76 protein-coding genes, 4 tRNA genes and 2 pseudogenes (2 of these 82 cut by a window edge) are annotated in these 115,343 nt (G+C 45.5%); 53 read left to right on the top strand and 29 right to left on the bottom strand.

Annotated features, from left to right (window positions below; all coding sequences use genetic code 11):
- From H6F77_RS17075 to H6F77_RS17065, 3 genes are all read right to left on the bottom strand, one after another.
- On the bottom strand, window positions 1-371 hold the start of the coding sequence (locus tag H6F77_RS17075; RefSeq protein WP_242022230.1) for an exostosin domain-containing protein. It extends 994 nt beyond the left edge of the window; only the first 371 of its 1,365 coding nucleotides appear in the window; it begins with the start codon at window positions 369-371; its stop codon lies beyond the left edge, outside the window.
- A 414-nt stretch (window positions 372-785) separates the two neighbouring features.
- Complete coding sequence (locus tag H6F77_RS17070; protein ID WP_190489735.1) at window positions 786-2,744, bottom strand: AAA-like domain-containing protein; 1,959 nt, start codon at window positions 2,742-2,744, stop codon at window positions 786-788.
- Window positions 2,701-4,071 (bottom strand): AAA-like domain-containing protein, encoded by a 1,371-nt coding sequence (locus tag H6F77_RS17065; RefSeq protein ID WP_190489734.1) that lies wholly within the window; start codon window positions 4,069-4,071, stop codon window positions 2,701-2,703. Before H6F77_RS17065 ends, H6F77_RS17070 begins: the two co-directional genes overlap by 44 nt.
- Window positions 4,072-4,751: 680 nt before the next feature.
- Between H6F77_RS17065 and H6F77_RS17060 the strand changes: the two genes are divergently transcribed.
- The 3 genes from H6F77_RS17060 (at window position 4,752) to H6F77_RS17050 (ending at window position 7,540) form a co-directional block, all read left to right on the top strand.
- A complete protein-coding gene (locus tag H6F77_RS17060; protein ID WP_190489733.1) occupies window positions 4,752-5,171 on the top strand; it encodes a hypothetical protein in 420 nt (139 codons plus the stop codon).
- On the top strand, window positions 5,152-5,610 hold the full coding sequence (locus H6F77_RS17055; protein ID WP_199321377.1) for a hypothetical protein: 459 nt from the start codon (window positions 5,152-5,154) through the stop codon (window positions 5,608-5,610). The genes H6F77_RS17060 and H6F77_RS17055 overlap by 20 nt, the downstream gene beginning before the upstream one ends.
- 139 nt (window positions 5,611-5,749) lie before the next feature.
- Window positions 5,750-7,540 (top strand): M23 family metallopeptidase, encoded by a 1,791-nt coding sequence (locus H6F77_RS17050; protein ID WP_190489732.1) that lies wholly within the window; start codon window positions 5,750-5,752, stop codon window positions 7,538-7,540.
- Window positions 7,541-7,606: 66 nt separating this feature from the next.
- Here the strand turns inward: H6F77_RS17050 and H6F77_RS27975 are convergent, their stop codons facing one another.
- From H6F77_RS27975 to H6F77_RS27970, 3 genes are all read right to left on the bottom strand, one after another.
- Window positions 7,607-8,110, bottom strand: a complete 504-nt coding sequence (locus H6F77_RS27975; RefSeq protein WP_242022228.1) for a YgiT-type zinc finger protein — start codon at window positions 8,108-8,110, stop codon at window positions 7,607-7,609.
- A gap of 334 nt (window positions 8,111-8,444) precedes the next feature.
- Window positions 8,445-9,365, bottom strand: a complete 921-nt coding sequence (locus H6F77_RS17035) for an NAD(+) kinase (protein WP_190489731.1) — start codon at window positions 9,363-9,365, stop codon at window positions 8,445-8,447.
- 37 nt (window positions 9,366-9,402) lie between these two features.
- Window positions 9,403-9,921, bottom strand: a complete 519-nt coding sequence (locus H6F77_RS27970; protein ID WP_242022226.1) for a hypothetical protein — start codon at window positions 9,919-9,921, stop codon at window positions 9,403-9,405.
- On the opposite strand from H6F77_RS27970, the gene H6F77_RS27965 reads away from it, so the two are divergent.
- Window positions 9,902-10,222 carry a hypothetical protein gene (locus H6F77_RS27965; protein ID WP_242022224.1) on the top strand — a complete coding sequence of 107 codons (321 nt, stop codon included), beginning with the start codon at window positions 9,902-9,904 and terminating at the stop codon, window positions 10,220-10,222. The two genes, H6F77_RS27970 and H6F77_RS27965, sit on opposite strands and share 20 nt — an antisense overlap.
- A gap of 48 nt (window positions 10,223-10,270) precedes the next feature.
- On the opposite strand, the gene sfsA is transcribed toward H6F77_RS27965, so the two are convergent.
- Window positions 10,271-11,062 (bottom strand): DNA/RNA nuclease SfsA, encoded by a 792-nt coding sequence (gene sfsA / locus H6F77_RS17025; protein WP_242022222.1) that lies wholly within the window; start codon window positions 11,060-11,062, stop codon window positions 10,271-10,273.
- Between the two features lie 216 nt (window positions 11,063-11,278).
- Here sfsA and murJ point away from each other — a divergent pair, with 216 nt between their 5' ends.
- Complete coding sequence (gene murJ / locus H6F77_RS17020; protein ID WP_190489729.1) at window positions 11,279-12,880, top strand: murein biosynthesis integral membrane protein MurJ; 1,602 nt, start codon at window positions 11,279-11,281, stop codon at window positions 12,878-12,880.
- A 240-nt stretch (window positions 12,881-13,120) separates the two neighbouring features.
- On the opposite strand, the gene H6F77_RS17015 is transcribed toward murJ, so the two are convergent.
- From H6F77_RS17015 to moaC, 3 genes are all read right to left on the bottom strand, one after another.
- Window positions 13,121-13,429 (bottom strand): DUF3181 family protein, encoded by a 309-nt coding sequence (locus tag H6F77_RS17015; protein ID WP_190489728.1) that lies wholly within the window; start codon window positions 13,427-13,429, stop codon window positions 13,121-13,123.
- Window positions 13,430-13,511: 82 nt separating this feature from the next.
- Window positions 13,512-13,832, bottom strand: a complete 321-nt coding sequence (locus H6F77_RS17010) for a 2TM domain-containing protein (RefSeq protein ID WP_190489727.1) — start codon at window positions 13,830-13,832, stop codon at window positions 13,512-13,514.
- A 51-nt stretch (window positions 13,833-13,883) separates the two neighbouring features.
- Entirely contained in the window at window positions 13,884-14,417 is a 534-nt protein-coding gene (gene moaC, locus H6F77_RS17005; protein ID WP_190489753.1) for a cyclic pyranopterin monophosphate synthase MoaC, read from the bottom strand.
- 46 nt (window positions 14,418-14,463) lie between these two features.
- Between moaC and H6F77_RS17000 the strand changes: the two genes are divergently transcribed.
- Window positions 14,464-14,537, top strand: a tRNA-Arg gene (locus tag H6F77_RS17000).
- A 112-nt stretch (window positions 14,538-14,649) separates the two neighbouring features.
- Here the strand turns inward: H6F77_RS17000 and H6F77_RS16995 are convergent.
- Window positions 14,650-15,906, bottom strand: a complete 1,257-nt coding sequence (locus H6F77_RS16995; protein ID WP_190489726.1) for an MFS transporter — start codon at window positions 15,904-15,906, stop codon at window positions 14,650-14,652.
- A 1,219-nt stretch (window positions 15,907-17,125) separates the two neighbouring features.
- Between H6F77_RS16995 and H6F77_RS16990 the strand changes: the two genes are divergently transcribed.
- Window positions 17,126-17,467 carry a hypothetical protein gene (locus H6F77_RS16990; protein ID WP_190489725.1) on the top strand — a complete coding sequence of 114 codons (342 nt, stop codon included), beginning with the start codon at window positions 17,126-17,128 and terminating at the stop codon, window positions 17,465-17,467.
- A 450-nt stretch (window positions 17,468-17,917) separates the two neighbouring features.
- Here H6F77_RS16990 and H6F77_RS16985 read toward each other — a convergent pair whose 3' ends face one another.
- From H6F77_RS16985 to H6F77_RS16975, 3 genes are all read right to left on the bottom strand, one after another.
- Window positions 17,918-18,091: a hypothetical protein gene (locus H6F77_RS16985; protein ID WP_190489724.1), complete on the bottom strand. Its 174-nt coding sequence runs from the start codon at window positions 18,089-18,091 to the stop codon at window positions 17,918-17,920.
- 89 nt (window positions 18,092-18,180) lie between these two features.
- On the bottom strand, window positions 18,181-19,179 hold the full coding sequence (locus H6F77_RS16980) for a glycosyltransferase family 2 protein (protein WP_190489723.1): 999 nt from the start codon (window positions 19,177-19,179) through the stop codon (window positions 18,181-18,183).
- A gap of 187 nt (window positions 19,180-19,366) precedes the next feature.
- Window positions 19,367-20,083: a C40 family peptidase gene (locus H6F77_RS16975; RefSeq protein WP_190489722.1), complete on the bottom strand. Its 717-nt coding sequence runs from the start codon at window positions 20,081-20,083 to the stop codon at window positions 19,367-19,369.
- Between the two features lie 60 nt (window positions 20,084-20,143).
- Here H6F77_RS16975 and H6F77_RS16970 point away from each other — a divergent pair, with 60 nt between their 5' ends.
- Entirely contained in the window at window positions 20,144-21,082 is a 939-nt protein-coding gene (locus tag H6F77_RS16970) for a serine hydrolase (RefSeq protein WP_190489721.1), read from the top strand.
- 265 nt (window positions 21,083-21,347) lie between these two features.
- Window positions 21,348-22,196 (top strand): outer membrane protein, encoded by an 849-nt coding sequence (locus H6F77_RS16965; protein WP_190489720.1) that lies wholly within the window; start codon window positions 21,348-21,350, stop codon window positions 22,194-22,196.
- A gap of 144 nt (window positions 22,197-22,340) precedes the next feature.
- Here the strand turns inward: H6F77_RS16965 and H6F77_RS16960 are convergent, their stop codons facing one another.
- Window positions 22,341-23,729, bottom strand: a complete 1,389-nt coding sequence (locus H6F77_RS16960) for an ABC transporter substrate-binding protein (protein ID WP_190489719.1) — start codon at window positions 23,727-23,729, stop codon at window positions 22,341-22,343.
- Window positions 23,730-23,917: 188 nt separating this feature from the next.
- On the opposite strand from H6F77_RS16960, the gene H6F77_RS16955 reads away from it, so the two are divergent.
- Window positions 23,918-24,133 (top strand): hypothetical protein, encoded by a 216-nt coding sequence (locus H6F77_RS16955; protein WP_190489718.1) that lies wholly within the window; start codon window positions 23,918-23,920, stop codon window positions 24,131-24,133.
- A gap of 7 nt (window positions 24,134-24,140) precedes the next feature.
- Here H6F77_RS16955 and H6F77_RS16950 read toward each other — a convergent pair.
- Window positions 24,141-24,232 (bottom strand) — tRNA-Ser (locus H6F77_RS16950).
- A gap of 645 nt (window positions 24,233-24,877) precedes the next feature.
- On the opposite strand from H6F77_RS16950, the gene H6F77_RS16945 reads away from it, so the two are divergent.
- Window positions 24,878-26,146: a glycosyltransferase family 4 protein gene (locus tag H6F77_RS16945; protein ID WP_190489717.1), complete on the top strand. Its 1,269-nt coding sequence runs from the start codon at window positions 24,878-24,880 to the stop codon at window positions 26,144-26,146.
- 159 nt (window positions 26,147-26,305) lie between these two features.
- Here the strand turns inward: H6F77_RS16945 and H6F77_RS16940 are convergent, their stop codons facing one another.
- Window positions 26,306-27,106: a mechanosensitive ion channel family protein gene (locus H6F77_RS16940; RefSeq protein ID WP_190489716.1), complete on the bottom strand. Its 801-nt coding sequence runs from the start codon at window positions 27,104-27,106 to the stop codon at window positions 26,306-26,308.
- A gap of 57 nt (window positions 27,107-27,163) precedes the next feature.
- On the opposite strand from H6F77_RS16940, the gene rimJ reads away from it, so the two are divergent.
- Window positions 27,164-27,727, top strand: a complete 564-nt coding sequence (gene rimJ / locus H6F77_RS16935) for a ribosomal protein S5-alanine N-acetyltransferase (protein ID WP_199321375.1) — start codon at window positions 27,164-27,166, stop codon at window positions 27,725-27,727.
- A 186-nt stretch (window positions 27,728-27,913) separates the two neighbouring features.
- Here the strand turns inward: rimJ and alr are convergent, their stop codons facing one another.
- A complete protein-coding gene (alr, locus tag H6F77_RS16930) occupies window positions 27,914-29,182 on the bottom strand; it encodes an alanine racemase (RefSeq protein ID WP_242022215.1) in 1,269 nt (422 codons plus the stop codon).
- Window positions 29,183-29,530: 348 nt separating this feature from the next.
- On the opposite strand from alr, the gene H6F77_RS29010 reads away from it, so the two are divergent.
- Both H6F77_RS29010 and H6F77_RS27960 read left to right on the top strand, forming a co-directional pair.
- The gene (locus H6F77_RS29010) at window positions 29,531-32,002 is read left to right on the top strand and encodes an adenylate/guanylate cyclase domain-containing protein (RefSeq protein ID WP_190489715.1); all 2,472 of its coding nucleotides are present in this window, start codon (window positions 29,531-29,533) and stop codon (window positions 32,000-32,002) included.
- 270 nt (window positions 32,003-32,272) lie between these two features.
- Window positions 32,273-37,537, top strand: a complete 5,265-nt coding sequence (locus tag H6F77_RS27960) for a PAS domain S-box protein (RefSeq protein WP_242022213.1) — start codon at window positions 32,273-32,275, stop codon at window positions 37,535-37,537.
- A 102-nt stretch (window positions 37,538-37,639) separates the two neighbouring features.
- On the opposite strand, the gene H6F77_RS16900 is transcribed toward H6F77_RS27960, so the two are convergent.
- Window positions 37,640-38,386 (bottom strand): HAD family hydrolase, encoded by a 747-nt coding sequence (locus tag H6F77_RS16900; protein ID WP_190489714.1) that lies wholly within the window; start codon window positions 38,384-38,386, stop codon window positions 37,640-37,642.
- A 311-nt stretch (window positions 38,387-38,697) separates the two neighbouring features.
- Between H6F77_RS16900 and H6F77_RS16895 the strand changes: the two genes are divergently transcribed.
- From H6F77_RS16895 to H6F77_RS16880, 4 genes are all read left to right on the top strand, one after another.
- A tRNA-Glu gene (locus H6F77_RS16895) sits at window positions 38,698-38,771 on the top strand.
- A gap of 8 nt (window positions 38,772-38,779) precedes the next feature.
- A tRNA-Met gene (locus H6F77_RS16890) sits at window positions 38,780-38,850 on the top strand.
- Window positions 38,851-39,058: 208 nt separating this feature from the next.
- Window positions 39,059-40,426 carry an SDR family NAD(P)-dependent oxidoreductase gene (locus H6F77_RS16885; protein WP_190489713.1) on the top strand — a complete coding sequence of 456 codons (1,368 nt, stop codon included), beginning with the start codon at window positions 39,059-39,061 and terminating at the stop codon, window positions 40,424-40,426.
- A gap of 16 nt (window positions 40,427-40,442) precedes the next feature.
- On the top strand, window positions 40,443-41,603 hold the full coding sequence (locus H6F77_RS16880; RefSeq protein ID WP_190489712.1) for a leucine-rich repeat domain-containing protein: 1,161 nt from the start codon (window positions 40,443-40,445) through the stop codon (window positions 41,601-41,603).
- Here the strand turns inward: H6F77_RS16880 and H6F77_RS16875 are convergent.
- Window positions 41,600-41,935: a hypothetical protein gene (locus H6F77_RS16875; RefSeq protein ID WP_190489711.1), complete on the bottom strand. Its 336-nt coding sequence runs from the start codon at window positions 41,933-41,935 to the stop codon at window positions 41,600-41,602. The two genes, H6F77_RS16880 and H6F77_RS16875, sit on opposite strands and share 4 nt — an antisense overlap.
- Window positions 41,936-42,322: 387 nt before the next feature.
- Between H6F77_RS16875 and H6F77_RS16870 the strand changes: the two genes are divergently transcribed.
- From H6F77_RS16870 to H6F77_RS16815, 13 genes are all read left to right on the top strand, one after another.
- Window positions 42,323-47,476, top strand: coding sequence for an MHYT domain-containing protein (locus H6F77_RS16870; protein ID WP_206753476.1), 5,154 nt, complete (start codon window positions 42,323-42,325; stop codon window positions 47,474-47,476).
- 285 nt (window positions 47,477-47,761) lie between these two features.
- Complete coding sequence (locus tag H6F77_RS28475) at window positions 47,762-47,887, top strand: hypothetical protein (protein ID WP_255515778.1); 126 nt, start codon at window positions 47,762-47,764, stop codon at window positions 47,885-47,887.
- Complete coding sequence (locus H6F77_RS16865) at window positions 47,880-53,831, top strand: ATP-binding sensor histidine kinase (protein ID WP_190489709.1); 5,952 nt, start codon at window positions 47,880-47,882, stop codon at window positions 53,829-53,831. Before H6F77_RS28475 ends, H6F77_RS16865 begins: the two co-directional genes overlap by 8 nt.
- A gap of 122 nt (window positions 53,832-53,953) precedes the next feature.
- A complete protein-coding gene (locus H6F77_RS16860) occupies window positions 53,954-54,361 on the top strand; it encodes a response regulator (RefSeq protein WP_190489708.1) in 408 nt (135 codons plus the stop codon).
- Between the two features lie 96 nt (window positions 54,362-54,457).
- Window positions 54,458-54,640, top strand: coding sequence for a response regulator (locus H6F77_RS16855; RefSeq protein ID WP_190489707.1), 183 nt, complete (start codon window positions 54,458-54,460; stop codon window positions 54,638-54,640).
- A 622-nt stretch (window positions 54,641-55,262) separates the two neighbouring features.
- Window positions 55,263-56,594, top strand: coding sequence for a CmpA/NrtA family ABC transporter substrate-binding protein (locus tag H6F77_RS16850; RefSeq protein WP_190489706.1), 1,332 nt, complete (start codon window positions 55,263-55,265; stop codon window positions 56,592-56,594).
- A gap of 102 nt (window positions 56,595-56,696) precedes the next feature.
- A complete protein-coding gene (gene ntrB / locus H6F77_RS16845; RefSeq protein ID WP_190489705.1) occupies window positions 56,697-57,518 on the top strand; it encodes a nitrate ABC transporter permease in 822 nt (273 codons plus the stop codon).
- Window positions 57,519-57,623: 105 nt separating this feature from the next.
- A complete protein-coding gene (locus H6F77_RS16840) occupies window positions 57,624-59,624 on the top strand; it encodes an ABC transporter ATP-binding/substrate-binding protein (RefSeq protein WP_190489704.1) in 2,001 nt (666 codons plus the stop codon).
- A 150-nt stretch (window positions 59,625-59,774) separates the two neighbouring features.
- Window positions 59,775-60,638 (top strand): ABC transporter ATP-binding protein, encoded by an 864-nt coding sequence (locus tag H6F77_RS16835; RefSeq protein ID WP_190489703.1) that lies wholly within the window; start codon window positions 59,775-59,777, stop codon window positions 60,636-60,638.
- Window positions 60,639-60,691: 53 nt separating this feature from the next.
- Window positions 60,692-61,225 (top strand): phosphate-starvation-inducible PsiE family protein, encoded by a 534-nt coding sequence (locus H6F77_RS16830; protein WP_190489702.1) that lies wholly within the window; start codon window positions 60,692-60,694, stop codon window positions 61,223-61,225.
- Window positions 61,226-61,592: 367 nt separating this feature from the next.
- Window positions 61,593-62,198 (top strand): DedA family protein, encoded by a 606-nt coding sequence (locus H6F77_RS16825; RefSeq protein ID WP_190489701.1) that lies wholly within the window; start codon window positions 61,593-61,595, stop codon window positions 62,196-62,198.
- A 176-nt stretch (window positions 62,199-62,374) separates the two neighbouring features.
- Entirely contained in the window at window positions 62,375-62,974 is a 600-nt protein-coding gene (locus tag H6F77_RS16820) for an exopolysaccharide biosynthesis protein (RefSeq protein WP_190489700.1), read from the top strand.
- 177 nt (window positions 62,975-63,151) lie between these two features.
- Window positions 63,152-63,922 (top strand): SH3 domain-containing protein, encoded by a 771-nt coding sequence (locus H6F77_RS16815; protein ID WP_190489699.1) that lies wholly within the window; start codon window positions 63,152-63,154, stop codon window positions 63,920-63,922.
- A 3-nt stretch (window positions 63,923-63,925) separates the two neighbouring features.
- Here the strand turns inward: H6F77_RS16815 and H6F77_RS16810 are convergent, their stop codons facing one another.
- On the bottom strand, window positions 63,926-64,165 hold the full coding sequence (locus H6F77_RS16810; RefSeq protein WP_190489698.1) for a hypothetical protein: 240 nt from the start codon (window positions 64,163-64,165) through the stop codon (window positions 63,926-63,928).
- 67 nt (window positions 64,166-64,232) lie between these two features.
- On the opposite strand from H6F77_RS16810, the gene gap reads away from it, so the two are divergent.
- The 3 genes from gap to H6F77_RS16795 all read left to right on the top strand — a co-directional run bounded on the left by gap (window position 64,233) and on the right by H6F77_RS16795 (window position 72,792).
- On the top strand, window positions 64,233-65,228 hold the full coding sequence (gene gap, locus H6F77_RS16805; protein WP_190489697.1) for a type I glyceraldehyde-3-phosphate dehydrogenase: 996 nt from the start codon (window positions 64,233-64,235) through the stop codon (window positions 65,226-65,228).
- A gap of 619 nt (window positions 65,229-65,847) precedes the next feature.
- Entirely contained in the window at window positions 65,848-68,286 is a 2,439-nt protein-coding gene (gene ppsA / locus H6F77_RS16800; protein ID WP_190489696.1) for a phosphoenolpyruvate synthase, read from the top strand.
- A 129-nt stretch (window positions 68,287-68,415) separates the two neighbouring features.
- Entirely contained in the window at window positions 68,416-72,792 is a 4,377-nt protein-coding gene (locus H6F77_RS16795; RefSeq protein ID WP_190489695.1) for a CHAT domain-containing protein, read from the top strand.
- On the opposite strand, the gene H6F77_RS16790 is transcribed toward H6F77_RS16795, so the two are convergent.
- Window positions 72,779-73,153, bottom strand: a complete 375-nt coding sequence (locus H6F77_RS16790; RefSeq protein ID WP_190489694.1) for a hypothetical protein — start codon at window positions 73,151-73,153, stop codon at window positions 72,779-72,781. The genes H6F77_RS16795 and H6F77_RS16790 overlap by 14 nt on opposite strands.
- A 64-nt stretch (window positions 73,154-73,217) precedes the next feature.
- Between H6F77_RS16790 and H6F77_RS16785 the strand changes: the two are divergent.
- Window positions 73,218-73,433, top strand: a pseudogene (locus H6F77_RS16785) (putative PEP-binding protein); the annotation flags it as partial.
- A gap of 35 nt (window positions 73,434-73,468) precedes the next feature.
- On the opposite strand, the gene H6F77_RS16780 reads toward H6F77_RS16785, so the two are convergent.
- From H6F77_RS16780 to H6F77_RS16770, 3 genes are all read right to left on the bottom strand, one after another.
- Window positions 73,469-76,516, bottom strand: a complete 3,048-nt coding sequence (locus tag H6F77_RS16780; protein WP_190489693.1) for a DUF11 domain-containing protein — start codon at window positions 76,514-76,516, stop codon at window positions 73,469-73,471.
- 1,170 nt (window positions 76,517-77,686) lie between these two features.
- On the bottom strand, window positions 77,687-80,740 hold the full coding sequence (locus tag H6F77_RS16775; RefSeq protein ID WP_190489692.1) for a DUF11 domain-containing protein: 3,054 nt from the start codon (window positions 80,738-80,740) through the stop codon (window positions 77,687-77,689).
- Window positions 80,682-80,906, bottom strand: a complete 225-nt coding sequence (locus tag H6F77_RS16770; protein WP_190489691.1) for a hypothetical protein — start codon at window positions 80,904-80,906, stop codon at window positions 80,682-80,684. Before H6F77_RS16770 ends, H6F77_RS16775 begins: the two co-directional genes overlap by 59 nt.
- A 474-nt stretch (window positions 80,907-81,380) precedes the next feature.
- Here H6F77_RS16770 and H6F77_RS16765 point away from each other — a divergent pair, with 474 nt between their 5' ends.
- The 8 genes from H6F77_RS16765 (at window position 81,381) to H6F77_RS16730 (ending at window position 100,176) form a co-directional block, all read left to right on the top strand.
- On the top strand, window positions 81,381-82,376 hold the full coding sequence (locus H6F77_RS16765) for a 2-hydroxyacid dehydrogenase (RefSeq protein ID WP_190489690.1): 996 nt from the start codon (window positions 81,381-81,383) through the stop codon (window positions 82,374-82,376).
- 626 nt (window positions 82,377-83,002) lie between these two features.
- Window positions 83,003-83,917 (top strand): isopeptide-forming domain-containing fimbrial protein, encoded by a 915-nt coding sequence (locus H6F77_RS16760; protein ID WP_190489689.1) that lies wholly within the window; start codon window positions 83,003-83,005, stop codon window positions 83,915-83,917.
- 1 nt (window position 83,918) lies between these two features.
- Complete coding sequence (locus tag H6F77_RS16755) at window positions 83,919-88,460, top strand: hypothetical protein (protein WP_190489688.1); 4,542 nt, start codon at window positions 83,919-83,921, stop codon at window positions 88,458-88,460.
- Between the two features lie 128 nt (window positions 88,461-88,588).
- Window positions 88,589-90,757, top strand: a complete 2,169-nt coding sequence (locus H6F77_RS16750; RefSeq protein WP_190489687.1) for an OmpA family protein — start codon at window positions 88,589-88,591, stop codon at window positions 90,755-90,757.
- A 721-nt stretch (window positions 90,758-91,478) separates the two neighbouring features.
- Complete coding sequence (locus tag H6F77_RS16745) at window positions 91,479-95,468, top strand: beta strand repeat-containing protein (protein WP_206753475.1); 3,990 nt, start codon at window positions 91,479-91,481, stop codon at window positions 95,466-95,468.
- A gap of 96 nt (window positions 95,469-95,564) precedes the next feature.
- Complete coding sequence (locus H6F77_RS16740; protein ID WP_190489749.1) at window positions 95,565-96,137, top strand: pseudouridine synthase; 573 nt, start codon at window positions 95,565-95,567, stop codon at window positions 96,135-96,137.
- A gap of 165 nt (window positions 96,138-96,302) precedes the next feature.
- The gene (locus H6F77_RS16735; RefSeq protein ID WP_190489685.1) at window positions 96,303-98,699 is read left to right on the top strand and encodes a serine/threonine phosphatase; all 2,397 of its coding nucleotides are present in this window, start codon (window positions 96,303-96,305) and stop codon (window positions 98,697-98,699) included.
- Between the two features lie 160 nt (window positions 98,700-98,859).
- Window positions 98,860-100,176, top strand: coding sequence for a protein kinase domain-containing protein (locus H6F77_RS16730; RefSeq protein WP_190489684.1), 1,317 nt, complete (start codon window positions 98,860-98,862; stop codon window positions 100,174-100,176).
- On the opposite strand, the gene H6F77_RS16725 is transcribed toward H6F77_RS16730, so the two are convergent.
- Window positions 100,173-100,397 carry a DUF4327 family protein gene (locus tag H6F77_RS16725; RefSeq protein ID WP_190489683.1) on the bottom strand — a complete coding sequence of 75 codons (225 nt, stop codon included), beginning with the start codon at window positions 100,395-100,397 and terminating at the stop codon, window positions 100,173-100,175. The two genes, H6F77_RS16730 and H6F77_RS16725, sit on opposite strands and share 4 nt — an antisense overlap.
- Before the next feature lie 354 nt (window positions 100,398-100,751).
- Here H6F77_RS16725 and H6F77_RS16720 point away from each other — a divergent pair, with 354 nt between their 5' ends.
- The gene (locus H6F77_RS16720; RefSeq protein WP_375335946.1) at window positions 100,752-101,654 is read left to right on the top strand and encodes a lipid kinase; all 903 of its coding nucleotides are present in this window, start codon (window positions 100,752-100,754) and stop codon (window positions 101,652-101,654) included.
- A 362-nt stretch (window positions 101,655-102,016) separates the two neighbouring features.
- Window positions 102,017-104,605 carry a polynucleotide kinase-phosphatase gene (locus H6F77_RS16715; RefSeq protein WP_190489682.1) on the top strand — a complete coding sequence of 863 codons (2,589 nt, stop codon included), beginning with the start codon at window positions 102,017-102,019 and terminating at the stop codon, window positions 104,603-104,605.
- 9 nt (window positions 104,606-104,614) lie between these two features.
- Here H6F77_RS16715 and H6F77_RS16710 read toward each other — a convergent pair whose 3' ends face one another.
- On the bottom strand, window positions 104,615-105,820 hold the full coding sequence (locus H6F77_RS16710) for an NAD(P)/FAD-dependent oxidoreductase (protein WP_190489681.1): 1,206 nt from the start codon (window positions 105,818-105,820) through the stop codon (window positions 104,615-104,617).
- A gap of 132 nt (window positions 105,821-105,952) precedes the next feature.
- Here H6F77_RS16710 and H6F77_RS16705 point away from each other — a divergent pair, with 132 nt between their 5' ends.
- The 3 genes from H6F77_RS16705 (at window position 105,953) to H6F77_RS16695 (ending at window position 109,077) form a co-directional block, all read left to right on the top strand.
- Complete coding sequence (locus H6F77_RS16705) at window positions 105,953-106,930, top strand: class II glutamine amidotransferase domain-containing protein (protein ID WP_190489680.1); 978 nt, start codon at window positions 105,953-105,955, stop codon at window positions 106,928-106,930.
- A gap of 69 nt (window positions 106,931-106,999) precedes the next feature.
- Complete coding sequence (locus tag H6F77_RS16700) at window positions 107,000-107,716, top strand: GltB/FmdC/FwdC-like GXGXG domain-containing protein (protein WP_190489679.1); 717 nt, start codon at window positions 107,000-107,002, stop codon at window positions 107,714-107,716.
- 53 nt (window positions 107,717-107,769) lie between these two features.
- Window positions 107,770-109,077 carry an FMN-binding glutamate synthase family protein gene (locus H6F77_RS16695; RefSeq protein WP_190489678.1) on the top strand — a complete coding sequence of 436 codons (1,308 nt, stop codon included), beginning with the start codon at window positions 107,770-107,772 and terminating at the stop codon, window positions 109,075-109,077.
- 66 nt (window positions 109,078-109,143) lie between these two features.
- On the opposite strand, the gene H6F77_RS16690 is transcribed toward H6F77_RS16695, so the two are convergent.
- Complete coding sequence (locus H6F77_RS16690) at window positions 109,144-109,704, bottom strand: sugar O-acetyltransferase (RefSeq protein WP_190489677.1); 561 nt, start codon at window positions 109,702-109,704, stop codon at window positions 109,144-109,146.
- Between the two features lie 233 nt (window positions 109,705-109,937).
- On the opposite strand from H6F77_RS16690, the gene H6F77_RS16685 reads away from it, so the two are divergent.
- The 5 genes and pseudogenes from H6F77_RS16685 (at window position 109,938) to H6F77_RS28915 (ending at window position 115,029) form a co-directional block, all read left to right on the top strand.
- On the top strand, window positions 109,938-110,480 hold the full coding sequence (locus H6F77_RS16685; RefSeq protein ID WP_242022212.1) for a hypothetical protein: 543 nt from the start codon (window positions 109,938-109,940) through the stop codon (window positions 110,478-110,480).
- A gap of 187 nt (window positions 110,481-110,667) precedes the next feature.
- Window positions 110,668-111,990: a type III glutamate--ammonia ligase gene (gene glnT / locus H6F77_RS16680; RefSeq protein WP_190489675.1), complete on the top strand. Its 1,323-nt coding sequence runs from the start codon at window positions 110,668-110,670 to the stop codon at window positions 111,988-111,990.
- An 8-nt stretch (window positions 111,991-111,998) separates the two neighbouring features.
- Entirely contained in the window at window positions 111,999-112,709 is a 711-nt protein-coding gene (locus H6F77_RS16675) for a gamma-glutamyl-gamma-aminobutyrate hydrolase family protein (protein ID WP_190489674.1), read from the top strand.
- 139 nt (window positions 112,710-112,848) lie between these two features.
- Window positions 112,849-114,024: pseudogene (locus tag H6F77_RS28920) on the top strand (leucine-rich repeat domain-containing protein); the annotation flags it as partial.
- A 9-nt stretch (window positions 114,025-114,033) separates the two neighbouring features.
- Window positions 114,034-115,029 carry a DUF6745 domain-containing protein gene (locus tag H6F77_RS28915; RefSeq protein WP_375335948.1) on the top strand — a complete coding sequence of 332 codons (996 nt, stop codon included), beginning with the start codon at window positions 114,034-114,036 and terminating at the stop codon, window positions 115,027-115,029.
- Between the two features lie 250 nt (window positions 115,030-115,279).
- Here H6F77_RS28915 and fghA read toward each other — a convergent pair whose 3' ends face one another.
- On the bottom strand, window positions 115,280-115,343 hold the final stretch of the coding sequence (fghA, locus tag H6F77_RS16665; RefSeq protein ID WP_190489672.1) for an S-formylglutathione hydrolase. The gene runs 794 nt beyond the window's last position; 64 of the gene's 858 nt are visible here — the last part of the coding sequence; its start codon lies off the right edge, out of view; the stop codon is at window positions 115,280-115,282.

Below are 115,343 nucleotides of genomic sequence, written 5' to 3'. Positions count from 1 at the left end.
TTATTAAACCGACGCACCTGGACTACTTCCTCTAATTTATTCCTAAGCAGGTTCCAAAACTCTAACTCAGGATTTGTGTCAGGTGGAGTCGCGTGCATGAGCAAGGGGATTGGGCGAATTTTCGGAAGTAGAAAATCCTCCTTTATCCATATTTCAAGAGGCTTTTTTAATTGGTGGCTCTCCTGCCTTGGTGGTAAAGATAACCTCGCTTTCTTGCCATGCTGAAGATCGCTTAGGGCAGGTGATTCATCAACGGGTCTTTTCTCTAGTGTTTCTCTTTCTAGATAGTAACTCCGCTCCAACTGATATTTTGTATCTGGGGATTCCCTTGTATTATCACTTCTATTAATTGGTAATTTTTGACCGTTCATTTTATTGATAATGCTTTAGATAGATGAGTTAATTTCTAATCTAAAGCCGTAGGTCAGCTGGTTTATCTAGCAAAAGTAATAAATTTTAACGTAATTTAATATACATGAACCTAGATAAATCAAACTATAGACAGATATTCACGTTTCCGGGTTAATATAAAAACAATAGAATATCATCCATCTCAAACAGTATCTTGGTCAAACCTAAAGAAAACCTTGCTCGCAGGAATTGAGACATAGAGTAGTCCTAGATGAACTTGCTGCATCAGGTGAGTAGCTTCAACTCAAGATGCATAAATATAGGTGGGGTGATGCTTGAGGAATCGTTTAGATGACGGATGCGCGATCGCGATCGCCTCTTGCTAGCTATAGACTGCAAGCTTTGTCCCAGAGGCCATAATTTCGCGTCTGCTTTTACTTCAGGCTAAAATTCTTTCTTACCTTTGAAGGATCTCTAAGTTGGCGCTGCATCAATTCAATGATACCTTCTTCTAAATCTTCCACTAAATCGAAAACAATAATACTACAGTCATCACCTTTAGCATCTTTATCGTTACGAAGATCCAGAGTATCGAAATATTTTACATTAACGCCTTTGCCCAGACCAACAATCAGAATTTTAACAAGACGGTGATCGTCAATTTTTAAGCAAGTTTCACTTATAAACTGCTCAAAAGCCAGAGTATCATCAAACTGCCCGTCAGTGTAAATAATAAAAAAAGCAGCTTTAGCACTACCCTCTTTAACGTCTTGGATAGTAACTTTGTCTCGGCCATTCATCCATATATTAAAGCAGTGACGCAGAGTAGGAACTACATAAGTGTTAGCATCAGGCCGATTTTCCAGAAATATATCTTCCACATTGTCTGGATTGGAAATTAAGTATACATTGCCTCTAAACTTATTCAAATTGAAAGTAGTAATATAAATTTGGTCGCACACTTTAACCTGTGATTCACTACCATCATCTCTTTCAAGAATAGTAGCTGTATGACCTGTAACTAACTCTTCTAAAAGCTTCCACCGAGTTTTTTCACCCCCATCCTTTTTCAGAGTTGATGCACTCTGGTCAATTAACATGAATACATCTCTATTGTAAATTCTGTTAAGCGGATCTGCCATGATGCCCTCCTGTAAGACTTCTTCCTTCTCTTTAACCCACTTCAAAGTAAATACTTGTTCGTAAATACGATTAGCAACTGTTAAGAACTCATCTTCGTTTCTAACAACTAAGCCTGATATTAGCAAATCCCAATGCTGTTGATTATTCTGTTCAAACCTAATTAGCTCTTTATTTAATATTCTTCTATAAAGCCTCAAGGCGGCAATTTTTTCAACTTTCTGGCTAGCATCCACCCTGATAAACCAATTTTCAATCTCTTCTAAATGCGATAATCTATATTGCCTATCTTGCCGCCTCCAATCTGTAATCACCCTAGCGATCGCCAGGTTATCGATATACTCCTTGACATCCTCGCTGTTTTGTATTCTACGCCCAACAGCAACTAAGTGGCAAAGAGCCTGAGTTAGAAACGGCTGACCTCCCGTCCACTCCAAGATAAAATAAATAACTTTAGCAGGATCGTTGGTAACTTCTTCCAATCCTTGCCACAGCGGTTCGCAATTGCTATCTTTAAGACTTCCTAGTTCGAGCCGCTCGCCTAAGTTTAAAGCAACCTTATAATCAGTTACCAAGTCGGAAGGTCTAGCAACTCCAAGAAGAACAACACCCAACCTCTTCATTGCAGCTGGACGATTGCTCTGCGAAAGAGACTTAATAAATCCAATAAAGCTATTCTGTTCCTTATAACCGATTAGATTTTGTATTTCGTCTATAAAAATAATGATTTTTTTATCATCTTTTCTTGTAAGTACTTGATCGACTATAAAATTCTTAAATCTCTGCTTAGGAGCAAGTTCTGGGGTTTCATTCCAACTAGAATTCAGCAGTTTAACCCAGTTATTATCAGAGTCTATATCTGAAATTTGTCTGCAAATTTCGTTGAGAAGGCTGTAATACAAAGTTTCGTCTGAATCAGCGCTACTGCTAAACTCCTGAAAGTCAAGCTGAATGCATATAAATTGCTCCGGCGGCAAATTTCCGATTGTCCTGATCATCAGGCTAGTTTTACCTGTTTGCCGGGGGGCTAAAATAAAACACAGCCGACTGGTAGCTCTTTCTAACTGGACAAATTGACGCAGTTTATTATCGGCATCTCGCTGTACATAAGTCAGTTCCGTTAGAGGTATCCCCCCAGCTTCAATACGATAAAAAGTGTTTAGACCATTACTACTACTCATCAGCCACCTGAAGATTATCTGCAAACTTTCAATGATGTTCTTGAAAGTATCTTTGGTATAGCGCGATCGCATTCACTCCATCATCCTCAATTTTAATCAATCCTGCCTTAGCTAGCTGAAATTTAGCCAGATCGTCATTGCAAATTTCACCCTTTAAAATTTTATGAAAGCAACGCGATAAGTTGTCGTTATTTTCCAGTACCTCCCTTGCTCTCGATAAATCATCCCAAAAAGGGCCATCTGGTTGAATTGCTTTGTGTTCTAGTTGTGTTAAAGTCATTCCTTGGCTAATTTGATAAAGCGATTGATTTATTAAAGCAGGATGTCCTCCCGTCAGCTTCATCAAAAAATCAACCTCAGATTCGCTCAAAGGCTGGGTTAATTCATATTTTGTAGATAGCTCTTGAATCTGATTTTTGCTAAATTCCTTCAACTCAACTACAGTCCCCACATTTTGCAGTACTGAGCCTCTAATTCCCAAAATTGAGTATGGTTCCGTAGAGTAAGCAATTACAACGCTAGGCCAAACAATGGGCGCTTGGCTTACCACCTTCATCCTTTTTTCATTCCAAGAACGCAGGAATTTTAAGAACGGATCTTGAGTTGGTTTGCCTAAAATTTCATCAATTCCATCTATAATCAACGTCTTCGACTGCTTAATTGGTAAAAATATATTATCGTTCAAATAATTAGCACATTTTAACTGCGGCGTTAAATTGTTCTGCCAATATTCTTGAATATCGGGCAAATCTTTTAAAGCATTAACGCCGCGAGTTTTGAGCGCCTCGCTAAAACTTTTGGCGATCGCGCTTGTAAACTGATACAACAATCTATCCAAATCGTTAAACACATCTGGATAAAAATCCTCATCGCTAGCTAAATCCACAAATCCAACTACATGATTTAATTGCCTCTCTAAAAAGTATTGAATTCTTCTCAGCAGCGAAGACTTTCCCATCTGCTTAGGCGCTCTAATTCTAATAAACGGGCGAGAACCTTCTCTACTTGCACCCGCCTTCAACTTTTGCATACAAACTTCATCAGCATCGCGTTTCAAATATAGCGGTGAATCGAGTGGTACAGTCCCCGTAAGTGGGGTGACTTCCTTACTAGCTTCAAGTTTATTGTAATCTCCATATCCTAACCAATTAATTTTATAGGGATTGTTGCCCTTACCTTCTCGCTCCATAGAGATAAGTCCTACTTCCTGCATTCGTAACAACTTTCTACGAGCAGTAGCAGTAGAACAATTTAAGGAATTTTCCTGGCAAAGTTTGGTAAAGTTGCTTTGGCTTATACAGATACTTCCTTTACCATTTATCAATTCTGACTGCAAAACATTCCAATACTCTTCTTCTTCAGCAGTTAACGGTTCTACTTTTTTAGGTTTTACAGCCATAAAATACTTATAAATGTCATATTTATTTATATTTTACTATCGTAAATTACTCTTAGCCAGGGTGCTTGTAAATTAATGCTTCACCTAATGCTTCACGTTTTGATAAATAATGCTTCATCAATGCATCGCCTTGATTCAATACACTGGTTTAATGCATCAAAAAGATGAAGTAATGAAATAGTGTTTTTTCCGGATAAGTGATTTATTAATAGAGGTATCTCCCATAAGAGTTCCCCCAAAAACGAAACAATAGAGTTTTTACTTTGCATTAGTTTGCGTTGTAACTATACGTGTAAGAGACGCGCCAATCGTTGCAAAAACGTGCTGCTACGGTTAGTCAATCCCCCAACCAGAGCGGCTTCGAGCTTCTACACCCAGCCAAGTTTAGACAAAAAAATACCATGAAAGATAAAAATATCAAACAGTTTAACAAGATTAAAACGTTGTAGTTGGTTGGCTTTCATCTATCACCCGACTGGTTCGGCAACAGCATTTCTTGTGGACAACTGCCCGCTCGCCAGACCGAACCTAACTAAGCAAGTCAAAAGGCAAAAAGCAAAAAAAGAAAACTTTAGGCTTCAAGACTTTTGGCTAGTGACTATAGACACATTAAATGTGGAACAGCTCACTAATTGTCCTGTATTGCCTTGCATTGATAATCGCGGCAAAACGCAAACAAGATGTTAACCCAAATTAAAACGCAAGCAGCCATGCTGAAAAATCTGCTGGCTGCTGGTGGTCTTCTGGCTGGTGGGTACCTGTTGGCGACTCTCGGCTGGTCGTTCAATCTACCAACTTTGGTAATCAGAGAGCGGATACCTGAATCTAATCGCAACCCCGTCTGCTCTGAAATTGTACAGCCGAAAGCGGTTCTATCGCGGGAGCAGTTAGCACAACTTATGACCGTTCCAGAGCGCAGCGCACGCCGCAAAGTGCAGGAAATCATCAAAGAGCCTTACTGTCGGTTGCCGAGTTTGAGCATTCGTGTAGGAGCGACGACCGAGCGAGAAATTTACCCCTTGGCGTTCGAGCCGCAAACATCGCTAGTCATTCTCTATGAGGGAGAAACGTTTGTAGGTTATGGATTTAAAAAGTCTTAGGGGGGGAATTGCAGCAGCGTTGGTGCTGCTGAATTTGGTCGGCTGCACGCAAAAAGCCCCAGCGGAAGCGTCCAGAGAAATACAGCTTTACCAGAAGTGGGAACTGCAACCAGGGGATGTGGTAGCTGGTCATGCCGTAGTTAGCGGACTTGGCGACTTGACAATTGCGTTGAATGGTAAGGCAGTGTATGCGCCGTTTGATGGTCGGGTGCAGCCTCACAGAGGAAATTGCGCGATTTTCTCCAGCGAAGAAGTGCCAGTTTATTTGTTCCGTATGTGCGGGCTGAAATCGCCTAACTACGGATTTCGGCGTGCGGGTGAAGCTCTCGGTAGTGCCAACGAGTTGCAATTTGCCGTGCTTAATAAGCAGCCGGATGGTAGGTGGGCGCTGGTTGAGCCGTCGAAAAAGCTTCTAGAGCAAATGTTGCAGCAACAGTAAACGGGTAATTGGGCATTGGCAGCCCCCATTCTCCATTCTCCATTACCCCTAATTCCCGTATGGGGCACCGAATTCCCGCTCTTGTAGAGACGGCGATATTCTCCCTTTAACCATTCCCTATTCCCCATTCACCATAAATATGAACTTTCGCATCATCCCTAAACTGATCGCTAGTTTTCTGATGCTTGTAGTTGGAAGTCAAACAGCCAAGGCTTCTTCAGTCGTGTCAGATGTAGCTGGACGCGATAGGGATGCAGTGATTTCTACTTCCAAAACTACTCCGTCGGCAATGTTAGATTTCGGCATGGAGGGCGATCGCCCCTTCGATTCGCAACCTGCGCCTTCTTCTGTGTCAAACGAGCGATCGCCTGTTTCTTCTTTGCCAAAGGTGAAGCCTCAAACCGATAAACCAAAACAGGGGCAAGGTATGTCTGCATCAACCTTATTTGCCTCGAAGAAATCCCCAGGTAGCATCGCCGTAGCAGCAGCTGAGGGCAATATGACTTATTCTGGCAAAGTTAGATCTATATATTTCGGTCATACAGATCCAGGCAACCACGTCACAAATAAGGGATTTTGCAGCTGGAATAAGGCTAAAAATATTTCCGTTGCTCAAGCAGATGAAAGATGTCTTGCAGCACTACAACGTCAATCTGCTGCAACGCATAGAAAGATGACAGCTATGGGGATTGACTCCAAACGTTACCCAGAAGCTTTGGTTAACGGAACTGACTTGTGGAACCAATCTAACTCGGCTGGCCCTAAGTTTGCGAGTAAGTACAAGAAAGCTTTGGATAAAGGAATGAAGGATAAAGAAGCTTTGCTCTTTGCTAGAGTCGAAGCATTCCGCGATCGCGGTGGTTCGTTAGATGCTAGCGGACTATTTGGCATCTGTAACAGAGAAGCTTATTACCGCGCCGAACTTACCGGACTTACTCCCTACTCAGAATCTTGGCGGTGGAATTGCATTGCTCTCGACCAGCGTAGGCGTGTCAGGGAAGTGGGTAAAGCTTTAAAACAGAATATGGGGGAAACAATTGCATCGCCGATTTTAGTTGCTTCCGCGCCAACAAAGGTCGCCCAAAAAGTGCAACGCGATCTGCGCTTCGCAGCAGCGCTTCGCGATCGCCAGCCAAAGCCAGCCACTTTTCTACCTAATTCCCCCGCGCTGAGTTTCGAGCCTGTCGTAGAGCCGCCGCCTATTCTAGTAGCTAGTGCGGGCAAATATTTGCCTGTCGTGCAACGTTCTGCGATCGCGCTCGTGAGCCAAGTCAGATCTGACACCCCCGCGCTGAGTTTTGAACCCGACGAGCCAGAGACAGTTCCAGCCATTTTACTAGAGCAACCCTCCGACGAAGGCAAAGTAGAACCGCCACCCAAGTTGCAACCGCTTACCCCTGCATCGGATAACAATGAGGCGACTGTTTCAGATATTGATTCCTGGACGCCCAACATGAAAAAGGCAGCCTACAAAGGTGATTATGTTGCCAGCTACACCGTGACATCCCCTTATGGTATGCGGATGCACCCCGTAACTGGAGGATACCGCTTTCATGGCGGAGTAGACTTGGCGACCCCCAGCGGTACCAACATCTACGCTATCGGCAAACCTGGAACCCAAACAAATTTGTGGTGTTGGACAGATTCCAAGGGAGGGGGACTGGTGGCGACGATGACATCTCCATCTTTGCCGTCGTTGAAGTTTGACGCTCTCCACTTATCTTGGTGCAAAGCAGATACAAACGGCCCCAAGATTAAGGTTGATGCTGGAAAAGTTGTTGGCGGTACTGGTAACACGGGACGCAGCACAGGCCCGCATTTACATTTTCAGGTAAAAGACCTTAAGAGTGGCAAGCGAATTTCTCCCAAAAAGGGACAAATTTCTTGGGTGTTAACTGGAAAAGAGCCTAAAAAATTATCCCAGAAGTAATAACAGTAATGAGCGATCGCGATTTGAGATAGAAATCGGCGATCGCCCTCTTGGGTTGCGCTATTCTCACAAAGGAAAGCTAGCCACTTCCACAAGACGTTCAACAGCCAAGGTTTTACGTTGTAGTTTAATGCGCTCGATTTCGTGAAGGGTTGCTGCCGTTAGGTATCTCTCGCCGCAATTAGGGCAACTCACCACTGGAATATTCTCTATCACCAGCAAGTCTTCCCCTTTACCATACGTCCTAGTAATCCTGCGGTTTTGTACACCTTCTTTGCGACAATAATGGCACACCATCTGGCATTTTCTTGGTTTTAAAGTATATGTCAAACTTAGCTTGGCGATTATCTCGACTTCCCCACCACCAACGGTTTCGCCTCTAATGCGGTATTTTGGTTCGCTTGTCGCCCTATCTTTTTGGCGTTCCAATACCTCACCTGTCATTATTCCTTGTTCGATGTCGTAGATTGTCAAACCGTCATCCTCCATCTCTTCTTTTGCGTGGAGTGTCCTCACATACTGTTGAGCGCCAATCTTCTGCCGTATGCGTTGTAAAATTTTGTCAAACATGACATTTATTTATTAAAAAACGACAACAGCCACTCAATACCTTTTAAAGTTGGTACTGAGTGGCTGTTGCCTTTCTCATATTTATCTATTAAATTGCTATTACCTTTTTTGAAAGGTATTGAGCCGCTGCTAAATCTATTATAGTATTACTTTTTTTGAAAAATAAATTCTTCACCTCTGGCGCGAGGCAAAACATTAATCACTCTTTTTGCACCCAGTCCACTTGGATTGGTTGTTTATTGTAAAGCCCCTCCTGCAATTAGAGAAGGGGCAACTAACTGCCTGCTTGATGGTTGAAGTCGCGCTGCGCTGTGCAGGTTTCGTTAGAGTATATTCAATTGCGGTGATTGTTGCTATACCTAATCCGCGCTCCTGCCCAAAGCAGCTTTTCTCGTAGCGTCTGGTAATAGGAATAGTTGTCCCGCAAGATAATAAATTTTGCCTGACAATTTGCCATACGGATGTCTACCCGCTGTCCCGGCCAAATGGAAGTAGCCATCACCCCATCCATCCACAGCTTGTTGCTTAACTCATGATCGGCTAAGGGCCAAATGCTGACAACCGAGCCAGAGGGGATGACAATCGGGCGGCTGGAAAGACTTAGAGGACAGATGGGGGTGACGATTATTCCCTCCATACCAGCATGGACGATGGGGCCGTTGGCAGAAATTGTATAACAGGTGGTGCCAGTAGGCGTCGCTACAAGTAGTCCATCACCCTGATATTGATCGACCACCTCGCCATCGATTTCCATCTCCAAGATGGAGGTGATCATGCGGTCAGCTGAGGCAGGCTTAACGCACATTTCATTGAGTGCGAGGTAGCGATCGCTCACAGGTTCCATATTTGTGCGATTCCCCTCAAACAATGCCGCCTGCAACATCATCCGCCGCTCGATCGCATAGCGATCCTCGCTTAGCCTGTCCCAAACCCGCTCTGTGTCTTTAAATTCCTCAAAGGCTTCGGTTAAAAACCCCAGATGCCCCCCCACATTTACGGCCAAAATCGGGATGTTATTCGCAGACAGATTGCGAGCCGCTGCCAGGGCCGTACCATCCCCACCCAGCACGATCGCCAGATCGATCTGATGTATTGAGGAAGCTAAAAAGACGGGATAGGGGTTATCCTTCGCCCCAGAAGGCCCCAATAATACTTGGCAATCGCGTTTTTCTAATTGCCGAGCGCATTTTTCTGCCCAGCTACGCGAGAGAGAATCGCCCGCTTTGTGTGCAATAATTACGTGCTTTAGTTGCACGAGGTTTCACCCCCAACCTCTTAAATTTCCGCCATTTCTAAGATTTAACCGCGAAGGTGCGAATGCTTTGCTCAAAGGCTGGCAAACGCTGCTCAAATTCCGACGCGGTAGTAGAATAAGTGACTAGCCAAAAGTTATCCCCTTCTTTGATGGCATAGAAAAGCTGTTTGACTTTCCCAGCCGCCGCCTTCGGTTGTGCAACAATTCGCCCAGCCTGATATTTATCCAGCGACACCACCTGTTTGTCCCCAACATCAAATTGAGTGGAGAGTTCCTTGCTGGCGGCTTCCATTAATTTTTCAATTGAGGTTCCTGGTGGAACGGGTGGCTTTCTGATGTTGACATTAGTTAAGAACCCCGATCTAACACTCTGGGGATCAAACGCCAACAGCGCAATACCTGAAGGATTTTGCTTGATCGGCTCTAGACCTTTTTCCAAGTCTGGATTGATAGCTTTTAACTTATTAGCGATCGCATCCATATCTGTACTTGGGTTCCCTCCCTCGAAGTTGCCTGGAAGGGACAGTTCGACACCGTTGCCTTGGATTTTCTTCAAACTTCCAACGGCTGCCGACGCTAACGGTGTTGCCGACGCTAACGGTGTTGCCGACGCTAACGGTGTTGCCGACGCTAACGGTGTTGCCGATGCTAACGGTGTTGCCGACGCTAACGGTGTTGCCGACGCTAACGGTGTTGTCGTTGCATCGGGCGTTACCGCTGCCGATGGTGATGTCGTCGCAGCGGGTGTTGTCGTAGACTGGGGCGTTGTCGTTGTACCGCATCCTACAACTGTACTCAGCAGCAGCAGACAAACAATCAGCCCCGTTTTTCGCTCGGTCATCCTACAATTCCTTTAGTGTTCGAGCAGTTGTTTTATAGTACACCGCTCATGTCTGGAATTCAGCCTAGCATAGGGGCGTTGGTGTCGGAGCTAATAAAGCTGGCGATCGCACTGGTAGAAATTCTGCTAATCCCAAGTAGCGAATACCCTCCGGCGATATTTCAAAGCGGCAAGGCAATACCTCTAAACCTTTGGCAACACCATCTCGCAACAACTGCCCGTAAACTGGATCTGCGCGATCGCCAGGGGCAAAATTATCGCAATCGCACCGATTTATAAAGTAAAACATCACCGATCTTGCTGCGGGAATTATTGCCATCAGTTCCCGCAGGTGCTTCTGTCCCCTGGTTGTTTCACTATCGGGAAATAAAGCTAAATTCCCCTCTGCCAATGTTGTGTTTTTGACTTCCAGATAAATTGGGCGGAAAGAATCATCCCCCGTCAGCAAAAAATCCACGCGGCTTCTTTTATCGCCACCATAGGCAACTTCCGTGCGAATTTGGCTGTAGTTGCCTAATGGAAATAAAAATTTTTCTAGCGCTAGCTTTACCACTCGATTTGGCAAAGCTGTATTGATACCCACCCAAGTTGGTGCATTATCGTAAACCTCGATCAATTCCCATGTATAGGCTAATTTGCGCTTAGGATTATCGCTGTACGACACTTGCACCGCACTACCAGGTGTGGAAACCCCCGTCATTGGGCCAGTATTAGGGCAATGAGCTGTAATTACCTCCCCTGTTGTTAGTTCAATATCGGCAAAAAAACGCTTGTAGCGTTTGAGCAAAATTCCAGGGTAGAGGGTTGGGTAACGATAGAGCCAATTCATTTTGTTTTGTCCAGTATCCTGAATCATAATTGCAAGATTCGAGATTAAATGTAATAGACCTATTGCAAAAGTCCCCGTTACCTTTTTACTTCTCCCCTGGCGGGGGAAGATTTAGCTCGCTCCCCCTACCCACGTTCGCAGGGGGAAGATAAAAAAGAATCTTTGAGCGCGGAGGGTTGGGGAGGGGTGACAGATTTTTTGCCAGAAGTCTAAACAGTTTACTGGAGCCATTGTTAACCGTTCGTGTCTGAAAACCAGAAAACCGCTCGTTCCCTGGCTGGAATTGCTGGGATTGTGGCTGTCGCCACGTTGATTAGTAAAGTTTTTGGGTTGGTGCGCCAACAAGCGATCGCTGCTGCTTTTGGCGTCGGTGCTGCTGTTGACGCCTATAGCTACGCCTATGTCATCCCCGGCTTTTTGTTGATCTTGCTGGGCGGTATCAATGGCCCTTTCCATAGCGCCATCGTCAGCGTACTCGCCAAACGAGAGAAATCAGAAGCCGCTCCCATAGTTGAAACTATCACAACTCTCGTCGGCGGAATCCTGCTGCTAGTTACCATCGTGGTAATTTTATTTGCAGGATTTTTTATCGACGCCATCGGGCCAGGGTTGAGTCAAGAAGTGAGAGCGATCGCTATTCTCCAACTTCAAATCATGGCACCAATGGCGGTACTTGCCGGACTCATCGGCATAGGCTTCGGAACCCTCAATGCTGCCGATATGTACTGGCTACCATCGGTTAGCCCTTTACTCTCCAGCATCACGCTCATTGGAGGCTTGGGCATTTTAGCTATCTATCTGGGCGACCAAATCAACGCTCCCCAATACGTCCAGTTGGGCGCACAGGTTTTAGCTTGGGGAACCCTCAGCGGCGCATTCTTGCAGTGGTTAGTGCAACTAAGCGCCCAATGGCGTGCAGGATTGGGTACATTACGCCTGCGGTTTAACTGGAAACAGCCTGGCGTCAATGAGGTACTTAGGGTAATGGGTCCAGCAACACTTTCATCGGGAATGTTGCAAGTCAACCTCTACACAGACCTATTTTTTGCCTCTAATATTCCTCAAGCAGCCGCCGCTATGAGTTATGCGGGGTTGTTAGTTCAAACGCCCCTGGGAATAATTTCAAACATGATTTTGGTTCCCCTCCTGCCCGTCTTTTCTCGACTAGCTGCACCAGAAAATTGGCCTGAATTAAAGATAAGAATTCGTCAGGGTTTGCTATTGACTGCGGTAACTATGTTGCCTTTAAGCGCGTTGATGGTGACGCTGGCATTCCCGATCGTACAAGTAATTTATCAGCGCGGAGCTTTTAAGTCTGATGCTTCCCAATTAGTTGGCTCAGTCTTAATCGCTTACTCGATTGGGATGTTTGTCTACTTAGGGCGGGATGTCCTAGTTCGGGTATTTTATGCGTTGGGCGATGGAGAGACACCATTTCGCATCAGTATTGTTAATATTTTACTCAATGCTGTCCTGGATTACTTTCTTGTTAAGCGTTTTGGTGCCCCAGGTTTGGTGTTAGCAACTGTGGGTGTAAATTTAACATCAATGGTGGTGCTGTTGTGGTTTTTAAATCGCAAGCTCAACGGTTTGCCTTTGCATGAATGGGGATTGCCTTTTCTGGCTTTAACTGGTAGCAGCTTTGTGGGTGGATTAGCCAGTTGGGGTGTCAGTTGGGGTTGCGAACAAACTTTTGGCAGCGGCAATTTGCTGTTGCAGTTGTTGCAGTTGAGTTTAGCGGGGATAGCTGGTTTGGGAGTATTTACGCTATTGGCGACGCGGTTAAATTTGCCAGAAGTGGATATGTTTATTTCCCGCCTGCGACAACGCTTTCTTAAAAAATAGGATGTTTGTTGGCATAGGCGATCGCCAGGAATATATAAATATATAGTGCGATCGCATATGCCATTCCCCACAAATTCAAATGGGAACCATCCAGGCGTCAAACCGATACCCCAGATGCTTCAACACCCTGTTTAAAAGTGGATATTCGTATCTTTTACGGTGTTTGCTACCTATGGGGAAGCAGTACCAGTTTAGAGCGATCGCATCCTCCTCTTCGTAAAGTATGCTGCTCTAATTTGTCTACAACTTGCGCTGATATTCCTCTAGAAGATCCATCAGGCTAACTTGGCACTGCATAGGTACCAAGTCTGCTAAGGTAACTTCGCGCTTACCACCGCCCAATTTAACGGGGATATTTTGAAGAATTTGCTGCACGCGGTCTTCTTCTAAAGAATTATTAGTTAGCAGGGGATATAGCTGTTCTGCCAAAACAGTGTGCAAATGGGCATCCCGTAAATAGAGATGCCACTTGGCAACGTCGATGTAAACGTTTTCGCCTATTTCAGCGGCTAGTGCTTCGATTGATTCGCTAGTGTTTTTGGTAGCCATAGGATTTATTCTCCGGATACTGAAATGTGTTTTGCTTGCTTTTGGCATAACGCAGTTACAACCAAAAGCAAGCTTATGGGGTCTATTTTTTGGTAGGTTTTTTTGACTTAGTTTTGGGCTTGGGCTGGAAACCCATAGGAGCTGCGGCTAAAGATTCGGTAACAGGGTTAGAGTAATCTGCGATCGCAAAGATATAAACTGCATGAGCGGCTAATAACAGCGCCCAACTGCCTGTTACCCAAATCGCCCAAGGCCATGTAGCCTTCTCCAAATTGTGGAAAAACCACAAGCCAGAATTACAAGCTGCAAAAATCCCAACGTGGACGGCGAAATTCATTCGGTCATCCAAGCGGCGATAAGCTGGATCGTTGCGGTCTGGTTTACGGGGCCAACGAGGAGGCATACAAAAACTTCTCTGAAAGGTCGATAGAACCGAGCAGGTTCTATCTCCATTTTAGGATTCTCCTGTATAGGCGCTGCTGCTTTTATCTTCCTCTCGGAGGTAATCTCCCGATTTCCCGCCAGTCTTGCTCACTAGGCGAATTGATTCGATAACCATTCCCTTTTCTAGGGCTTTTGCCATGTCGTACAGCGTGAGTGCGGCGACTGAGACGGCTGTCAGCGCTTCCATTTCCACCCCCGTTTCTGCCTTGGTGATGACTTCGGCGCGAATCTGATATCCGGGCAAGTGGGAGTCAGGTGTCAGCGATACTTCTACTTTACTGATGGGTAAGGGGTGACACAGGGGAATTAGCTGCGATGTCTGCTTTGCGGCCATAATTCCTGCAATTCTTGCGGTTGCCAGTACATCGCCTTTAGGGGCGTTCCCCGTTTGAATCGCCTCCAGGGTGGCGGCTGACATCCGCACTTGGGCTGCGGCGACTGCGTGGCGACGAGTTGGCTCTTTGGCGGAAACGTCCACCATTCGGGCTTCGCCTTGGGAGTCTAGATGAGTTAGTTGTGGATTTTGAGAAAAATTTTGCATCATTTGCATCATTCTATTTGTATGTGCTACTATTAATTTCGGTGAGCAAGGGCTTGTAGCTTAGTGGATTAGAGCGTGTGGCTACGGACCACAAGGTCGGGGGTTCGAGTCCCTCCAAGCCCGTTAATAAGGTAAAAGCAAAAGGCAAAAGAGACAATCTTTTGCCTTTTGCTTTTTTTACAATTAAGGTGGGCATTACCCACCTTAGTGGGGAGCGATCGCCCAGCCTAATCACTCACTTATTGAAGGCGTAAATATCTTTTTCCCTGCCAAGAGCAAACCTGAAGGAATGGGGTAAATTTTTGCTCGATTGGGTGATAAAAACAATTAGTGCTAAGAACGATAACCCAGTGGCGATCGCAAATATACTTCGGTATCCCAATACATCGGCAAAAGAACCGAAAACTGGCCCGGCGATCGCTATCCCTACATCAAAACCAGTAATGCACAATGCAAAGATTTTCCCTCGTTCTTCGGGTGAGGAACGGTCGGAAATCAATGCAATCATCATAGGCATCAACGTTCCCGCGCCTGCACCTTCTAAAAAACCCCCCAGCAAAAATGCGATCGCACTTGTTGCAAGAGAAAGCATCAGCATTGCTAGGGCATACGATAATATGCTGGCGGTGATAAACACTCCCCGTCCGTAGCGGTCGGAAGCCCTACCAGCAAACAACCTTACGCTAAAACTGGCGATCGCTGCTGCTGTATAAAACAACCCAGGATTTAAGTCAACTTTGGCATCCTTTATATACAAAGGCACAAACGTACTCAACGCACCAAATGCCAACCCAATCAGCAGCAACACAATCGCCGGAACTCGCAGGCGATCGCTTGCCAACAACCGCCAGAACTGCTTCTGTTGTGCTGACTCTGGTGCAGATACTGTCGAATTATCTTCTTTCTCCCCAGCGATACGCGATTCCCTGACTTGACTGATACCAACTAAACCGACCAATCCCAAACCAGATGTAAGCAGAAACAACGGCACGTAGCCAGCGCCAGCCTGTACAAAACCACCAATGGCTGGCCCTATCGCCATTCCAATGGGCGTTACTAAGCTCATATAGCCAATCAACTCGCCGCGCTGCATCTTTGGCGATAAATCCACCACGAGGGCGCTGTAACCAGTAGTAAACGCCGCAAGGCTAATGCCATGAATTGCCCGCAGCACTATCAACAGAGGAATTGACTTGGCAAACAGATAGCCCAGAGGAGCGATCGCGCACACCGCCATGCCAATCAGCAACACCAATTTCCGACCGCCTCGACGATCCGCCAAGCGCCCCAGCCACGAACGACACGCAATCAGCCCTATGGCAAACGCACCTATCACAATGCCAATCTGTTGCGTCGTCCCGCCTACATCCTCCACATACAGCGGTAGCGTCGGCAGTAACGACGCTATGCTGGACCAAAATAATAGCCCAGAGGTAAATAAAACCAGCAGGTTGCGGCGCTGCGGTGCTTCCAGCGTCCCAAAAACTTTCAAAGCTTAATTCCTTCTTAACTATTACGCTTTCCTTTGGTTACTATTTTTACCCTTTGGGCCAAGAACTTCCCTCACCCAATAGGGTGGGCTGTTGAACAAGTTAAAGGTTAAAAGCGTGTCAGGCAAATTAAACCCGAACAACTTAGCAGAGCAGTTATGGAAAATTTTCCATAACTGGGCGTTGCTGAATCGGGGTATGAAACAGATCGGTTGAAAATCAAAAAGCTTTGTGGACGTTGGTTTTTATGACTGGCATATTTAGCCTTTCATACCGTAAATCAGCAACGCCGCAATTTGCAGCACGCAAGGTTTAGCTGCACATCCAACACCGTCTAAACCTATAGGTTTGTATAAAGCTCTACACGAGGTCAGCGCTAAAACTTCGCAGCGTTCAATTACGGTGCGACCATTCCCTAAAAGATACAAACCGCGATCGCGCCGTGAGTGATACCGAATCCTGTAGTTCTATCAAACCAGGACTTAATGAATTGTGACTGATGCTTGCGCGTCCTGGTCAACTGTTCCAACACAATCCAGGGCAACTCCCTACCCAATCGCTTCAATCAACTGAGGAGGTACTTCAACCTCCGCGCTGATTTTAACCTCCGCGCTGATTTTAGACGCTGACAGAAACCGTAAAGTCTTCAGATACTGCAAGAACTACACAATAACACTGTTTAATACAACAATTATTTAGTGTGCTGGAGAATTACTGATATATGTTAATCAAAAGCTTATTGTTAATTGTTTTCAGGCTTTTTAGCTATGCGGTGAATAAGGCAAAAGTTGGAGCAAAATGTCAGTTTTTAAAGCTCTCAGCTTATTAATTTAAGCTATTACTTACTGAGCTTAAAAAAGCAATAAAAATAAAATTTTTAAGCTTACAAGCTTTGTCCAACATGGATCTAAAAATTATTTATTAGTATAAATAGGAGGTTGTCAAGTAAAATAGGAGGTTGTCAACTGTTTTTACCTGACAACCTCCTATTTTAGGATAAATTTCTAAAAGATTTAAAAAAAAATGCTCAACTCACAAGAACTATGCTAGTATTACCGATAGATGCTACATAGCCCAATTTAAGTGTTTAGACACTATTTAACACTCCTGCTACTAGAACTCTTGCTAGCTAGAAGGTGTTAATGATGTATCTAAATACAGGTAAACCATTGAGTTTTACGAAAGCTGGAAAATCGCTAAATTATTGAACAGGAGCCAACCATGAGCGTCAATAGAAATATGAATTGCAAAATCATTCTGGTAAATTTCATACAAGTTAACTGCAAGCAAGAAACTAGAAGACAAGAAGCAAAACCTACAGCAAGAGCTAGCAGTGGTGCAAAAAAGGTTGTTAGACAGGTTCCTCCGGAGTCGGTAAGCAAACTTATAGAAGCTCTGACAGATATGATAGAAATCGTGCCAGCTTGTTTAAAAGACTTGCAAAAGAGTCAAGAAACACCTTTCAGTAAGGCGGAGGAGGTGCAACTAGAACTATTCAATTTTGATCGTGTTGCAAATGCATCAGTTAAAGCGGTTAAAAAAACAAAAACCATAAGAAATTAGTAACTCTCCAGTAAACTAGAGAGTTGGTTAAGCCCCAGGCTTATTACGCAAGCAAAGCCATGAATTCTAAGTACAAAGTTAGTCACGGATTATACCGAAAAATGACATCGTGACCAAACCCCAAAAAATCACAGAAAATCGCAGTCAGTCCCTACGCCGAAAGGTGACACCCTTCTCCAAAAATTGATTGTGGTTGAGTGCGATTAATCACACCAAAAACCTATGTAGAATGTCCGTTTCAGTGATTTAATTGTCACGTTTGTTAAGTCCTACTTAGTCAAAGATTAAGTTTTGTAGCCCCGAAAAAATCGCTGAAGTGCTAACTCTATGCAGAGCAAGCATTTCAGCGATTTTGGTGTAGTCTTAGTTAGATAAAGAGGCGTTGCTGAATCTAGGGATGAATCTTATAGGATGAGCATCTTGCCCGTCCCAAAAATTCAGGTTTTCAACTCAGGCAAAATTAAAAATCATCCCCCAAATCAGCAACGCCTCCCTCCATAACTGCTCTAGGCAAAAGTAGGTAGCGTGGTTACTGCGTTTTACGGGTAGCGGCGATCGCAATGTAGGAATATCACGCAAGACAGCTATTGAATAATTCGGCGATCGCGGCTTCTGGTATGCCAAGTTGGTGAGCAAGGATGGAAAATACTGCTACCAGAGCAGTTATGGAAAATTTTCCATAACTGCTCTAGGCAAACACACCGCGCCTCGACCTACTGTTTTGGCTCCACAACTTCCCTTACCCTGTAGATTGGTCTGCCCTGAGATTCGTGATAAGTTCGCATCAATAGCTCCGCCAGCAGCCCAAAACTAAACAACTGCACGCCTGCCAACAACAGCACAACCGCCAAAATTAATAGAGGTCGATGACCGATACTCTGTCCTAACCCCAGTTTTAGAAAAGTCAGATAGCCGCCCAACAACGTCCCCGACACTATGGAAATTAGGCCAAACCAACCAAATACGTGCATGGGACGTGTCAGAAATTTCTTCATAAACCAGATAGTTAGCAAATCCATAACTACCCGGAAAGTCCGCCCCAAGCCGTACTTACTGCGACCATACTGGCGGGCATGATGAAGCACGGGCATTTCGGCAATTTTCGCGCCTTCGATGTATGCTAATGCAGGCAAAAACCGATGTAACTCGCCATACAGATTCATGTCTGCAACAAGTTCCGTTCGATAGGCTTTGAGGGAACAACCGTAGTCATGCAAATCCACGCCCGTCACCCGCGCAATCAGCCAGTTAGCGATTTTGGAAGGAAGCAGGCGAGTAACTGCGGCATCTTGCCGATTTTTACGCCAACCACTCACCAAGTCGTAACCTTCATCTAATTTTGCTAGCAGTCGCGGGATATCAACTGGGTCATTTTGCAAGTCGGCATCCAAGGTGACAATCGCCCCGCCTCGTGCATAATTAAACCCAGCTGCCATTGCTGGTGTTTGACCGTAGTTGCGACGCAGCAGCACTGCTTTTAAATCGCTGCGGTTTTGTGCTAACTGCTTGAGCAATTCCACCGAACCATCAGTTGAGCCATCATCGACACAGATTATTTCATAGGTCAATCCAGCCGAAGTTAAAGTAGAAGCGATCGCCTCTATCAAATGCGGCAAACTCTCCACTTCGTTATATATCGGCGCTACTACCGAGACAGATGGAACTGACGAAGCAGCGCCATTCTGACGAACCAATCTTTCAGGAATTAACATTTCTACCTCACACCACAAAGTAATTTTGGATTTTAGATTTTGCGGAGGTCGGAGTTTCTCCGCAGGGATGATTTTGGATTAACAGAACTAAATGGTTTCTGTGTTGCTCCCCTTCGGCGCGAAATGCTTTGCAAGGAGAATACAAAATGCGCTGGGTGGAAGCGGATGTTCAGACTAAATCTACGATCTAAAATCTTGATGGCTGATAACTCGCCACTACTCGCCCAGCCCTACGCAGTTGCTGATAATAAGATCTACTGATAGTATCTGCCTGTTCCGAAAGCTGGTTAATTCCAATTCCATTACGCCCTTGTTCTTTTCCAGAACTATGTATATAACATCCTTCTCCCAAATAGAGTCCTACGTGGGTTGTTTTCTCAACTGTCCCAAAGAAGATGAGATCCCCAGGCTGTAGTTCTTCCATAGCGATCGCGGCTGTAAAATCTTCTTGCTGATAAGAATCTCTTGGCAACCAAATCCCCACGCTTGCAAAAGCTGCCTGCATCAGCCCAGAACAGTCATAGTTTGGCCCCACCGTGCCTCCCCACAGGTAATAATTAGGGTGTTTTGCGGCTTCGTGGGTAAAGGCGATCGCCTGCGGTAATCTTTCTCTAATTTCTTCGGGTTGTAGCGCGATCGCTCGATAGTGGCTTGTCGCCTCTTCAATACCTTCCAAGTCTGCGATCGCTACCCACCCTGAATAATCATCCTCGCATAGGCAAACTTCTACAGCTTTATCTTCATTTATCGATAAGATTCTCAAGTGGCGTCCGACAGCAGCCTGTGTTGCCAAACGATCGCAGTTGGGGGAATCATAAACATTCAGATTAACTGCACATTGATACTCATTGGGGTGAGCTAGGTCAGAGGGTATGATTGCTTTTACTTGCTCGAAAGACACCATCTTTGGTCTAATCCGACTCCTCAAAATAACAACTAACAACTAACAACTAACAACTGAACAATGACATTTTTTCGTACAGACGAACAACTAGATCGCCTTGGCAAAAGCATCCTGGAAAAAACTAGGACAGAATTTCCGGGATTAGCACCCGACCGAATTGCCCTTACATGGATAGTCTATGACCAGCCAGTCGCTGTGAATACTGGTGGGGCACTTTCTCCAGAAGAATTCTGGAAATACTCAGTAAGAGGATTTAGCCATCGCGGGGGCGATCGCATCTACCCAGCTAGCATCGTGAAACTGTTCTATTTAGTCGCAGTGCAAGAGTGGCTGGAAAAAGGAATGCTCCAGAGTTCTTCTGAATTAGAAAGAGCCATCCGCGATGCGATCGTTGATTCTAGTAACGACGCCACCAACTTAATTGTGGATGTTTTAACTGGTACTACTAGCGGTCCAGAGTTACCCGAAGGGCCATTTGAAACATGGAAATCTCAGCGCAATTTTGTCAATCGCTACTTCAAATCCCTTGGCTGGCCGGAGTTAGAGGCAATTAATGTCAACCAAAAAACTTGGTGTGATGGCCCTTACGGTCGAGAACGGGCTTTTTTGGGGGAGATGATGGAAAACCGGAACATGGTGACGACGAATGCAGTAGCTCGGTTGCTACACAGTATTGTAGGTGGCATCGCGGTTTCGAGTACGCGATCGCAAGCTATGATGGCTCTGATGAAACGCAGCCTCACCCCAGTAGAGTTACCTCCTGGCGAAGAAAATCAAGTAATCGGTTTTCTCGGTGGCGGTCTCCCTGAAGATGCCCAAGTGTGGTCTAAAGCTGGTTGGACTAGCAAAGTCCGTCACGATGCGGCTTACATAGAACTACCCAACCGCCAACCTTACCTGTTAGTAGTCTTTACCGAAGGCAAAGAACATAGCCAAAACAAATCAATTTTGCCCTTTGTCTCCAAACAAGTAGCGATCGCAATGGATAATCTTAGCTAGCTTACAGAGGCAAACGGCGCATCAGCCATAGAGTTTTGCGTAGGAGATATTAATTAAACGTGCTACTGGGCGCAGCTAACAAAACTCCCTTTCTCTAGCAATTTCCAACTCTCTCTAGTAAAGTTTCTGCCTCGGTGGGTAGCGGAAATTCGGCAAATTTTTTAAAGTAACGGCAGGAGGATTAGTTACTGAGGGCGAATTTAAACGAAAATAGCCTATAAAGTTGGCTTTTGTGACTTTGTGACACCATTGTTGAGGAGTGAATATGAATACCCTATCGAAGCACGTTAGTTTTCTACTGAGTCTGACAGCCATAACCTTTGTTAGCAGCGCGTTGTCAGCACAAGCGCAGATGACAGAGGCGGTGCCTGCCTTGTCTTCTCAGTCTTCAGAATCTGCCCCCGCTGCCAGCGAATCTGATACATCTTCCAAGCCAGTTGCCAGAGCTGCTACCATAGCACCCATTTCACAACCAACTGTCCCAGCACGCACAGAAGACAACCAAGGCCAGATCGTCCAGGCTGTGGAGTATCCACAGGCAACCCAACAGCAGGAAACTCAAGCCACACCCACAGCAGAAACGCCCGTAGCAAGCGAGACGGCTCCAGCTCAACCCGTTCCCGGCACAACGATGACATCTGCTGACGGTCTTGCTACCGAGCCTTCCAAGGTTGCTCAAACTGAGATCGCTCCGGGCCGACCCACTCGTTCTGGTCGCAGCTACGTTGGCGTTGGTGCCAACATTGGTTTTGGTGGAGACACTGCCTTGGGACGAGGCAACTTCGCTATCCTCAGCAAAATTGGACTAACAAATACTTTGTCAGTGCGCCCCTCTGCTATCCTCGGTAGCGATACCGTGATTCTGCTGCCAGTGACCTATGACTTTTCACTCCGGCAGACAGATCCCTTTGAACCTGTTACTTTCGCCCCTTACATTGGCGGTGGAGCCACCTATTCCACCGATAAAGGCAAGTTTGGTTTCCTGGTTTCTGGTGGAGTTGATTTCCCCTTCTCACCACAATTCACAGCAACCGCTGGTTTGAACGTATCGTTTAAAGATGAAACTGAGGTGGGTCTGTTACTAGGTGTGGGTTACACCTTCTCAGGTTTCTAAAGCAGGGAAAAGTAAAAAGCACTTCAAATCCGGGCAAGGCTTTACTTCCCCGTATCTTGAACTAAAAAGGCCAAAGAAAGAAAAAATTCTTTCTTTGGCTTTTTTAGTTGCCCTCGTTCCCAGGCGGGAGCCTGGGAATGCTTTTTACTTCGGACTGACTTTACCTGTAACGGCTACTTTGCCATCCGGTTGGACTGCCCACACATCGTAGCTGCCGACTACATCGCCGTTTTCATCGATGTCTACGTTGCTGCTGGCTCCCTGATAGTTAATATCCTCGCCCTTCTTTAATAGCTCCAGCGCTTTACAAGCATCCGTGACTTCAGTGCCGGGGGCATTGGCAACTTCACGAAGCTTGCTTTTGATTCCTTCACCAGTGTTGGATTTAGCAGCTTGCGCTGACAGCATCATCAACACCGCCGCATCCCAGGTTTGAGGGACATAGGGGCCTATCTGCTTACCGTTGGTTTTCTCGTTCCAAAACTTTGTGAAATCACCTAATGCAGGGCCATTAGCTCCTGGAACTGTACCAACCGCTCCAGCGAGGATGTATTTACCAGATTCATCTTTGCCCACTTGCTCTGGAAAAGTCGATGAATATACGCCGTCTGTCAGCATAATCTGCGCTCCCTGGCTCAGACCTTGCTGATATGCAGCTTTAAGGAATAAACTTCCGGTTTCGGCGTAGAGAATGGCTGCTATTGCTTCTGGCTTGCCATTAAATGCGGCAGCGGCTTCGCTTTCAAAGGTAGCGGCTTTGGCGTCGTAGCGGGTGGGCTTGGTTTCGTTGACGACTGTTCCTCCGAGTTTTTTGAAGGCTTGCACAAATTCTTTCTCGAAGCCGACACCGTAATCGTTATTTATAACGATGGTAGAAACGCGCTTAAAGCCTTTATCGCTGGCGAGTTTGGCTAGAGCCTGAGCTTGATAGGTATCTGGGGGAGCAGTACGCGCCCAAAAGCCTTGATATTGACCTTTTTTGGCGTTTTCAGTAAATACGGGGCTGGTGCTGCCAGGAGAGATCATCATCACCTTGCTGCGTGCGGCAATCGGCGCGGCTGCACTGGAGACGCTGCTAGGAAAGGAACCAATGACACCAGCAACTTTGTCTGATTCGGTGAGTTTGGTCATTGCTATCGTGCCTGCTTCTGGCGCAGTTTGGTCATCTTCTGGGACATAAGCTACAGGTTGACCGTTGACGCCGCCGCATTTGTTTACGGTATCTACTGCTAAACGAATGGGTTCGGGCAGGGCTTGTCCAATGGAGGACAGGTCGCCAGTGACAGGCAGCAAGGAGCCGATTTTGAGTCCCGTGCCGCCCGCAGCTGGGGCTGAAGCCGTTGTCGCAGCAGGAGTAGAGGGGGCGGGGGTAGTCGTTGCTGTGCTAGTGGCGGTGGGTGTAGGGTTGTTCTGCCCGGTCGTATTGCTGGGGGAGTTACAGCCAGCGCTTAGAAAGCCTGTAGCTAATGTGGTAATTGCTAGGGCGATCGCTTGTTTTGATTTGACTTTTCTACGTGCATCAGGTGTATTCATTTGCTTTTACAATCCTCAACAGCCCGCTAATCTTACTCAACAAATATTAAATCTATTTAACGTATTCTAGATACCAGCTACGCCTTCCGCTAGATGCGAGCGCGGATTGCACGAGCAAAACTCTTTGGGCGTTTTAACAATTCAAGTAAATAGAACTACAATAGCTAAACCGTTTTGGCAAAAGGGGTTTGGCTATTTTTTCCTGCATTCATTTCACTTTTGGCTATTGCGTGCGCGTGCGAAGAGATGTCCGCAGGAGGTTCGGGATACTTGCCTTACCCAACAGCATCCTAAACTGCATCGCGTGGCAGCTTAAGACAAACTATCGGTGCGATCGCTCATTGCTACCACCACAAAACCACCGCTCAACCTACGCGGTTTTGGTGCCAGTGCGATCGCTATAAATTAGAACGGAGAGGGAGGGATTCGAACCCTCGGTACGGAGTTACCTGCCGTACAACAGATTAGCAATCTGCCGCTTTCGACCACTCAGCCACCTCTCCAGGGTGACAGTTTCTTATAGTAGCAGATATGTATTGATAAAAGCTAGCCCCAAAAACCTTTTTTTTTACAGGGCTGCTCGTCGCATGGAGGGATGCCCTGGAGCAAGCGCTTGATTAGGACAGTTATTTTAATACATCATAGGGATAAGCACGCCTCACAACCTGTGGAGGAGTAAAACACAGTATAAATATAAAATAGATATTAAATTTGTAGTTTATCCACCATCAGAATAGCCCGCAACACCTTGTTGTTAAAGGGATTTTCCGGAACTTGAGAACGCCGTTACTACAGTTAGTCAAGATCTCCCCCAAACGACATATTAGGCGAGAAAACAAACTGAGTAAGCAAGCATTGAGAGCGCGATCGCCACACCAATTGTAAGATTTATACCCTTTGACTAATATTTTCTTATTTTATCTATTTCCAAAGAGAGTTGTAAAAATACTGCTTTGCACCTGTATTACTCCAGAAGTATTAAATAAACAGTTTCGTAGATTCCGTCCGTAGTTGATGTTCATCATCAAATTAGAAGTTTATTCTTTAGTTACAAACCTTTAAAATGCCTTGGGCTGATAGGACAGCAGAGGAAAGTTTTAACCTCCGCTCATCATCAAATTCGTTAAAACCCAACATAAAAAAAACATATGATTTCCACAAACAAAAAGCACATTGCCCTAATCTCTGTCCACGGAGATCCAGCAATTGAAATCGGTAAGGAAGAAGCCGGCGGACAAAACGTTTATGTAAGGTATGTGGGTGAGGCACTTGCTAAACAAGGGTGGCAAGTAGATATGTTTACCCGCAAGGCCAATGCTGAACAACCCAGGATAGTTCAACACAGCCCGAATTGCCGAACAATTCGCTTAACAGCAGGCCCAGAACAGTTTGTACCGCGAGATAATATTTTTGGATATGCCCCTGATTTTGTACAAGAATTCTTGAAATTTCAGGAAGAAAACGGCGTAGTTTATCCCATAGTTCACACTAACTACTGGATCTCTAGCTGGGTAGGAATGCAGCTAAAGAAAATCCAAGGCAGCAAGCAAGTTCATACCTATCACTCTTTGGGAGCCGTCAAATATAGGGCGATTTCGACCATCCCTATGATTGCTACTATGCGATTAGATGTCGAGAAAGCTGTATTGGAAACAGCAGAGAGAATTGTAGCAACCAGCCCGCAGGAAAAAGAACACATGCGGTCGATGGTTTCCAAGAAAGGCAACATCGATATCATCCCCTGCGGTACTGATGTTCGGCATTATGGCGCCATAACAAAGGAAGAAGCGCGGCAGCAATTGGGTATCGATGATGACACCAAAGTAGTGTTATATGTCGGACGTTTTGACAAGCGGAAGGGCATAGAAACCCTGGTTCGCGCAGTTGCTAAGTCTAAGTTGCGCGGGAATAGTAAATTAAAGCTAATTATTGGTGGTGGAAGTCGTCCCGGACAAAGTGACGGCATAGAACGCGATCGCATCGAAAGCATTGTTAACGAACTGGGACTCACAGATATCACCGTCTTCCCCGGACGTTTGGGCGAAAACGATCTGCCAGTTTACTACGCAGCAGCTGATGTCTCTGTAGTTCCCAGCCACTATGAACCCTTTGGCTTGGTGACGATTGAAGCGATGGCTTGCGGTACCCCAGTTGTGGGCAGCGATGTGGGCGGACTTCAGTTTACAGTGTTGCCCGAAAAAACCGGGTTGCTGTGTCCTCCCAAGGATGATGTAGCATTTGCAACTGCAATTGACCGCATTCTCGCTAACCCCGAATGGCGGAGCGAATTGGGACGCAATGCCAGAATGCGGGTAGAGAAGATGTTTAGCTGGGATGGCGTAGCATCTCAATTAAGTAACCTCTACACCCAACTGCTGGAAGAACCAGCCGAATCCCTCGATCAAGTCAGCGCGTAAGTAGAGTTTTGAGTTGTGAATTTTGAGTTAACTCAAAATTCACAACTCAACCTCATATGAACCATATTGATTTAAATAAATTAGACAAAAAATTGTTATTCAATCCCTGGCTTTTAGAGACAGGGGTTTTTTATTTTACTTTTTGCCATTTTTCTATTATTATTCTGGCTCCTGCATTTTGTCGGCTGTATGTTCCTTCAAGGCTTCTCTAACAAGTTGTTGCACTTCTGCACGCACGTGATCGTAGGTTTCAGCTCTACACCAAGGACGTAGATATAAAATTGTCCCGGCGGGAGGAATAGAGAGGACGTGACACGTCGGGCGGGGTTCATCCAAAATCAGAGGATGAGACTGAACCAAAGAGAGGAAAAGAGTAATAGTAGCTTCAATAGGGCGATCGCCTATATCAATTTCCAAATCCACCCGTCTCGTGCCTAAAGCGCTGTTATTTTTCAGCGTCCCGCTAAATAATTGACCGTTGGGGACTGTAATCATCACGTTGTCTCGCGTTACTAAGGTAGTCGAGAAAATGCCGATACCATCAACCACACCAGCGACACCAGCACCTTCGATATAATCTCCCACCTCAAACGGGCGCAGGCTAATAAGCATCACCCCAGCCGCAAAGTGGGACAGCGTACCCTGCAAAGCCAAACCGATAGCTAAACCCGCAGCACCGACTACAGCAACCACGCTAGCTGTTTCAATTCCTAGCTTATTGAGAACCGCCACAAGCCCAACTACAAGCGTTAAAAATTCCGCTGCTTGAACCAGAAACTTGCGTAGGGTTGCTTCTGTGCGATTAAGCGCTCGGCCAGCCAAGCGTCCTACAATATTAATCGATAAGCGAGTTATCAGTAGAATGCCAATTGCCCACAGAAGGTTTGTGCCAACCTTAAAGGCCAAATCAACTTGGTTCCTCCAGACAGGCGATACAACCTCAACAGGTAAAATATTCATAAGCAATTTTTTTTACCTCAAATCAAAATAACTTTTTTATAAAATATCCCCAACATTTTGGAACTCCCATTTATCTCAACTAAGCGACTTTTATTAAGGCTGGCAACTGGGGATGATGTGCCTGACATAGTTGAATTTTTTCGAGAAAATCAAGTTTATTTTGCTCCTTGGCATCCTACCCCGCCTAACAATTATCTGACACAAGAGTTTTGGCAAGGGCAAGTAGAGAAGAATCTCCAAGAATTTGAGAGCGACCAGTCATTAAGATTATTTATCTTCAAAAATGGGAGTCATAAAGAAATTATTGGCAATGTGAATTTTAACGGATTTCTGCGCGGCGCGGCTCATTTCTGTTATTTGGGGTACAATCTAGCCGAAGCTGCACAGGGTAAGGGTTATATGTCGGAGGCATTACCCGCGGCTATTGAGTATGCATTTAAAGAATTAAATATACACCGGGTAATGGCAAATTATATACCACACAATCAGCGCAGTGGAAATCTGCTTAAAAAACTTGGATTTGTTGTGGAAGGATATGCCAGGGAGTATTTATTGATTGACGGAAAATGGCAAGACCATATTCTTACCAGCTACACCAATAAAAGTTGGTATAAAGGGTGAATGACAGGCTGTTAGTGTCTAAGAAAATATTAATTGTAGGGTGGGCATTGCCCACCCTCGGCGGTTTGGGCAATGACTAAGCTCGGTGTAATTATGCCCACCTATTGAGAACAAGAGGCGATCGCATAACTCGGCAGAACATTGACTGCTTCAAGAGGGTGCGATTTATTAGAGGAGTTCAAAGAGCTAACCCACTGCTACGCGGGGTAGGCGGTGCTTAAAGCTACAGAGAATCTCCCAAGAAATAGTGCCTAAAGTTTCAGCCCAGTCATCCGCTCGAATTTGTATGTCTCCATCTTGCCCCAGCAGCGTCACTACTTCGCCTTCAGTGCAATCTGGTATGGCGCTGACATCAAGCATCAGCTGATCCATCGTAATCGCCCCTACCTGCGACACCAGCTTGCCTCTGAGCAAAACTTGCAGTTTATTGGATAGGTTGCGAGGGATGCCATCAGCGTAGCCAATACCGACGACGGCGAGGCGCATTTCCTGACTGGCGACGAAGTGATGACCGTAGCTAACGCCCGTACCAGGTGCGATAGTTTTTACCCCAGTTATGCGTGCCTTGACGCTGAGAACTGGCTTGAGAGCGATCGCCTGTTTCAGATGGTCGGCTGGATAAAGGCCATAGGTAGCTAAACCAACGCGCACCATGTCGTAGTGTAAGGCGGGGTTAGTCAGAGTGGCAGCAGAATTACTCAAGTGCAGGCGCGGCGGGGTAAAGCCAGTAGATTTGATGCTGGCGATCGCGTCCTCAAATCGCTGCTGCTGCTCTATCATCCCAGCCGGATCGGGGCTGTCAGCTGTGGCAAAGTGAGAATAGATACTAGCAATTCGCAGATGCGGCAATTGGTTTACCAGTTGGACAAAACTGGCTGCTTGCTGCCAGTTAGCACCCAGCCGCGACATCCCAGTATCTAATTTAATATGAACTGGGTAGGGGCAATCTTTTGTAGATGCCCGTAACGTTTCAGAAAAGACTAAAGCCTGCTTAGGGGTGCAGAGAGTAGGTTGGAGTTTCCAGTGAGCCATGCAAAGCACCTGATCGGGAGTATTAGTCGCCCCTAAAATCAGAATTGGTGCATCTATTCCAGCCTTCCGCAGCTCAATACCCTCCGGAATGGTCGCCACCCCCAGCCAGCTGGCACCATGTTGCAAAACAGTTTGGGCAACCGTAACGGCACCATGACCATAGGCATCAGCCTTCACAACGGCCATGAGTTCCGTCTGCGGCGATAAAAAACGCTTCAGGTGCAGGACATTGTGGGATAAGGCAGTTAGATCAATTTCCACCCAAGCGCGATCGCGTGCCAGAGGTGTAGTATCGCGTAGCGCTGAGGAACTGAGGGACTGAGGAGAACTTAACTTTACACTCTCCATTGCTGCTGTCGCTTCCTCACCTGCGCTACGATCCTGCTCACCTAATTTCCTGCTTTTGTGTTCCCAACTCAACATTCCGATTCACTCCTATGTTTGACTTGGCCAAAATTTCACACCGTTCTGTTCTAATGCTCTAGGACAGGTTAAAAAGGTTATTCAGGAAGTGTATCTAGTGAGCAGGATCGGCACAAGTTCAAATAACTGTATCTTTCTTCCTCCTGATGCAGGCTACCAAGCATCGTCAGGTACTTTTGTCTAACAAAACTAGAGCTAGACCGCGAGAATCAAAGTTTGTACTAAGATTTTCGCTCGTAAGAGTTAACATAGCTCTGCACTTCATAGCTCCCGATCTGGCGACATTGCTAGTTTCAACCCCATGCGATTTCTCCAGCGCACCTTAGCGCACCATGAAGAGGCGACTTAATGAGACTGCGGACGAAGACACTACTCGTCATTGGCGCGACCATGGTAGGTCTGGTTGGGGTTTTGTATGCTACCTCCTCAACCATCTTGTTACGCAGCATCAGGCAAGCTGAGGAACAGAACACCCGCCAGAGCGTTAAGGGAGTTTTGAAGGTTTTTGAGGAAATAGGAGAAGATTTTAGTTCCAACTTTATCGGTTGGTCTACGTGGGATGACACTTATAAATTCATCTCAACCAAGAGCGATCGCTATATTGAGGACAATCTAGCTCCAGAATCTCTTGCCAACGCCAAACTCAACCTGTTGGTGTATGTCAACACCAAGGGTGAAATAGTATTTGGGACGGGTTTCAATCTAATAACAAAAAAAAGAACGGCAGTTCCAAAAGCGATACTCGAACACATTTCTCCTTCAGACCTGCTTCTACAGCACCCCGATCCAAAAAGTCGCTTGACGGGAATCTTACAGCTTCCATCTGGCCCTATGCTGATTACCTCGCAGCCAATTCAGCCGACTAAGGGTACTAGCGACCTTCGAGGTACTGCGATCTTTGGACGCTATCTAGACGCAAGCACCATCAAGCGCTTATCCCGCTTTACCCGTTCGTCTATCAGCGTTTACGGGGTAAACGATCCCCAACTACCATCAGATTTTCAACCCGTTAAAAAAGCTTTGCTAGAGAGCAAACCGGACGAACCTGCGCCAATTCTGGTAAATACGCTCGACGAAGATAGGATTGCCGGGTATTCCTGGTTGAATGACATCTACGGCAAACCTGCTCTGCTGTTGCGCGTAGATGTCTACAGAGGCATCTATAAGCAAACTCAAAGTAACATACGCTATCTAATCGCATCTGTCCTCTTCGTGGGTTTGGTCTTTGGCGGCATGACCTTAATGCTTCTAGAACGACTCGTCTTGTCGCGCCTGGGAAGCCTTAGCGTGGGTGTTAAAAGTATTGGCACTCTTCGCGACCTTTCTATGCGCGTCGCGGGGGATGGAAAATATGATGAATTATCTGGCTTGGCTGACACCATCAACGGAATGCTAGAAGCCTTAGAAAATCGAGAGCGCGAGCAAATCGAGGAGAGAGCGCGTCACCGCGCCATTGTTGAGCAAGCTTCCGAAGGAATTGTGTTGATTGACGCTCAAACAAACCGGATTCTGGAAGCCAATCCCGCCTTTGAACGTCTGCTTGGCTACAGCAGTGCAGAAATTGTAGAACTGACTCTTTACGATCTCGTCCCGCACGACAAGGAAAGCTTTCAACGTAATATCGAGAGGATCTTGGCACAAAAAAACCATTCCTTCGGCGAAAGGCGCTATCGCCGTCAAGATGGAACTCTCGTCGATGTAGAAGTAACTGGCAACGTTATTTCCTATGGTGGCAGAAAGGTGCTGTGTTGCCTCGTTCGCGATATCACGAGTCGTAAAGCTGCTGAAGAAGCGCTGCGACAGGCTGAAGAAAAATATCGCACAATTTTTGAACACGCTACTGAGGGTATTTTCCAGTCCACGCCAGAGGGACGCTTCATCAGCGCCAATCCAGCACTCGCGAGACTTTATGGCTACGATTCCCCAGAGGAACTAATAGCGAGTATTACTAATATCGGGCAACAACTTTATGTTGATTCCAATCGGCGCGACGAGTTCATTGCCGCCATCGAGAAGGACGATGCCGTGACTAGGTTTGAGTCTCAGATGTATCGCAAGAATGGCGGTGCGATTTGGACTTCAGAAAATGCCCGTGCTGTTCGGGATGAGAACGGTAACTTGCTTTACTACGAAGGTACTGTCGAAGACATCACCAGGCGCAAAGTGGCTCAAGAGGCACTGCGCTATCAACAAGAACAATCAGAGTTGCTGCTGCTGAATATCTTGCCCGAACCGATTGCTCACCGTCTGAAAATGCAGGAAAGCATTATTGCCGACAGCTTTTCCGATGTCACGGTGCTTTTTGCCGACATTGTTGGCTTTACGCAACTTTCGGCTTCTATTCCTCCTACAGAACTTGTCAAGTTGCTGAACAAGATTTTCTCAGCATTTGACCAACTGGCGGAGCGGCATGGCTTGGAGAAGATCAAGACAATTGGGGATGCGTATATGGTAGTGGGAGGATTGCCCATGCCGCGCAGCGATCATGCGGAAGCGATCGCTCAAATGGCTCTTGATATGCTAAAAGAAATTTCCCGTTTTGAGACAGGCAATGGGACACCATTCAACATTCGCATTGGCATCAGTACAGGCCCCGTAGTCGCTGGCGTGATTGGCATCAAAAAATTTATCTACGACCTGTGGGGCGATACTGTGAATACCGCCAGCCGCATGGAATCTCAGGGTATTCCCGGTACTATTCAGGTTACAGAGGCGACATACGAACTATTACGAGATAAGTTTATATTGCATAAGCGGGGCATCATTCCGGTGAAAGGTAAAGGAGACATGACTACTTATCTGCTTCTTGGCAAGCTGTAAATAAAGTTTTGTTAGCCTAGCCAAGTAGCGTGTTTTGATTTTTGAATTAAAAAACATGCCACCGTCATGCTCGCCATCGCATGAATTGGGGATCTGGCCGGAAAAACTTAGGCCCTCTAGTAATAAAAGTTAAAAAAGTAATAAGGGGCGATCGCGTGCCTTGGTCGCATATCGCCCTTCATGTCATCTATCGTTAGGAAAATCAGAACAACGATCGTATTGGCACAAGCACGCTTTTAGCCCCACCGTATGTATTTATAAAATTTTTTTATGAAATTACGCTTTTGGCCTTACTTAGCAGCTTTGTCCGCAACAGTGGCGGTTCTTGGTGGCGTCTGGGTTATCGATCGCTTAGAGCAAAAAAGGTTTGGCGATCGCAATCGTACCGATGCACTCAATCAACTAAGTACAGTCCGAGCTAGGCTCGAAGGTGGGCTAAACTCCCGCCTCTTTCTCACACGCGGTCTAGTTGCTCGTGTCTCCACTAATGCCGATATCGACCAAGCAGAATTTGACAGCTTAGCCAGAGTCATGGTGTCGCAGCAGAGTGGCATCGGCAGCATAGCACTTTATAAAAACAACATAGTCACTCACATATATCCCCTCAAAGGCCACGAAACAGCTATCGGCTTCCAGCCTATGTCCATCCCAGCCGAACGCGAGGCTTTCGAGCGGGCAATTAATAGCAGAAAAACCGTAGTAGCAGGGCCAGTTAACTTAGTTGAGGGGGGTGTTGGTTTCATCAACCGCACTCCGATTTTTCTCACAAAACCAGGCGAGAAACCAGAAAGCGGCCCCTACTGGGGTATGGCGGGCATCATCATCGACAGGGATATTCTCTTCCAAGAAGCGGGACTGGTTGAAGAAGACAAAAGCCAAAAGCATTCCCAGGCTCTGCCTGGGAACGAGGGCAAAAGTCAAGATTATTCAACTCAGCAGCCTCTAAAATATGCTCTGCGGGGTAAAGATGGGTTAGGTTCGCGCGGTGAAGTATTTTTCGGCGACGCAACCATCTTCCAGAAATATCCAGTCATCTTAGAAGTTACTTTACCCAATGGCTCGTGGCAGCTAGCAGCAATCCCCCAAGGGGGTTGGGGAGCGCGTTCACCCATTTCCGGGTGGTTGCGAACTGGTGGCGGGGCGCTGGCAGTGTTGAGCGGTATTTTAGTATTTATCTGGGTGCGATCGCCATCTCAATTGCGCGAAGCCATCGAACGCGCCACAACAGCCTTACGCAAGAGCGAGACAAAATATCGCGAACTTGTTGACAACGCAAATAGCATCATTGTCCGTGTAGACACCAACGGCAACATCACCTTTTTCAACGAGTTCGCCCAAAACTTCTTTGGTTACTCAGAAGAAGAAATTTTGGGTAAGAAACTAATTGAAACAATAGTGCCAGTAACGGATAATTCCGGTCATAAGGTGGCAGCAATGATGGATGAAGTTTTGCAAGATCCTGAACGATACACGCGCCACGAAAATGAAAACATTAAAAAGAATGGCGAACGGGTATGGATTGCCTGGAGGAACAAAGCTCTGCTTGACGAAAACGGCAATCTTACAGGAATACTTGGCATTGGCAATGATGTAAGCGATCGCAAGCAAGCTCAAGCCAAACTACAAGAATCAGAACAGAAGTTCCGCAGCTTGTACGAATCAACCATCGATGCCGTTATGCTGCTAGATGAAACAGCATTCTTCGATTGCAACCGCGCTACTTTGTCCATGTTTGGCTGCACTAGAAAAGAAGAATTTTACGGCAAGCACCCCAGCGAATTTTCGCCAAAATTTCAGGCAAATGGTGAAGATTCAGCCTCGGCATCAGCACAAAAAATTCAAACAGCTTTTCGAGAAGGAAGTTGCCGCTTTGAGTGGCTGCACTGTCGTTTAGACAAATCGGAGTTTCCGGCAGAAGTGTGGCTAACTTCAGTTGAAATCGGCGGGAGAAAAGTCTTGCAAGCAGTAGTGCGCGACATTAGCGATCGCATTGCCAGGGAAGAAGCATTGCGGTCACAGAGGCAAATGTTGCGGCTAATAATGGACAACATCCCACAAGCCATTTTCTGGAAAGACAGAAATTTTGTCTACCAGGGCTGCAATCATAAAATGGCTCTAGATGTTGGGCTTAGTAACTCGGCTGATATAGTTGGGCTTACAGACTATGACTTGCCCGCCATAAAGGAGCAAGCTGACTTGTTCCGAGAAGTAGATCGGTGGGTAATGGAAACAAATACACCGCAATATCACCTCAGCGAGTCTTTGCGTCTAGCCAATGGTGAAATGGCTTGGTTAGACACAAACAAAATCCCCCTACACGACGCCCAAGAAAATGTTGTAGGACTCCTAGTTACCTACGAAGATGTTAGCGATCGCAGGCGGACTATGGAGGCTTTAAAAGAAAGCGAAGCTAAGTTTCGATTACTTTTTGAACAATCAGGTGACGCTATTCTTTTATTAGATGAAAATGCGTTTATTGACTGCAATCAAGCAGCCTTAGAAATGATAGGCGCTGATAGCAAAGAGCAGTTATTAAACCTGCATACATGTGAATTATCTCCTGACGTGCAACCCGATGGTAGTTTATCCGCAGAAAAGTCTAAGGAAATGAATGCGATCGCATTACGCAATGGGAATGCGCGATTTGAGTGGGTACATCGTCGATTTGATGGTTCAGAATTCGACGTTGAAATATTGCTCACCGCCATCCCCTTCCCCGGCAAACAAATTCTGCATGTAGTTTGGAGAGATATCAGCGATCGCAAGCGGGCAGAAGCAGGATTGCAAGCCAGCGAAAGACGCCTCCGCAGAACATCCAACGCACTTTTGGAACTAGCAAATCGCAAAACTTTAGCAAGTGGTGATTTGAATGCAGCTATTAGGGAAATAGTAGAGGTGGCTACCCGTACTTTGGAAACAGAACGAGCTAGCGTGTGGTTATATGACGATTTTATATTCTCGCTTTTAGATTTTGGATTGGGTATGAGATCGGGCGATCCAGCCGAGGTTGCCGATCTTATTTCAAATCCTAATAAAGATTTAAATAGCGACCCAAATTACAAAATACACGAACTAAACGAATTGTCTAACGATCCAGACAACAATGCTAACTCCCAAACTATAAACACCACATTGGTTTGCCTAGACTTGTACGAAATTAACAGCGATCGCCATAGCAAAGGCGCTACTATCGAATCTGTTAATTTTCCCGCTTATTTTGAGGCTTTGCGAATAGAACGGATCATCGCAGCGCACGATGCCCATACCGACCCCAGAACTCATGAATTCTCTGCTCTTTATCTTACGCCCCTCGGCATTACCTCAATGCTCGATGCACCAATCCGCGTAGGCGGTCAGATGGTGGGCGTTATCTGTCACGAGCATATAGGAACGCCCCGTTTTTGGGCGTTAGAAGAAGAAAATTTCGCAGGCTCACTTGCCGATTTCGTAGCTCTAGCAATTGAAGGCGCTTACCGAATGAGGGCACAAGAAGCGCTGCAAAGAGCCAATCAAGAATTAGAAATCAGAGTTGAGCAGCGTACTGCTGCTTTAAAAGAAACTAATCGCCAACTGTTAGTCGAAATAATTGAACGCCAGCGGTCGGAGGAAGCGCTGCGAGTTTCAGAAGAAAAATTTTCCAAAGCTTTTCGTTCTAGCCCCGACATTATTACTATTACCAGAATCGATGATGGACGCTATGTCGAAGTTAACGAAACTTTTTTGCGCGTGTTAGGTTATGAGCGTGAAGAGGTTATTAATTACACAGCAAGCAATCTAAATATCTGGGCTAATTTAGCAGACCGTGACAGAATTATTCAGATGTTGCTGAACCATGAAATAATTCGCAACCACGAGTTTCAGTTTCGCACCAAGACAGGCGGTATCTTAGTGGCGCTGTTATCGGCTGAACGCATAGACCTCGACGGTGAAGAGTGCCTGCTAGTTGTAGCTACCGATATCACAGAACGCAAACGAGCCGAAGAAGAAATCCATCTCTTGCAGACTACGACGCAAGCTATAGTATCTTCCTGCGACTTCCACTCAGCCTTAGAAGTCACCTTACATCAAGTTTGTGAAAGTATAGGTTGGAATTTTGCAGAAGCATGGATTCCCTGTAAAGATGGAACCACTCTAGAATGCAGCCGGGGTTGGTATGCCAGTACAACCAGTCTGGAGAAATTTAGGGTCGAGAGCGAGAAAATGTCATTTGCTCTAGGTCGTGGCTTGCCTGGACGAACTTGGTTATCTAAACAGGCAGAGTGGATAAATGATGTTTCAATTGAGCCATACCAAGTTTTTAACCGTTTCGAGATAGCACGGTCCAATGGACTAAAAGCAAGTTTCAGCATTCCTGTTATCGCCAGCGATCAGGTGTTGGCTGTTCTGGTTTTATACTCTTTTGAAGCGCGTGCTGAAGATAAGCGGCTGGTTGAGTTAGTGTCAGCCGTTGCCACTCAGGTGGCTTCGGTAATTCAGCGCAAGCAGGCGGAAGAGGCGCTGCGGCAAGCAGAAGAAAAATATCGCACAATTTTTGAAAACGCTGTCGAAGGCATCTTCCAGACGACGCCAGACGGAGGCTACATCAGCGCCAATCCTGCGCTAGCAAGGATATACGGCTACTCCTCGCCGGAAGAGTTAATGGCTAATCTCAATAATATTCATCAGCAACTTTACGTTGACCGTAACCGACGGGTAGAGTTTATTGCTGCTATGGAGGAGGATAATGCTGTTACTGGCTTTGAGTCTGAGGTATATCGCAAGGACGGCAGCATTATATGGGTTTCAGAAAACGCCCGCGCTGTTCGCGATTTGGGTGGAGAGGTAGTGTATTACGAGGGCATTGTCGAAGACATCACCCATCGCAAAATGGCGCAAGAAGCACTGCGCTATCAACAGCAACAAACTGAAAGTCTACTGCTGAATATTTTGCCTTCTGCGATCGCTGAACGCTTGAAACTACAGCAAAGCACTATTGCTGATAGTTTCCCCGAAGCAACGGTAATGTTTGCCGATATTGTTGGTTTTACCCAGCTTTCGGCTCATACATCTCCCGTAGCATTGGTGGAGTTACTAAACGAGATTTTCTCAACTTTTGACCAACTGACCGAGCAGCATGGGTTGGAGAAAATCAAGACAATTGGCGATGCGTATATGGTAGTGGGAGGATTGCCTACACCCCGGCCAGATCATGCAGAGGCGATCGCTGAAATGGCTTTGGATATGCAAATGGAAATTAACCGATTTAATCAGGAAACTGGCCTAAGTTTTCAGATCCGCGTGGGCATTAATACTGGCCCAGTAGTAGCGGGTGTGATTGGCATCAAAAAGTTTATCTATGACCTGTGGGGTGACACTGTAAATACAGCCAGCCGCATGGAATCTCACGGCATTCCAGGCCGCATTCAGGTGACAGCAGAAACTTATCAGCTATTACGCAATAAATATTTATTTGAAGAGCGTGGTTTCATTCAAGTGAAAGGCAAAGGAAACATGACTACTTATCTGCTTACTGGCAGAAAAAGATTATATCTTTAATGAAAGATAACCAAGGGTGCGAGCTGCGCTAACGTGCTGACGCACTAACGGCTATCACCTTCGCTTCGCTGACGCTATCGCGTTGCCAATCAATTAATCGACCTACCTAGAACTATGCAAGCGATTTAACGTTTCTAAATCTATATAATTGACATCTAATGCATTGCCAGCCACAACAGTGCAAGGAAGTTCCGGTTCTCCCAAATGATTTACTACCAATCGAGCCAAAGAAAAATCTTGTCCTTCGGTGTAGTTATTAAAAGTCACAATTGTTGGCAAACCAGCTAAATTTGCAGCAACTAGACCGTGATGAGAATCTTCCACAACCAGACAATCGGCTGCTTCTAAATTCATCTGTTTGAGTAAGTAATGATAGATATCTGGGGCTGGCTTTTTAGCAGGAACAACATCTCCAGCAGCGATCGCTTCAAACCAAGATGGATCAAGAGTGCGTTCTAATAAGGCGATGACATTGGGTAAAGCGCTAGTAGTAGCAATTGCCAAACGCAATTCGCGATCGCGTGCTTCTGCAATCAATCGTTTCACTCCAGGACGCAAGGGAATTGCACCTTCGGCTAATAAATCTCGATAATGCTTTGTTTTTATAGCGTGTAACTCAGCAACAACAGCATCATCTAATGTAACATCAGGACAATATTGCTTTTGATAAAAACGAATCCTTTCTTTCCCGCCAGCAACAGACAGTAATTCGCCATAAAGTTCAACTGACCACTCCCAATCTAACCCAGCCTCCTCAAAGGCACGATTAAAAGCGACTCGATGTCCGTCACGTTCGGTGTCGGCTAACGTTCCATCAACGTCAAAAATTAAAGCACGTAATTGACTCATTTAATAATCTGATGCCAGCATTGCTAGAGGGACGACATTCATTTTAGTGCCTTGCGGGAGCCGAAGCTTAAATTGTTAAGGCTAGCTCTCCGACTTCTTAAAGAAGTCGGAGAGCTGAAATTCTGACATTTCACAACTCAAATATGATTGCCATAGCATCCTGTTAAAGTTAGCTACTTGTACTAAATTTTACTCCCCAGAAAAAGCCTCTCTTCTCTGTAAAAGGAAAGATTTATTGTTAGAAGTTCATTGTTGCTTGACACATAAGCAATTTTGTACTACAAATATATTACATAGCCTTAATTGCCAATGGAAATGGTAGCTCAAGGGAAGAGCGCTCGAACTTCATTCGGGAGGTTGGGAGTTCAAGTCTCCCTCATTTCCACCCCTATGGGGGCTGTAGCTCAACTGGAAGAGTGGGGGTCTCATAAACTCAGGTGGAGGTTCAAATCCTCCCAGCCCCCACCCATTTGTGGGAAAAAGGCAATTGCTAGGTATACTCCCACTGGGAGTTCAATTCTCCCTCATTTCCACATTTTATGGGGGCTGTAGCTCAATGGAGGAGCATGCGTTTTCCAAAACCAAGGCTGGAGGTTCGACTCCTCCCAGTCTCCATACATTTACTGGAAAGAGATAGCTGCTAATTTTAATTCTGCTGTGAGGTGGCAAGTAATGAATATTCCGCCAAAGGATTTAGAAATATGCCTCAATGTATTGCAGCAGATATCAGAAAATCCTGCCGTTATTAATCATCACGAGCGCTTTAAAAGCTTAATTGCCAAAATTTACAAAGAGGGCAAAAAAAGCACTCGCAATAACGAAAGGCAACGCCAACAGACTGAAGATCGCAAACTTCAAGCGATGACAGAGATGGTGCAAAATCAGCACCCTAAAAAACCTGGGGTTAATTTCTTGGAGGCTTCAGTAAAACTAGAGAAGACGCTGAATAAACCGATACGCTGCTATATTTGCAAAGAACCATATACAGAAGTTCATTTTTTTTACCACTTATTGTGTCCGAAATGCGCTGCATTTAATTATCAAAAGCGCAATCAACGTACAGATTTAAAAGGGCGCGTGGCATTAGTAACGGGCGGACGGATTAAAATTGGCTATCATACTGCATTACGAATGCTGCAAGATGGGGCGAAAGTAATTGTAACTACGCGGTTTCCTCGCGACTGCGCCCGACGTTTTAGCGAGGAAGGGGATTTTAACCAATGGCGCGATCGCATCCTTATTCACGGACTTGATTTGCGTAACATCCCTGCTGTAGAAGCGTTCGTCCAACATCTGATTGACACCGAACCAGCTTTAGATATTATCATTAATAACGCTGCCCAAACAATTAAACGTCCTTTGGCGTTTTACCAGCATCTATTAGAGCAGGAAAAAGAACCATTAGACGCACTACCTGCCTGCTTTGGCGATCGCTATCCTTTTTTATTAGAAAATCAACCCAACTATCAAAATTACTTTTCTGCCCTAACCAGCAAGTATTTCCCGCCTAATACATTTGATACAGACGGACAGCAATTAGATATACGACCGCTAAATAGCTGGTTATTAAAGCTAAGTGAAGTCAGCACAATGGAGATGCTAGAGGTGCAGTTGGTGAATGCGATCGCGCCTTTTATTTTGAATAGCAAACTCAAACCATTATTGCTGCGATCGCATTTTGAGAGACGCTTCATCATCAACGTTTCAGCAATGGAAGGGCAATTCCAGCGAGACAGCAAAACCGTGTTTCATCCCCATACAAATATGGCAAAAGCTGCCTTAAATATGATGACTCGTACATCATCGGCAGACTATGCCCGCGACAATATTTTTATGAATAGCGTCGATACTGGCTGGATTACAGACGAGAATCCCTACCCCAAAAAAAGTTATTTGCAAGAAAATAGAGGTTTTTATACACCGCTAGATTCTCTTGATGGAATGGCAAGAATTTACGACCCCATCGTTCAAGGACTTGAAGATTCTGCCGTGCCTTTGTACGGTCACTTTCTTAAAGACTATGCTCCATATCCTTGGTAGTTTTAACGAGGTAATTATGAAGGAACATCTAACTATTCACTGTCCGATACAAAGTTCGATTGAAACATTCCCCAACGAACTCGAACCATTACTTATACATTTGCGTGCCAATGTTCTGGTAACGCAACCAATAACCTTTCCTCGCGGTACCGTATTGCCTGATGGACGACTGGACTTGTGCAAACAAAATCTTGGTTTTGTAGGATGTCAGGCAGTTACTTCTGCGCTGACTAACAATACTAATATTGTTAGCTTATTACTTGGTACTAACGGTATTGGTGATACTGGAGCTGGTTCTGTAGCGCAATTAATAGAGCGTAACCAGCCCATAGAAATTATATATTTGGGTTGTAACGCGATCGCTGCTCCTGGAGTTGCAACTCTAGCAAAAGCTTTAAATGATAATTTTTCGGTAACTGGATTATGGCTCAAGCGCAACCCAATTGGTGAATTAGGCGCACGCCACATTGCTCAAATGTTAAGTCACAATCGCAACATTCGCACGCTAGATTTGGTGAATACGCAGATTGGCTATGAAGGACTTAAGGCAATTCTAGAGGTAATGATTAGCGATAATCGCACGGTTGAGCGCTTGTATTTGGGTGGGAATCAAATAGATGCACAAGGAGCGTTGTTGTTAGCTACTCTGCTGCGCGTTAATCCTGCAATTAAAGCGCTATTGCTTAACGTTAATCATATTGGCGATGCAGGTGCGGAAATTTTAGCCGATGGTTTACAAGATAATAAAACGCTAGTGGAGTTAGGAATTGCTAGTAATGGGATTGCTAGTGCGGGTGGAATTGCCTTGAGTGAATCTATCCAAGCACATCCGACTTTAAAGCATCTGGATCTGGGTTATAGTCCATCGACAATAGTGCTGGGTGCCCAGCCTAATTGTATTGGAGATGAGGGAGCAAGGGCGATCGCTAATTTGCTTGGTCAAAATCCAACTTTATTGCAACTTAACCTCCGTCGCAACGAAATTACAGAGCGCGGTAAAACTTATTTATTTGCTGGATTGCAGCAAAACCAGAGATTGCAACAACTCGTCCTAGATGGCAAGCAGGATAGGCAAATCGCGGCTTTGTTGGAACGTAATCGCAATCTCAACTCAAACAACCAAATATCGAAACCCCGCGACGTAGAGCTAATTCGTAGCGTTTATCGTACAGCCTAGCGGGCTTTTATTACACCTGTAATAAAAATTTCTACATAAAAAGGCGAATCTAAAGGAACTTGGCCTTTAATCGTGACTTTGTGGCGAATCTCTACATTGTCAGGGTTAATCTTGCTATAGTCGCTGGAGTTCAGAGTAAGATTAAACGCGCTGAAGTAGCATTCCAGGCTTTGCCGATCTACAGCAACTTGGCGATGTTGTATTTTTGTGAGCGTATTTAAACTCAAATTTGTGCGATCGCGCAAGTCTTCAAGAGTGTAGAGGTTGCCAGAATTTTCTCTAATTTCTGACTGGCGTTTTGCTGCTGGAAGGCGTTGCCAACCTTGAGGCATTAAAATAATACCCCGCCTACGCTTAGGTAGCTGATTTCCTACTGACACTAATATTAAATCGTTTCAAGTCAAGTTTTAGGGGCTTTTTTGATTGTTAGCCTCCATACTAAGAGTGTCAGACTGCAATTTTTTATTAAATATATGTTTTTCATAAAATAAAGCCTCTTCTATCGCATCTCCAAGGTTACACGCATTACAGCCTTAAGTTAGGTGCTTAACTTGCGTGCGAAATTCTATTGCTCCGCTCTCATTGTTGGGACAAACTAGACTTTATACGGATTTCTCTCAAAAGTAGCAAGCCAGCTGGAGAGGGGAAGGCGCAACGATGCGGAAAATCTACCAGATATATACTTGTGTCCAAAGCGTGCCTTACCTTAAGAAAACTATATGCATAGCTCAATGACTGGGACTTACAACTTAGGCTTGGCAGCGCTTTCCTTTGCGATCGCCCTCATAGCCTCTTACACGGCTCTAGACTTAGCAGGGCGAGTGCAACTAGCTGTAAGATTGCGGCGCTGGCTTTGGCTCTTGGGTGGTGCTGTAGCAATGGGAACAGGGATTTGGTCAATGCACTTCATTGCCATGCTGGCTTTCCAACTGCCTCACCCAGTCCACTATGATATGGCGATTACCCTGCTTTCCCTGTTGTGTGCGGTAGTTGCATCCGGCGTTGCTTTGTCCCTTCTAAGTTGGAAGGTTTCCATACAGCTTTTACTCGGCGGTGGCATTTTCATGGGAATGGCCATTGCTGGGATGCATTACACGGGCATGGCTGCCATGCAATTAATGGCGAATATAGAGTATGACTGGCGGTTGGTTAGCCTCTCAGTTGCGATCGCCATTAGTGCTTCTTTTGCTGCCCTAACGCTTGCTTTTAGGCTACAAAATCAATCTTTGAAAGGGCTGTTTTGGCAGAAATTCGCTAGTGCCTTCATTATGGCAATTGCCATCAGCGGGATGCACTACACCGGAATGTGGGCAACTCACTTTATTCCCCTGCAAGGCTTACCAGCCCTTACGTCTCCCGCCATGAATCGGTCGTGGCTGGCTAGCGCAATAGGCATGGCGACCCTATTCATTTTGAGCTTAGCGCTGTTGACATCCCTGTTTGATAAGCGTTTAACTGCTCAGCTAGTGCGCGAACAGGCTTTAGAGGAAAGCGAAAAACGCTTTAGGATGTTAATTCGCGAGATGCAGGTGGGTGTATTGCTGCTCAACGCCAATGCCGAAATTCTCGTTTGCAATCAAGCTGCGATCGCTCTCCTCAATCTCAAACCAGAAGATTTACCCCCGCAGGTGTTCGGTGAAAATTGTTTGTTGCTGCACGAAGACGATACGCCTTTCCCAACAAAAGAGCTACCAGTGCAACAAGCGATCGCCCGCCGCCAACCCATCCATAACATAGTTATAGGAATCGAGCGTCCTGACAATGAAGAAACTGGGGAGCAATCCCCAATCCAAAATCTAAAACGATCCTGGCTGCTGGTAAACGCCGATCCGCAAATAGCAGAGGATGGTAGCGTAGAGCGGATTGTTTGCACCCTCAGCGATATCACCCACCAAAAGCAAGCCCAAGCAGCACTCCGCCACAGCGAAGAGCGATTTGCCATAGCTGTAGAAGGAGTCAACGACGGGATTTGGGACTGGAATCTGCAAACGGGTGATGTTTATATGTCCCCCCGTTTGAAAAGTATGTTGGGCTATGAAGAACAGGAAATTCCCAATAATATCGCTTCTTTCAAACAAATCCTGCACCCAGAAGACTCAGATCGAGTGTTGACAGTGCTGCTTGCTTATATAGCGGGGAAAATCCCTAATTACCAAGTAGAGTTCCGGGCAATACACAAAGATGGCAGTTTTCGTTGGCTTCTCACGAGGGGAGCCGCATTGCGAGATAAAACGGGCGCTCCATATCGCATAGCTGGTTCTCATACCGACATTACCAGTCGCAAGCAGAAGGAAGAAGCGCTGCAATTGATTGCTGAGGGGACAGCTTCTGCAACTGGCAATGAGTTTTTTCGCTCCTGCGTCCGCTATCTTGCCCAAATTCTGCAAATTCGTTACGCTGTCGTCGGCCAGGTAACAAACGATGCTAAAACCAGAGTGCGTACCCTCGCATTTTGGACGGGCGAAGACTTTGGCGAAAACTTCGAGTACGACTTAGATGGTACGCCCTGCGAAAATGTCGTAGGAGGGACGAGCCATTTTTATCCATCAGGGATACAAGAAGTCTTTCCTAGCTATCGCAATTTAGTGGACTTAGGCGCACAAAGTTACTGGGGAATGCCGCTGATTGATTCTGTTGGGAATGTCATCGGCAATTTGGTTGTGCTGGACGTACAGCCAATGAAATGCGATCCGGGCAAAGAAACGATTTTAAAAATTTTTGTTGCCAGAGCTGGAGCGGAACTGGAGCGTAAATTAGCAGAAGAATCGCTCCAACGGCGAGCAAAAATGGACGGTTTGCTCAGCAGTATTTCCCGGATGTTTATTGACGAAAACCCAGACAGTGCGATTAATTTCACCTTGCAAGCTGTTGGAGAATTTTTGGGGAGCGATCGCACCTACCTTTTCCGTTACAACGACAACCAGAGCTTCTTAAAGATGACGCACGAGTGGTGCGACTTTGGCATTGAGCCATTCATCTATAAGTTTCAAGAATTTCCAGTTAAAAATCATCATTGGGTTAACAGCCAGATCTTAAGCGGCGAAACTGTTTTAATCCCTGCCGAGCAAACGCCTGAAGCAGGCGAACAAGCCGCGTGGGAACTCAAATCAATCAAGTCCCGACTTGCCGTTCCCACGCTACACTCTGGCAAAGTTATCGGTTTTATGGGTCTAGATGCCGTTCGTTCCTCAAAGGAGTGGAGTCAAGAAGAAATTAATTGGCTCAGGTTAGTAAACGAGTTCATAGCCATTAGTCAGGCACGCCAAGAAGCACGAGCAGCACTGCAACGAAGCAATACCCGCTATCAAAATTTGGCACAGAACGTACCGGGGATGATTTATCAGTATATTCTCAAGCCTGATGGCTCAAGGGGTTTTCCCTACGTCAGTGCTGGTTGCCGAGAAATATTTGGGCTAGAGCCAGAGGAAGTGATGAACAATGCCACAGGAGCTTGGAGCATTACTCATCCTGATGATATAGCGGGTTTCGAGCAGTCAATTGTCTCGTCAGCTAAAACCCTTGAGCCTTGGGATTTTACTTGGCGCGTTATCGTCTCCGGTCAAATCAAGTGGCTGCGAGGAAATTCGCGTCCGGAACTGCAAGCTGATGGCAGCATACTCTGGGATGGTTTGGTAACTGATATTACCAGTTCCAAGCAGGCAGAAGAGACATTACACGAGACAGCAGAACGGGAAAAAGCGATCGCAAACGTTATTCAAAGAATGCGGCAAACATTGGAAATCGAAACGATTTTCAGCACCACAAATCAAGAACTGCGGCAAGCCTTAAAATGCGATCGCGTCGGTGTCTACCGCTTTAATCCAGACTGGAGTGGCGAGTTTGTATCGGAGTCGGTAGTAGAAGGCTGGAAACCATTAGTCAGCCAACAAAAGCATCAACCAGAGCTTTCCCAAGTAGCTGTTAACGAACCCCATTGCAATGTCAAAACTTTGAGTAGTGAAGATAACTTAATACAAGATACTTATCTACAAAAAACTCAAGGCGGAATTTATCGACAAAGAGCAACTTACTGCTGCGTTCCCGATATCTATAAAGCAGGATTTACCCCCTGTTATCTCAATATTTTAGAAAAATTTCAAGCGCGAGCGTACATCATTGTCCCCATTTTTTGTGGCAATCGGCTTTGGGGATTGCTGGCAGCTTACCAAAACTCCAACTCCCGCGAATGGAAACAGACAGAAATTTGGATGCTAATTCAAATTGGGGAGCAGTTGGGAGTAGCTATACAACAAGCCCAATTATTAGCGCAAACGCAAAACCAAGCCGAAGAACTGAAAAAAGCAAAAGAATCCGCTGTTAGCGAAGCGGCGCGAAGCGCTGCTGCTAATCACGCCAAAAGCGATTTTCTAGCTTCCATGAGCCACGAACTGCGTACCCCCCTCAACGCTATTCTTGGCTTTAGCCAAGTGATGAACCGCGACTCCTCACTATCTGAGGAGAATCAGGAATATTTGGGGATCATTAATCGCGCTGGCGAACATTTGCTTAAATTGATCGACGACGTTTTGGAAATGTCCAAAATAGAGGCTGGTAGAATTACATTAAATGAAAATGATTTCGATTTGCTTAAGGTTTTGAAAAGCCTAGAAGAAATGTTTTCTTTTAAAGCGAACGACAAGGGTTTACAGCTGATATTTGAAAGAACATCAGACATTCCTCAGTATGTAAAAGCCGACGAAAGTAAATTACGCCAAATATTGATTAACCTGCTGGGAAATGCGATCAAGTTTACTCAAAACGGGAGCGTATCTTTAAAGGTAAAAAGCATTAATGGTGCGCCTCCTGTGCCGGGATTAACTTGTGAAATCCAAAGTAGGCGAAATTCACAATTAAAAATTGAACCAGAAATACAAACAACGCCCAAACCAAAACAAACAACAATTAGATTTGAAATTGAAGACACTGGCCCAGGTATTGAGCCAGAGGAGATAGGCAACGTATTTAATCCCTTCATTCAAAGTGAAACGGGGCGACAATCGCAGGAAGGAACAGGATTAGGCTTACCTATTAGCAAAAAATTTGTGGAACTGATGGGAGGAGAAATCGCTGTCAGCAGCACAGTAGGTGAGGGAACAATTTTTTGCTTTGATGTCTCGATTAAGCTGCCTGAAACTATTGATATTTCAACTCAAAAGCCAACTTGTAAAGCTATTGGTTTAGCACCCAATCAACCTGAATATCGCATTTTAGTTGTTGAAGATCGCTTCGAGAATCGTCTGTTGCTGGTTAGACTACTGAGATCCATTGGTTTTCAGGTGCGCGAAGCCGAGAATGGTCAAGAAGGCGTTGCTATGTGGGAAAGTTGGGAACCGCACCTGATTTGGATGGATATGCGGATGCCAGTAATGGATGGGTATGAAGCAACAAAACGCATCAGGGCACATCTCAAGGGTCAGGAGACAGTCATTATTGCTTTGACTGCGAGTGCTTTTGAGGAGCAGCGAAACATTGTTTTGTCAGCAGGGTGCGATGACTTTTTAGGCAAACCCTTCCGAGAGGACGTGCTGTTGGAAAAAATGGGTCAATATTTAGGGGTGAATTATGTTTACGAAGATAGCCAACAACAGAATTTGCAATCTCAAGTTTCAAATCAACAGTCTCAAATCGAACAACCATTAGAAATTCTGTTAGGGCAAATGCCTAACGAGTGGATAGGACAATTGCGGAATGCGGCTTTTGAATGCAGCGATAACACAGTTTTAGAACTTGTTGAGGAGATTTGCCCTGTAAGTGAAACTTTGGCGAATACTTTAACAGATTGGGCTAATAACTTCCGGTTCGATCTAGTCATTGATTTGATTGAGGAAAGTAAAAAAATAGATGAGCGATCGCAGGACGTGCAACTTTTTTAAAAACCTAGCGCTCCAACCAAATCGTACTTATATCAACTCGGATTAATTATCCACAATAAAAGCACGCCAGAGGGCTGGCGTTCCGAGTAAATTATGGGCAATCAAAAGGACTTGATATTGTATGAACCAAAACAAAATATCAGGAAAACATTCAAGTGTAATCGATGTTTATAAAACCACTTCTACCGCGTAGTTGCAGAAGGGTTAGCAAAATACAGGTAGGGGTTTCCATTTTTTATATTAATCCATGACAATCTGAACAAAATTAAATACTAAACTGCCCCAATGGCAATCAATCTTCTAGCTCCTGTAGTTAACGAAGTTTGTGTAGAGGTTCCTCTACAAACTGTCTTGATTATCCCTTTTGTTCTACAAATTCCTCACTCTTATCGTCAACCTAACCATGATTAAAATTCCTGGCTACCAGATTCTCACACAAATCTATGAAAGTATTAATTCAAAAATATATCGGGCTATCAGAGAGCAGGATAATCGAGCCGTAATCCTCAAAGTTCTCAAAGAAGACTATCCCACGCCGAATAAACTTACCCAATACAAGCAGGAATATGAAATCACCCGCAACTTTAATCTCGCTGGTGTAATTAAAGCTTTTGCTCTCTTACCCTATCAGAAGACTCTAGTTATTATCTTAGAAGATTTCGGTGCTTCATCTTTACAGCAATTAATGAATGAGCCGATAGGGTTAAAACATACCTTGCCGCTATCAGAATTCCTCAGCATTGCTATCAAGACGGCTGAGATTTTAGGCGCGATTCACGCCCTCAATGTCATTCACAAAGATATTAATCCATCCAATATCGTTTTTAACCCAGAAACAGAGACTCTTAAAATCATCGATTTTGGCATTTCGACAGTATTAACCCGCGAAAATCCCACACTGAAAAATCCGAATGTTTTAGAAGGCACCTTAGCCTATATGTCGCCCGAACAAACGGGACGGATGAACAGAACTCTTGATTACCGCACGGACTTTTACTCCCTCGGTGTCACCTTCTACGAACTGCTTACAGGACAGCTACCATTTGAGACTACCGATGTGCTGGAGTTGGTGCATTGTCATATCGCCAAACAGCCAGTACCGCCCCATCAGCTTTTACCAGAGATTCCCAAAGTCGTTGCAGACATTGTGATGAAACTAATGGCGAAAACAGCGGAGGAACGATACCAAAGTGCTTGGGGAGTTAAAGCTGATTTAGAAAAATGTCTCGCCCAGTTACACGAAAATGGAAATATAACAGACTTTCCCCTCGCCTCGTCAGATATTTCTGACAAGTTTCAAATTCCCCAAAAACTCTATGGACGTGAAGCAGAAGTTGAAACCTTACTGACAGCATTCGAGCGAGTAGCTAACCCCCCTCAACCCCCCCTTAGTAAGGGGGGGCAAGGGGGGGTCGAAATGATGTTAGTAGCGGGTTATTCGGGTATTGGAAAGTCATCCTTAGTTGCCGAAATTCATAAACCCAATACTCGACTGCGCGGCTATTTCACAGAAGGTAAATTTGACCAATTTCAGCGAAATATTCCCTACTCTGCTATTGTCAGTGCCTTTAAGGGATTAATACAGCAAATTTTATCTGAAAGCGAAGCACAACTAAACCTTTGGCGAGAAAACCTTTTAGCGGCATTTGGTTCTAACAGTCAAGTAATTATTGATGTAATTCCCGAAGTGGAATTGATTGTGGGTAAGCAGCTACCCGTGCCTGAATTAGGAGCAACTGAGTCTCAAAATCGCTTTAATTTCGTCTTTCAAAACTTTATCCGGGCATTTTGCTCAAAAGAGCATCCCTTAGTCATCTTTCTGGATGATTTGCAGTGGGCAGACTCCGCCACACTCAAGTTAATTGAACTGATGATGACAGATAATGAGACGCAATATTTGTTCCTAATTGGGGCGTACCGGGATAACGAAGTTAGCCCAACACATCCATTGATAATGACGCTTGAAGGGTTGCGTAATCTAGGAGCAACTATCAATTCTATTACTTTAGCCCCTTTAGAACTAGAACATATTAGCCAACTGATTGCCGACACATTGCATAGCTACACTGCGGAGGTAAAACCTCTGGCAGAACTCGTGATGATAAAAACTCTTGGCAATCCGTTTTTTGTCAATCAGTTTATAAAAACATTGCACGCCGATAATTTGATAACTTTTGATTTTGAATATCACAACTTTACGTGGAATATAGCTCAAATTGAAGCCCAAGACATTACAGATAATGTTGTGGAGTTGATGATTGGCAAGGTGAAAAGATTGCCGGAATCTACACAACAGGTTTTACGTTTAGCATCTTGTATTGGTGCATCTTTCGACTTAAAAACTCTTTCTATCATTAGTGAACAATCCAAAGAATCAATTTTTACAGATTTAGTTACAGCAGTTCAGTCTGCATTAATCCTGCCTCTATCCGAATTAGATAAAGAATTATTAATTCACGATTACAAGTTCCTGCACGATCGAGTACAACAAGCTGCTTATGCCTTGATAGACGAGGATCGCAAGAAAGCCGTTCACTTACAAATTGGTCGCTTGCTGTTGCAAAATACCGCACTAGAAACCTTATCGGAGGAGATATTTAAAATAGTCGATCATCTTAATCTTGGTGTTGAGCTTGTTACCGATCAAGACGAGCGAGAGGGAATCGCAAAACTAAATTTGACCGCGGGTAAGAAAGCGAAAGCAGCAACAGCTTATCGAGCAGCCGTTGGGTATTTGAATGCGGGACTTAAACTCCTGTGTGCAGATAGTTGGCAGCGACAGTATCACCTAACCTTATCTTTGTACGACGAAGCAACAGAGGCGGCGTACCTTAACGGTGACTTCGAGCAGATGGAGCAGTTGGCAGAAGTCGTATTGAACTATTCCAAAACAGTGCTGGACAAAGTAAAAGTTTACGATAGCAAAATTCTAGCAGCTGGTGCACAGGGAAACCTCAAAGAATCCATAAAGATTGGGCTTCAAGTACTGAAACTGTTAGGGGTGAGCTTACCAGAAGAACCGAGCCAATTAGATATTCAAAGAGGGTTTGAGGAAACCGCTTTACTCTATGCTGAGCAAGAAATCGAAGAGCTAATTAACCTGCCGGACATGACCGAACCCGAGCCGCAGGCAGCGCTCTATATCCTATTGAGTATAAGTAGTGCCGCCTATATAGCGGCTCCTACACTTATGTTACTGATTGTGCTATCGATGGTTAACTTATCTATCAAATATGGCAATGCTACCTGGTCCACAAATAGTTATGCCGCTTACGCATTAATTTTGTGTGGAGTAGTTCAAGACATTGAGTTGGGTTATAAATTTGGAAAATTAGTTTTTAGTTTGGCGGAACGGTTCAATGACAAGAAAAGCACGGCTAAGGCATTTCATGTATTGGGTTCCCACGTAATGCCCTGGAAAGAACATATCAGAGAAACGCTACCTATTTTGATTGAGAGTTATCAACGTGGAGTGGAAACCGGAGGCTTTGAATTTGCGGGTTATTCTTCCTGTTACTTGTGCTGTCACTCATATTTCATGGGGCAGGAACTTATAGAAGTAGAACAAAAAATGGCGACCTATAGTAACGCTATAAGCCAAATTAGACGGGAAAATCCTTTTCATTGGCTTGCCAGGTTTCGGCAGGCAGTCTTTAACTTGCTAGGTCGGTCTAAAAATCCTATCCGTTTGATGGGTGATGCCTACAATGAGGAGCGATCGCTGCCGCTTGCTCTTAAAGCCAATGACAGAACTGGACTTCACTTCTTCTATCTAAATAAACTTATCCTATGTTATCTGTTTGGGGAGACTGATCAAGCTAGACAAAATGCTGTTATAGCAGAACAGTATTTAGATGGTGTCACAGCAATGATATCTGTACCTGTATTTTATTTATATGATTCTCTAGCACATTTAAGCATATTTGCTGAAGCTTCAAACTCGGAAAAAGAGGATTGGCTCAATCGAGTTAACACCAATCAACAAAAGATGCAGAAATGGGCGCACCATGCTCCAATGAATCACCTGCATAAATTTTATCTAGTGGAAGCAGAGAAAGCGCGAGTCTTGGGGCAATATTGGCAAGCAGTAGAGTTTTATGAGCAAGCCATTAAAGGAGCCAGCGATCACCAATTTATCCAAGAAGAGGCGTTAGCTTATGAGTTAGGCGCAAAGTTTTATCTAGAGCGTGGTAAGACTAAGATTGCCCAAACCTATATGAAAGAGGCACACTACGCCTACACGCGCTGGGGAGCGATCGCCAAGGTAGAGGAGTTAGAAGCCAAATACCCGCAGTTATTGCCTAAATCATCTGCCCCTAAAAGCATTACTTGCACTTCTACGATAACCACCAATTCCGCAACTGGCAGCCAGTCAGGCGAAGCGTTGGATTTAGCTACGTTAATGAAAGCCTCCCAAGCCATTTCCGGCGAAATTGTGCTGGATAAGTTACTTGCTTCTTTAATGAAGATTCTCATCCAGAATGCTGGGGCGCAAACAGGCTTTCTCATTTTAGATAGAGCAGGAGAATGGGTAATTGAAGCCTCTAGGGAGGTGGATGCTGATGACGTTAAAGTATTGCAGTCAATTCCAGTTAACAAATACCTACCTGAATCGATCGTAAACTATGTCACCCGTACCAAAGAAACTGTTGTAGAGAACGATGCGACGCATCAGGGCAAATTTACACTTGACCCGTATATTAAAGCGAATAAGACCAAATCTATATTGTGTGCGCCACTGATATATCAAGGTCAACTTAGTGGCATTGTCTATCTAGAAAATAATCTAACAGGGGGAGCTTTTACTCCTGACAGGTTGGAAGTCATACAACTATTATCTGGGCAAGCGGCGATCGCAATTACCAATGCCAAACTCTACGCTGAAGTCACCGAAAGTGAAAGACGGTTGAATCAATACCTAGAAGCGATGCCAATGGGTGTATCTGTCCACGACTCTACCGGACAACTCTACTATGCCAACCAGACAGCACAACAGTTACTTGGCATCAACGTTTTATCAGAAGCCAAAACTGAGCAATTGACAAAGGCTTTTCAAGTTTATCGTGCCGGAACCCAGGAGTTTTACCCAACCGACCAACTGCCGATCGTGCGTTCCCTAACAGGTGAAACAGCCAAGGCTGACGATCTAGAACTTTACCATCCGGATAAGATTGTCCCCTTGGAAGTTTCTACCACGCCAATTTTTGATGAAACGGGTAACGTTGTCTACGCGATCGCTGCCTTTCAAGACATTACCAAACGCAAACAAGCAGAAAAGTTGATATCCGAATATAATCGCACTTTAGAAATTCAAGTTGCCTCACGCACCCAAGAACTCTTGCAAGCTCTCGACCACCTTAAAGCTACCCAAGAAGAATTAATTCAATCGGAAAAAATGGCAGCACTAGGACAATTGATTGCTGGTGTTGCCCATGAAATTAATACCCCATTGGGAGCGATTCGCTCATCAATCGACAATATTAGCGAATTTTTAACTAAAAATATAGATATATTTCCCACTTTTTTTCAAAACCTATCTCCAGAACACCAGCAATATTTCTTATCTCTCCTTGCTAAATCAAGCCAACAAAATACCCTCTTATCAACTAAAGAAAAACGTCTTATCAAAAAAGATTTACAGCGTCAACTCGAACAACAGAAGATCGACAATGCCGACACCATCGCCGCTACCCTAGTCAACATCGGCGTCTATGACGATATTCAAGCCTTTTTGCCATTGCTAAAAGACCCTGATAGCGAAACAATTTTAAAAACAGCGTATGAGTGGGCAAGCGTACAAAAAAGCACCCGCACCATTGCGACGGCCACAGACCGCGCCGCCAAAGTCGTATTTGCTTTAAAAAGCTATGCGCGTTATGACAACTCTGGACATAAGGTACAGGCAAATATTATTGAAGGCATTGAAACTGTATTAACTCTCTATCACAACCAATTTAAACAGGGAGTGGAAGTGATTAGGAACTATGGTGAGGTGCCATCAATCGGGTGTTATCCCGATGAACTGAATCAAGTTTGGACAAATCTGGTGCATAATGCTTTGCAAGCGATGGACTATAAAGGAAGTTTAAAAATTGATGTGAAACAACAAGATACAACTGCTTTAGTCAGCATCACCGATAGTGGCAAGGGGATTCCCCTTGAGCTTATGCCTAAAATCTTTGAACCATTTTTTACAACCAAAGCTCCTGGAGAAGGCAGCGGCTTAGGGTTGGATATTGTCAGAAAGATTATTGAAAAACATCAGGGTAAAATTGAAGTCTCATCGCTCCCAGGTCAAACCACTTTTACAATATTCCTGCCTACGAATGTCAACGAAGAAATAAGCCATATCTAAGCAAGCGATTTCGGGTATTGACGAGGGATTTTTGAGCCGCTTTCTAGGATAACAACAAGACTGGGTTAAATTTAAATTACGCCTATTTACTTACCAAGCTTTACAAATAAAAGAAAATAGCTATGCCTAAACCAGCAATTTTGTGTGTTGATGATGAAGTAGTGGTGTTGGAAAGTCTGGAGATAGAACTCCAAAAAGCCTTTGGTAATACTTATGTTGGTGAGTTTGCTGAAAGCGCTGACGAAGCTTTAGAAATTATTGAAGAATTAGTTGAAGATAAGGTAGACATCCTAGTAATTGTCTCTGATTGGTTGATGCCGGGAATGAAGGGAGATGAATTTTTCATCCTCATTCATAAAAACTATCCCCAAATTATTACAATTATGCTGACAGGACAAGCTGACGCAGAAGCTATTGAAAGAACCATATCTCAAGCTAAATTACACGCCTACTTACCCAAGCCTTGGAATAATAGTGAGTTGATTGAAGCTATTAAATCAGGTTTGGCAAAATTATCAATAAACCTGTAATTATATGTATTGATGATGAGCCGACAATTCTTGATAGCCTTGAAATAGAATTTCAAAAATATTTAATGTTTAGGAGATGGCTACCTCATTGAAACAGTGCTTGGGGGAGAAGAGGCTTTAGAATCATTGTCAGAATTGCCAGAAGAACAGTATGAAGTTACTGTAGCTATTTACGATTACCTGATGCCTAATATTAAACAAAACGAATTATTAAAACAAATTCATGCTAATTCGCAAAAATTTCTAAAAATAATGCTAACGGGTCAAGCAGATTTCTGAGCATTAGGAAATACCATTAAGTATGCCAATTTATATCGCTAGAGTAGATTTTTCTAAAATAGGGCGAATAGGCGCAATAGTTGTGAATAGCTAAATACCTAAACAAATAATTTCTAATTAATGAGATAATTTGGCTTCAAAGCACAAATTAATTTGATAGCAATACTCCCAAAGCACTATGTAACCGTTGATTTATGAGTGTCTGGCTTTTGACACTCATAAATCAATATTAGAAATAGAAAGGCTTTGAGAGTTGTTGGAGAGGTCTAATCAACCCAGCACTGAACCGGGGAACTCTCCTAGAGCCAATTTATATAAATAAAACTTATAAATATATTAATGCCTGTAGATTTGAAGTAGCCTACCTGGCCTCTGATACATAAGATAGCTATATAAAGCTTATAACTCTTGCGAGAAGGCAATTACAGCCTATACAAACATTTAGGGTACGAACAAATTTTACTTATACACTTCATTTAATATTTAATTAAACTTTCGGGTTCTGGGGTCTATACATCCTCTGAAAGAGCCGCTATAGTAGGCTTTAACGACGAAGTGAAGATTAAAGAACGCTCCCGTTCAGCGATCGCGACTGACCTTGGCCACATTATAAAGATAACTTATGACCAAGCCTTCAGCCCCATTTACCAGACGCAAATTTCTACTCACCGCTGGCGCAACAACACTCGGAGCAGTACTCTTAAAAGGCTGTACCCAGAGCAACGCCAGCAATCCGCAGACCAGTAACATAGCAGGCGTTATTGACCAAGGCTCTGGACAGAGTGCAAGAATCGGCTTTGTCGGTCAAACCGACGCTGCGCCGCTGATTATTGCCCAAGCCAAAGGCTTCTTTGCCAAGCACGGAGTCCCCGATGTCAAATTGCTAAAGCAACCATCTTGGGGTGTAACGCGGGATAACTTAGAACTTGGTTCAGCTGGTGGTGGGCTGGATGGTGCAATGGTTCTCTCCCCCCTGCCTTACCAAATGTCCCTCGGCACCGTCACCAAAGGCAAAAAACAGATCCCCATGTACATTGTGGCGCGGCTGAATATTGACGGACAGGGAATTTCCGTATCCAACGCCCACAAAGATATAGATGTCAGCCTGGACACCTCAAAATTAAAGGCAAAAGCCGACCAAGCAAAAGCAGATAAAAAACCCCTGCGGTTTGGGATGACCTTCAAAGGTGGCACCAGCGACACCATGCTGCGCTATTGGTTAGCCTCCGGTGGCATAGATCCCGATAAAGATGTCTCAGTTCTGGTAGTACCAGGCCCTCAACTGGTATCCAACGTCAGAGTAGGCAACCTGGATGGCTTCTGCGTAGGCGACCCTTGGAACGAACGCTTAGTTAGGGAAAAACTCGGCTACACCGCCATTGTCACAGGTGAGTTTTGGAAAAACCATCCTGAAAAAGCCCTAAGCTTCCGCGCTGATTGGATGGACAAAAATCCTCAGACTGCCAAAGGAATTCTCAAGGCAGTATTAGAAGCGCAACAGTGGTGCGACAACATGGAAAACCGCGAGGAATTGTGCAAAATTCTCGCACAGCGGAAATGGGCGAAAGTGAAAGTAGACTATATCGAAGATCGGCTCAAGGGTAAAGTTAACTATGGCAACGATCGCCAGATTGTAGAAAACAGCCCTTACCTGATGCGCTACTGGAATGATAACGCTTCATATCCTTACCAAAGTCACGATTTGTGGTTCTTAACTGAAAACATTCGCTGGGGCAATCTGCCACCGACTCTCGACACCAAGGCAATCATTAAAGCCGTCAACCGCGAAGATTTGTGGCGAGAAGCTGCTAAAGAAATAGGCGTCGCTGCGGCTGACATCCCCATCAGCCCATCGAAGGGAATAGAAACCTTCTTTGATGGTGTCACCTTCGATCCAGAAAATCCACAGGCTTACTTGGATAGCCTCAAGATTAAGAACATCAAGCAAGTGTAGTCGTTTGTCATTTGCCCGCTGCAAATGACCGATGACAAATGGCTAACGAACGCTGACTAAGAATAATTAAAAACTCATCACTTTCTTTTGGAGGTTAGTCCAATGGCGATCGCTGCGAATCGTTCAGGTTTCTCATCCCTATTGACAAATAAGAAAACGCGCAAAATAGTAGCCCCCATAATTGCTCTTGGCGTCTTTCTTTTACTGTGGCAGATATTTACTTTACTCAATACAGGCGGAACCTTACCAGGGCCGCTCACAGTTTTGATAGAAACTTGGGAACTAATTCTCAATCCTTTCTTTGACAACGGTGCGACAGATAAAGGCTTATTTTGGCAAATAATAGCCAGCTTGCAACGGGTTGCCTTGGGATACTCTCTGGCTGCAATTGTTGGTATTGCAATCGGTATTTTAGTCGGCACAAATGAATTTTTGTACGATGCCGTAGATCCACTTTTCCAAGTGCTGCGTACCATTCCACCCTTAGCCTGGTTGCCCATTTCTCTGGCAGCATTCCAACAATCTGACCCCTCTGCAATCTTCGTTATTTTCATCACCGCCATTTGGCCGATTATCCTCAACACAACTGTAGGCGTGCAGCAGATTCCCCAAGATTATAAAAACGTCGCTAGGGTGTTGCGCCTCAGCCGTCAGGAGTATTTCTATCAAATTGTCTTCCCGGCTTCTGTTCCTTATATATTCACTGGTTTGAGAATTGGGATTGGCTTGTCATGGCTGGCAATTGTTGCTGCTGAGATGCTGATTGGTGGTGTAGGAATTGGCTTCTTTATCTGGGATGCATACAACAGCGGCTTTGTGAGTGAAATTATCCTAGCTCTAATCTGGGTTGGCGTTGTCGGACTCTTGCTAGATCGTCTGGTGGGATTTGTTGCCAGCAAAGTTATTCCAGAAGAACAGAAATAGTTCATAGTTCATAGTTCATGGTTCATGGTTCATCGGGCAATGAACACTGAACCATCAAAACGTGCTACTTGGCTACGCTAACAAAACTCAAAACTATTAAACGCCATGTCTGTATTTGTTGATGTAGATCGGATTGACAAAGTTTATTCCCTAGCTAATGGCGGCAGCTATGTCGCACTGAAGAATATTTCGCTAGAAATCAAAAAAGGCGAATTTATCTCTTTGATCGGTCACTCTGGTTGTGGCAAATCAACCTTACTAAATATCGTCGCTGGTTTAGATGGAGCGACCGAAGGAGGCGTGGTTTTAGAGGGGAAAAAAGTTACAGAACCGGGGCCAGACCGGATGGTGGTATTCCAAAATTACTCGCTCTTGCCTTGGAAAACAGTGCGTCAAAATATCGCCCTAGCTGTGGAGCGGGTGATGCGAGATTTATCCCCTAAAGAGCGCAAAGAAATTGTAGAACACCACATCGATATGGTGGGGTTGCGAATTCATGCTGATAAGCAACCGGGGCAGCTTTCGGGGGGGATGAAACAACGGGTAGCGATCGCCCGCGCCCTCGCCATTCGTCCCCAGTTACTACTACTAGATGAACCCTTCGGCGCACTTGATGCCTTGACGCGGGGCGGTTTGCAAGAAAAGCTCATGCAAATCTGCGAAGAAACCCACATCACCGCGATCATGGTGACGCACGATGTCGATGAAGCACTGCTGCTGTCTGACAGAATCGTAATGCTCACCAATGGCCCAGAATCTAATATTGGGCAAATCATGGAAGTAGATATTCCGCGTCCCCGCCAGCGCATGGAAGTAGTGAATCATCCAAGCTACTACAGCATGCGAAGCGAGATCATCTACTTCCTGAATAGGCAGAAACAAGCTAAGAAACGCCAAGCCAAACCCAAAGGAGCGATCGCCCGCAACGGTCTAGAAAAAGTCAATATCGAAATTGGCTTCGTCCCTCTCAGCGCTTGCGCCCCCTTAGTCGTAGCCAAAGAACGCGGCTTCTTTGCCAAGCACGGTCTAGAACAAGTCACCCTCGTGCGCGAACCTTCTTGGCGCGGCATCACCGACGACATTACAGCAGGCCACTTAGACGCAGCGCAAATGCCAGCCGGAATGCCTCTGTGGTTGACGCTAGGCGGAAACGAAGGTAAAGCCGTTCCCGTTGTTAGTTCCCTGACGATGACTCGCAACGGCAATGCCATCACCCTGGCGAAACGCTTTTACAACCAAGGCGTATTCTCCTTAACAGACTTCAAAGATGCTTTGCTGAAATCGCCAGATCAACCGCACACCTTGGGTATGGTACATCCATCTTCCATGCACAATCTGCTGTTGCGTTACTGGCTAGCCTCCGGTGGCATTGACCCGGATCGGGATGTTAAGTTGACAGTCATCCCTCCCGCCCAAATGATATCGAATTTGGAAGCTGGAAACATTGATGGTTACTGCGTCGGCGAACCCTGGAACATCCGCGCCGCTGACGAAAAAATCGGCTATACCATTGCCACCGACTTAGAGATTTGGCTGGGACATCCAGGGAAAGTGCTGGGAGTAAGAGAAGATTGGGCTTTAGCTTATCCCAAAACCCATATAGCCTTAGTCAAAGCGCTTCTAGAAGCTTGCCGCTACTGTGGGGACGAAAACAACGCGCAAGATATTCGCCAGATGTTGAGCCGACCAGAGTATGTGGGTGTTGATGAGAAATACCTCCACTTGGGCGACCCCAACCCTTACGTCTGTAACTTAGAACAGCATCGCGAGTATGCCCATCACCAATTCTTCGGCGAAGGCGTAAATCGTCCCATTCGTACCGAACACCTGTGGATGATGACTCAGATGGCTCGTTGGGACAAGATACCCTTCCCCCGAAACTGGTTGGAAATCATCGAACGGATGTGTCGAGTTGATGTGTTCAGCACGGCGGCGCGAGAACTCGGCCTTTTGGATATTACTTACACTCGCGGGCCAATTCAATTGTTTGACGGCAGCACCTTCAACGCCGACGACCCCATCAGCTATCTCAACAGTTTGGAAATCAAGCGTAATGTCCGTTACGAGGAAGTTGTCATCGACGGAAGCACAACTAAAGTCGCCTAATTCAATTTTGGATTTAATCCTCGTTCCCAGGCTAGAGCCTGGGAACGAGAAGGTAGAGGTTCTACCTCGTTTCGATGCAACCAGTTAAACTCACCAATTCGATACCGAGATTTGGTATTGACAACTCAACACTCAACACTCTTCACAACCATGGAATCTATCAAAAAGACTTCAATCTCACCTCTGAAACTCCTAACCTCAAACTCGAAACCTAAAACTCCTATTCGCGATAATTTCCTAACAATTAAGGATGTCACTAAAGTCTATCCAACAAAAAAAGGCTCTTACACCGTACTTGATGGCGTTAACCTCAACGTTGCTGAAGGCGAGTTTATCTGCTTAATCGGTCACTCTGGCTGCGGTAAATCTACCTTGCTGAATATGGTGTCGGGTTTCGCGACACCAACTGATGGAGAGGTGCGGCTGAAAGATAAGCGTATCACCGCACCTGGGCCGGATCGTATGGTGGTGTTCCAAAACTATGCTTTGCTGCCTTGGCTGACGGCGTTTGAGAATGTCTATCTGGGGGTAAAATCGGTTTATCCTAACAAATCTAAAGCGGAAAAAGAGGAAATAGTCCGCGAACATTTAGCAATGGTGGGACTGGCGGAAGCTGCTAACAAAAAACCTAAGCAACTTTCTGGCGGGATGAAGCAGCGAGTTTCTATTGCGCGTGCGTTAGCAATGCGTCCCCAAGTATTAATTTTGGATGAGCCTTTTGGTGCGCTGGATGCTATTACTAAGGAGGAGTTGCAAGAGGAACTGCTGAAAATCTGGAATGAGTTTCGCATTACCGTCTTGATGATTACTCACGATATTGACGAAGCGCTGTTTTTGGCAGACCGATTGGTGATGATGACAAATGGACCTGCGGCTAAGATTGGTGAAATAATTGATATTCCGTTTCCGCGTCCCCGCGATCGCACCCGCGTTATGGAAGACCCGGAATACTACAGGCTACGCAACTATGCCTTAGACTATCTCTACAATCGTTTTGCCCACGACGATGATTAAATTTTGATTAGGGTGGGCATTGCCCACCTTACTAATAAATTTTGTAGCTGATAATGAAACGCGATCGCTCTCAAAATAAACCTCTTGCCGTCTGGCTTTTAGCCAACCTAACAACAATGTTGCTATGGAAGAAACTATCAAAGCAAGTGAAAGAGGCAACTTCCGATAATAAATTTCTGCATACGCTGGAAGATCTAGAGGGTGTTGTCTCCAAAGTTCTCTCTGTCATCATGGTGCTGGTTATTCTAGCTTCCATTTGGAACCTAATAACCTTTTTGCTGGAAAGCCTGTTTACGCAACAAAATGAACCTTTCAACAAAACTTTGTTCAAAACATTTGGGTTGTTTTTGAATGTTTTGATTGCCCTGGAAATTTTAGAAAATATTACTGCTTACCTGAAAAAACACGTTGTTCAGGTGGAGTTGGTGATTGTTACGTCTATCATTGCCGTAGCTCGTAAAATTATTATCCTCGACCTAGAAAAAGTTGAAGGCGATCAGGTAATTGGGTTAGGAATATCAGTTCTTTGCTTGTCGATAGGTTACTGGATTGTTAGACGGACGAACGCTAAAAACGATCGCGATTAAGTACAAGGCAAATTTAAAAAGCGCATACAGTAATTGTAATTAAAAAATAAAAGTATTTAATTATTGGATAAATACCAGTCAAGCAGATACTATGCAAAACTGGGCATTTTCTGCTGAAAAATTAGCAAGTTAACTATTAATTACCCGGAGCTTTAGTTCCACTTCAGCAACAGATGCGAACCGCTGTTACTACAGCGGAAGTTTAGCAGCGAAATATTATTTGCAAGCGAGTGCCCCTTGTCCACGCGATCGCCATCTGGCTTCCTAAACAATGGTGTACGGATAATTCATGTGTTAAAACTGATGTTAATCAATGTAAAGTAGCGTAACGCTCGTAAAATCACATCCCACTCAAAGGAGCAACTCGATGGAGAAATGGGTAACGGAGATAATGACTTCGCTGGGCTATCTGGGAATAGGACTGCTGATGTTTGCAGAAAACCTATTTCCTCCCATCCCCTCAGAGTTGATCATGCCCTTGGCAGGGTTCACCGTCGCAAAAGGCAATATGAACTTCTCCTATGCGGTTTTGGCAGGAGTGTTGGGGACGATGTTGGGAGCATTGCCTTGGTACTATGCAGGCTCCTTCTTGGGCGAGGAACGCTTGAAGACTTTAGCCGACAAATATGGCAAGTGGCTGGGAATATCAGGTGATGACATTGAAAAGTCAAGACGCTGGTTTTACAAACATGGCAATAAAGCCGTCTTTCTCGGTCGCCTTGTACCAGGAATTCGGACTCTAATTTCCATCCCGGCTGGTATTAGCACTATGCCAATAATACCATTCATAGCCTACTCAACTTTGGGCACTACAATATGGGTGGTTTTGCTCACCTATATTGGGTATGCGTTGGGGGATAATTATGAACTTGTAGATAAGTACCTCGGCCCAGTTTCCAAAATTGTACTTGGTATTATTATCGTTGCTTTCGTTATTTGGGTTGCTCGTCGCAATATGCAGCGGAACAAATAAGACTCTTTTTAGTCGCTTGCCAAGAGAGGATAGCACTTGGGTCGAGAGGAAAAAACGATTAAGCGATCGCTATTGAGATAGAAGTCAAATGGATACGGGTGCAGCTATTAGTAGAATAGGCAATTCCTCCTCTAGTTGCTACTTCTCTTTTCTAATTCACCCGTACTTTATAAAAAATGCGGTTTTCTAAAGATATTAATTCTCTCCTGGAAAGATTAGCCTCGCAGCCCCTAACTTTAGCAGCTATTCTGGCAGAAACTTCTGAAAGAGGTTTTAGCCTAGTTATCGGCTTGCTCGTTTTGCCTTTTTTATTTCCCCTACCGCCCGGATTAACTTGGTTTTTGGGTGGTGGCAGTTTGCTGTTAGCAGCGCAAATGGCTTTAGGGCGGCGGCGTCCTTGGCTGCCAAAAAAAATAGCGCTATTTCAATTTCCCCCTAAGTTTACCCAGCAACTATTAAAAAACATCCAAAAAGTGACTGGGGTGCTAGAGAAAATTGCCCGTCCCCGGTTACCTAAAGTGGCCCGCAATCGTCGGGTTTGGCAATTGAATGGTGTTTGTATGGTGTGGCTTAGTATCCTGCTTTTGTTACCGATTCCATTTACCAACCCCATCCCCACCATCGGGATTTTGCTGTTCGTGGTTGCTACCTTGGAAGGTGATGGTTTGCTGATGTGCATCAGTTATGGAGTAACCGCTTTAATTAGTTTATTTTTTGTATTTGTTGGCGGCGCTTTCTGGCAAGGTTTAAGCCTGCTTATTCAAAAAATATTTTAATGAGGCATCGCTACTAATTCATTAGCTGCAAACTAACAGTTAGTTTAACCATAAGTTAAAACAGCGATCGCTTTTGATTAAACAATCACCCGATTGGGTGAGTAAGTCGGGTGAGGTGCGATCGCATTCATCTTTCTTACCTTTAAGGAAGATGAGCAACGAAAGTTACGAGTTACAATGAACCGCTTCCAGAGTTTTACGATTGGACTGATTGCCTTGGGTGCAATAGCTGGGTCAACAATGACTAGCTTTGCCCAAAATACTTTTTCTCAAACAAAACCTGTATCTCAAAAACTAGCACAAAGCAGTCCTCAAAAAGCTCAAGCCAACGCTAGCAGCGATTTTTCGCCATTTCGCCAGCGGTTGTTGAATGCCGTACAGCGTTCAGATGCTAAATTTATTCGCGCCATTGTGACTCCCCAGACTCAATGGAATTATGGCGGAACTCTTAATCTGAACAGCTATAAAATTGACAGCAACCAGTCTAAATTTTGGCCGCATATGGAAAAAGCCGTTAGCCAAGGTTGTGGCATCGACTCCCAGGCGCGTGTTGGTAACAAAGAAGCTGGTTCGAGTGTATGGGTATGCCCAGATCTCACCAAAGTTAAACAGTCAGTTAGACCTAACAGACCTAATTTTGGCAACCTCGCTGTTGTCGGGCAAAACGTCAATCTCCGCGCCGAACCTGGCATGGGTGGTAAAGTTATAGGCTCAGTGTCTAACCAATATGTTTCGTTTGACACAGAGGCTTTTAACAAACTATCACCAGCTAGGCAAAAAGCAGTGCAACAAGTTTCCGGCTGGTCGCCTGTGAGGGTGCAAAACGGTCAGCGCGGCTGGATTGAAAACCGTTTTCTTCATGATGAGGAAAACGATTACCGGACGAGCTTTGTACGTTCTGGCGGACAGTGGCGCTTGCGTTATTTTCTGCCAGGGAATGGCAATTAAAATTTAGGTTAATAATTTTCTAGGTTCAAGCGATCGCCTCTTTATTTGAGAGCGCGATCGCTTTTCTATTTCAGGGGGCGATCGCTTCCAAATTAACCTCCCCACCATCATCAGATGCTTAAGTCTTGCAAAATAGTTGCATAAACTACAATTCTTCCCAAAATTAATCTCACCACACTCATCAGATACTAAACCCTTGGTTAATTCTTCGCCGATAGTTGCATAAACTACAGTTCCTATCAAATAGTTTCGCTGTATTAGAGGGTTAATACCCTAGCAAAAATTTGGACGATTCCTCAAAGGTGAACCTATGAAGCGAGTAGCAATTAACGGATTTGGGCGTATCGGACGAGCATTTTTTCGCATTGCCCACCAAAACCCCGATCTAGAAGTCGTAGCCATCAACGACGTTGCCTTAAAACCAGACTTAGCAGCTTACCTACTAGAGTACGATTCAGTTTATCGCCGCTTCCCCGCTGACGTAGGATACAACGACAAAGGTTTGCTTGTTGACGGTAAACAAGTTGACCTTGTAGCTGAAAGAGACCCCGCCGCCCTTCCCTGGAAGGATATGCAAATCGATGTTGTTATCGAATCTACAGGCTTCTTTCGCACCGCTGAAAAAGCTGGTTTGCACCTAGAAGCCGGAGCAAAAAAAGTAATTATCAGCGCACCAGCTAAAGGTTCAGTCCCTACCTTCGTCTTTGGCGTCAACCACGAAACCTACGACGCCGAACGCGACAATGTAATTTCAGCCGCCTCCTGCACTACCAACTGCTTATCCCCAATTGCCAAAATCCTCAACGATGAATTCGGCATCGAAAAAGCGCTAATGACAACCGTTCACGCTTACACCGCCGACCAGCGTCTAGTAGACTCCGGACATCCCGAAGAGTGGGCGCGGGGACGCGGCGCGGCGCAGAACATCGTCCCCACTACAACAGGTGCAGCAACCGCTGTAGCTTTAGTCTTGCCTGAACTCAAAGGGAAACTCGATGGGATGGCTTTGCGCGTACCAACAGCGACAGGTTCCGTAACCGACCTGAGTGCATTGTTGCAGAAGTCCGTTACAGAGGACGAAATTAACGACGCTTTTCGCAAGTATGCCAGCGATTCCATGAAATCAATTCTCAAAGTAAGCGAAGTTCCCCTCGTCTCTTCTGATTGCGTGGGCGATCCTCATTCAGCAATTGTCAATTTGACTTCAACCAGCGTACTTACGGGAAACTTTGTTAAAGTCCTGGCCTATTACGACAACGAATGGGGATATACCAACCGCCTTGTGGACTTAACCAGCTATATCTAAAGGGCAAAGGGGAATGGGGAATAGGGAATGCGGAATAGGGAATTCTTCATTGTTCCTCCTTACCACGTTCGACTATTACCATTACCAACATAAAAGCTTCTGCCTGCCTAACATAGCCTCACCAAAGTAAAACTTTAATGTGGAGGGGGTTTGGGGGAAGCACTCGTCCCCCAACAGGGGGTTTGGGGGTCTCCCCCCAATTCCGGGTTTTTTATGAAAACAAACACAAAACCCAAAGGCAAAACTTTAATGTGGAGGGGGTTTGGGGGAAGCACTCGTCCCCCAAACCCGGTTTGGGAGGAGACCCCCCAATGCCGGGTTTTTTATACATAAATCTGGGTAAAGATAACAATAACTCCTCAGACCCATAATCGGGAGACTTCGCGTCCCCTCGCAGCGATCGCCACTTACTTCTAAACTTCCTAAAAAATTACTATATTTAGCCGTTGATATTAAGCGATCGCTCTTTGCGAAACCGGATTCAATCAATTTATACCGCAAAATGGCCTAGTTTGCAGTGATCCCAAAGAATTTCAAAGATAAATCACAAACGTGCCGTATTTTACCCATTCCTCCGGTTGCGATCGCTACACTGAGGACATAGTAGGAGGAAAAACCTATGGTTGCAGTTATTCACGAACAGTCTTCTCAATCCTCCAAAGAGCAATCCTTGGTACTTTGGTTTGATGAAGTTGGTATTAGTGATATCCCCTTAGTAGGCGGCAAAAATGCCTCATTAGGGGAAATGATTCAGCAGTTAACCAGCAAGGGAGTTAACGTCCCCAACGGTTTCGCTACAACAGCTTATGCATATCGTTATTTCATACATAAAGCAGGATTAGAAGAAAAACTGCGATCGCTCTTTTCCGACCTAGATGTTGAAGATGTCAACAACTTGCGCGAACGCGGTAAAAAAGCCAGATCGTTGCTATTACACACCCCTTTTCCTCAAGAACTTCGCGCTGCAATTATTGAAGCTTACAAACAAATGTGCGAACTGTACGGCTATGAAACAGAAGTAGCAGTCCGTTCAAGCGCAACAGCCGAAGACCTCCCCGATGCAAGCTTTGCAGGTCAGCAAGACACCTACCTCCACATCCAAGGCGTCAAAAGCGTCTTAGGAGCCTGCCACAGATGCTTCGCCTCGCTATTTACCGACCGCGCCATTTCCTATCGCCATCTCAGGAACTTCGACCACTTTGAAGTCGCCCTCTCAGTTGGCATTCAAAAAATGGTGCGATCCGACTTAGCCTCCGCGGGCGTCATGTTCTCAATAGACACCGAAACAGGCTTTAAAAATGCCGCCTTAATCACCGCCGCCTATGGACTAGGAGAAAACGTCGTTCAAGGAGCCGTCAACCCCGACGAATACCTAGTTTTTAAACCTACCCTAAAAGACGGGTATCGCCCAATTCTTGCCAAACGCTTAGGCAGCAAAGAATATAAACTCATCTGCGACATCGGTGGCTGCAAACAAATTAAAAATGAGCGAGTATCCCTCAGCGAACAGCAACAATTTGCCCTCACCGATGACGAGATTTTGCAACTAGCTAACTGGGCTTGCACCATCGAAAACCACTACAGCGATGTACGCGGCACATACACACCGATGGACATCGAATGGGCAAAAGATGGCTTAACTAATCAACTGTTTATCGTCCAAGCTCGCCCGGAAACAGTACAATCTCAAAAAAGTAAAAACGTCCTGCGTAGCTATCAGCTAAAAGACAAGAGTGAAATACTCGTAACAGGTCGCAGCGTCGGAGAAGCTATCGGTCAAGGCAAAGTTAGAGTAATGACCGATGTACAAAAAATCCACTTGTTCCAAGCTGGTGAAGTTTTAGTTACCAACAAAACCGATCCTGACTGGGAACCTATTATGAAAAAGGCCAGCGCCATCATTACCAATCAAGGCGGACGTACCTGCCATGCAGCTATTATTGCGCGGGAAATGGGCATCCCAGCAATCGTAGGAAGCGGCAATGCTACTGATGTTTTGAAAACAGGTCAAGAGGTGACAGTTTCTTGTTCCGAAGGCGAAGAAGGAAGGGTTTATTCAGGACTATTACCCTTTGAAGTAAGAGAAGTAGCTCTCGAAAACTTGCCCCGCACCCGCACCAAAATTATGATGAATGTGGGCAATCCGGAAGAAGCATTTAGTCTTTCAGCACTTCCCTGCGATGGTGTCGGTTTAGCCAGATCAGAATTTATCATCGCCAATCACATTAAAGCGCATCCTTTGGCTCTGATTCACTTCGACCAGTTGCAGGATGAAGAAGTCAAGATGCAGTTGGCAAAGCTAACCGCGCTTTATGAAGACAAAGCTCAATACTTTGTCGATAAGTTAGCCGAAGGCATTGGAAAAATTGCCGCTGCATTTTATCCCAATCCGGTCATCAAGCGGATGAGCGACTTCAAGAGCAAAGAATACGCTAATCTCCCAGGTGGGCCGCAGTTTGAACCTAAAGAAGAAAACCCAATGCTCGCTTGGCGGGGGGCATCTCGTTACTACGATGAACGCTACCGTGAGGCATTTGCTCTCGAATGTTTGGCAATGAAGAAGGTACGGGATGAGATGGGTTTGACCAATGTCGTATTGATGATTCCCTTCTGTCGTACTCCTGATGAGGGACGCAAGGTGTTAGCTGAGATGGCTAAACATGGTCTAGAACGAGGTAAGAATGGGCTACAGGTTTATGTAATGTGTGAGTTGCCCAGCAATGTAATTATGGCGGATGAGTTTAGCGAAGTGTTTGATGGCTTCTCAATTGGGTCAAATGACCTGACTCAGCTAACTCTGGGGTTAGACCGGGATTCAGCTTTGGTTGCCCATCTGTTTGATGAGCGTAATGAGGCTGTAAAACGGATGATTCAAATGGCGATCGCATCCGCTAAGAAAAACAATCGCAAAATCGGTATTTGCGGTCAAGCCCCCAGCGATTATCCTGAGTTTGCCCGTTTCTTGGTTGAGCAAGGTATTGACTCAATTAGCCTTAACCCTGATTCCGTCGTAAAGACACTGCTAATGGTGGCTGAAGCCGAGGGAATTAAAGCCTAATGCAGTAATGGCATAGGGTGGAGATTGCTTCCACCCTAATGGCTTTTTTTATTAAGCTATTAGAGTCAACCCACAAGGTAAGCGCCATAATAAATCCATCTAGTTACAGATGGAAGCTTGCTGGTCAATATGGCAAAAGGATTCGACATCAGAAAACCAAGCCGCAAAGATTATATCAGATTTTTAGAGAAAGTCTTGCAGGTGACTACTGATGCGATTATTGATAGCGATGCCGATCTACAAGTCGTGCAGCGAGTGGTGGATCGCCTTCTAAAAGCTAACATAGACCTATTGAACGAGCGTTTAGATCAGGTGTTGCGTGAGTGGGCAAGAGCTAAACTGTCCCAAGTGTCATCTACACAAGCACTACTCATTGCGTCAGCTATTCGCGTTTTCAGTAGACGGATTGAGGACTTTCCTCAAGGTGAGTGGGCTAGCAAACTAGAAGTTGCCATTGCTGGCTATGAAAGCACTGCTACAGTGCGTATCCGTAGTGTCCTTACCGACAAAGAATGGGCTATAACCGAATGCTATTTGGGCAGTCTTTACTGTAAGCGTATAGGGGGAGAAAAGGCGGAGAATATAGAATCAGCAATCCGCTGTTTTGAAGCTGCCTTAGAGGTAGATACCCGCCAAGCCTATCCCCAAGAATGGGCAGAAACTCAAAATAATCTGGGCAGTCTCTACTGCGATCGCGTTCGGGGGGACAAAGCAGAGAATGTGGAAAAGGCCATCTGCTGTTTTGAAGTTGCCTTAAAGGTAAATACCTGCCAAACCTTTCCCGAAATCTGGGCTACCACACAATACAATCTAGGTCATGCCTACAGTCAGCGTATTCTGGGAAAATGGACAGAAAATTTAGAAATGGCTATTGAGCATTTCTTAGCTGCGTTGCAGGTATTCACCCACAAATATTTTCCGCAAGAATGGGCGAAAATTCAAAACAATTTGGGCGGTGTCTATTCTAAACGTATTCAAGGGAAGAAAACAGAGAATTTGGAATCAGCTATCCGCTGTTTTTCCACTGCCCTAGAAGTACGCACCCGCCAAGCTCTCCCCTTTGACTGGGCTATGATTCAAAACAACCTTGGTTGTGTCTACATTAAGCGCATCCAGGGGGAGAAAAAAGAAAATCTGGAAACAGCAATTCAGTATCTCTCAAATGCCTTGCAGGTACGCATCCGCCAAGCTTTCCCCCAAGAATGGGCAGAAACCCAATATAATTTGGGGCTTGCTTACAGCAATCGCATCCAAGGGAATAAAGCTGAGAATTTGGAAGCAGCGATTAGGTATTACTTATCTGCCTTGGAGGTATACACTCGCCAAAGTTTTCCTGAAAAATGGGCAGATACTCAATACAATCTTGGCGGTGTCTACTTTAAACGAATTCAGGGAGATAAAGCTGAAAATTTGGAAGCAGCTATCCGCTGTTACTTAGATTCTTTGGATCTATATACCTGCCAAAATCTACCTGAAAAATCGGCAACTATTCAGTACTATCTAGGCATTGTCTTTAACGAACGCATTCGGGGTGAACGGGCGGAAAATTTAGAGATGTCTATTAAATATTACTTAAAAGCTTTAGAGGTACTTACCTACGAAGCATTTCCTGAAAAATGGGCAAATACTCAATACAATCTGGGTGCTGTCCACCCTAAACGCATCCAAGAAGGGAGAGCAGAGAATTTTGAAGAGGCAATCCGTTGTTACTTAAATGCTTTGAAGGTATTTACTCGTGAAGGCTTCCCTGAAGAATGGGCTACAGTACAACTCAGTCTTGGTGCTGCCTACGATAACCGCATTCGAGGAAAACGGGCAGAAAACTTGGAAATGGCAATCGGCTGTTATTTAGATGCCTTGAAAGTAAACACTCGCGAAGCCTTCCCCGAAGAATGGGCTATGATTCAACATAATTTGGGCAATACATACGGCGATCGCATTCGGGGAGAACGGGCAGAAAATTTGGAAATGGCAATTCTTTGTCATTTAAATGCCCTAGAAGTACGCACCCGCGAAGCTTTCCCTGAACAATGGGCTAACACTCAAAGGTGTCTGGGCGTTACCTATCGCGATCGCATTCGCGGAGAAAAGTCAGATAATTTGGAAGAGGCAATTCGCTGTTACTCAAATGCCTCGGAAATACATACTCGCGAAGCCTTTCCCGATAAATGGGCAAATATCCAACTCTGTCTGGGTAATGCTTATCATTCACTCGGTCGGGGGGAAAGCGCAGAGAATTTGGAATTAGCAATTCGGTATTACTTAAACGCTTTGGAAGTACACACTCGCGAAGCTTTCCCCGATCAATGGGCAAATATCCAAACCTGTCTGGGGGGTGTTTACCTTAACCGCATTTGGGGGGAAAAAGTAGAGAATTGGGAAGTTGCTATCCGTTGTCACCTAGATGCTTTAGAGGTACATACTCGCGAAGCTTTTCCCGAAAAATGGGCTAACATCCAATACAATCTAGGTAGCGCCTACCTCTACCGCAGGCCAGAGAAAACGGTTGAGAATTTGGCGATGGCTATACACTATTACTTGAATGCTTTAAATATTCACACCCGTGAAGCCTTCCCTCAATACTATGCAGAAACTCAAAAAAACCTTGGTTTTGCCTACCAAGCATCCCTACAGTTTCAAGATGCCTACAGTGCTTTTGCTGCCGCTATTGACACGGTAGAATCCCTACGCGGTGAGATCGTCAAAGGCTCTGGTAGAGAAGATGATAAGCAAAAACTGGCTGAAGAATGGAACGATCTCTATCAAAGCACGGTACAAGTTTGCATAGTGCTGGACTATTTAGACCAAGCAGTTGAATATGCTGAGCGCAGCAAAGCCCGGAACTTAGTCGAACTCTTGGCAAATCGCGATGTCTATCCCAAAGGCAACGTTCCCCCAGAAATTATCACCCAACTCGATCGCTTGCGTCGGGAAATTCCAGCAGTACAGCGACAACTCGAAGATTCTGAAAGAAACAGAAATATTGCATCTTTGCGATCGTCAAACGGAGAAACCTTATCAAGAAACCAATTCCCGATCGGTGAGCAAACTAGATCGGATTCAATTCGTAACGAACTCAACACTTCACAGCAACAGTTAACAGAAGTTTTAGAACAAATCAAAGATTACGATCGTGAATTCAAACTTACCCAAGAAGTTCAACCGATCCAGTTTTCCGATATCCAAGCTCTCTTAGACGATCGCACCACAATTTTAGAGTGGTACATCACCGACCTATTCTTCTACACCTTCATTATCACTCGCCACAATCCAAAGCCGCTCTTTTGGTATTCATTTACAACTACGGACAGAGAAGAACTAGAAAAATGGGCAGAAAATTATCGAAATAGCTACACAAAACAAAAAGATAAATGGCGAAATGAATTGAGCGAACAATTAGCAGAACTATCAAGGATACTGCACATAGATGAGATTATTGAACTTATTCCCCCGCATATCACCCAACTAATTCTAATTCCTCATCGTTGGTTGCATCTGTTTCCTCTCCATGCTTTGCCTGTCGGGGATGCTGTAGTGCGATCGCGCCGACTTCTACCCGAAAACAGCGAACTAGAAGATCGTCTCCCAGATGGATATCGCCTTCTCGATTGCTTCCCCGATGGTGTGCGATACGCCCCCAGTTGTCAACTTCTACAACTGGCCCAAAAACGTCAACTTCCACATTCTCAACAAAACCTATTCGCTATCCAAGATCCTACCGAAGATTTACCCTATACTAATTTAGAAGTTGAGGTAATTCAAAGTAAATTTAAACCCGCCCACGTCTTACCAAAAGCCGCCGCTACTAAAGCCGCCCTTACCCAAGGCGAAGCCCTCAAAACTGCCCACTATGCCCACTTCTCCTGTCACGGCAGTTTTAACTTTGCTCAACCTCTCAAATCAGCCCTAATTCTCGCTAATGCAGTAGAGACAATTCTTCAAGAGAGTACAGTAGAAGCAACTAATGAATTATCCCAAAAACAGCGCGATCGCTCTCTACCTTGGCGAGAAGGTAAAACTGTTGACGGCGATAAATGCCTCACCCTGATAGATATTTTTGAGAAACTAAACCTGCCACAATGTCGCCTCGTCACTCTCTCCGCTTGCGAAACTGGCTTGACTACATTCGACAGTCGCAGCGATGAATATATTGGCTTACCCAGTGGTTTTTTGTTTGCTGGTAGTCCTAGCGTGGTGAGTAGCCTTTGGTCTGTGAGCGATTTATCTACTGCTTTCTTGATAATCAAGTTTTATGACAATTTGCAAACTATGCCCAGCGTTGCAATTGCGCTAAATCAAGCCCAAAAATGGCTGCGAAATCTCACAACTGAGGAGTTTAAAAGACTGTTGAAAGAATTCGAGCCTCAAATTAATGCAATTTTTGCTCAATTGTCAAAAATTGAACGCTTAAAGGCTGATAAATATTTAGAAAAAGCCTGTGAACGCCAACCACACCCATTCGCTAACCCCTTCTACTGGGCTGCTTTTAGCGCTACTGGAGTTTAGCATCGGTACAAAATTTATTTATTCCTTTTCTAAGGATATACATAAAAACTGGAATAACAAGTAGTTCAGGAGAAAAAGGACTTGATGCTAATAAGTATGCTATGGCTACATTAACCGAATCATTCATCATGCCATTTCTAAATTCATCTTTACAGACTACCTCGCGTAGTTGTTCAGCTAACTCGTCTAACCAGTCTGGTTTTCTAACAATTTCGCCTCCGGCATCAATTACTATTACTTCGGCTGCACTCTCTAAGTTGCCATCACACTGCTCAATTACATCAAGAGCAGCCAAGGCATCGGGATAATCTGCCAATTCAGTCCGAAACTTGGCAATTTCTTCTGGAGTAACGAGCGTCATAGGGTTATGCTTGCATTTAGGCTATAAGGGGAAGACTCTGCTAGGCAGTTGTAACTATTATGCCAGAAGCTCTACTGTAAAGCGGATGGTGCAGATGGCGATCGCGTCTGCCAAAAAGAATAATCGCAAAATCGGTATCTGCGGTCAAGCACCAAGCGATTATCCTGAGTTTGCTCAGTTCTTAGTAGAACTCGGAATCGACTCGATGAGCCTAAATCCCGATTCTGTATTGAAGACTCTTTTAATGGTAGCTGAAGCCGAAAAAAACTCTGAAGTATAACTTCTTAGGGTGGGCATCGCCCACCCTAAATCTACTCAGTCGATCTTCACCCGAAAGCGGATAAAACCATAGTTGCTGCCAGCAACATTAGAAACATTACCCAAATTCACGATCGCAGCACCGTTACCATTGTTTTGCTTAGAACAAGAATTACCATTAGGTAACGGAGCCAGGGGCGCGAAAAATGTTGCTTCATCGTTATCCCCAGTATTACTCAGGTTGCGTGCTACCCCGGCGCGATTCACTAAAATTCCGCTATTTTCTCCAAAACTGTTAGAGATAAAAGTTGTCTTTTCGGGAATCAAATCGCAGAACCGGACATCATTAGCGATCGCAGTCCCATCCGATAGGAAATAAATCGTATACTCCACTTGATCATCGCTTCGCAAAGCTATCTCTGGCGCCAGATCTGCAATCCCTACTGGCGAAAATTGCGACCAACCAGGGGCAGTATCGTTATCGTCACCTACAACATCCACAAAGCTACCAAAATTAACCCCACTAATCGGCACGCCACCCCTAGTTACTGATGTAATTCGCTTCACCAAACGCAGGCTAGGAATACCAGGAGGAGGGGCCTCCCCCACAGGCATTACAGTAGGATCGTCATCCCCAGTATTATTCGGGTCGTTCCCCCCGTCGGTTTTGTCATCTCCGACTTGAGGCATATCGTCCTTATTTGCAACAGCATCGGTAACAGAGACATCTAATGTTCCCCCTTCCGATGTTGCACTCGCTTGGTTGCTAATCTGCGTCCCACCTTGCGCCGTCACGACAGCGCGGAACTTGATGACGACATTCCCCCCGCCTGCACCCAACGATCCCAACGACGTGGGGTTGGTAAGGTTCTTGTCTGTTGTGCCGTTGTAGGTAGGGTTCCCCGTCACTGTTGTCCCGATACCAGAAGCAGTAAAGCTATAACTCCCAGGGACGAAATTTAATTGACTCGTGTTGATGCTGTCGGTAGCTAGGAACTTGTTGACGGGGGTAGAGGCGTTATTGGTGTAGGTGATGGTGTATTCAACAGTGTCCCCAGTCGTTACCTTCCCGTTGTTGTCTGCGTCCTCTGCTAGACGGGCTGATTTGAAGCCAGTGGGCGTGACTAAGGCTGGTTTAGCATTAACCGTCACCTCACGAGTTGCGGTGTTGTTTGTAAGGTCTGGGTCGTTAGCATCCTTACCTCGGGTAACTGTTGCCGTGTTTTTCAATTGCCCCCCTGGGAAAGTGGGAGAAATAGTACCTTTTATCGTAATGGTGGCAACTGAGGGAGGAACTGTTTGATCTTTGTAGTCTAAATCTACTGTTGTGTTGAGCGCATTGCCTTCTCCGCTGCTTTGAGCGCAACTACCAGTACCAGATGTAATCGCGCAAGTCCAAGTCACTCCGGTAATTTCAGGAGGTATGTTGTCTTGTACGGTTGCTCCCATCGCCTTAGAGGGGCCGTTGTTGGTAACGGTAAGGGTATAGACGATTTCATTGCCTGCAACAACTTGCTCTGTAGCCGTATTTTTTTCGATCTTGAGATCGGCATTTGCTACCAGAATGCCACCAGCGATCGCGGATTCTAGCGAAGGTACATAGATCCAAGTGTCAATACCCCTGCGATCGCCAAAACCATTGGTGAACGCATGAACTCCCTTACTACCATCCAATCCATATAGCGCATTTAGCGGATTAGGTTGAGTTCCACCCGTTAACCCAGTGTCGTTGTAGTAAACAATCGAAGGAAGCGGCTGTCCTGTGTTTGGATCTAATTGCTGAATAATTAGACCGTTGGGATTATTGTTTTCAGGATCGTAAAACGGAAAATGAACTTCTCCAGTACCAGTTAAAGTTACTGTCGCCCCATAACTAAGCGTGCCAGCAGGTGTGGGCTTTCCATCCCCATCCAAACCATCCCAAAACACTGTATTTCCGCCTGCCCCAGACTGGGCTGAACCGAATAATATTCGGTCGTTGGCATTACCATAAATGCCATCTCGATTAATATCAAGGGCAATTCTATAACCTGAACTGGCACTGGCATTAAAAGTAAAATTGCCCCCCAATGGCGGTGCAGTCCCAGTTTGGTTTGGCGTACCCTCAATGCCCGTAAATTGAAAATTAGTAACTGTCGGCGGGGGGGTTGGCGGTCTGCGGAGCCAAGTTGTACCCCCTGCTATGGGTACATCAAACATTGGCAAGTCATTGTTAGGGCGGTTAAAGAAAATCTTGTGCGTGACATCCGTTGGCGTGTCGGGAGAACTGGGATCTTGTATGGTAACGCCAGCAGGCACGTCGCCAGGGTTATCGCCAATGAGTTGAACGGAGCGATAAAGCGGGTTCCCGCTTGCGTCTTTGAATCCTTTGTTGTTGGCAAAAAAGAGAAACCCGAAGGGGTCTAGGTTGTTGAAGTCTATTTGGTAGAGATAACCATCTCTAGTTTGAATGAAAGGTTCGGAACTAATCTGTAGGCCATTGTCTCCCAAATTAAAGAAAAAATAGTTTGTGTAAGCTCTCCCAGGAATAGCTCTATTAGAACTATTTTTAACCGTGACATCCCAAGCTGTGACAAAACCAAGATCGTCCGGTTGAGTCCAGTTGGCATTGGCGAGTACTGGAGTTGGGTCTTTAGTACTGTCAGGATCTGGGCTGACAAAGTTTATTTCCCAAACTCCTTCTTGCCCAGCACTTACTGGGACAACGCAAGGGCTGAACGTGCCATTAACTTCTTCGGTACGGTTGTTAATTTTGCCAGCTCTCTCGCAAGTGCCGTTTGTTCCATCTGGGCGGCGATAGTTGATGATGCCGACCTTGCCATTCTTACCTACACCAACGGCACTGGAGCCAAGATTGATCGTCTCTCCTGGCTTGGCGTATACCTTGATAATGGTTTTACGCGGTATCTTCGCATATAAGTCGTTTCGATACCCTAAATAAGGGCGATAGCCGCCGCTCGCAGTCAGTTCCCGACTGCCTTCAGCAAGAGCCGCTTTTGAATTGCAGCCAAGAGTAGAGATTAATAAGGCAAGGTAGCCAATCCGCCAACTCCAGCGTGTCATCAAAGCATTGGTTTTTGCAAAATTGGGGCAAGATTTGAACATGAAGATACACCTTTTTATCTAAGGCGTGGAAACATCAGATATTTCAAGATTATGGATGCGGGTATTTTAAAGCCAATCCCAACATATAAAAACTATGCAGCGATCGCATCCTTAATCGCATAGATGGATGGAGTAACTATCGAATACTCGCAGGTATCCCGTATCCCTGCGAGTATTCTTGTTGGTTAATTCAAAAAAATGTCAGTATCATTGATGTTTTTTCGATGATGAAAGTCCTATTTTTGGCCTAGACAACGAGTTTATGATGGTTGGTAAAACTTAGTTCCTTAGCCCCCAGCTCAAACAACCCAGTTTCTTTTCAATTTACTTTTTTATAAACATCCTCTAATATTCCGCTTCCGGAGAATTATTAAAAATTCAGACTCCGGGACAATATTAATATTGTGAGGATGTTGATTAACTCTTGCGGCACGGGCATTCTAAATCTGGGGAGAATGCAATTTGTACAAATAGATGCTCCCAGTTAGAAACTGTGCCTAAACAGAGATAAACCTCGCAGGCGGGTTTATTCAACAATGCACCTTAAGGGGAAGCCAGGGTTTCTATAGGTGCGAGTTCTAGGAAGCCATTTATACAAACGTAGGATGCTCCAAATCCTGGCGGCTTCTATGCGGACATTGCGCGAAGCAATTTTGAGTGCCAACTTCAGTTTCATACGCATCCTGGGAAAAAGTGGGACGTGTTCTGCTGAAATCTAACCTAAGATACATTACAACCCACAGCAGGTTTTAATAGATGCTTTTCCCCTGAAACTCATGCAGGCGGTCGTGCGCCACCTACTAAATAAACTGTACAAGAATTAAGTTAATTTTCTACGCAATCCGTAAAAATATCAAGTTTTTCAGTTTATATTTTATTACCACAAAAAAAATCAAGTGTCTAATAACTCAAGAATGATAAATATATGAAACCTTACGGGTTTAAAAGCTACAACGCGATCGCAGGCGGAACAAAGAAAAACTGATAATCTCCTCCATGCTCTGCCAAAAGCACTTACGCCGGGAATGGCCTAATTAATTCCCGATTGTTGTACCAAACTTAATTGATTACCCCTCTATCGGCATGGGGGTAAAGCATTGGCAACAAGGGGAAGCAGAGTTACCCTCCGGGTTATTAAGGAATTTAAACCCCCACTTCCCATTCCCTTTTTTAGTTAACTTTGACGCGAAAGCGTATAAAACCGTAGTTACTGCCAGCCATATTAGAAACATTACCCAGATTGACAAACACAGCACCATTAGCATTGTTTTGGGTAGAGCAAGCATTACCATTGGGTAGTGGAGTTAGAGGCGAGAAAAATGTCGCCCCATCCGTATCGGCAGCATTAGTTAGCAAGCTAGCCGCGCTAGCTCGATTAAGTGAAATGCCGCTATTTGCTCCAAAACTTTGATTAACAAAAGTTGTACTAGCTGGAATCAAATCGCAGAAGCGGACATCATTAGCGATCGCAGTCCCATCCGACAGAAAATAAACCGTATACTCCACTTCATCGCCGCTTTGCAAAGGCGTCTCTGACCCCAAAGTTACAATTCCTGCTGGCAACAATTGCGAAAAGCCCCCAGCAGTGTCGTTCTCATCAGTAGGGTCATCCACAAAACCGCCAAAATTAATACCGCTTAGCGCTACACCACCCCTAGTTATAGATGTAATTCGCTTCACCAAACGCAGACTCGGATTACCAGGTACAGCTACAGTAACTACAGTTGGCTCATCATCCCCAGTAATAGTAGGGGCATTCCCTTGCTCGATATTGTCATCTGTGACTTGTGGCAAATCTTCAGTACTTTGGAACGCATCCGTAACAACAGTAGAGGCAAGATTTGATGTTCCACCCCTTGAAGTAGCAACCGCTTGGTTGCTAATACTAATCCCAGCTTGTGCAGTTACAATGGCACGGTATTTAATGACAACATTTCCACCGCCTGCACCCAACGTTCCACCCTGCGGGTCGTTGTTAAAATTCGGGTCTGTTGTGCCATTGTAGTTAGGGTTAGGGGTGACAACTGTCCCCGAACCTGCGGCAGTAAGGCTATAACTACCAGCGACGAAACTCAACTTAGTAGGATCGATATTATCCGTAGCCCGGAACTCGATGACGGGGGTAGAGGTGTTATTGACGTAGTTGATGCTAAATTCAACAGTGTCCCCAGTCGTTACCGTCCCGCTACCATCTGCATCCGTCGCGAGACGAACTGATTTGATCCCAATGGGAGAGACTGGGTTGGGTTGAACAGTAGTGTTATCGGTTGCGGTGTTGTTGTTAGGGTTGTCGTCGTTCGCATCCTTACTTCTGCTAACCGTTGCTGTATTAGGTAACGAACCAGATGAAAGAGATGGAGAAATAGTACCTCTGACTGTAAAAGTAGCAACAGACCCAGCGTTTAAATTAACTGTTGTGTTGATAGCATTCCCTTGACCGCTGGTTTGTCCGCAACTACCAGTACCAGTAATCGCGCAAGTCCAAGTTACACCAGTAATTTGAGGCGGAACGGTATCTTGTACTGTTGCTCCTACTGCATTAGAGGGGCCGTTGTTGGTAACGGTAATGGTGTAAGTGATAATACCGCCAGCAACAACTGGTTCGGGAGCGTGAGTTTTTTGGATCTGGAGGTCAGCCCGCGCTACTACGATACCGCCGACGATCGAGCTTTCTGGCGAGGGTACATAGCTCCAAGTGTCAATACCCTTGCGATCGCCAAAACCATTGGTGAACGCATGAACTCCGCTCTTACCATCCAACCCAAATAATGCGTTAACCGGGTTGGGTGGCGTTCCACCCGTTAAACCAGTGTCGTTATAGTAAACAATCGAAGGCAGCGGCTGTCCTGTTGAAGTAAATTGCTGGATTACCAGGCCATTGGGGTTATCGTTTTCAGGATCTAAAAACGGAAAATGAACTTCCCCAGTACCAGTTAAAGTAATCTTCGCTCCATAAGCCACCGTACCAGGAGGTACGGGGTTGCCATTTGCATCCAACCCATCCCAAAATACAGTATTGACTGCGCCTGCTCCTACTGTTGGGCCGAAAAATACCCGGTCGTTGGCATTACCAAAAACGCCATCTTGGTTAATATCAATATCGATCCTATAACCACCAGTGCCACTGGCTTGAAAAGTAAAATTTCCCCCCAAGGGTGGTGCAGTCCCGGTTTGATTGAGCGTACCTTCAAGGCCTGCAAATGTGAAATTAGAAACAGTCGGTGGCGGGGTTGGTGGTTTCCGCAACCAGGTTGTACCGCGTCCTGCTATGGGTACGTCAACCAGCGGTAGATCGCCGCTAGGCAGGTTAAAGAAAAGCTTGTGAGTGACATCGGTTGGCGTGTCTAAAGCACCCGGATCTTGTACGGTGATGCCGGGAGGAAAAACGCCAGGGTTATCGCCCACCAGTTGAATCGAACGGTAAATCGGATTGCCGCTTGTGTCTTTGAATCCTTTGTTGTTGGCAAAAAAGATAAACCCAAAGGGGTCGAGACGGTTGAAGTCTATCTGATAGAGATAACCATCTCTAGTCAGGATGTAAACTAGCGAACTAAGAGCTAAACCATTGCTTCCCAGATTTAGAGCAAAATAGTTGGCATAGGCTCTCCCAGGAATAGGAGTACCAGAACTATTTTTTACGGTTACATCCCAAGCAGTGACAAAACCAACGTTATCTGGTTGGATCAATTCGGCATTGGCAAGTGCAGGAGGCGGGTTAGTAGCATTGTCAGGATTAGGACTGACAAAGTTTATTTCCCAAATTCCGCCTTGACTAGGCCCGACTTTAACACTGCAAGGAGTGTAGCCTCCGATGTTAGGAAGAGGGCCAGCTACCTCTTGGGCGCGGGTGTTAATTTTGCCAGTGGTAAGGCAACTGCCGCTTGTCCCGTTTGGGTCGCGATAGGTGATGACACCTTGACCTAGACCTACAGCACTTGAGCCAAGATCTATCGTCTCGCCTGGTTGGACGTATACCCTGATAACTGTTCGACGCAGTATGCCTGAAGATAAGTCGTTTCGATAGTTTAAATAGGGGCGATTGCCGCCGCTGGAAGTTAGTTCGCGGCTGCCTTCAGCAAGAGCCGCTTCATTTTTGTAGCCAACAACGGTAGAGATTAATAAGGCAAGGCAGCCAATCTGCTTAGAGAGGCGATAAATCGAGTTTTTACGCCTTCTCGTTGCGGCGGCGATCGCGATGGGAAATTTTCGGCAGACCTTGAACATGAAAATGCAGCTTTATTTCTAAGTCGCGGGCACTAACAGGCAAGTTTGGATTCTGGATATGTGGATTTTCAAGCCAATCCAACATCTGAAATCTAAAATCGACGTAAATAGGGGGATTGCTAGGTACAAAATGATGGTTAACGGCATACTCTATGCGCGATCGCATCACTTTAAGTCACGCATGCATCTTCCTATATACGACCAACTCGATTTCTCACATCTTTACAAGATGCTTTTCGAGGCGCTTGGCGATCGCATCTCAACCATGCGGTCTAGCAAGCCGATATTGTGTAAGACAACCTTGGGTTAAACTTCAGTTTCATAGGCATCCTGATAAAAAAATGAAGTTTCTCTGCCCCAGCTAATTTTAAAATACTACTCCAAATCACAGCAGATTCTATTAGATGCTTTTCCCTGAAGTTGATGCAGGCGGTAACAGACTACCTACTAAAGAAACTGTACAACAGTTCAGTTGATTTGTAGCTGCGATCGCTGAAATTAGTTTACTTTTTAGTTATTAATTGAAATACCATAAAAATGTTTGTCTGTCTAACAGCCCCAGACTGTTTTTTCAATTGAGATGTGGTTAAATACCATAAAGCGTGTCCTCTGTCTAACAACTACAGACTGAAAACTATATATGAAAGTCGCTGTTTTTAGTACGAAATCCTACGATCGCCAGTTTCTAGAACCTGAAGCGAAAAACTGCGGTCACGAGATGGTTTTTTTTGAACCGCGCCTGACTTTTGAGACGAGTCCGCTTGCGGCAGGATTTCCCGCAATATGCGTATTTGTCAACGATAAATTGGATGAAAAAACTTTAAGCGCGATCGCGAACGGAGGAACCCGTTTAATTGCCTTACGCTCTGCGGGTTACAATAACGTCGATTTAGCTGCGGCTCGCAATTTAGGGCTAACTGTTGTGCGAGTTCCAGCTTATTCCCCTCATGCAGTTGCAGAACATACGGTAGCGCTAATTTTGGCGCTCAATCGCAAGATTCACCGTGCTTATGCCCGCGTCCGCGAAGGTAATTTTTCTCTAGATGGGCTGTTGGGATTTGACCTGTACGAGCGGACTGTTGGAATTGTCGGAACGGGCAAGATTGGCGCAATTGTGGCGAAAATTCTTAACGGGTTTGGCTGTAATTTGCTGGCGTATGATACGAAACCTAACCCAGATTGCGAGGCTTTGGGTGTGAAGTATGTCGAGCTGTCGGAACTCTTTGCCAGCTCAGACATTGTTAGCTTGCACTGTCCGCTAACAGATGAAACTTATCATTTGATCGATGCTGATGTCCTGAACCAAATGAAAAAGGGTGTAATGGTAATTAACACCAGCCGAGGGGCATTGATTGATACAGAAGCCGCGATCGCTGCACTAAAATCGGGTAAATTATCATATCTCGGTTTGGATGTCTACGAGCTAGAAACTGATTTATTTTTTGAAGATTTGTCCAATTCTATTATTCAGGATGATGTTTTTGAACGCCTGCTGACATTTCCTAACGCGATCGTCACAGGCCATCAGGCTTTTTTCACCGAAAACGCCCTCACAAACATTGCCCAGACAACAATAAGTAACATTACAGATTTTGAACAGGGTCGAATTTGTCCTAATGAGGTAAGCACGTCATAAAAAAGACCGATTTTGCGCGATTTCGCGTTAACAAAATTCATCGGTTATCATTCACTGTTCATTGGTGCGCCAGCAAAAAGCGCAGGTACTCTCCTACTCGCTCTAATCCTTTCTGGAGCTTTCAGTTGTTTATATTCTGCTGTTCGCTGAAGAGTGAAGAAGAACGAGAGAGGAACGATGAGGAACTTCGTCTATGCCTCTGTTCCTCTCAGTACAATCCTATAGATAACAGGGCTAGAGATAGGTGGAGAAATCGTAAGATTGCGTAAATTTGAATATTTTGTGCTATGGTAGGAAATTATTAGCTTAAGCAACAGCGCGGTTTAAGTAGTTGTGCATCTTTACGCGAGACATCTAGTGCTTTTTAAAAGCGAAAGAACTTCTAGTAAGTTCGCGCACTTTAATGGGTAAAAAAGTGCTAAATGTCTAATTAAGAAACTGGGGAATGAGATGGATGGTAGGATATGAAATTTTACTGTAGTGCAAGCAACTTACAGTAAAAATTTTTTCTTAAAAACTACTATTGAATCCGGATAATAAAAAAATCCAGTAGAAATCATCAGGGAATCTACCGCCAAAAGCCTTGTAAAAAGAGCAGTGAATGTTTTATTTAGCTATATTTTCTGATGAAAACGCTGCTAGAACGGTTAGGGCACTTGTGCCTATTTTTGACAGTGGTTATTCCAGGTTATGTGGTTTTTGAGGGGTTGCCTGTTACAGCAGATGAAATATTAAATTCAGCATCAGCATCGGGTAGCAATCTCGACAAGCCAGTTACATCAAATCAAACAAAAGTGACGGCAGGGCAAGCCGTTCTGGTATTAATTAAAACAGGCGATCGCGCTGCCGCGGAGCCTGGGGAGACGGTAATTTACCGCCTCTCGCTAAAAAATAACGGTACAGCCACAGCCAACAATATCGTCATCACCGATACCTTGCCCGTCGGACTGCAATATGTATCCAAGGCTTTGCAAGGTTCCCTAACAACGGATAGGGGGGCGACCGGGGTGACATTGGCACCCCCCACCACATCGGGTCGGACAGTTACATTTAACTATCCCAGTCTCGCTCCCAACCAGACACTAAATATAATCTATGCCGCAACTGTAACTCCCGACGCTATTAGGGGTAACGGCAGAAATCAGGCACAGGAAACTCGAAGCAACATCGCCAGCCACCAACTGCGAATTCAACCGGGAATTCTGTCAGATTGCGGCACTTTAATTGGGCGTGTATTTGTTGATAAAAACTTTGATGGCGAACAACAGTCAGGTGAGCCTGGAGTTCCCAATGCTGTAATTTTTATGGATGATGGCAATCGCATCACAACAGATGCAAATGGGCTGTTTTCCTTAGCCAATGTTATCTCTGGCAATCGTAGCGGAACGTTAGATCTGACATCGCTTCCGGGATATACATTGGCTCCCAATCAACGCTTCATTGAACGCAACAGTCAGTCACGCCTAGTTCGTCTGGAACCCGGAGGATTAGCCAGAATGAATTTTGCGGTGACACCAGTGTATCGAGAAGGGCGGCGTTAATATGCGGTATCTGTCAAGATCAGAAGACCTCAAGCGTCTCTGCAAAAGTCTTATTTTGTCGATCGCTGTAGATAAGTCAAACGCTAAAAGCAATCTACAGCAGACGACGGCGCGGGGTGATAATAGAAAAATTTCTTGGTTTTTTCTAGTTAGTTTTTACCTGTTTCTTCCTCAGACGGCCAAAGCCAACGAACTGTCTGAATTACCACTAGGGAATTCAAGCGATCGCATCAACGAAGCGAAGCGCCTCAGCGCTTTACTGCTTCAGCACGTTAGCGCTGATACCGTTTTGTCTGTTGAAAAGAATTCGGCTGTAAAGAGTTCGCCAATAAGGTCTGTACGGTCGGAAAGAAGTGAAAAATCTTTTGTTGCACCATCAGATGTAGAAGAGGTGTCGATGTCGGCTGACGCGACGCCAAACAATCCAAGCGCGATCGCCGATTATTCTCTAGAAACACAAGATTCCGCATCTATCAATTTTGCTAAAACTGCGGATATTCCCAGCCTAGAGACGTTGCAGATAACATCTCTACGCGATCGCGGACAAGATCAAAGAATTCATACTTCAGATAATTTCCGCTCTTTTATCCAAAATCAAAAAACTGTTGCAGGATACGCGGTAGAGACGCGAAATTTCCCCTCTCTAAAAACAAATAGCGATCGCCAGCAGTCAGTTAATCCTGGTAGCTTAACAGCAGACAACCAACAACCAACAACCGACAACCAACAACCAACAACCAACGATTCGCCAACTCCCAACCCCCAATCACTAGAAGTCCCAGTCCGCATCCTCACCCCCCAAAGCGGCGTTATCCGCAACCGTTCCACCAACCTAAGCATCCAGTACAGCGCAGCAACTCAGGTTCAAGTAAGCGTTAACAAAAAACCAATAGACTCCAAAATCCAGACACAAATCGACCGAAACGAAGCGCAAAATATAGTTAACCAAGTCTGGTACAACATTCCCCTAGAAAAAGGCGAAAACACCATAACCGTCCAGGCTGATAACGCCGCCCCCATCAGCCTCACACTCAACGTTAAAGAAACGGGGAGGAAGATAGAAATTGTCCCATCAGGTAATGCCCGCATCCCCGCCGATGGTCGCTCATTTCTTGCCCTAGAAGGTAGGATTACCGACGAAAAAGGCGAACTAATCCGCGAAGATGCGAGAGTAACCTTAACTTCCAGTGCGGGTAAATTTGTTGGTGCAGATGAGGACAAAGACGAGCCGGGATTCCAAGTAGTAGCAAAATCTGGACAATTTACCGCTCAGTTGCAATCGAGTCTGGAAGCGGGGAAAGTAAAAATCCGCGCTGCTGTAGATGGCAAAAAGTTGCAGGCTCAAGCCTCAACACCAAAAATTCCCAGCCCAGAAATACCCGCTCAAACTGCTCAAGGTACGGAAGTACTGCCCTTAGAAACCGAGACAGTCGTAGAAAACTATACTCAAGTTGAGTTTATTACCAACCTACGACCATCGCTAGTAAGCGGCGTAATAGACTTGCGAATTGGGCCGAGGGGCACTAATTTCTGGGGTAGGCGCAACGAATTCATTAAACCCGACCTAGACAAAGGCACCGCATTTGATGCCAGCGCTGCTGTCTTCGCTACGGGCAAAGTGGGGGAATGGTTGTTGACTGGTGCTTATAATAGCGCCCGCAACCTCAACGAAACTTGCGACGGCATTACTCGCCTGTTCCGGGGGCCGCAATTTTGCGAACAAAACTATCCGGTATATGGCGATAGTTCAACTGTCGATTATCTTACTCCCTCTAAAGATTCGGTATATGTGCGTTTAGAGCGCACTTCGCCTACTTCTGGCGCCGAACCCGATTATGTGATGTGGGGCGACTACAACACGACAGAATTTGCCCGCGCATCCCAGTTATTTAGCGCGACGACGAGGCAGTTGCACGGGTTTAAGGGCAATTTCAGCTTGGGCAATCTGCAACTTACGGCGATGTACAGCCCGGACGTTCAGGGGTTCCAGCGAGATACGATCGTGCCTACGGGTACGAGTGGCTATTATTTCCTGTCGCGTCGCCTGCTGGTGGAAGGAAGCGAGAATGTTTTTCTAGAGACAGAAGAAATTAATCGCCCCGGAACCGTCCTTTCCCGCAGACCTCTATATAGAGGGCCAGACTACGAGATTGATTACGAGCGCGGTACGCTGTTGTTCCGCCGTCCGCTTTTGGCGACAGAGCTTAACCCGTTTGGTACTACTGAAGTGCGGCGGATTGTAGTTACTTACCAGCACGAGGGCGCGGGTGAGAATACAGATCTGTATGGCGGGCGGCTGCAATACAATTTTTCCCAAGAATTTAATCGGCAAAGTTGGGTTGGCGCTAGTTATATGCGGGAGAACCTAGACAGCCGGAACTTTGAGCTACTGGGAGCGGATTTTCTATTCCCCCTGGGTAAAAACGGGCAAATAGTCGGCGAATATGCCCGCTCGACAAACGACGATCCGTTTTTGGGAAACGTGACGGGGAACGCATATAGGGTAGAGGCGTATGGAGCGATCGCTCCTTTCTTGCTGGGTCGGGGTTACTATCGTTCTGTTGAGGAGAATTTCTCTAACAACGCGACAACGAGTTTTACACCAGGACAGACAAGATACGGCGCTAATGTAGCGGCGCAAATTACCAAAACCACAAATTTGACGGCGAGTTACGACCACGAAATTAATTTTGGTAGGGCGTCCGCAATCAGGACTGATTTTTTTGATATTTTTAACCCGCAACCGCGAGCCAGACCGGGCGAGAGAGTGGATAATTCGCTGACGACGATACGCGCGGGGTTAGTGCAGAAATTTGGTGCGGCGGATTTGAGCTTGGAGTATGTGAACCGCGATCGCGACGACAGAATCAGCGACACTTTTGATGGCAATGCCAGCCAACTGGTAAGCCGTCTAAACTTACCCCTGACTCAAACCATTACCTTCCGCGCTCAGAATGAATTGAATTTGGACGGTCGGAGCGACCCTTTATATCCCAACCGCACCACTCTTGGCCTAGATTGGGCGGCGATGCAAGGAGTTACTTTCCGCCTCGCTCATCAATTCTTTGATGGAGGACTCTTTAAGAACAACTCCATCACCAGCCTCGACACCCTCGTAGATCGACAGTTGGGCGAAAACACTTCCATTACAAGTCGCTACTCGATTATCAGCGCCTTTGGTAGCGTGACTGGACAAGGAGCAGTCGGGCTAAATCATCGCATTGTCCTTGCTCCTGGTTTCCGAGTTCACCTCGGCTACGAACACATTTTCAATAACTTGTTTGTCCGCACCGCCGCCGGACAGCAATTTGCCCAACCCTACGCCACAGGCCAAAGCGCCGCTTCCCTGGGACTTGCTGGCGGCGATGCCTACAGCGTCGGTTTTGAATATACCGACAATCCAGATTTTCAAGCAAGCGCGCGCTGGGAGCATCGGACTGGCGAGGACGGCAGCAATACCGTAATTTCTGCGGGGGCTGCTGGCAAAGTTTCGCCCGCACTGACTGCCTTAGTGCGCTACCAGCAGGCGAATGCTTCCAACCAACTGCTGCGGGGATTGGGGGACACGGTGAATCTGAAACTGGGGCTGGCTTACCGCGACCCAAGCGCGGATCAGTTTAACGCCTTGTTGAGATATGAATATCGACGCAACCCATCGACTATTCCCGAAACTTTGCTTCTGGGTAGCGGCACGGGTTACAACGATCACTTAGTAGCCGCAGAGGCGATTTATGCCCCAGATTGGCGCTGGGAATTTTATGGCAAGTACGCGATGCGCTATAGCACGACGTATTATGCGAGTGACTTTAGCCAAGACAGCATGGTGTATCTGGCGCAAGCGCGGGCGGCTTATAAGCTGGGATACAGGACGGATATTGCTGGGGAAGTGCGGTGGATAGGACAGCCTTCGACTGGTTTTAAGGAAACTGGGTTGGCGGTTGAGGCGGGTTATTATTTGACGCCAGATTTGCGGGCTTCGCTGGGATATAGTTTTGGCAGCGTGGACGACCGCGACTTCACGGGCTATCGGTCTAATGGGGGCGTTTATTTTGGCCTGACTTTGAAGCTTAACGAACTGTTAGGCGGGTTTGGGCGCCAAAAGGTAGCGCCACCGCAGCAACAAGAATCAATAGTGAAGCCAGTGGCTAATTCTTCAACTACGTCGCCTGCTAATCCTGAAGTCAAGCCGGAGGCTAGTTCTCCTACTACACCGCCTGCTAATCCTGAAGTCAAGCCGGAGGCTAGTTCTCCTACTACACCGCCTGCTAATTCTGAAGTCAAGCCGGAGGCTAATCCTCCTACTACACCGCCTGCTAATTCTGAAATTAAGCCAACTGATGAAGGAGCGGGAAATAGTAGTAAGCAGTTAGAATCTTCTGACGCAGGTAGCCGCGAAGAAGAATCTAATAAGCCAAAATTCCCAATCAAGAATCTAAAATCGCAACTGCCAATTTCTGAAGTTAAGAGTGAAAAATATAGCATTTTTCCTCATTTCTCTAGCCCCCTTCTTCCGTCTGTAATAAAAAGGATGGAGAAAATATGAATTATGAAGTTTGAAGGAAGGAAGCGATGAATTATGAATGCTGAATATTGCTTGAAATAATATTTCAGTTATTCATAATTCATCATTTACCATTCATTATTCATCATTTCATCCATTCATGAGTGAATATGCGCTTTACTAACTATTTCTCTATTTCTACATCAGCGCTTCTAGTAATAACTTCAGGTGGTAGCGCACTGTCTCTGGCTCAAAGTGCAATTACACCTCTGAGAGTTGTGGTGAATAGCAACCAGGATGGGGTAATTAAGGCGGATGATGGTCTGACTTTAAGAGAAGCGATCGCTCTAGTTAATGGCACTATCTCCCAAGACCAACTTAGTCCGGCTGAAAAAGCACAAATCTCCCCAGCAAATAAATCGGAAATTGCGTTTAATCTCCCTGCTGAACAAACTACCATCCGGCTGACACAAGCATTGCCACCCCTCAGCGTGCCAGTATTAGTAGATGGCACGACTCAGCAGGGGTATGACGCTACAAAATCTGCAACTGCTGAAATTGCGATTCCAATTCCAGTTGTGCAATTAACACCCCAAAGCGATCGCGAAGTGTTTCGCGGTCTAAGTATAGCGGCAGATGGTGTCACCGTTCGCGGTTTAGCCTTGTATGGTTTCACATCAAATCTTCGCGCCACTGCTACTACTCCACCAGCCGATATTTTTATCGGCACCGCATCAGAAAATTACATACATTATTCCTATTTTGGGAATAATTTAGCTGCTGCTAGAAGCTTGGGAATTGAGTTAAATAAGCGGGGAGAAACACCGCCCAGAGATGTAGTAATTGAAAATAACTGGTTGGGCATTTTGCCTGATGAGAGCGTGCCGCAAACTACTTCTGCTTTTGGCGTTTCTGTATTTAACAGTTTGGGCACAAATATTCGCCGCAACCGGATTTCTAACCACGATGGTAGCGCTATTATTACTGGGGTTAATGCTAACAGTATGCAAGTTAGCGAAAACCTTATTGTAGGTAATGGAATAGCGGGGATGCCAGATGCAATTCGACTAGAAGGTGCGGTCGATAAAACGCAAATTAGCGGTAATTTGATATGCGGTAACGATGGCAGTGGAGTGTATTTATTTAAGCCAGATGGGGCAGTATCTATTCGCAGTAACCAAATTAAGTTTAACAGTCGTCGGTTACAGCGAGCAGCGGTGTATTTGATGGGAAACGAACACCAGGTTGTAGAGAATGATATCAGCCATCAAGTGGGTGCGGGTGTAGCAGTAGCTTCGTATCCAAAGAGCGATCGCAACATAATTTCCGGCAACCGTTTTAATAATATTGATGGGCTGAGTATAGACTTAGTAACGCAAAGCGGTACAGATGTTACTGACTTTCAACGAGGAGATGGCCCCAATCCTGAACGGAATTCCCGCAACCGCAGAAAAGATACTGGAAACGCATCTATTAATGCGCCGGAATTTATCAGTAAAGAGTTTTTTGTTTTGGGCAATAAAACTACTGTCATTGGTAAAGCCGATCCGGGTTCCCGCATAGAAATTTATCGGGTACAACAAGCGATCGCGGGCAGAGGGTTGGGAGCAGAAAATTCTTTAAATGCCAATGCTGGATCTTTAATACCTAATCGATCTGCGTATGGCGATTTGAGAGAAGTTTTGACGACAGTTGAGGCAGATGAAAAGGGGAAATTTAGCGCAACGGTTGATAAGTTGCAGGCGGGGGAAAGAGTAAGCGCGATCGCTTCTAACCCAAAATACGGAACATCTGAACCCGCTATAAATGCCGCAATTTTATCTAACGATGGAACCCAGCCGCAGCTAGAAAACCGAACGCCACCAGAGATACCCAAATGCACCAGTGCGCCACCTCCACCAGAACCACCAATCGAACCAACGCCACCAGAAATACCTCCAACGCCCATCCGCATTCAAGTACCGACAAATGTCCACTTTGCCTTAGACAAAGACATTATTAGTCCAGAAAGTGCCCAAGTTCTAGATCGGATTGCTACGGTATTGCGAGAACAGCCGACTATAGTTGTAGAACTTCAAGGACATACAGATCCGCGTGCTAGCAATGCTTACAACTTGAATTTATCAAATCGGCGGGCGATCGCGGCGCGAAATTATTTAAGAAGGCAGGGTATTGCACCTGAGAGAATGAGGATAAGGGCATTCGGTGAATCCCTACGTCGTACTGAAGGTAATACTCGATTGGATTATGCGCGAGACAGGCGGGTTGAGTTTATCTTCTCAGACGCCAGAGGTATCGAGTTGATCGTGCAAGAAGAAGATTTACAACTGGAGAGGTAGAAATTTTTAAGTATAAATGATGAATGAGTTTTTATTTATTCGTCATTTATCTAAAAATTAATTTTTCTGTGGACTACAAAACATTGGTAGCTTCTTCGAGGACAAAGAAGCTGACATGGGAATTTACGCGATCGCCTACTTTTAGGCTACTATTGTTTACCCCTTGTAACTCCCCGCAACGGGGATAAATTAGGGGCTTTAAGTATTTTCTCCCACTTAAAAAGGCGACTAGAGGGATGTGAACGTTACCTATAAGTATTGATACGCGATCGCCCTGAAAAAGACGCTCATGAAAATTTGTTGCATTACTAATACCTAGTACCTAGACAGTCTAGCAAAGTTAGGTTAAAAGGCATTATGAAATAAAAAATAAAATTCTTTGTTTGACTAAGGTCTTACAATATATATTTAGCTGACATGATAATGCTAGTTAGCCTTAGAGATTTAAGCAAAGGGGGTTTCCATTCTTATAAAGAAAAGATTAAATTTAAGCTAAATATTTATTAATTCTAGGCTCTCCACATAAATATTTAAGAAGCAAGCCATTAAATTGTTTCCTAAACATCTACCAACTGTGTATAACTTCAATAATTCGTACTTAGGTAAATCGAAACAACGTCGTTTAGAGCGTACTGAAAAGAAAAATATAAGTAACTTCAAAAAATTCAAACGCTGGCTAATTAACCTAGCGTACTTGCAAATACGCTGGCAAATATCAGTAGTGCCACTGTTGACAGTGTTGAGTGTTATGTCGCTACCTCAAAGAGCCGATGCCGCCAACACCTGCTTCGTCAACCTCCTGTATGGCTCCGGTGGTGGCACCGATACAAATATCTATGTTATGAATACTTCGACCCGAGCCACCAATGTGGTGGGAAATCTTTCATTTACCACTGTCACTCTTGCCAGAGAGCAAAGCACGGGTTTTATTTATTATGTAGAAAATGCTGCTGCTGGATCAACGACATACAGGCTGGCGTATTGGAACCCAGCTACTGCAACCAACACCATCGTCGGGCCGATCGTTGGTGGGCCAGCAGGTGGCTTCTTTCGACTTGGCTTAAGTCCCAGTGGTCTAATCTACGCTATGGGTAGTAGTGTTGCTGGAACTCCCACAGCTATCTACACAATTAATACAACAACTGGCGTTGCCACCGCAAGGGGGACAATTAGCGGATTGGCCGCTGGTAGCGGGGATTTGGCTTTTGACCCTACTGACCCCAGCGGCCAGACATTTTATGTAACCAATGGAGGCCCGGCCAGTCTTTACAGAGTAACTTTGAACCCGGCGGGGGACGTTACTGGTTCGACCTTAGTGGGGGGCACAACAGGTCTAGCTGCTACTTTCCAGCTAGGTGCGCTAGCCTTTGGTCAAGATGGAAACCTTTATGCTACTGGTAGTACTAATGGCCTTGTTAGGATCGACCCTAACACTGGAGTCGGCACGCAAGTTGCTCCCGGTAACGCTACAAACATCAGTGACTTTGCTACCCTACCGCAACCAACCGTTGCTGGCGCGGGAGTCGGGAAAACTGGGCCATCTTCAGTGCCTGCGGGCAGCCCCATTACTTATAACATCACCGTCACAAACGACCAAGTTTACAATCCCGCAAACCGCCAATTTGGTTGTACCCTAACAGGCGTGACGGTGCCAGACGCCATAAACCCCCCAGGCTCGGTAGTTAGCCCAACTTATACTACAAGTGGCACGCCAGGGCCAGCGGGAACCTACGACCCCGCCACAGGTGAGTGGACGGGGCTAAACTTAGCACCAGGGCAGAGCATAACGCTGGCCATCACTGGTACGGTAAGTCCATCAGCTTCCGGGACAATAACAAATACTGCCAATATCGTGCTGCCAGGGGGTCTACAGAATACAAGCCCCAGTACCACAAGCACCGTTACCACTACAGTTGTTCCTGCTTCAGCAGATCTGGCCGCTAGTAAATCCGGCCTTGCTAATTCCCCTGCACCAGGCAACGTCACTTACACCATCACCATAACTAATAAAGGCCCTGGTGCTGCCACAAATGCAATCATCCGCGACCAAATTGCTGCTGGTGCTACTTTTGTTAGTGCAAGTGATGGCGGGACGTTCGCCAACGGCGTAGTAACGTGGCCTGCTATTACCATTAACCCTACGGATGCAAACAATCCTGCTGTAACTCGCACTGTTACAGTGAGCCTACCCGCCAACGGCACTTACACCAACACAGCTTCCGTCACCTCTGATACCCAAGATCCTACCCCCAACGACAATCAATCCCCATTTACCACCCAAGTCCCAGGTACAGCCTCAGCCGCCGATATCGTCACTCGCAAATCCGGCCCTGCTGGCCTTCCTGCGGCTCCAGGTAACGCCACCTACACGATCGCGACGACTAACAACGGCCCTGGTGATGCCACAAATGTAGTTATCCGCGATCAAATTGCCGCAGGTGCTACTTTTGTGAGTGCAAGCGATGGCGGGACGTTCGCTAACGGTGTAGTGACTTGGCCTGCTGTTACCGTCAACAACGGTCAAACTGCTACTCGCACCATTACAGTCACCCTACCCGTCAACGGCAGCTATACCAACACATCTTCCAACACCTCTGATACACCAGACCCCACCCCAGGCAACAACAACGGTACAGATCCAGCAGCCAGCGTTACTACAGTTGTTCCCAGTACAACTTCCGCCGATATTGTCACCACTAAATCAGGCCCTACTGGGCGTCCTGCACCAGGCGAAGTCAGCTATACGATCGCGACGACTAACAACGGCCCCAACGATGCCACGAATGTAGTCATCCGCGACCAAATTGCCTCCGGTGCAACTTTTGTCAGCGCCAGCGACGGCGGTACGTTCGCTAACGGTGTAGTAAGTTGGCCTGCTGTTAACCTCAACAACGGTCAAACTGTCACTCGCACGATTACAGTCAACCTACCCGTCAACGGCAGTTATACCAACACATCTTCCAACACCTCTGATACACCAGACCCCACCCCAGGTAACAACAACGGTAGTCTGCCAGCAGCCCAAGTTACTACTCTTGTTCCTAGTGGAAACTCAGCCGATATCTTAACTAGCAAAACTGGGGTAACTAGCCTGGGTACTCCAGGCAACGTTACTTACACTATTACTACAACTAATAACGGGCTGGATGCTGCCACAAATGTAGTCATCCGCGATGCGATCGCCAGTGGTGCAAATTTTGTCAGCGCCAGCGACGGCGGTACGTTCGCTAACGGTGTAGTAAGTTGGCCTGCTATTACTCTTAACAACGGTCAAAGTGTCACTCGCACCATTACCGTCACCCTACCCGCCAACGGCAGTTATACCAACAGTGCTTCTAATACCTCTGATTCCTTCGACCCCAATACAAGCAACAACAACGGAACTTCTGCTAATGCTCAAGTTACAACCATTGTTGCTAGCGGAAATCCAGCCGATCTTGTGACGCTCAAATCTGGCCCTACTGGCCTTGCATCTGCTCCCAGCAACGTCACTTACAGAATCGTTACTATTAACAACGGCCCCAACGACGCCACAAATGTAGTCATCCGCGACCAAATTGCCGCCGGATCTACTTTTGTTAGTGCGAGTGACGGCGGTACATTTGCCAACGGTGTCGTGACTTGGCCTGCTATTAATACGATTAGAAAAGGCGATCGCGTCACTCGCACCATTACAGTGAGCCTACCTGTCAACGGCAGTTATACCAACACGGCTTCCAACACTTCTGATAGTCCAGACCCGACTCCCAGTAATAACAACGGTAGTCTGCCAACAGCCAGAGTCACTACAGTTGTTCCTAGTGCAACGCAAGCTGATGTTGCTACTACCAAATCTGGTTCAACTGGCAATGAACAAGCTCCAGCCACAGTCACTTACACTATCACTACTGTTAACAACGGCCCCGATACTGCGACGAATGTAGTCATCCGCGACTTGATTGCCAGTGGTGCAACTTTTGTTAGTGCAAGTGATGGCGGTACGTTTGCCCCTGGCGTGGTGACATGGCCTGCAATTACCTTAAACAGAGGCGATCGCGTTACTCGTACTGTTACAGTCACCCTACCTACGAACGGTACCTACACTAATATTGCTTCCAATACTTCTGATACCCCAGACCCCGACCCAAGCAATAACGACGGTACTGCTACAACTGCGGCAGTTATCACAAGTCTACCTGGCACCTCACCGCGTCTGCGTCTGGTGAAGAGAATTACAAATGTAACTAGAAATGGTACGGCCATCAGCGGCGTTAACTTCAATAGCTTTATTTCAGCAGATCCCACCAATGACACAGCAACTGGCTGGCCTGCTAACTTACTGTTAGGAGTTCCTAATATTTCGGCGCCTCTACAAAGCGGTGACGAGATAGAGTACACGATCTATTTTCTCTCGGATGGCGCTGCCCCCATCGACAACTTAAAATTCTGCGATCCAATTCCACCCCAGACAACCTTTATACCTGATAGTTTTGGGTCAGGTAGTGGAATAAGGCTTAATCTGGCTGGTTCGGCGCGATCGCTGACAAATTTACCGGATACAGATGAGGGAGCATTTTTCTCCAGCCTAGTCCCACCGTCTGGAAAATTTGCTAGTAATGTCTGCCCCAGTCCTAACAATCCTGATGGTTCTGCCCTAGTAAATCTGGAAACACTTTCTAACACATCTGGTGCAAACTTTGGTTTTGTCCGTTTCCGCGTCAAAATTAACTAAGCTGTCATTGGTCAGGGTTCATTGCTCATTATTAATTGCCGAGAGATTCTAAACGATGAACCATGAACCATGAACTATGAACCATGAACAAGTTGCATTGTGTATCGCTATATCCTGTTTTACAAGCCTTATGGCGTTTTGTCGCAGTTTACCGACAATAGCCAAACTGAGAAAAAACGCCGCACGCTCAAGGACTATATCCCAGTTCCCTCTGTTTACCCAGTTGGGCGGCTAGACTGGGATAGTGAGGGTCTGTTGCTGTTGACTAACAACGGCCAAATGCAACACCGTCTGAGCGATCCGAGATTTGGACATTCCCGCACATACTGGGTGCAGGTGGAGAACATTCCCGATACTGTTGCTATTAACAAACTGCAACAAGGTGTGGTTATCGAAAATTACAAGACGCGGCCAGCAAAGGTAAAGTTGTTGCCAGAACCACTGCTACCGCCCCGCGATCCGCCGATTAGATTTCGCAAGACTGTGCCGACAGCATGGCTAGAAATGACGCTTTTTGAAGGCAAGAACCGACAGGTGCGGCGGATGACGGCGGCGGTGGGTTTCCCGACGCTGCGACTGGTGAGGGTAGCGATCGCTCACCTACAGTTGTCTGGCTTAGAACCTGGTCAGTGGCGCGATCTAACACCTGCTGAATTGCAACTACTTTAAAATTTGTGATTTGGCCGTTGGGAGGGAGGAAAACTAACGAGCGATGACCAATTACCAATATGACGATAGTTTGGTGCAACCACCTATCTAATCGTGGCAAACTAGATCCCAAAGTCCGTTATATCCGGCGCACACGAATTTGATGACAATTGAGGAAGTTCCATTATGCTTGTCTGTCCCCAGTGTCAGTTTGAAAACCCGAATACCAACAAGTTTTGTCAAAAATGTGGAACTTCCCTAAGCCACAAAATCTGTGGCCAATGCGGCAGCGGGGTTGCCTTCAGTGAAGAACATTGTCAAAATTGTGGTGCGATCGCGGGAACGGTGCGGTTGGCTGCAATCTTAAATATCCCTGATTGGCAACTCAAAGAAGCGGCTGTGGCTGCATCTGCCCCGCCAGCACCAAGTCTTGTAGAGACGCCGAGTAATCCTGTCTCGCCGACAGAGGGCAATGCAGAAGAAGCCCCTCTAGATGCAGCAGCAAGCTTCACGCAAGCTGCATCTTCAAACATAGAAACCACTGACATAGGGGCGCAAGTCAGCGCGACAAATGAGGCGGAAAGCACTTTAACGACGGCAAGTTCAAATATAAATCCATCTATTATCGAAGCGGAAAACCCAGCAATGGCTGGGAAAACCCAGGTTCAGGAGTTATCTGGTACAGAGTCGAGCGATCGCGCGATCGCAGCAGATCCCGCTTCTGTGCAATCAGCGACGCCAGACGCCGGATTAATCGGGTCTTTGGCAATTCTTCCCCAAGACGACATTGAGGGCAAAAGTGGAAGTAGCGATATGCCATCCGAGACGCCCAACAATGCTCCTAGCCCAGTAGCTGCGATCGCATCAGAGAATTCTTATTTAGACCCCCAGCAACGTTATCGACTGCTATCATCCGTAAAATCCATACCCTCAGAGGGCGAAGGTGTGGAGACTGCTTTAAACGAGCCTGCGCTGGTGAGAGTTTTAGACTGTCAACCGTATCAAAAGTCTCCTTTAGAAGCGCTTATGGATCAGCAATCAAGTACTTCAGGGGGTCGCCCCCATGCTCTAACGTCAGATCTGCTTAATTCAGACTCCTGGAAGGCCATAGCCATACCAGCGCCTGCCCAACCATATTTGGCCTTACAAGAGCAGATGTCCCCGGCCATACCAAAAATCCACGATGCATGGCAGCAGGATGGGGACGCTATCGTGCTACTTGAAGACCGACTGGAATGGCAGTTGCTCGCCGACCTGTGGGGAAAGGACGAGGTACCGCCATTCCAGATGTTGTACTGGCTGGGCGAGATGGCCAAACTGTGGGCAGCGCTAGAACCTTGGAAGTGCCGTCAAAGTCTGCTTTTGAGAGAAAATTTAAGATTGGATGAAGACCAGAAAATATGCCTTGTCGCACTGTATCGAGAACGGGACGAGGCTCAAGCTAAACTAAGCGATTTAGGGCAAATGTGGCAGGTGTTATTCAGCCAGTCTCAGCGGACGCAGTTTGGTTCGGTAGATGAATTGTGCCGGGACTTACGACAGGGCGGGATAGTGACGATGGAGCAACTGCGCGATCGCCTAGAAGCGATCGCCAGCGAACTGCAAGCCAACCAAGAGTCCGCTAGCAAGGAAATAGGACTGATGAACGATACATTAACTCAGCCTGACTATGCTGTCACGCAAGCCAATTTAGAATTCAAAGGCAGTGACCTGAGTGAAGGAGATGATATTGAAACCATAATTCTCCCCATGCAGTTACTCAGCCTTGAGGACGCTGGCACTACCGATATTGGCCGTATGCGGGAACACAATGAGGACTACTTTGGCATACAGACTTTTAGCCAGAAGCAGGAAAGTCCCATGGGTCGAACCATCCAAGCTCGTGGCCTCTATATTCTCTGCGATGGTATGGGGGGACACGCGGGTGGCGAAGTGGCTAGCGTCATGGCGGTGGAAACTCTGCGACGCTTCTTTCAAGCTAACTGGAAAGACGAGATGCCCCAAGAAGAGACTATCCGCGAAGCAGTGCGTTTAGCAAATAAGGCAATCTACGATGTGAACCAACAAAACGCCCGTTCTGGTAGCGGACGTATGGGCACGACTCTGGTAATTGTTTTGGTTCAGGATACAAAGGTAGCTGTTGCCCATGTGGGAGATTCTCGCCTGTATCGAGTTAGTCGCAAACGCAATCTGGAGCAAGTAACTGTAGATCATGAGGTGGGACAGCGAGAAATAAGCCGGGGGGTGGAACCAGCGATCGCCTATTCCCGTCCCGATGCCTATCAACTGACTCAAGCCCTTGGTCCGCGAGATGAGCAGTTTGTTAATCCAGATGTCCAGTTTCTGGAACTCAATGAAGATACCCTGCTGGTACTGTGTTCCGATGGCATGTCAGATCATGACCTACTAGAAAGCTGCTGGCAGACTCACCTTTTGCCACTTCTCAGTTCTAGAGCTAATCTGGATCAGGGTCTGGCACAATTAATTGACCTAGCCAATCAGCAAAATGGTCACGATAACATCACAGCCGTTATTGTCCGGGCAAAGGTGCGGCCAAACCTGGATCAACCTCAAATGTTTTGAAGGGTGCATTGTTCAACGGTTCCTCGTTTTTGTTGGTAATTGGTTATTAGCCATTGGTTCTTAGTCCTTGTCATTGGTAAAACGTCTGAGGACTACGAACTAAGTATTAGTTATTACCCATTACCTATTACCTATTACCTTTAGTCTCTAGTGTTTAACTGTGGTCACGCTGAGCCTTCTAGAGCCGCAGGCGCTCACTCCGCAACAACAGTGGAATTTCGAGAGTGAATCGACGATTCGGATCGGTCGCTCTCCGGATAATGATGTTGTTCTCAACGATGCTCTCGTTTCCCGGCATCACGCGCAACTGCAACGAGTGGGTAACTCCAACTCCAACAGTTCGTGGCAGCTGGTTAATCAGGGCACTAATGGCACTTTTGTCGATGGCATATTAGTGTCTCAGGGTTTGCTATCCAATGATTCCCTGATTCAATTGGCGCGGGGCGGCCCGATGCTGAAATTCCAGCTCGCTACAGGGCAGCATCGCCCACAGGCTGGAGTCTCTTGGCAACCCCAACGCACAAACCCCCCGCACCCTCCAGATGCAACAGAGCGCGAATACCCAACTCCTGCCCCAAGGGGTCAGCAGGGAATAAACTCAAAACGACAAGAGTTGTGTACGCACTCTGGGAATCCCCCTAATAATCTGTTCTGCATACACTGCGGGCAACCCATAGTTCAGGTGCAGCGGTTCATCCGCCAGTATCAGGTGCTGCGGACGCTGGGACAGGGAGGAATGGGTACGACTTATCTGGCTTGGGATAAAGTTGGAACTATTAACGGACGTTCCCAGTTGCTGGTATTAAAGGAAATGAATGCCGACATGGCTCAAATTTCCAAAGCCCAAGAATTGTTTGAACGAGAAGCCCGTATTCTCAAGGGGCTGCACCATCCGGGAATACCAACGTATTATGATTTCTTTGTTGAGGGCGGAAAAAAATACCTGGCGATGGAGCTGATCCACGGTCAGGATTTAGAAAAGCGCATTTACCTGCGGGGGCCATGTACTCCCCCCCAGGCGATCGCTTGGATGATTCAAACTTGCGATGTGTTGGACTATATTCACCAACAAGAGCCGCCCCTCATCCACCGCGATATTAAACCTGCGAATCTTTTGGTACGCACTGTTGACAATCGCGTGGTAGTGCTGGATTTTGGAGCTGTTAAAGAAATTGGTACTGCACTTGGAACTCGTATCGGTGCTGAGGGGTACAGCGCCCCCGAACAAGACCGGGGCCAGCCTTGTACTCAGTCCGATCTTTATGCAATTGGCCCAACGCTAATTTTCTTACTAACTGGCGATAACCCAATGAAGTTTTATCGCAAGCGGGGTTCTAGCTATCGGTTTGATGTGGAAAGCATTCCCACAGTCACGCCACAATTGCGGTCTGCAATTGAGCGAGTGACAGAGCCTAAACCCCGCGATCGCTACCAAAGTGCCAAGGAACTGTCCCTGGCCTTGGCAGATTGTCTTTAGTCCTCATCTTCCCAAGCTTCAACCGCTAGCAATTCGCTAATTGGGTCTTGTGTGGTGAAGCCAAAGTCCAGCAGTTCTTGTTTCCAGTAAGACCATTCATCGCCGTATAGCAGAGCTATTTTCCAAATGCGATCGCTAGGTTTGATGATTTTGGACGCGACGAGTGAACCTACTTGATGCTGCAACTTCACCATTGGGTGAATAACTTGCTGCTTAGTCATAGATTAGAAATTAGTTTTGCCAATATTTAACTAGAAACGCTTCCTGCAACTTATGTTCTACCGTTGAAGAGTTGTTTGCGCGGAAGCAATCATTTACATTTCTAGCGTACCTTAGTGCATTATGGCAAGTGTTTTTTCGGTTTTGTACGGTAATTACTACTCCGTGTAGTGCTTAAGCCAGGAAATACCAATATTCCATCTGTGGGGGTTGACAAAATAAAGCAATTATTATATTAAATTAGGTAAATAAACCGAGCCATCAGAGAAAAATCGGTGTCACCAGAACGCCCGCGAGGATATGGGATGTTATAATTCGCGTGTTTAGATTGTAAACCGCGCCGCTGAGGACTTGCCTTGAATCGCGATCGGGGGATGAAACAAAGAGGATTGCTACTGGTTAATCCTAATTCCCGACGAGGTTACGACGCGGGAAAGCAAGCAATTGAACAATTGCAACAGTTGGGTTTTGAAATTATAGAAGGGTCTGGTGAAAACCCCAAGCAGTTTCCTGACCTAATTAGACAATACCGCGATCGCATCGATCTGGTAATCGTTGGCGGTGGAGATGGCAGCGTCAATGCTGCCGTAGACGGATTGTTGGATACAAACTTACCAGTAGGGATTCTGCCATTAGGAACCGCCAACAATCTCGCCAGAACTCTGGGAATTCCTCAATCTCTGCCAGAGGCTTGTAAGATTATTGCCGATGGTCGACTTCAGCGCATTGATTTGGGATGGGTGAACGGCCAGTATTTTTTCAATATTGCGAGTCTGGGGTTGAGTGCAGAAGTCAACCGTAGAGTTTCCAAAAAATTGAAGCGGCGATGGGGAGTTTTGGCTTATATTGCCACAGCAGTGCAGGTAGTATGGACAGCGCGACCGTTTTGGGTAGACATCCATTGGGATAACCAGTCTATCGAGGTGAAAACCTTGCAGATTACAGTCGCTAACGGTAAATATTACGGTAGCGGGTTGGCGATCGCGGATGATGCGACTATAGACGACCAGAGGCTAGATTTGCAAAGCTTGGAAATTCGCCATTGGTGGGAAATGCTACCGCTGATACCCCCTGCGCTGCGGGGTAAATCTGTAACGGGTAAAGGTGTGCGGATTATCGAAGGTAAAGATATCCAGTTATTTACTCGCAGACCTTACGCAATTAATACAGATGGGGAAAAAACAACGGCAACCCCAGCGAGATTTAGGGTTATTCCCAAAGCTTTGTCAGTTTTTGTGCCTGAATTGGAGAAGAGGTAAGAGCGATCGCTTTTGAACATTGGCTGGTGCGATCGCTCTTATCATTGCCAACGAGGAAAGGGGGATCGCCTTATCTTAGGCACATTCATGATGAGTGGTCAAAACAACATCCAAAGCGGATTTGACGAGAGCGGTTTTTTTGTTTTAGATAGAAATGAACCACGCTGCTAACTTTTTCGAGCAAGGCGTTTAGAGCAGCGTTTGTTAATTTAAAGCCGCAGGAGAAGGAGGCGGTATTTATTAATCTGGAAACGGGTCAGCACGTCGGGTGTAGTATGGCAGTAACAAACACACTTCTGCCCTGGCCGGATGGCATCATAAAAAATAGTTATAAGAATAAGATAAAACATATTGGACAAACGATGAAAATAACAATTCCTGAATTATCTTTAGTTATCCTCATTGGTGCTTCTGGTTCCGGTAAGTCTAGCTTTGCCCGGAAACATTTTAGACCGACTGAGATATTATCCTCTGATTTTTGCCGAGGGTTGGTTTCTGATGATGAAAATAACCAGTCTGCAAGTAAGGACGCTTTCGAGGTACTTCGCTATATTGCAGCGAAGCGGTTAGCAGCGGGGAAATTGACGGTAATTGATGCTACGAACGTTCAGCCAGAGGATCGCAAACCGCTATTGCAATTGGCGCGTGAGTATCACTATTTTGCAGTTGCTATTGTGCTGAATATGCCAGAGCAATTATGCCACGAGAGAAATAAAAATAGGAGCGATCGCAACTTTGGCCCCCATGTTGTCCGCAGACATTCCCAAAATTTGAGGCGTTCGTTGCGTAGCCTACAAAAGGAAGGATTTCGGTATAACCATGTTTATGTAGTGGATTCGCCGGAAGAGGTAGATTCAGTTGTTATTGAAATACAACCCCTTTGGAATAACAAAAAGCACGATCGTGGCCCGTTTGATATTATTGGCGATGTTCACGGATGCGGGGATGAACTTGAAGCATTGTTGCAAAAATTGGGTTATGAAGTAACAGGTAAAATTGATAATGAATCTTTTTGGAATAGTCCTGTATACAGCCATCCACAAGGAAGAAAAGCAGTATTTTTGGGAGATTTAGTAGACAGAGGCCCGCGCATTTTAGACACGTTGAAGCTAGTGCGAAACATGGTCAAAGCGGGAACTGCTTTGTGCGTGCCGGGGAACCACGAAATTAAGCTAATGCGTAAGTTGCGGGGTAATAACGTCAAGGTGACATATGGGCTGGAACAGAGTTTAGCTGAAATTGATGCGATCGCAGATGATATTCGCGAACCATTTTCACGAGAAATCGCTGATTTTATCGAGACTCTTGTTAGTCATTATGTGTTAGATGAAGGTCAGCTTGTTGTTGCCCACGCGGGTATGAAAGAGTCAATGCAAGGGCGCGGTTCTCGCGGCGTGCGCGAGTTTGCTTTGTATGGAGAAACGACAGGAGAAATCGACGAATTTGGTTTGCCAATTCGCTATAACTGGGCATCTGAATATCGCGGCAAGTCAATGGTAGTTTATGGTCACACGCCAGTTCCAGAAGCACAGTGGCTTAATAATACAATTGACATCGATACTGGCTGCGTTTATGGGGGCAAGCTGACGGCGTTGCGTTACCCGGAAAAAGAATTAGTTTCTGTCCCCGCAGCACGGATTTATCGCGAATCAGTTAAACCGTTGTTTCCTCAAGGAAACACGCATTTGCTAACTTCACAGCAGCAGCTTGATGATGTCTTAGATATTGAAGATGTTGTGGGCAAGCGGTTAATTACTACTAGGTTGCAGCACAATATAATGATTAGGGAAGAGAATGCGATCGCTGCCCTAGAAATTATGAGTAGATTTGCTGCTAATCCCAAGTGGCTGATCTATTTGCCGCCTACTATGTCCCCCTGTGCAACCTCATTTGAACCTGGTTTATTAGAACATCCAGCAGAAGCATTTTCCTACTATAAAGAACGGGGTGTTACGAAAGTCGTATGCGAAGAAAAGCACATGGGTTCGCGTGCTATTGTTATCGTTTGCCGCGATGAAGATACAGCGCGTAAGCGGTTCGGCGTTGTCGGTGAAGGAATTGGCATCTGCTACACTCGCACCGGGCGGCGTTTCTTCGATAATACAGCAGTAGAAATAGAACTGCTGGCAAGATTACAAACAGCATTAGAAACCGCTAACTTTTGGGAGGAATTTAATACTAGCTGGGTTATTTTAGACTGCGAATTGATGCCTTGGTCAGCCAAAGCACAAGAATTGCTGCAACGGCAATATGCAGCCGTTGGTGCTGCATCTCAAGCGTCACTTTCTGAAGCTGTAGCAGTTTTAGAAAAAGCAGCATCGCGGGGAGTTGATGTTAATGCGTCAGTTTCTCACTATCAGCAGCGTGCAGAAATGGCGACTCAATATGTTGAAGCTTATCGGCGTTATTGTTGGCAAGTTAACTCTATAGCTGATTTGAAGCTAGCACCGTTTCATTTATTAGCAACAGAGGGTGCGGTGCATATTGATAAAGACCACATTTGGCACATGGAGACACTCGCGAAAATCTGTCGCGTTGACGAAGCATTGATGCTGGCGACAGCTTACAAAGTAGTGGAGTTTACTGATGCAGCGAGTGGGGATGAAGGTATCAGATGGTGGGAGGAAATGACGAGTCGCGGTGGTGAAGGAATGGTAGTGAAACCGCTTGATTTTGTTGGTCAACACAAGGGGTTAGTGCAACCTGCGGTGAAGTGTCGCGGGAGGGAATATTTGCGGATTATCTATGGTGCAGAATACACGGCTGAAGAGAATCTAGAAAGGTTGCGATCGCGCGGTTTATCCATCAAAAGATCCTTAGCACTACGCGAATTTGCCTTGGGAATTGAAGCACTAGAACGTTTCGTTCAGCACCAACCGTTGCGCCGCGTCCACGAATGTATTTTTGGCATTTTAGCCCTTGAAAGCGAACCAGTCGATCCGCGTTTGTGAAGTCGCAATCTATCGCAAGCCTTTGGCTTTGCCATAAGTCACTGGGGGCTTAACTAAATCGTTTTCCTGGAAGCGATTAAGGCGGAACAGCCTCAACTTATCCACAAAATCGTTAGTTTCCCCCAGAATAAACTGACTCATCAAATCTCCAATTACAGGACTCAGCTTGTAACCATGACCGCTGAAACCCACCGCACAATAAAATCCAGGTACAGCATCTAACTTATCTATAATTGGTTGATAATCTGGCGTAATTCCCCAAATGCCAGAATATTTTTCCGCAATTTCCGCATCTTTCAAACTGGGGAACCTATGGGTCAATTTTTGATAAAGGTCTTCGGCAATATTGGGATAATATTGCTTGTGAAAATCATCTGCATCTTCTAGCCTAAATTGGGGATGATATTTTGGATCGGAGTTACCTATCCGCGTAAATGGTTGATTTCCATCGGAACGCGAGTAGCAGAGATTAACTAAATCGGAAATAACTGGATGAGGTTGGGCAAATTCAATTGGCCGTTTAACAACTACAACGTGTTCAACAATCGGAGTAACAGGAAACTCTAATCCCAGATGTTCTACAAACTTTTTAGCCCAAGGGCCAACACAATCTACCAGCGATCGCGTCATAATTTCACCCGCTGGCGTCACAACGCTTTGCACTCTAGCAGCCGCATCTAACTTAACTTCTAAAACCGGGGTTTCTGTACGGATTTCTACTCCTAAATCGGCGGCGCGTCGTGCAAAAGCTAACGTGGTTTGAGGCGGATTTCCATAGCCAGAATTTGGTTCGTAAGCAACAGCAGCAACATCACTAAGATTTAGTTGAGGAACCCGCGCCTGAACTTCCGCTAAATCCACCAGGCTTACCTTAATATTCATATCCTGGTGCATATTGACAACAGTTTTTAGGGTTTCTACATCTGATTCGCTTACCAAAACATAGTAACCGCAGGGATTAAAACCGCTATCATACCCACCAAATCGCTCTTTAAAATTATGAAATACTTGCTGAGATCTGTGGGATAATTCAGCTAAAATTGGGTGGGTATAATGCGTGCGAATAATACCAATACCTTTGCCAGATGCGCCATTAGCAAGCTGCTTTTTTTCTAATAATATTATCTTTCCAGCTTTCCGTTCGGCTAAATGCAGCGCGATCGCCGCACCTATGCAGCCCCCACCCACAACTACAATGTCGGCTGTCTCAGACATAAGTCATCACCTTAAGGTTATTGCAGAATTATTGTTCTACAAGTTAATTAAGATACAAAATTATTATTTGAAAGGTTTATTATAAACACTTACAGGCATTCACTACTAAATTTGAACTCTGGAGGAATAATTTTGTGTGGCATAGCTGGAATTATTTATCGCAACCCGCAATTCTATAAGAACCTCGGATCTGATTTACTAAATCTGATTCAACCTTTAGAGACAAGAGGGCCAGATTCTTGTGGCGTGGGTTTGTATGGCAATAGCATAGAAAGCAATCAACTTAAGATAGTATTGCTGGCAGAAAAAGCGATAGAATGGGAAGAAATAAAGCAGCTTTTAGGCAAATTATTTGTTGTTGCAAGTTTTACGGCAATGGGTAATGGTAAGCTTGTAACTTTAGAAGGTAAAATTTTTAACTCAAAGGAATTGATACACCAATTATGCGCGTGTTTTCCTCAAGTGCATTTGATGAGTTATGGGCAATTTTTAGAGATTTATAAACAAGTTGGTTCCGCCCAAAGTTTGTTTGAAAACTATGACTTAAAAACATTTGCTGGAAGTCATGCAATCGGACATACCCGCATGGCAACAGAATCTGTCGTGGATACCTACCATTCTCATCCGTTCGCAGCGGGAGAGGATTTGTGTATCGTTCACAACGGTCAAGTTTCCAATTATTATAAATTGCGTTTTGCTTTAGAGCGTAAAGGTGTAGTATTTGAGACGCACAATGATTCAGAAGCGATCGCGCACTACATCAACTACCATCTAACACAAGGCAAATCTTTAGAAACTGCACTCCATAGCCTGCTAAACGACATTGATGGAACTTATACATTTTTAATTTCCACATCAGATAAAGTTGCACTCGTGCGCGATAAATTTGCTGCAAAACCAGCGGTGATTTACGAGTCGCCAGAAATGATAGCGATCGCTTCAGAATACCGTTGCTTCTTGAACCTACCAACTTTTGATCCCAGCGCCACCATCAGAGAACCAGACGCAGGAGAAATCAACATTTGGTCTGTATCGAACGTTCCAATAGCTCCGGCGATTGAAGTCGTGGCTGAACAAACAAAGTCCGCCTACGCGGACTTAAGAGGATGATAATTTAACCCATACAGGCTGGTTTATTCTGTATAGCAGCGAATTCTATTCGCTAGGAAAAACACCACAATGAATAACCAAACTATCCTACACCAAGCTGTCTTAGACTGTACCGATCTAACTACCCGCGAACTCAATCAAAAACTGAAAGCATTGGCATCTGAAGGTATATCTTCGGTAAAGGTAATTAACCCGGCTGGAAGGCACAATCTAGCAGTAGGGATTACTCAGGCGATCGCAATTCAATTCCAAGGTGCAGTCGGTTATTATTGCGGCGGATTGAGCGAAAAAGTAGATATTGAAGTTTTTGGTGGTTGTGGCTGGTCAGTCGGTGAAAATCTCATGTCCGGAAATATTATAATTCACGGCAATGCTTCCGCAAACGCCGCTGCTTCTGCTCATGGCGGTAAAGTTTGCATACTGGGAAATGCGGGGCCACGAGCCGGAATTTCACTCAAAGGCGGTACTCTAATTGTCACAGGAAATGCGGGCTATGGTTCTGCTTTTATGATGCAACAGGGATGCTTAATTATATGCGGTAATGTTGGAGAAAATCTGGCAGATTCTATCTACGATGGGGTTATTTATGTGGGCGGTAATATTGCTTCATTGGGTGCAGATGCTCAGATAGAAACGATGACACCACAAGACTGGCAGCTACTTGATGAAGAGTTACAGCCATTAGCAATAAATCATGAAAAGTATGATTTTAAGAAAGTAGTTTGTGCCAAAGAGTTATACAACTTCAAAGCTAAAGACTGGTCTAAGTGGAAAGATGCTTATTGAAGGAAAAAGGCAAATTCACGTTTTAGCAACTTTACTTTAATACAAAATTAAAAATGGAAAACCGCATATTAAAAACCAGCAGCACCTATTCGCCAGAAGCGATCCACGCCATCCAGGAACGGGCAGAATTAGGCCGCTATGTAATTCGGGGATGGGGAGCTTTTCGCAATGTCCCCAAATTTGATGATTTATTATTTTTAACTGCTTCTCTAACTCGTTTTCCTTTAGAGGGATATCGAGAGAAATGCACTACCAAAACGGTGTTAGGAACTCGCCATGCTAAACGCCCTATTGAGTTAGAAATTCCCATTACAATAGCCGGAATGAGTTTTGGGGCGCTGTCTCGCAATGCTAAAGTTGGGTTGGGACGTGCCGCAACATTATTAGGAACTTCCACAACTACAGGCGATGGGGGAATGTTGCCTGCTGAAAGAGAGGCATCTGCTAAATTAGTCTATCAATGTTTGCCTTCCCGTTATGGGTTTAATCCGGCTGATTTAAAGAAAGCTGATGCGATTGAAATTGTCGTTGGACAAGGTGCAAAACCTGGCGGCGGCGGCTTATTAATGGGGCAAAAAGTAAATAAAGTAGTTGCGGGGATGCGAACTTTGCCGGAAGGAGTGGATCAGCGATCGCCCTGCCGTCACCCCGATTGGATCGGCCCCGATGACCTTAAAATTAAGATTGAGGAATTGCGAGAAGCCACAGACTGGGAAATCCCAATTTACGTCAAAATGGGAGCTACGAGGGTCAAGGATGATGTTAAACTCGCCGTCAAAGCTGGTGCTGATGTAATTGTTCTCGACGGCATGGAAGGGGGGACGGCTGCAACACAAAGTATCTTTCAAGAACACACTGGAATTCCCACATTACCAGCATTGGTGCAAGCAGTAGAAGCACTGCAAGAAATGGGGGTTTATGGTGAAGTTCAGCTAGTAATTTCTGGGGGAATTCGTTCCGGGCCAGATGTGGCAAAAGCGATCGCGCTTGGCGCTGATGCTGTTAGTTTGGGAACGGCTCCTTTAATTGCTATGGGGTGCAATAAACCCATCTACATTGAAGACTATCATAAATTAGGAACTGAACCCTATCACTGCCACCATTGCCATACAGGAATGTGCCCGGTTGGTATTACCACTCAGGATGAAGAATTGATGGCAAGATTGCCAGTCGAGGAGGCTACAACTTATGTCGCTAACTATCTTCAATCTCTAGTAATGGAAGTTCAAAGTATTGCCCGTGCTTGCGGTAAATCTGACGTACATAATTTAGAACGAGAAGATTTAGTGGCGCTAACTTTAGAAGCTTCTGCGATGGCCAAATTGCCGTTAGCGGGAACTGATTTTGTAATGGGGCAATAAGAGGATGTTTGAAAAGTATTATGTACCCCTTAACTTTGGAAATAAGGCGATCGCGCTTAAAAAAAGTTAGTTTAAATATTTAATTATTCGGCACGGATTGCCAACAGCAACAACATTTGCTGGTATATCTTTTACAACAACGCTACCAGCACCGATGGTTGTATTGTCGCCAATTGTCACCCCCGGACAAACGACCGCGCCGCCACCAATCCAGACATTATTACCAATCTTAATAGGAGCAGCAAGTTCTCGACCAGATAAGCGAATTTCTGGGTCTATTGGGTGAGAAGCGGTGTAAATTTGAACGTAAGGACCGCACAGAAAATTTTCACCAATTTCCACAATATTGCAGTCTAGAATTACACAGCCATAGTTGATGTATAAATTGTTTCCAGCATAAATATTGCTGCCATAGTCGCAGTGGAATGGGGGCACAATTTCCACTTTAGGGCCAACTTTCCCGAACAACTCGTTTAGAACCTGCGATCGCATATCCTGTTCTTCTTCAGTCGTCGCGTTGTACGTTCTTAAAAGACGGCGTGCCCGCTTGTTCTCCGCAGCCAGTTCGGGATCGTAAGCCCAATATAACTCACCCGCCAGCATCTTCTGTTTTTCTGTTTTTTCCACTATAGAAATCCTCTGCTACCTTCTGGGAAAATATTTTACTACTTGTACACCTCCCAAACCTTGGCGAAAAATCTCTTTTATTTAACACAAATTATCTTGATTTACCATAACAACCTCTATCAATATAAAAAAATCTACTAATGTCACTTTTATACGGAAAAGGAGTCTTCTGAACGGTAGCAATTGAGCAGAAACTTATAGTAACGCTTGCCATGTACCCCACAGCTAAATTTTTGACTTTCTCTATCGCCGCACTAGGAATTTTGCCTCTTACCAGCCTGTCCGTTAACGCATATGCGAGGCTAACAAACCAATCAAAATTATCGCTAAGAGGCATTGAATCTGTTCGGTTTGGAATGACTGTTGCCGAAGCATCAAAAGTCGCTGGGACTCAGCTAGTTTCGCTGAATGGAAGTCCCATCCAGACTAAGAGCAGTTGCTTCTACGTTAAACCAAAAACCGGGCCAAGCGGTGTCGAGTTTATGCTCGATAACGGTCGCATTGCTAGAATTGATGTTGTTAAAAATAGCCGCGTTACTACCTTGAAAGGCGCAAAAATTGGAGATAGCGAAGCACGGATAAAATCTCTCTATCCAGGAATTAAAGTCACTCCGCATAAATACACTTTTCAAACTGGCGGACACTACATGACATTCGTACCAAAAGACAGCGCTGACAAAAACTATCGCCTAATATTCGAGACTGACGGTTCTCGCGTTAGTCAATTTAGATCGGGTAAACTTCCGCAAGTCGAATTAGTAGAACGGTGCGGCTAATAGAGGAATTTATGAATTAGGAATTATGAGTTTTTAATTAAAAATTTTAACTCCTAACTCTTAACTCTAAACTTTTCGCCAATTAGTTATTACCCATTCCCAATTACCAAAGATAAGTATCTCCAGATACAAACTTGTTATAAAAAGCTTGATTTACTCATAGCCAGAGGTATTTGGAGCGATCGCGGTGATTACAACTCTGACAAGCAGCCAACCCCTGAGTGAATTAGCCAAAGAACTCAACTTAGACTTCTTTCTTGTCTCGTTCACAGATATTTTGGGAGGAACGCGCGCCAAACTCGTTCCCGCTGCCAAAATTGCCACTGTTGAGTCTGAAGGAGCTTTTTTTGCTCCCTTTGCCTGTAATTTGGGATTAGGCCCCGATGCCCACGATATCGCCGCGATTCCCGATCCAACTTCTCTTATAGTCCTTCCCTGGCAACAGAATGTAGGCTGGGTTGCTAGCGATGTTTATTTTGATGGCGAACCTTTTCCATCTGCACCTAGAGTAATTTTTAAGCAAGTTCTCCAACAGTGCGAAAAGCTGGGTTATAGTTACAAAACTGGTGTAGAAGCAGAATTCTTTTTACTCAAAAAAACGCGCCAAGGCTATCAAATTGCCGACTCGAACGATACAGCAGCAAGACCCTGCTACGACCAGCTAAACTTAATGCGGCAGTTTGATTTTATCTCTACTATTGTTAGTTATCTAGAACAGTTGGGATGGGAACCTTATCAGTGCGACCATGAGGATGCTAACGGTCAGTTTGAAATTAACTGGACTTATAATGATGCCCTAGTGACAGCAGACCGTCATGTATTTTTTAAATATATGGTAAAAACTCTAGCAGAACAACACGGATTAACTGCTAGTTTTATGCCCAAACCTTTTAGCAATCTAACAGGAAATGGGGCGCACGTTCATATGAGTTTGTGGGATGATGGATCTAATGCTTTCGGCGATTCATCTGACGAAATGGGGTTGTCTAACTTAGCTTATGAATTTTTATCTGGCGTGCTGAATCATGCGCGTGGTTTGGCGGCTTTGTGCAATCCTACAATAAACTCATATCGGCGGTTGGGTGCGGCAATGACCGCATCAGGCAGCAGTTGGAGTCCGCGATATATCTCCTACGGTGGAAATAATCGCACGCACATGATTCGCATCCCCGATAAAGGAAGATTTGAGTGTCGGTTGGTGGATGGTTCTGCTAATCTATATTTAGCTCAGGCAGGGCTTTTGGCATCTGGGCTGGAAGGCATCGCTAAACATATTAAAGCTGGTAAGCCAATAGATGAAAATATGTTTGTGCGGGGTTTGGAATTTCCAGACTTGGAAACTTTGCCGACCAGTTTGCTAGAAGCGCTTAATTATCTGGAAGAAGATTCTTTACTGATGACGACTTTAGGAGAAGGAGCAAAAACTTTTCTGGAGTTTAAACATCAGGAATGTAATACTTATAATGCCCAGGTTACAGCTTGGGAGTTGGAACAATATATCAACTGCTAAAATTGGAAATGAAATCAAAGCCCCCACTTATTGGAATTACTACCGCCGGACAACTTGATACGCGCCTGTTCTGCATTCGGGGCGATTATGTAGAAGCGGTGAGGTTAGCGGGTGGCTTACCAATTTTGCTGCCGCCGGGAGAACCTGACCCTGGTTTAATATTAGAAAGAGTGGATGGTTTGATATTTTCTGGGGGTGGTGATATTGACCCCGCTGCTTATAATGGCTCATCGCATCCAACGGTTTATAACGTAGACGAACAGCGCGATCGCTTTGAGTTATCTTTAGCTAAACTTGCTCTTAATACAGATATTCCAATTTTGGGAATTTGTCGCGGTTTAGAAATATTGGTAGTGGCAACTGGGGGGAAATTAGTAGCGCATGTCCCGGATGAATTCGGCAGCGCGATCGCCCATCGCACTCATCAATCTCGTCACTGCGAACATAGCGTGCAAATTTGTCCAAAAAGTCGCCTTGCTACGCTAATTAAAGCGCCAGAACCGCAGATTGTTTCCTGGCATCATCAAGCTGTGCGGACAGTTCCACCGGGTTGGCGTATCGCAGCACGCGCCTCGGATGGCGTCATAGAAGCAGTCGAACATGAAACGCATCCTTGGGCGATCGCGCTACAGTGGCATCCAGAACTCGCACCCAACGATCCTTGTCAGCAACGCATCTTTCAATCATTAGTTGAAGCCGCACGCGATCGCATGAGGTAATTTTCCAGAATTAGAAGAAGCTTTAGCCATTGTGTTTGGGAATAGTTAACTAAAAAAGTGTAGTTATATCGGCGAAGCGATTTTATGGCGGAGAATGCGCTTCGCCTACACCACTTAAATACTAGGGGACTGCTGTCTTATGTGCGAACACAAGCAAAATCAGGCAACAACTTTCACCACGTTTGCTGATTGGTGTCGGCACAAAGACAGTCTCTCAGAAGAAGCAAGACATACGGTTGAAGTGTTGTTAAAGCGTGCTGGCACTGGTGACTGCGATGAGGCTAATCAGATACTTTCAACTTGCACTGAAATGGCTCTTTTTGGCAAGGGAATTTGGGACATTTCGCCGCTATCGTCTCTGACAAACCTGACTAGCCTGAATCTCGACAACAACCAAATTAGTGACATTTCGCCGCTATCGTCTCTGACAAATCTGACTAGCCTGAATCTCGACAACAACCAAATTAGTGACATTTCGCCGCTATCGTCTCTAACCAACCTGACTAGCCTGGATCTCTACGGCAAGGAAATTAGTGACATTTCGCCACTATCGCCACTCACCAACCTGGCTAGCCTGAATCTCTTCGGCAACCAAATTAGAGACATTTCGCCGCTATCAAATCTAACCAACCTCACTAGCCTGAGTCTTTTCTACGGCAACCAAATTAGAGACATTTCGCCGCTATCAAATCTAACCAACCTGACTAGCCTGAATCTCTACGGCGAGGAAATTAGAGACATTTTGCCGCTATCAAATCTAACCAACCTGACTAGCCTGAAGCTCGGCGGCGAGGAAATTAGAGACATTTCGCCGCTATCAAATCTAACCAACCTGACTAGCCTGAATCTCTACGGCGAGGAAATTAGAGACATTTCGCCGCTGAGTGACCTCACCAACCTAGCTAGCCTGAAGTTCTACGGCAAGGAAATTAGAGACATTTCGCCGCTATCAAATCTAACCAACCTGACTAGCCTGAGTCTCGACAACAACCAAATTAGAGACATTTCGCCGCTATACTCTCTCACCAACCTGACTAGCCTGTATCTCAACAACAACCAAATTAGTGACATTTCGTCGCTATCCCTACTCACCAATCTGACTAGCCTGGGTCTCAACAACAACCAAATTAGTGACATTTCGCCGCTATCCCCACTCACCAACCTGACTAGCCTGAATCTCGGCAGCAACCAAATCAGTGACATTTCGCCGCTGAGTGGCCTCACCAAGCTGACTGACCTGAAGCTCTACGGCAACCTTCTTAGTGACATTTCGCCGCTAAGTGGCCTCACCAACCTGGCTTACCTGAATCTCTATGACAACCAAATTCGTGGCCTAACCCCGCAGCGATCGCTATTAGAAAAATGGCGCACTCTCTCAACAATTTCCATTGAGCATCAAAAAGCCACAGCCGCCATAAAAGCTGCCTATGCACTCATATCTCAAGCCGAACCTGAGATCGTTTTTTGCAGCAGCCCCCACGCGGGTTTGACATCTTTAGCTGAATATAAGAGCTTGGGAGTGCCACTAGCAGAAAAACTTAGCGAATCGACAAGAGAAGGATTTAGTCAAGGGTTGTGGGTATTTTTGCTCCGAGGGATGCAATTTCGACAAGCGGACGCAATCTACAGAGAACTGCGGTTAGATTTAGGCGATCGCCTGCGGTTAGATTTATCCGATCGCAGTTTTTATTCAGATAAACACCTTGTGCCTGAAAGCTTAGTGAAAGACATCAGCGTAACGGAATATTGTGTTTCTAAATTTGGTTACGTGCTTACTCAAAAGACACAGCAAGCATTGCACTGCCTCAACCAACTTCTGGAACACTGCGGCTGGATATGGGCGTTTGAGAAAGTTTGTATTGTGTGCGATCGCCCCATCAAACTTTCTTTTGACAGTGAAGATCGCCTCCATGCCCTTGGCGAACCTGCCATTGAGTTTGCTGATGGCTACAAATTATACTCATATCACGGCGTAACTTTACCTGAAAAATATGGTAAATTTCACCCTGAACAATGGCAATCTCAATGGTTTTTAGAAGAGGAAAACGCTGAACTTCGCCGAGTGTTAATTCAGGAAATTGGTTACGCTCGAATTTGCCAAGAGTTGCAGGCAGCTGAATTAGATACTTGGCAAGAATACACGCTATTAACAATAGATGATAAGGTCGATCGCGAACCAATTCATTTATTAAAAATGACTTGTCCTAGCACTGGATTTGTTCACGCCTTGCGCGTACCACCTAATGTTAATTCAGCCAGGGAGGCAATTCGCTGGGTAAATTGGGGAACCGATCCGGAAGAATTTTTTATTCAAACATGATGACGCCAAGCTTAAGCAAGACCAAAGCTACTGTGTGGGTGGTGGAGAATGGTAAATTGCGTGAAGCTTTGGCAACTGGCGGGGTTGTCGGGGTATCCCAGCTGGGCTGGAGGTCGCAGCTGAGATAATTTACAGTCTACCCGAAGTTGCGCTCTGCCCAAAACGTTTTTTGGCTGCGGGTGGACTTCATGCGTTGCAATTTTGGATTTTGGATTGTAGCCAGATTAAACCCAAATGGTATTACAAGGTGTTAATCTTTACTTCCATACAGCGCCGCCGCGTGGTGGCGGATGTGGTCTTCGATGAAGGTGGAG

The organism is Microcoleus sp. FACHB-831, from assembly GCF_014695585.1.
Classification (GTDB): Bacteria; Cyanobacteriota; Cyanobacteriia; order Cyanobacteriales; family FACHB-T130; genus FACHB-831.
Note: the sequence above shows the minus strand (reverse complement) of the source record. Positions and strands in the feature narration are given on the sequence as shown.

Bases quoted from the DNA above. Each gene is read 5' to 3' on its own strand.
- H6F77_RS17070 (WP_190489735.1), bottom strand. From the start codon at position 2,744: ATGCGATCGCGCTATACCAAAGATACTTTCAAGAACATCATTGAAAGT.
- H6F77_RS17065 (WP_190489734.1), bottom strand. From the start codon at position 4,071: ATGGCTGTAAAACCTAAAAAAGTAGAACCGTTAACTGCTGAAGAAGAA.
- H6F77_RS17060 (WP_190489733.1), top strand. From the start codon at position 4,752: ATGTTAACCCAAATTAAAACGCAAGCAGCCATGCTGAAAAATCTGCTG.
- H6F77_RS17055 (WP_199321377.1), top strand. From the start codon at position 5,152: ATGGATTTAAAAAGTCTTAGGGGGGGAATTGCAGCAGCGTTGGTGCTG.
- H6F77_RS17050 (WP_190489732.1), top strand. From the start codon at position 5,750: ATGAACTTTCGCATCATCCCTAAACTGATCGCTAGTTTTCTGATGCTT.
- H6F77_RS27975 (WP_242022228.1), bottom strand. From the start codon at position 8,110: ATGTTTGACAAAATTTTACAACGCATACGGCAGAAGATTGGCGCTCAA.
- sfsA (WP_242022222.1), bottom strand. From the start codon at position 11,062: ATGATTCAGGATACTGGACAAAACAAAATGAATTGGCTCTATCGTTAC.
- H6F77_RS17015 (WP_190489728.1), bottom strand. From the start codon at position 13,429: ATGGCTACCAAAAACACTAGCGAATCAATCGAAGCACTAGCCGCTGAA.
- H6F77_RS17010 (WP_190489727.1), bottom strand. From the start codon at position 13,832: ATGCCTCCTCGTTGGCCCCGTAAACCAGACCGCAACGATCCAGCTTAT.
- moaC (WP_190489753.1), bottom strand. From the start codon at position 14,417: ATGATGCAAAATTTTTCTCAAAATCCACAACTAACTCATCTAGACTCC.
- H6F77_RS16990 (WP_190489725.1), top strand. From the start codon at position 17,126: ATGAGCGTCAATAGAAATATGAATTGCAAAATCATTCTGGTAAATTTC.
- H6F77_RS16980 (WP_190489723.1), bottom strand. From the start codon at position 19,179: ATGTTAATTCCTGAAAGATTGGTTCGTCAGAATGGCGCTGCTTCGTCA.
- H6F77_RS16975 (WP_190489722.1), bottom strand. From the start codon at position 20,083: ATGGTGTCTTTCGAGCAAGTAAAAGCAATCATACCCTCTGACCTAGCT.
- H6F77_RS16970 (WP_190489721.1), top strand. From the start codon at position 20,144: ATGACATTTTTTCGTACAGACGAACAACTAGATCGCCTTGGCAAAAGC.
- H6F77_RS16965 (WP_190489720.1), top strand. From the start codon at position 21,348: ATGAATACCCTATCGAAGCACGTTAGTTTTCTACTGAGTCTGACAGCC.
- H6F77_RS16960 (WP_190489719.1), bottom strand. From the start codon at position 23,729: ATGAATACACCTGATGCACGTAGAAAAGTCAAATCAAAACAAGCGATC.
- H6F77_RS16945 (WP_190489717.1), top strand. From the start codon at position 24,878: ATGATTTCCACAAACAAAAAGCACATTGCCCTAATCTCTGTCCACGGA.
- H6F77_RS16940 (WP_190489716.1), bottom strand. From the start codon at position 27,106: ATGAATATTTTACCTGTTGAGGTTGTATCGCCTGTCTGGAGGAACCAA.
- alr (WP_242022215.1), bottom strand. From the start codon at position 29,182: ATGTTGAGTTGGGAACACAAAAGCAGGAAATTAGGTGAGCAGGATCGT.
- H6F77_RS29010 (WP_190489715.1), top strand. From the start codon at position 29,531: ATGAGACTGCGGACGAAGACACTACTCGTCATTGGCGCGACCATGGTA.
- H6F77_RS27960 (WP_242022213.1), top strand. From the start codon at position 32,273: ATGAAATTACGCTTTTGGCCTTACTTAGCAGCTTTGTCCGCAACAGTG.
- H6F77_RS16900 (WP_190489714.1), bottom strand. From the start codon at position 38,386: ATGAGTCAATTACGTGCTTTAATTTTTGACGTTGATGGAACGTTAGCC.
- H6F77_RS16885 (WP_190489713.1), top strand. From the start codon at position 39,059: ATGAATATTCCGCCAAAGGATTTAGAAATATGCCTCAATGTATTGCAG.
- H6F77_RS16880 (WP_190489712.1), top strand. From the start codon at position 40,443: ATGAAGGAACATCTAACTATTCACTGTCCGATACAAAGTTCGATTGAA.
- H6F77_RS16875 (WP_190489711.1), bottom strand. From the start codon at position 41,935: ATGCCTCAAGGTTGGCAACGCCTTCCAGCAGCAAAACGCCAGTCAGAA.
- H6F77_RS16870 (WP_206753476.1), top strand. From the start codon at position 42,323: ATGCATAGCTCAATGACTGGGACTTACAACTTAGGCTTGGCAGCGCTT.
- H6F77_RS28475 (WP_255515778.1), top strand. From the start codon at position 47,762: ATGGCAATCAATCTTCTAGCTCCTGTAGTTAACGAAGTTTGTGTAGAG.
- H6F77_RS16865 (WP_190489709.1), top strand. From the start codon at position 47,880: ATGATTAAAATTCCTGGCTACCAGATTCTCACACAAATCTATGAAAGT.
- H6F77_RS16860 (WP_190489708.1), top strand. From the start codon at position 53,954: ATGCCTAAACCAGCAATTTTGTGTGTTGATGATGAAGTAGTGGTGTTG.
- H6F77_RS16850 (WP_190489706.1), top strand. From the start codon at position 55,263: ATGACCAAGCCTTCAGCCCCATTTACCAGACGCAAATTTCTACTCACC.
- ntrB (WP_190489705.1), top strand. From the start codon at position 56,697: ATGGCGATCGCTGCGAATCGTTCAGGTTTCTCATCCCTATTGACAAAT.
- H6F77_RS16840 (WP_190489704.1), top strand. From the start codon at position 57,624: ATGTCTGTATTTGTTGATGTAGATCGGATTGACAAAGTTTATTCCCTA.
- H6F77_RS16835 (WP_190489703.1), top strand. From the start codon at position 59,775: ATGGAATCTATCAAAAAGACTTCAATCTCACCTCTGAAACTCCTAACC.
- H6F77_RS16830 (WP_190489702.1), top strand. From the start codon at position 60,692: ATGAAACGCGATCGCTCTCAAAATAAACCTCTTGCCGTCTGGCTTTTA.
- H6F77_RS16825 (WP_190489701.1), top strand. From the start codon at position 61,593: ATGGAGAAATGGGTAACGGAGATAATGACTTCGCTGGGCTATCTGGGA.
- H6F77_RS16820 (WP_190489700.1), top strand. From the start codon at position 62,375: ATGCGGTTTTCTAAAGATATTAATTCTCTCCTGGAAAGATTAGCCTCG.
- H6F77_RS16815 (WP_190489699.1), top strand. From the start codon at position 63,152: ATGAACCGCTTCCAGAGTTTTACGATTGGACTGATTGCCTTGGGTGCA.
- gap (WP_190489697.1), top strand. From the start codon at position 64,233: ATGAAGCGAGTAGCAATTAACGGATTTGGGCGTATCGGACGAGCATTT.
- ppsA (WP_190489696.1), top strand. From the start codon at position 65,848: ATGGTTGCAGTTATTCACGAACAGTCTTCTCAATCCTCCAAAGAGCAA.
- H6F77_RS16795 (WP_190489695.1), top strand. From the start codon at position 68,416: ATGGCAAAAGGATTCGACATCAGAAAACCAAGCCGCAAAGATTATATC.
- H6F77_RS16790 (WP_190489694.1), bottom strand. From the start codon at position 73,153: ATGACGCTCGTTACTCCAGAAGAAATTGCCAAGTTTCGGACTGAATTG.
- H6F77_RS16780 (WP_190489693.1), bottom strand. From the start codon at position 76,516: ATGTTCAAATCTTGCCCCAATTTTGCAAAAACCAATGCTTTGATGACA.
- H6F77_RS16775 (WP_190489692.1), bottom strand. From the start codon at position 80,740: ATGTTCAAGGTCTGCCGAAAATTTCCCATCGCGATCGCCGCCGCAACG.
- H6F77_RS16770 (WP_190489691.1), bottom strand. From the start codon at position 80,906: ATGCGATCGCGCATAGAGTATGCCGTTAACCATCATTTTGTACCTAGC.
- H6F77_RS16765 (WP_190489690.1), top strand. From the start codon at position 81,381: ATGAAAGTCGCTGTTTTTAGTACGAAATCCTACGATCGCCAGTTTCTA.
- H6F77_RS16760 (WP_190489689.1), top strand. From the start codon at position 83,003: ATGAAAACGCTGCTAGAACGGTTAGGGCACTTGTGCCTATTTTTGACA.
- H6F77_RS16755 (WP_190489688.1), top strand. From the start codon at position 83,919: ATGCGGTATCTGTCAAGATCAGAAGACCTCAAGCGTCTCTGCAAAAGT.
- H6F77_RS16750 (WP_190489687.1), top strand. From the start codon at position 88,589: ATGCGCTTTACTAACTATTTCTCTATTTCTACATCAGCGCTTCTAGTA.
- H6F77_RS16735 (WP_190489685.1), top strand. From the start codon at position 96,303: ATGCTTGTCTGTCCCCAGTGTCAGTTTGAAAACCCGAATACCAACAAG.
- H6F77_RS16725 (WP_190489683.1), bottom strand. From the start codon at position 100,397: ATGACTAAGCAGCAAGTTATTCACCCAATGGTGAAGTTGCAGCATCAA.
- H6F77_RS16715 (WP_190489682.1), top strand. From the start codon at position 102,017: ATGAAAATAACAATTCCTGAATTATCTTTAGTTATCCTCATTGGTGCT.
- H6F77_RS16710 (WP_190489681.1), bottom strand. From the start codon at position 105,820: ATGTCTGAGACAGCCGACATTGTAGTTGTGGGTGGGGGCTGCATAGGT.
- H6F77_RS16700 (WP_190489679.1), top strand. From the start codon at position 107,000: ATGAATAACCAAACTATCCTACACCAAGCTGTCTTAGACTGTACCGAT.
- H6F77_RS16695 (WP_190489678.1), top strand. From the start codon at position 107,770: ATGGAAAACCGCATATTAAAAACCAGCAGCACCTATTCGCCAGAAGCG.
- H6F77_RS16675 (WP_190489674.1), top strand. From the start codon at position 111,999: ATGAAATCAAAGCCCCCACTTATTGGAATTACTACCGCCGGACAACTT.